This window comes from Burkholderia sp. PvR073 (assembly GCF_054055695.1).
In genome coordinates this window covers 1-92,108 of record NZ_JBSRXO010000017.1, presented here as the reverse complement: position 1 = coordinate 92,108, position 92,108 = coordinate 1, and the positions used below count along the sequence as shown (strand labels likewise).

72 protein-coding genes and 2 pseudogenes are annotated in these 92,108 nt (G+C 65.8%); 50 read left to right on the top strand and 24 right to left on the bottom strand.

The window, feature by feature from the left end; all coding sequences use genetic code 11:
• Window positions 1-264: 264 nt before the first annotated feature.
• The 3 genes and pseudogenes from ACVK00_RS31960 to ACVK00_RS31950 all read right to left on the bottom strand — a co-directional run bounded on the left by ACVK00_RS31960 (window position 265) and on the right by ACVK00_RS31950 (window position 2,138).
• Window positions 265-636, bottom strand: coding sequence for a nuclear transport factor 2 family protein (locus ACVK00_RS31960; protein WP_228910433.1), 372 nt, complete (start codon window positions 634-636; stop codon window positions 265-267).
• 87 nt (window positions 637-723) lie between these two features.
• Window positions 724-1,061: pseudogene (locus tag ACVK00_RS31955) on the bottom strand (hypothetical protein); the annotation flags it as partial.
• Between the two features lie 72 nt (window positions 1,062-1,133).
• Window positions 1,134-2,138 carry an AraC family transcriptional regulator gene (locus ACVK00_RS31950; protein WP_228910434.1) on the bottom strand — a complete coding sequence of 335 codons (1,005 nt, stop codon included), beginning with the start codon at window positions 2,136-2,138 and terminating at the stop codon, window positions 1,134-1,136.
• A gap of 136 nt (window positions 2,139-2,274) precedes the next feature.
• Between ACVK00_RS31950 and ACVK00_RS31945 the strand changes: the two genes are divergently transcribed.
• From ACVK00_RS31945 to ACVK00_RS31935, 3 genes are read left to right on the top strand one after another with little or no spacing between them, the layout of a single operon-like run.
• On the top strand, window positions 2,275-3,948 hold the full coding sequence (locus tag ACVK00_RS31945) for an acyl-CoA synthetase (protein WP_228910435.1): 1,674 nt from the start codon (window positions 2,275-2,277) through the stop codon (window positions 3,946-3,948).
• A gap of 20 nt (window positions 3,949-3,968) precedes the next feature.
• Window positions 3,969-4,736 (top strand): 3-hydroxyacyl-CoA dehydrogenase, encoded by a 768-nt coding sequence (locus ACVK00_RS31940; RefSeq protein ID WP_228910436.1) that lies wholly within the window; start codon window positions 3,969-3,971, stop codon window positions 4,734-4,736.
• A gap of 31 nt (window positions 4,737-4,767) precedes the next feature.
• The gene (locus ACVK00_RS31935) at window positions 4,768-5,958 is read left to right on the top strand and encodes an acetyl-CoA C-acetyltransferase (RefSeq protein WP_284900140.1); all 1,191 of its coding nucleotides are present in this window, start codon (window positions 4,768-4,770) and stop codon (window positions 5,956-5,958) included.
• Window positions 5,959-6,071: 113 nt separating this feature from the next.
• Here ACVK00_RS31935 and ACVK00_RS31930 read toward each other — a convergent pair whose 3' ends face one another.
• Window positions 6,072-6,764: a TetR/AcrR family transcriptional regulator gene (locus ACVK00_RS31930; protein ID WP_284900143.1), complete on the bottom strand. Its 693-nt coding sequence runs from the start codon at window positions 6,762-6,764 to the stop codon at window positions 6,072-6,074.
• Between the two features lie 363 nt (window positions 6,765-7,127).
• Between ACVK00_RS31930 and ACVK00_RS31925 the strand changes: the two genes are divergently transcribed.
• The 5 genes from ACVK00_RS31925 to hydA all read left to right on the top strand — a co-directional run bounded on the left by ACVK00_RS31925 (window position 7,128) and on the right by hydA (window position 14,366).
• Window positions 7,128-8,408 carry a Zn-dependent hydrolase gene (locus ACVK00_RS31925; RefSeq protein ID WP_228910437.1) on the top strand — a complete coding sequence of 427 codons (1,281 nt, stop codon included), beginning with the start codon at window positions 7,128-7,130 and terminating at the stop codon, window positions 8,406-8,408.
• Window positions 8,409-8,536: 128 nt separating this feature from the next.
• The gene (locus ACVK00_RS31920) at window positions 8,537-9,874 is read left to right on the top strand and encodes an NAD(P)-dependent oxidoreductase (RefSeq protein WP_284900137.1); all 1,338 of its coding nucleotides are present in this window, start codon (window positions 8,537-8,539) and stop codon (window positions 9,872-9,874) included.
• Window positions 9,875-9,946: 72 nt separating this feature from the next.
• Window positions 9,947-11,254: an NAD-dependent dihydropyrimidine dehydrogenase subunit PreA gene (preA, locus tag ACVK00_RS31915; RefSeq protein ID WP_105787772.1), complete on the top strand. Its 1,308-nt coding sequence runs from the start codon at window positions 9,947-9,949 to the stop codon at window positions 11,252-11,254.
• Window positions 11,255-11,353: 99 nt separating this feature from the next.
• Window positions 11,354-12,862, top strand: coding sequence for an NCS1 family nucleobase:cation symporter-1 (locus ACVK00_RS31910; RefSeq protein WP_105830975.1), 1,509 nt, complete (start codon window positions 11,354-11,356; stop codon window positions 12,860-12,862).
• Between the two features lie 46 nt (window positions 12,863-12,908).
• On the top strand, window positions 12,909-14,366 hold the full coding sequence (gene hydA, locus ACVK00_RS31905) for a dihydropyrimidinase (protein ID WP_284900132.1): 1,458 nt from the start codon (window positions 12,909-12,911) through the stop codon (window positions 14,364-14,366).
• A gap of 58 nt (window positions 14,367-14,424) precedes the next feature.
• On the opposite strand, the gene ACVK00_RS31900 is transcribed toward hydA, so the two are convergent.
• The 5 genes and pseudogenes from ACVK00_RS31900 to ACVK00_RS31880 all read right to left on the bottom strand — a co-directional run.
• Window positions 14,425-15,546, bottom strand: coding sequence for an aromatic ring-hydroxylating oxygenase subunit alpha (locus ACVK00_RS31900; RefSeq protein ID WP_228910440.1), 1,122 nt, complete (start codon window positions 15,544-15,546; stop codon window positions 14,425-14,427).
• 218 nt (window positions 15,547-15,764) lie between these two features.
• A complete protein-coding gene (gene msrA, locus ACVK00_RS31895; RefSeq protein ID WP_284900129.1) occupies window positions 15,765-16,508 on the bottom strand; it encodes a peptide-methionine (S)-S-oxide reductase MsrA in 744 nt (247 codons plus the stop codon).
• Window positions 16,509-16,560: 52 nt separating this feature from the next.
• Window positions 16,561-18,438: a cytochrome c biogenesis protein DipZ gene (locus ACVK00_RS31890; RefSeq protein WP_284900128.1), complete on the bottom strand. Its 1,878-nt coding sequence runs from the start codon at window positions 18,436-18,438 to the stop codon at window positions 16,561-16,563.
• Between the two features lie 36 nt (window positions 18,439-18,474).
• Complete coding sequence (gene msrB / locus ACVK00_RS31885) at window positions 18,475-18,990, bottom strand: peptide-methionine (R)-S-oxide reductase MsrB (RefSeq protein WP_228910443.1); 516 nt, start codon at window positions 18,988-18,990, stop codon at window positions 18,475-18,477.
• Window positions 18,991-19,340: 350 nt separating this feature from the next.
• A pseudogene (locus ACVK00_RS31880) lies at window positions 19,341-19,507 on the bottom strand (transposase); the annotation flags it as partial.
• A 575-nt stretch (window positions 19,508-20,082) separates the two neighbouring features.
• Here ACVK00_RS31880 and ACVK00_RS31875 point away from each other — a divergent pair.
• Together ACVK00_RS31875 and ACVK00_RS31870 are read left to right on the top strand one after the other, a co-directional pair.
• Window positions 20,083-20,220, top strand: coding sequence for a hypothetical protein (locus ACVK00_RS31875; protein WP_228910444.1), 138 nt, complete (start codon window positions 20,083-20,085; stop codon window positions 20,218-20,220).
• A 36-nt stretch (window positions 20,221-20,256) separates the two neighbouring features.
• Entirely contained in the window at window positions 20,257-20,547 is a 291-nt protein-coding gene (locus tag ACVK00_RS31870; RefSeq protein WP_284900126.1) for a DUF4148 domain-containing protein, read from the top strand.
• A gap of 75 nt (window positions 20,548-20,622) precedes the next feature.
• Here ACVK00_RS31870 and ACVK00_RS31865 read toward each other — a convergent pair whose 3' ends face one another.
• A complete protein-coding gene (locus tag ACVK00_RS31865; RefSeq protein WP_354123378.1) occupies window positions 20,623-21,795 on the bottom strand; it encodes a porin in 1,173 nt (390 codons plus the stop codon).
• A 71-nt stretch (window positions 21,796-21,866) separates the two neighbouring features.
• The gene (locus ACVK00_RS31860) at window positions 21,867-23,216 is read right to left on the bottom strand and encodes an MFS transporter (RefSeq protein WP_284900122.1); all 1,350 of its coding nucleotides are present in this window, start codon (window positions 23,214-23,216) and stop codon (window positions 21,867-21,869) included.
• Window positions 23,217-24,006: 790 nt separating this feature from the next.
• Between ACVK00_RS31860 and ACVK00_RS31855 the strand changes: the two genes are divergently transcribed.
• The 7 genes from ACVK00_RS31855 (at window position 24,007) to ACVK00_RS31825 (ending at window position 35,216) form a co-directional block, all read left to right on the top strand.
• On the top strand, window positions 24,007-24,891 hold the full coding sequence (locus tag ACVK00_RS31855; protein WP_228910448.1) for an AraC family transcriptional regulator: 885 nt from the start codon (window positions 24,007-24,009) through the stop codon (window positions 24,889-24,891).
• Between the two features lie 319 nt (window positions 24,892-25,210).
• Complete coding sequence (gene mdeB / locus ACVK00_RS31850) at window positions 25,211-27,925, top strand: alpha-ketoglutarate dehydrogenase (protein ID WP_284900118.1); 2,715 nt, start codon at window positions 25,211-25,213, stop codon at window positions 27,923-27,925.
• Window positions 27,926-28,086: 161 nt separating this feature from the next.
• Window positions 28,087-29,424: a dihydrolipoyllysine-residue acetyltransferase gene (gene aceF / locus ACVK00_RS31845; protein ID WP_354123412.1), complete on the top strand. Its 1,338-nt coding sequence runs from the start codon at window positions 28,087-28,089 to the stop codon at window positions 29,422-29,424.
• A 270-nt stretch (window positions 29,425-29,694) separates the two neighbouring features.
• Entirely contained in the window at window positions 29,695-31,446 is a 1,752-nt protein-coding gene (gene lpdA / locus ACVK00_RS31840) for a dihydrolipoyl dehydrogenase (RefSeq protein WP_354123379.1), read from the top strand.
• A 247-nt stretch (window positions 31,447-31,693) separates the two neighbouring features.
• On the top strand, window positions 31,694-32,203 hold the full coding sequence (locus tag ACVK00_RS31835; protein ID WP_059694533.1) for an Lrp/AsnC family transcriptional regulator: 510 nt from the start codon (window positions 31,694-31,696) through the stop codon (window positions 32,201-32,203).
• Between the two features lie 22 nt (window positions 32,204-32,225).
• On the top strand, window positions 32,226-33,374 hold the full coding sequence (gene ribB, locus ACVK00_RS31830) for a 3,4-dihydroxy-2-butanone-4-phosphate synthase (RefSeq protein ID WP_284900207.1): 1,149 nt from the start codon (window positions 32,226-32,228) through the stop codon (window positions 33,372-33,374).
• Window positions 33,375-33,578: 204 nt separating this feature from the next.
• Window positions 33,579-35,216, top strand: a complete 1,638-nt coding sequence (locus tag ACVK00_RS31825) for an acyl-CoA synthetase (RefSeq protein ID WP_354123380.1) — start codon at window positions 33,579-33,581, stop codon at window positions 35,214-35,216.
• A 37-nt stretch (window positions 35,217-35,253) separates the two neighbouring features.
• Here ACVK00_RS31825 and ACVK00_RS31820 read toward each other — a convergent pair whose 3' ends face one another.
• Window positions 35,254-36,075, bottom strand: coding sequence for an AraC family transcriptional regulator (locus tag ACVK00_RS31820; RefSeq protein WP_350227451.1), 822 nt, complete (start codon window positions 36,073-36,075; stop codon window positions 35,254-35,256).
• A gap of 218 nt (window positions 36,076-36,293) precedes the next feature.
• Between ACVK00_RS31820 and ACVK00_RS31815 the strand changes: the two genes are divergently transcribed.
• From ACVK00_RS31815 to ACVK00_RS31790, 6 genes are all read left to right on the top strand, one after another.
• Window positions 36,294-37,058: an enoyl-CoA hydratase/isomerase family protein gene (locus ACVK00_RS31815; protein WP_284900202.1), complete on the top strand. Its 765-nt coding sequence runs from the start codon at window positions 36,294-36,296 to the stop codon at window positions 37,056-37,058.
• A gap of 2 nt (window positions 37,059-37,060) precedes the next feature.
• The gene (locus tag ACVK00_RS31810) at window positions 37,061-37,840 is read left to right on the top strand and encodes a creatininase family protein (protein WP_284900199.1); all 780 of its coding nucleotides are present in this window, start codon (window positions 37,061-37,063) and stop codon (window positions 37,838-37,840) included.
• A gap of 291 nt (window positions 37,841-38,131) precedes the next feature.
• A complete protein-coding gene (locus ACVK00_RS31805; RefSeq protein ID WP_284900196.1) occupies window positions 38,132-39,286 on the top strand; it encodes an LLM class flavin-dependent oxidoreductase in 1,155 nt (384 codons plus the stop codon).
• Window positions 39,283-40,083 (top strand): enoyl-CoA hydratase/isomerase family protein, encoded by an 801-nt coding sequence (locus tag ACVK00_RS31800; RefSeq protein WP_350227450.1) that lies wholly within the window; start codon window positions 39,283-39,285, stop codon window positions 40,081-40,083. Before ACVK00_RS31805 ends, ACVK00_RS31800 begins: the two co-directional genes overlap by 4 nt.
• Window positions 40,080-41,987, top strand: a complete 1,908-nt coding sequence (locus ACVK00_RS31795; protein ID WP_284900192.1) for an AMP-dependent synthetase/ligase — start codon at window positions 40,080-40,082, stop codon at window positions 41,985-41,987. The genes ACVK00_RS31800 and ACVK00_RS31795 overlap by 4 nt, the downstream gene beginning before the upstream one ends.
• A 121-nt stretch (window positions 41,988-42,108) precedes the next feature.
• Window positions 42,109-42,657, top strand: a complete 549-nt coding sequence (locus tag ACVK00_RS31790; protein ID WP_284900190.1) for a flavin reductase — start codon at window positions 42,109-42,111, stop codon at window positions 42,655-42,657.
• A gap of 735 nt (window positions 42,658-43,392) precedes the next feature.
• Here ACVK00_RS31790 and ACVK00_RS31785 read toward each other — a convergent pair.
• Window positions 43,393-44,301 (bottom strand): LysR family transcriptional regulator, encoded by a 909-nt coding sequence (locus ACVK00_RS31785; RefSeq protein WP_006753468.1) that lies wholly within the window; start codon window positions 44,299-44,301, stop codon window positions 43,393-43,395.
• 128 nt (window positions 44,302-44,429) lie between these two features.
• Between ACVK00_RS31785 and ACVK00_RS31780 the strand changes: the two genes are divergently transcribed.
• The 17 genes from ACVK00_RS31780 to ACVK00_RS31700 all read left to right on the top strand — a co-directional run bounded on the left by ACVK00_RS31780 (window position 44,430) and on the right by ACVK00_RS31700 (window position 66,880).
• Complete coding sequence (locus ACVK00_RS31780; RefSeq protein WP_284900219.1) at window positions 44,430-45,317, top strand: NAD(P)-dependent oxidoreductase; 888 nt, start codon at window positions 44,430-44,432, stop codon at window positions 45,315-45,317.
• Between the two features lie 54 nt (window positions 45,318-45,371).
• The gene (locus tag ACVK00_RS31775) at window positions 45,372-46,886 is read left to right on the top strand and encodes an aldehyde dehydrogenase family protein (protein ID WP_284900186.1); all 1,515 of its coding nucleotides are present in this window, start codon (window positions 45,372-45,374) and stop codon (window positions 46,884-46,886) included.
• 48 nt (window positions 46,887-46,934) lie between these two features.
• The gene (locus ACVK00_RS31770; protein WP_284900185.1) at window positions 46,935-48,269 is read left to right on the top strand and encodes a DUF3100 domain-containing protein; all 1,335 of its coding nucleotides are present in this window, start codon (window positions 46,935-46,937) and stop codon (window positions 48,267-48,269) included.
• A gap of 79 nt (window positions 48,270-48,348) precedes the next feature.
• Window positions 48,349-49,539: a M20 aminoacylase family protein gene (locus tag ACVK00_RS31765; protein ID WP_284900184.1), complete on the top strand. Its 1,191-nt coding sequence runs from the start codon at window positions 48,349-48,351 to the stop codon at window positions 49,537-49,539.
• Between the two features lie 834 nt (window positions 49,540-50,373).
• On the top strand, window positions 50,374-52,545 hold the full coding sequence (gene katG, locus ACVK00_RS31760; protein ID WP_354123414.1) for a catalase/peroxidase HPI: 2,172 nt from the start codon (window positions 50,374-50,376) through the stop codon (window positions 52,543-52,545).
• A gap of 57 nt (window positions 52,546-52,602) precedes the next feature.
• A complete protein-coding gene (locus tag ACVK00_RS31755; RefSeq protein ID WP_284900183.1) occupies window positions 52,603-53,061 on the top strand; it encodes a pseudoazurin in 459 nt (152 codons plus the stop codon).
• Between the two features lie 328 nt (window positions 53,062-53,389).
• The gene (locus ACVK00_RS31750; RefSeq protein WP_416378703.1) at window positions 53,390-54,280 is read left to right on the top strand and encodes a transporter substrate-binding domain-containing protein; all 891 of its coding nucleotides are present in this window, start codon (window positions 53,390-53,392) and stop codon (window positions 54,278-54,280) included.
• Between the two features lie 92 nt (window positions 54,281-54,372).
• Window positions 54,373-55,095: an ABC transporter permease gene (locus tag ACVK00_RS31745; RefSeq protein WP_175662447.1), complete on the top strand. Its 723-nt coding sequence runs from the start codon at window positions 54,373-54,375 to the stop codon at window positions 55,093-55,095.
• A gap of 12 nt (window positions 55,096-55,107) precedes the next feature.
• On the top strand, window positions 55,108-55,854 hold the full coding sequence (locus ACVK00_RS31740; protein WP_228910466.1) for an ABC transporter permease: 747 nt from the start codon (window positions 55,108-55,110) through the stop codon (window positions 55,852-55,854).
• 28 nt (window positions 55,855-55,882) lie between these two features.
• Entirely contained in the window at window positions 55,883-56,674 is a 792-nt protein-coding gene (locus ACVK00_RS31735) for an ABC transporter ATP-binding protein (protein ID WP_011660730.1), read from the top strand.
• A gap of 7 nt (window positions 56,675-56,681) precedes the next feature.
• Window positions 56,682-58,175 (top strand): HAL/PAL/TAL family ammonia-lyase, encoded by a 1,494-nt coding sequence (locus tag ACVK00_RS31730; protein ID WP_284900178.1) that lies wholly within the window; start codon window positions 56,682-56,684, stop codon window positions 58,173-58,175.
• 55 nt (window positions 58,176-58,230) lie between these two features.
• Window positions 58,231-58,986, top strand: coding sequence for a histidine utilization repressor (gene hutC / locus ACVK00_RS31725; protein WP_228910468.1), 756 nt, complete (start codon window positions 58,231-58,233; stop codon window positions 58,984-58,986).
• Window positions 58,987-59,072: 86 nt separating this feature from the next.
• Entirely contained in the window at window positions 59,073-62,528 is a 3,456-nt protein-coding gene (locus tag ACVK00_RS31720; RefSeq protein WP_284900175.1) for an adenylate/guanylate cyclase domain-containing protein, read from the top strand.
• 76 nt (window positions 62,529-62,604) lie between these two features.
• Entirely contained in the window at window positions 62,605-63,654 is a 1,050-nt protein-coding gene (locus ACVK00_RS31715; RefSeq protein WP_354123382.1) for a patatin-like phospholipase family protein, read from the top strand.
• A gap of 138 nt (window positions 63,655-63,792) precedes the next feature.
• The gene (locus tag ACVK00_RS31710; protein ID WP_284900215.1) at window positions 63,793-64,332 is read left to right on the top strand and encodes an HD domain-containing protein; all 540 of its coding nucleotides are present in this window, start codon (window positions 63,793-63,795) and stop codon (window positions 64,330-64,332) included.
• Window positions 64,333-64,481: 149 nt separating this feature from the next.
• On the top strand, window positions 64,482-65,411 hold the full coding sequence (locus tag ACVK00_RS31705) for a glyoxalase (RefSeq protein WP_284900173.1): 930 nt from the start codon (window positions 64,482-64,484) through the stop codon (window positions 65,409-65,411).
• Window positions 65,411-66,880, top strand: a complete 1,470-nt coding sequence (locus tag ACVK00_RS31700; protein ID WP_354123383.1) for an alginate export family protein — start codon at window positions 65,411-65,413, stop codon at window positions 66,878-66,880. Before ACVK00_RS31705 ends, ACVK00_RS31700 begins: the two co-directional genes overlap by 1 nt.
• 18 nt (window positions 66,881-66,898) lie before the next feature.
• Here ACVK00_RS31700 and ACVK00_RS31695 read toward each other — a convergent pair whose 3' ends face one another.
• Window positions 66,899-67,804 (bottom strand): LysR family transcriptional regulator, encoded by a 906-nt coding sequence (locus ACVK00_RS31695; RefSeq protein WP_284900169.1) that lies wholly within the window; start codon window positions 67,802-67,804, stop codon window positions 66,899-66,901.
• 242 nt (window positions 67,805-68,046) lie between these two features.
• Between ACVK00_RS31695 and ACVK00_RS31690 the strand changes: the two genes are divergently transcribed.
• Window positions 68,047-68,988: an MBL fold metallo-hydrolase gene (locus ACVK00_RS31690; RefSeq protein ID WP_228910869.1), complete on the top strand. Its 942-nt coding sequence runs from the start codon at window positions 68,047-68,049 to the stop codon at window positions 68,986-68,988.
• Window positions 68,989-69,115: 127 nt separating this feature from the next.
• Here the strand turns inward: ACVK00_RS31690 and ACVK00_RS31685 are convergent, their stop codons facing one another.
• Window positions 69,116-70,024 (bottom strand): AraC family transcriptional regulator, encoded by a 909-nt coding sequence (locus ACVK00_RS31685; protein ID WP_284900212.1) that lies wholly within the window; start codon window positions 70,022-70,024, stop codon window positions 69,116-69,118.
• A gap of 390 nt (window positions 70,025-70,414) precedes the next feature.
• On the opposite strand from ACVK00_RS31685, the gene ACVK00_RS31680 reads away from it, so the two are divergent.
• From ACVK00_RS31680 to ACVK00_RS31670, 3 genes are all read left to right on the top strand, one after another.
• A complete protein-coding gene (locus ACVK00_RS31680; RefSeq protein WP_284900167.1) occupies window positions 70,415-73,261 on the top strand; it encodes an ATP-binding protein in 2,847 nt (948 codons plus the stop codon).
• A gap of 157 nt (window positions 73,262-73,418) precedes the next feature.
• Complete coding sequence (locus tag ACVK00_RS31675; protein WP_284900165.1) at window positions 73,419-75,299, top strand: amidohydrolase; 1,881 nt, start codon at window positions 73,419-73,421, stop codon at window positions 75,297-75,299.
• 74 nt (window positions 75,300-75,373) lie between these two features.
• Window positions 75,374-76,045, top strand: a complete 672-nt coding sequence (locus ACVK00_RS31670; protein ID WP_284900163.1) for a phosphohydrolase — start codon at window positions 75,374-75,376, stop codon at window positions 76,043-76,045.
• A 79-nt stretch (window positions 76,046-76,124) separates the two neighbouring features.
• On the opposite strand, the gene ACVK00_RS31665 is transcribed toward ACVK00_RS31670, so the two are convergent.
• The 7 genes from ACVK00_RS31665 to ACVK00_RS31635 all read right to left on the bottom strand — a co-directional run bounded on the left by ACVK00_RS31665 (window position 76,125) and on the right by ACVK00_RS31635 (window position 85,094).
• A complete protein-coding gene (locus tag ACVK00_RS31665; protein WP_284900162.1) occupies window positions 76,125-77,237 on the bottom strand; it encodes an alkene reductase in 1,113 nt (370 codons plus the stop codon).
• Between the two features lie 185 nt (window positions 77,238-77,422).
• The gene (locus tag ACVK00_RS31660; RefSeq protein WP_354123384.1) at window positions 77,423-78,640 is read right to left on the bottom strand and encodes an MFS transporter; all 1,218 of its coding nucleotides are present in this window, start codon (window positions 78,638-78,640) and stop codon (window positions 77,423-77,425) included.
• A 271-nt stretch (window positions 78,641-78,911) separates the two neighbouring features.
• Window positions 78,912-79,829 (bottom strand): LysR family transcriptional regulator, encoded by a 918-nt coding sequence (locus tag ACVK00_RS31655; protein WP_228910479.1) that lies wholly within the window; start codon window positions 79,827-79,829, stop codon window positions 78,912-78,914.
• Window positions 79,830-79,899: 70 nt separating this feature from the next.
• Complete coding sequence (locus tag ACVK00_RS31650; protein WP_284900158.1) at window positions 79,900-82,161, bottom strand: xanthine dehydrogenase family protein molybdopterin-binding subunit; 2,262 nt, start codon at window positions 82,159-82,161, stop codon at window positions 79,900-79,902.
• A complete protein-coding gene (locus tag ACVK00_RS31645) occupies window positions 82,161-82,661 on the bottom strand; it encodes a (2Fe-2S)-binding protein (RefSeq protein WP_006760329.1) in 501 nt (166 codons plus the stop codon). The genes ACVK00_RS31650 and ACVK00_RS31645 overlap by 1 nt, the downstream gene beginning before the upstream one ends.
• Complete coding sequence (locus tag ACVK00_RS31640) at window positions 82,658-83,938, bottom strand: cytochrome c (protein ID WP_284900153.1); 1,281 nt, start codon at window positions 83,936-83,938, stop codon at window positions 82,658-82,660. Before ACVK00_RS31640 ends, ACVK00_RS31645 begins: the two co-directional genes overlap by 4 nt.
• Before the next feature lie 334 nt (window positions 83,939-84,272).
• Window positions 84,273-85,094: an alpha/beta fold hydrolase gene (locus ACVK00_RS31635; RefSeq protein WP_043173402.1), complete on the bottom strand. Its 822-nt coding sequence runs from the start codon at window positions 85,092-85,094 to the stop codon at window positions 84,273-84,275.
• Between the two features lie 555 nt (window positions 85,095-85,649).
• Between ACVK00_RS31635 and ACVK00_RS31630 the strand changes: the two genes are divergently transcribed.
• From ACVK00_RS31630 to ACVK00_RS31620, 3 genes are all read left to right on the top strand, one after another.
• Window positions 85,650-86,075 (top strand): DUF3331 domain-containing protein, encoded by a 426-nt coding sequence (locus tag ACVK00_RS31630; protein WP_228910482.1) that lies wholly within the window; start codon window positions 85,650-85,652, stop codon window positions 86,073-86,075.
• 69 nt (window positions 86,076-86,144) lie between these two features.
• A complete protein-coding gene (locus ACVK00_RS31625) occupies window positions 86,145-86,966 on the top strand; it encodes an alpha/beta fold hydrolase (protein WP_284900150.1) in 822 nt (273 codons plus the stop codon).
• A 364-nt stretch (window positions 86,967-87,330) separates the two neighbouring features.
• Window positions 87,331-89,103 carry a winged helix-turn-helix domain-containing protein gene (locus tag ACVK00_RS31620; RefSeq protein WP_354123385.1) on the top strand — a complete coding sequence of 591 codons (1,773 nt, stop codon included), beginning with the start codon at window positions 87,331-87,333 and terminating at the stop codon, window positions 89,101-89,103.
• 124 nt (window positions 89,104-89,227) lie between these two features.
• Here ACVK00_RS31620 and ACVK00_RS31615 read toward each other — a convergent pair whose 3' ends face one another.
• The gene (locus ACVK00_RS31615; RefSeq protein WP_228910485.1) at window positions 89,228-90,136 is read right to left on the bottom strand and encodes a LysR family transcriptional regulator; all 909 of its coding nucleotides are present in this window, start codon (window positions 90,134-90,136) and stop codon (window positions 89,228-89,230) included.
• Between the two features lie 75 nt (window positions 90,137-90,211).
• Window positions 90,212-90,493 (bottom strand): XapX domain-containing protein, encoded by a 282-nt coding sequence (locus ACVK00_RS31610; protein ID WP_228910486.1) that lies wholly within the window; start codon window positions 90,491-90,493, stop codon window positions 90,212-90,214.
• A 307-nt stretch (window positions 90,494-90,800) separates the two neighbouring features.
• Between ACVK00_RS31610 and ACVK00_RS31605 the strand changes: the two genes are divergently transcribed.
• From ACVK00_RS31605 to ACVK00_RS31595, 3 genes are all read left to right on the top strand, one after another.
• Window positions 90,801-91,487 carry a hydrolase gene (locus tag ACVK00_RS31605; RefSeq protein WP_228910487.1) on the top strand — a complete coding sequence of 229 codons (687 nt, stop codon included), beginning with the start codon at window positions 90,801-90,803 and terminating at the stop codon, window positions 91,485-91,487.
• Between the two features lie 165 nt (window positions 91,488-91,652).
• Window positions 91,653-91,820, top strand: coding sequence for a DUF1427 family protein (locus ACVK00_RS31600; protein WP_105789109.1), 168 nt, complete (start codon window positions 91,653-91,655; stop codon window positions 91,818-91,820).
• Window positions 91,821-91,839: 19 nt separating this feature from the next.
• A partial coding sequence (locus tag ACVK00_RS31595) for an amidohydrolase family protein (RefSeq protein WP_456826977.1) occupies window positions 91,840-92,108 on the top strand: 269 nt, incomplete at its 3' end.

Genomic DNA, 92,108 nt, shown 5'->3' with positions numbered 1-92,108 from the left:
CGCCGATGATAGTGCGGATTCCCGTGTGAAAGTAGGTAATCGTCAGGCTCCCTAAGCCAAGAACCCCCGCCCGACAAGGCGGGGGTTTTTGCATTGGCGGCGTCGGAAAGCGCGATGGCAGCGAGGGGCGCCGTCGTCGTTGGCGCATCTCTTCTTCCCGTCACGGGCGCAGGTCCCTGCGCGCCGAGCATGTCGGTGCGTGACAGTCGCTGCATCGACTCACTTTTGGATCCCGCAGTTCGCCGATTGCCGGCATGTCGCAGCTCAACCGATCTGCGATGCGTGTCCTGCAACCACACGCCAGTCGCTCCCCGACCGGCGCCACAGGCGCGTATAGGCGAACATGCCGTTGAATGCTGCGCCGTCGAAACGACCGGCAAGCATCGCCTTCGTCGTGGTGAGAATCATCTCGCCGATCATCTTCGTCCCCATCTCCTGGATATCGAGTGCGTCGAGGCGCAGCAGCTTCGCGCGATGCGCGGACAGATCGTCGTGCTTCGCAATGACCTGCCCGGTCGGAACGGTGAAGATCAGGTTGTCGTCCAGCAACGTGTCGAGTGCGTCGACGTCGTTGGTGAGCATCGCCGCTCGAAGTGCGGCTTCATACGGTTCGATGACTGCACGAACTGCATCCATATCGGGCCTCGCATCAGTTCGAAGGATCGGGATTCCACGCGTGCTCGCCGGGCGGGCCGCGGTGGCCTTCGCATGCCGGCATCACGGCTACTCGACAGAGACTACTCCGCTTTCGACAGCGCCCCGACGCCACACCATCATCAGCAAGCAGATACCGATCGACGCGAGGATGTCGACCGACGGATAGAACGCAACCGCGACATGCCACGTATTCAGCGCGTACTTGATCACGCACAGCGTACGGTCGGACCGAGACCGGCAAGCTCGATCAGCGTGACCCGACAGATCGACATCGTCGGGTCGTCGGTCAGCATCCAGAGCGGTATCGCCGATAGCGCCGCGCACACGAAAAGCCAGTCGACGCGGAGCCAGCCGTGTTCACCTCGAAACAGGGTCGCGACGAAAGTCAGCAAGCCGGCGGCCGCGCGCGTCGACGGCATGTCGCGCTGATCCCGCAGCGTGCCCGGGCCCCGCAGCGTGCCCGGCCCCGTCGCGCATCAATGCTCCGGTTGCGCCGCATTGACGTCGCGCCGAAACGCGCCGGGGCTCGTCCCCGTCCATTTCCGGAACGCGCGATGAAACGCGCTGGGTTCGGTGAAGCCGAGTTCGGCCGCGATTTCCGCGACGCTGAGCCTGTGCGCGCGCAGCAGCGACTGGGCCAGTGCGCCACGCAGTTCGTCCTTGATCGACGCGAAGCTCTGTCCCTCGCTGCGCAAGCGTCGTCGCAGCGTCGCGGGCGTCGTGCCGAGGCGCACGGCCAGCGTGTCGAAGTCCGGCCACTCGGCGGCCGGCAGTGCCTTCAGGTGCGCGCGCGTTTTTGCCACCCAGCCGGTGTCGTGCCGGTAGCGGACCAGCAGGTTGCCGGGCGCGCCGCGCAGGAAGGTCTTCAATGCCTGTGCGGAGCGGATCGTCGGCAGCGCGAGATACGCGGCGTTGAAGGCGAGCCGGCTGTCGGGCCGGTCGAAATGGACCGGTACCCCGAAGAACTGGTGGTAATCGCTGCGGTGGTCGGGGCTCGGGCACGCGAAATCGATGCGCTGCAGTGGAATGCGCCGGCCGGTCAGCCAGCAGGCGACGCCGAGCAGGATCAGCCAGAACGTCCGGTAAGCGAACGCGGAATAGGGCGCGCCCGCCTGTTTGAGCACGATCTGCGCCTGCCCGTCGGCGACCACGAGCTCGCCGTGCGGCTCGTCGAGCACCACGCGCAGGAACTGCAGCGCACGCCGCAGCGCCTTCTCGAGCGTGCCCGCGTCCAGCACGGCATGGCACAGCAGCATGAAGCTGCCACGCCGCATCGGGCGGGCCGCGAGCCCGAAGAATTCGTCGTCGATCGCGGTGGCGATCGCCAGCCACAGCCGGCCATACTGCTGCGGCGTGACGGGCCCGCGCACGGCGGCCGGCAGGCCGGCCGCGTGCAGCACGGGCCCGACCGGAATCCGTTGCCGGCTCAGGCTCTCGAGCGCATCCTCGACGAAATCGGGCGAGATCATTTGCGGCCCCATTTTTTCATGCCCTCCAGACATGGCAAAAGCGATCACGATTCTAGATTCTGTTTGTCATTGATTGCAATGTGACTGCTGTCTACCATCATCGATATACCCTCGGTTCGCCGGCGGTCATAACGAACAGGAGACACGCATGCGTGATGGAGCAACTGCCCGGGAGGTGCCGGCCTACGCCGACGCCGTGGCCGGCTTCCGTATCGAGACCGCCGCCGCATATCTGCACGGCGACCTGGAGCAGGGTCTGAACGCCTGCGTCGAATGCTGCGACCGGCATGCGGCGGCGGACGCGAACGCGATCGCACTCGACTGGATCGACGTCGGCGGCCGGCATCGCAGCTTCACGTTCGCGCAGATGCAGGCGCTGTCGGCGCGCGTCGCGAACCTGCTGGTCGAGCAGGGCGTGAAGCCGGGTGACGTGGTGGCCGGCCTGTTGCCGCGCACGCCCGAACTCGTCGCGACGATCCTCGGCACGTGGCGCGCGGGGGCCGTCTACCAGCCGCTTTTCACCGCGTTCGGACCGAAGGCGATCGAACACCGGCTGCGCATGAGCGATGCGCGGCTGATCGTCACCAACATCGCGAATCGCGCGAAGCTCGACGAGATCGTGGATTGCCCGCCGGTCGCCACGGTGCGCGAGCCGGGCGACACGCTGCCGGCCCGCGACATCGATTTCCGTGCGGCGCTCGACGCGCAGTCGGGCACGTTCGAACCGGTGCCGCGCAAGGGCACCGACCTGTTCATGATGATGTCGACGTCGGGCACGACGGGTTTGCCGAAGGGCGTGCCGGTGCCGCTGCGCGCACTGCTCGCGTTCGGCGCCTACATGCGCGACGCGGTGGACCTGCGCGCCAGCGACCGCTTCTGGAACATCGCCGATCCGGGTTGGGCATACGGTCTCTACTACGCGATCACGGGCCCGCTGCTGCTCGGCCATGCCACGACGCTGTACGAAGGCAGCTTCACGGTCGACAGCACCTGCGACGTGATCGAACGGCTCGGCATCACGAGCCTCGCCGGTTCGCCGACCGCGTACCGGATGCTGATGGCGGCCGGCACCGAAGTGGCGGCGCGGCTGAAAGGGCAACTGCGGGTCGTCAGCAGCGCGGGCGAACCGCTGAATCCGGAAGTCGTGCGCTGGTTCCACGCGGCGCTCGGCGCGCCGATCCACGATCACTACGGTCAGACCGAACTCGGGATGGTCGTGAACAACCATCACGGGCTCACGCACGTCGTCCATACCGGTTCGGCCGGTCTCGCGATGCCCGGCTATCGCGTCGCGGTACTCGACGAAGCCGGTCGCGAGCTCGGCCCGGGCGAGCCCGGCAACCTCGCGATCGACATCGCACGCTCGCCGCTGCTGTGGTTCTACGGCTACTGGCAGCAGGATACGCCGGCGATCGCGGGCGGCTACTACCGGACCGGCGACAACGTCGAGCTCGAGCCGGACGGCACTGTGAGCTTCATCGGCCGCGCGGATGACGTGATCACGTCGTCCGGCTACCGGATCGGCCCATTCGACGTAGAAAGCGCGCTGATCGAACACCCGGCCGTCAGCGAGGCCGCGGTGATCGGCGTGCCGGACCCGGAGCGCACGGAGATCGTCAAGGCGTTCGTCGTGCTGTCGAAAGGTTTTGAGGGCACGCCGGCGCTGGCCGACGAACTGAGCCAGCACGTGAAGCGGCGGCTGTCGGCCCACGCGTATCCCCGCGCGATCGACTTCGTCGACGCGCTGCCGAAAACCCCGAGCGGCAAGATCCAGCGTTTCGTTCTGCGCAAGATGGAAGCCGAGAAGGCCGCTCAATCCTGAAGAATGAATACGGAGTGCGAATGAATATCGAGGATCGCGTTTTTCTGATTACGGGCGCCGGTTCGGGCCTCGGCGCCGCGGTGGCGCGCATGGTGGTGGCCGAAGGCGGCAAGGCGGTGTTGCTGGACGTCAATGAGGATGCCGGTGCGAGCCTCGCGCACGAACTCGGTGCGGCCGCATGCTTCGTGAAGACCGACGTGACGAGCGAAGCCGACGGGCAAGCGGCCGTTGCCGCCGCGCGCGACGCGTTCGGCCGCATCGATGCGCTCGTGAACTGCGCGGGCGTCGCGCCGGGCGAGAAAGTCGTCGGCCGCGAAGGCCCGCATTCGCTCGAGCGCTTCGCGCGCGCGGTGTCGATCAACCTGGTCGGCACGTTCAACATGATCCGGCTGGCGGCCGACGTGATGTCGAAGCAGGACGCCGACGCGCAGGGCGAGCGCGGCGTGATCGTCAACACCGCGTCGGTCGCGGCGTTCGACGGACAGATCGGGCAGGCCGCGTATGCGGCATCGAAGAGCGGCGTGGTGGGCATGACGCTGCCGATCGCGCGCGAACTCGCGCGGTTCGGCATTCGCGTGGTGACGATCGCACCGGGCATTTTCGCAACGCCGATGATGACCGGCATGCCGCAGGACGTGCAGGACGCGCTCGGCAAGAGCGTGCCGTTCCCGCCGCGGCTCGGCCGCCCCGACGAATTCGCGGCGCTGGTGCGCCACATCGCCGAGAACACGATGCTGAACGGCGAAGTCATTCGTCTCGATGGCGCGTTGCGCATGGCGCCGCGCTGAAAACTGAAACTGGAACTGGAGAAATTCGATCATGACGACACAGGATCCGATCGTAATCGTCGGTGCGGCACGCACGCCGATGGGTGGTTTTCAAGGCGACCTCGCCGGGGCCAGCGCGAGCGAGCTCGGCGCGGCGGCAATCCGCGCGGCGCTCGAGCGCGCGCGTGTGCCGGCCGAGCGCATCGATGAAATCGTGTTCGGCTGCGTGCTGCCTGCCGGCCAGGGTCAGGCGCCGGCGCGGCAGGCCGCGCTGAAGGCCGGATTGCCGCTGGCCGCGGGCGCGACCACGGTCAACAAGATGTGCGGCTCCGGGATGAAGGCCGCGATGTTCGCGCACGACCTGCTGCTGGCCGGGTCGGCCGACGTGGCGGTCGCGGGCGGGATGGAGAGCATGACGAACGCGCCGTACCTGCTGCCGAAGGCGCGCGCGGGGATGCGCATGGGTCACGGCCAGGTGCTCGACCACATGTTCCTCGACGGGCTCGAGGACGCGTACGACAAGGGCCGGCTGATGGGCACGTTCGCGGAGGATTGTGCGCAGGCCTACCAGTTCACGCGCGAGGCGCAGGATGCGTTCGCGATCGCGTCGCTGACACGTGCGCAACGTGCAATCGCGGAAGGGCGCTTCACGTCGGAGGTCGCGCCGGTGACCGTGAAGGCCGGCAAGACCGAAGCGGTGGTCTCGATCGACGAGCAACCGGGCAAAGCGAAGCTCGACAAGATTCCGACGCTCAAGCCGGCGTTCCGCGAAGGCGGCACGGTGACGGCGGCCAATTCGTCGTCGATTTCCGACGGCGCGGCCGCGCTCGTGATGATGCGTCGCTCGGAAGCGGAGCGGCTCGGCCTCACGCCGAAGGCCGTGATCGTCGGGCATTCGACCTACGCGAACAAGCCGGGCCTGTTCGCGACGGCACCGATCGGCGCGATTCGTAAGCTATCCGAAAAAAACGGCTGGAACCTGCGCGACGTCGACCTGTTCGAGATCAACGAAGCCTTCGCGGTGGTCGTGATGGCCGCGATGCGCGATCTCGACCTCTCGCACGACAAGGTCAACGTGCACGGCGGCGCGTGTGCGCTCGGCCATCCGATCGGCGCATCGGGTGCACGCGTGATGGTGACGCTGCTGGCCGCGCTCGAATCGTATGGCCTGAAGCGCGGCATCGCATCGCTGTGCATCGGCGGCGGCGAGGCGACGGCGATCGCGATCGAGCGCGTCGCGTAACGCGCACGCGGTCACGCTTCACGCGTGGGACGGCTCGTACGCCGTCTCGCGACGCGGGCGGCGGGCATCGTGCCCGTCGCCCGTTTTGTTTTCCCCGGGAATGCGCGATCGCGCTACGCGCTCGCGCCCGGCGACACCGCACCGCACGCGCGGATCACGAGTTGCACGACGTGCTCGGTCTTCTCGGCGAAGGCCTTCTGCGTGAACGCACGCTTGCCGCTCAGCGCGCGGATCTGCGCATCGAAATCCGCATAGTGCTGCGTGGTCGCCCAGATCAGGTACATCAATGCGTGCGCATCGATCGGTGCGAGCAGCCCGCGCGCGATCCAGCCTTCGATCACGTTCACGCGCGTGTCGAACCACGGCTTCACACGTTCCGACAGGATGTCCTGCATGTGCTCGGCGCCGTGGATGATCTCGTTGGCCCACACCTTCGAGCCGAGCGGGCGCCGTCGCGACAGATCCATCTTCGCGCGCACGTAGCTGCCGATCGCCTCGACCGGATCGTCACCGGCCTCGAACGAGCCGGCCGCGCGGTGCCAGTCTTCGAACAGGTCGTCGAGCACACGGCGGTACAACGCCAGCTTCGTCGGGAAGTAGTAATGCAGGTTCGCCTTCGGCAGGCCCGCCCGTTCGGCGATCATCGCGGTGCTCGCGCCGTCGAGCCCGCGCTCCGCGAACACGGCTTCCGCGCAGGCCAGCAGATGCGCTTCGTTGGACTCGCGGATGTGCGCCTTGCGTCGCCGCAAAGGCGGGCCCGTTTCGTCGTGGCCGCCGGCTGCGGTGGCCGCTTCGTCATGTCTCATCATTGCCCTCGCGCGGCAGGCGTGCCGCGTTGGGCTTCATTCTAGTCGCAGGTCTGCATCGAACGCACGTGCGCGCATGGATCCGCGCGTGCGCGATGCTGCGATGCGATGGCACGTTTCTCGCTCGAACAGGTCACGCAAGAAAGACGTTGCGCTGGACATTTTGATGGTCTAAAACCTGTCCAATCGGACAGGATTCGACGAGCGGCGGAACGCAGTGCCAGCATCCCGCCGATCGATCGGACGAATCGCACGAACGATGCGCACCTGCACCTCGCAGGTGCGGGTTTGCCCCGACAGCAGCAATGCGTGCACCGGCACCGACCGGCTCACGACATGACCGACCCCACAGGAGCGATACGAATGGACACGGTATCGGAAACAGTGAAGCGGGCAGCATTCGACACGTCGATCAAGATCGACGGCAGACGGCTGTGGGACAGCCTGATGGAGGTGGCGAAGATCGGCGCGACGCCGAAGGGCGGCGTCTGCCGCCTCGCGCTCACCGATCTCGACAAGGCCGGGCGCGACCTGATCGTCAGTTGGGCCAAGGCGGCCGGCTGCACGGTGACGGTCGATACGATGGGCAACGTATTCATGCGTCGCGCGGGGCGCGTGGCCGACGCGGCACCGGTCGTCACCGGCTCGCACGCGGATTCGCAGCCGACCGGCGGCCGCTTCGACGGCATCTACGGCGTGCTGGGCGGCCTCGAGGTGATTCGCAGTCTGAACGATCACGGCATCGAGACCGAGCATCCGGTCGAGGTCGTGATCTGGACCAACGAGGAAGGCTCGCGCTTCGCACCGGCGATGGTCGCGTCGGGCGTGTTCGCGGGCGTGTTTTCGCTCGAATACGGGCTGTCGCGCAAGGACGTCGACGGCAAGACGATCGGCGAGGAGCTGGCGCGCATCGGCTATGCCGGCGACGTGCCGTGCGGCGGCCGCAAGCTGCATGCGGCGTTCGAGTTGCATATCGAGCAGGGGCCGATTCTCGAAGCGGAGTGCAAGACGATCGGCGTGGTGACCGACGCGCAGGGGCAGCGCTGGTACGAGATCACGTTCACCGGCCAGGAAGCGCATGCGGGGCCGACGCCGATGCCGCGCCGCCGCGACGCGCTGCTCGGCGCGTCGCGCGTCGTCGATCTCGTGAACCGGATCGGCCTCGATCACGCGCCGTTCGGTTGCGCGACGGTCGGGATGATGCAGATTCATCCGAACTCGCGCAACGTGATTCCGGGCCGCGTGTTCTTCACCGTCGATTTCCGTCATCCGGACGACGCCGTGCTCGCGAAGATGGATGCCGCGCTGCGCGACGGCGTCGCGCGCATCGCGGGCGAGATCGGGTTGGAGACTGCGCTCGAGCAGATTTTCTACTACAAGCCCGTCGCGTTCGATCCGGCCTGCGTGGCGGCCGTGCGCGACGCGGCCGACCGCTTCGGCTACTCGCATCGCGACATCGTGTCGGGTGCGGGACACGACGCGTGCTATCTGGCGCAGGTCGCGCCGACGTCGATGGTGTTCGTGCCCTGCGTCGACGGCATCAGCCACAACGAGATCGAGGACGCGACGCCTGCGTGGATCGAGGCAGGCGCGAACGTACTGCTGCACGCGATGCTCTCGCGTGCGTGCGAGCCGGCTTCATGACGGATCGGATGTAGCGCGGCCGGCAGGCTGCTCATCGCCTGACCGTAGCACTCCAAAACATAGCCGCCCGACTGTGCATTCGCAGCCGGCGGGGACGGCTTTGTCTCCACTCAGTCGAAGGAACGCGTATGACCACCAAGCCAACCGGCGATATCGCCGCGCATCGCCTGACGTCCACGCAACTCTCGTGCGAATTCGCCGATATCGCGCCGCTGCTCGATCCGACTGCCGCCGCGGCCGCCGCCAGCCGCTGCCACTACTGCTACGACGCGCCGTGCGTGCAGGCTTGCCCGACGCAGATCGATATCCCGAGCTTCATCCGCAAGATCGGCAACGGCAACCTGAAGGGCGCGGCGACCGACATCCTGTCCGCGAATCCGCTCGGCGGGATGTGTGCACGCGTGTGTCCGACCGAGATCCTGTGCGAAGGCGCGTGCGTGCGCAATCACCAGGACGCGCAGCCGGTCGCGATCGGCGCGCTGCAGCGGCACGCGACCGACTGGGCGATGGCGACCGGTGCGGTGCGCTTCACGCGTGCGCCCGATACGGGGCGGCATGTCGCGGTGGTCGGCGCGGGGCCGGCCGGGCTTGCCTGCGCGCACCGGCTCGCGCTTGCCGGGCATCGCGTCACGCTGTTCGACGCGCGGCCGAAGGCGGGCGGCTTGAACGAATACGGCATCGCCGCGTACAAGACCGTCGACGATTTTGCACAGCGCGAAGTCGAGTGGCTGCTGTCGGTCGGCGGTATCGCGCTGGAGACGGGCGTCGCGCTCGGCCGCGACGTGACGCTCGACGCGTTGCGCGAGCAGCATGACGCGGTGTTTCTCGCGATGGGGCTGGGCGGCGTGCGCACGCTCGCGATCGACGGCGAGCAGTTGACCGGCGTGATGAACGCGGTCGACTTCATCGAGCAGGTACGACAGGCCGACGGGCTGGAGAACGTGCCGGTCGGGCGGCGCGTGGTCGTGATCGGCGGCGGCAACACGGCGATCGACGCGTCCGTGCAGAGCCGCAAGCTCGGCGCCGAGCGCGTGACGATGGTGTACCGGCGCGGCGTGGACGCGATGAGCGCGACGTGGGCCGAACGCGAGTTCGCGCAAAAGAGCGGCGTCACGCTCGTCACGCACGCGAAGCCGGTGCGCATCGCGGGCGCGGACGGGCACGTGACGGGTGTCGAATTCGAGGCCGCGTCGGGCGAACGCTTCACCGTCGACGCGGACATGGTGCTGAAGGCAATTGGCCAGACGCTGGTGCCGGACGGTATCGCGGCCGCATTGCTGACGGCGGACGGCACGCGCATCGCGGTCGATGCGGACGGACGCACCGCGTTGCCCGACGTGTGGGCCGGCGGCGATTGCGCGGCGACGGGCGGTATCGACCTCACGGTGCAGGCCGTGCAGGACGGCAAGCGCGCCGCGGCCGCGATCGACGCGGCGCTCGCGCAGCGCGACGCCAAGGCCGCGTGAGCGCGGCCTACGCAACGGCATCGCGCATGCCGCGCGGATCACGATAAACGCCCCATTTTCACGGAGCCGAACATGGCCGACCTTCGCTGCACCATCGCAGGCATCACTTCGCCGAACCCCTTCTGGCTCGCCTCCGCGCCGCCGACCGACAAGGCGTACAACGTCAACCGCGCGTTCGAGGCGGGCTGGGGCGGCGTCGTCTGGAAGACGCTCGGGCTCGATCCGCACGTCGTCAACGTCAGCTCGCGCTACGGCGCGGTGCAGTGGAACGGCCAGCGGATCGCCGGGCTGAACAACATCGAGCTGATCACCGACCGTCCGCTCGACGTGAACCTGAGAGAGATCGCGCAGGTGAAGCGCGACTGGCCCGACCGCGCGCTGATCGTGTCGCTGATGGTGCCGTGCAACGAGCGCGACTGGAAATGGATCCTGCCGCTCGTCGAGGATACGGGCGCCGACGCGGTCGAGCTGAACTTCGGCTGTCCGCACGGGATGAGCGAGCGCGGGATGGGCGCGGCCGTCGGGCAGGTGCCGGAATACGTCGAGATGGTCACGCGCTGGGTCAAGGAAGGCACGAAGCTGCCGTGCCTCGTGAAGCTCACGCCGAACATCAGCGACATCCGGATGGGCTCGCGCGCTGCCTACAAGGGCGGCGCGGACGGCGTGTCGCTGATCAACACGATCAACTCGATCGTCGCGGTGGACCTCGACCAGATGGCGCCGATGCCGACCGTCGACGGCAAGGGCACGCACGGCGGCTATTGCGGCCCCGCGGTCAAGCCGATCGCGCTGAACATGGTCGCGGAGATCGCGCGCGACCCGGAAACGCCGAACCTGCCGATTTCCGGCATCGGCGGGATTTCGTCGTGGCGCGACGCGGCCGAGTTCATGGTGCTCGGCGCCGGCAGCGTGCAGGTGTGCACCGCCGCGATGCACTACGGCTTCCGGATCGTGACGGATCTCGCCGACGGGCTGTCGAACTGGATGGACGAGAAGGGCTACGCGACGCTCGACGACATCCGCGGCCGCGCGGTGCCGAACGTCACCGACTGGAAATACCTGAACCTGAAATACGACATCAAGGCGCGCATCGACCAGGACCGCTGCATCCAGTGCGGGCTGTGCCATATCGCGTGCGAGGACACGTCGCACCAGGCGATCACCGCCGAGAAGGACGGCGTGCGGCATTTCGAAGTGGTGGACGCGGAGTGCGTCGGGTGCAATCTTTGCATGCATGTGTGTCCGGTCGAGCAATGCATCACGATGGAGCGGGTCGACGCGGGCGACTATGCGAACTGGACCACGCATCCGAACAATCCGGCGCGCGCCGACGCGGGTGCCGGCCCGGTGGAACCCGCGAAGCACGCGAAGGCGGCCTGACCGGCGGCCGGCGGCGCGGTAGGGGCCGCGCCGCCGCTTGTGTCCTGTTTCGCCGGCATCGCGCGATGCCGGCGCTGACGTTTACGTGGAGCGCTTTCGATGAAACCAGCAGCGATTCCCGCCGATGCCGACAGCGCCGCGGCGCCGGCCGGCAGCCTGTACAACGACGACCTCGCGCCGACGACGGCGGCGCAGCGCACATGGCGGTGGTACCACTTCGCGGCGCTGTGGGTCGGGATGGTGATGAACATCGCGTCGTACATGCTCGCGGCCGGGCTGATCCAGGAAGGCATGTCGCCGTGGCAGGCGGTGCTGACCGTGTTGCTCGGCAACCTGATCGTGCTCGTGCCGATGCTGCTGGTCGGCCATGCGGGCGCGAAGCACGGGATTCCGTACGCGGTGCTCGTGCGCGCGTCGTTCGGCACGCAGGGCGCGAAGCTGCCGGCGCTGCTGCGCGCGATCGTCGCATGCGGCTGGTACGGCATCCAGACCTGGCTCGGCGGCAGCGCAATCTACACGCTGCTCAACATCCTGACCGGCAACGCGCTGCACGGCGCGGCGCTGCCGGTCGTCGGCATCTCGTTCGGGCAGCTCGCGTGCTTCCTGGTGTTCTGGGCGCTGCAGCTTTACTTCATCCTGCACGGCACCGATTCGATCCGCTGGCTCGAGAGCTGGTCCGCGCCGATCAAGGTCGTGATGTGCGTCGCGCTCGTGTGGTGGGCGACGTCGCAGGCGGGCGGCTTCGGCTCGATGCTGTCGGCGCCGTCGCAGTTCGTCGCGGGCGGCAAGAAGGCCGGACTCTTCTGGGCGACGTTCTGGCCGGGCCTGACCGCGATGGTCGGCTTCTGGGCGACGCTCGCGCTGAACATTCCCGACTTCACGCGCTTCGCGCATTCGCAGCGCGACCAGATGATCGGTCAGTCGATCGGGCTGCCGCTGCCGATGGCGCTGCTGTCGGTGGTGTCGGTCGTCGTGACGTCGGCGACCGTCGTGATCTACGGCAACGCGATCTGGGATCCGATCGACCTGACGAGCCGGATGACCGGCATCGGCGTCGGCATCGCGCTCGTGATCCTCACGCTTGACACGATGTGCTGCAATCTCGCGGCGAACCTCGTCGGCCCCGCTTACGATTTCTCGAGCCTGTGGCCGAAGGCGATCTCATATCGCACCGGCGGGATGATCACCGCGACGATCGCGATCGTGATGATGCCGTGGAAGATCCTCGCGACGACGGACGGCTATATCTTCACCTGGCTCGTCGGCTATTCGGCGCTGCTGGGCCCGGTCGCGGGCATCCTGATGGTCGACTACTTCCTGATTCGCGGCACGCGGCTCGATACGCACGCGCTGTTCGACGAGCGCGGCGACTTCAGCTATGCGCGCGGCTGGAACCCGGCCGCCCTGGCCGCGCTCGCGATTGGCGTGCTGCCGAACCTGCCCGGCTTCCTGCATACCGCATTCCCGGCGTCGTTCCCGAACGTGCCGGCCTTCTTCAACACGCTTTACACGTACGCGTGGTTCGTCGGCCTCGTGCTGGCGTCCGGCGTGTACGGCACCTGGATGAAGTGGCGCGCCGCCCAGCGCGCGCAGATCGCGAGCGCGTGATGCGCGCAGGCATGCGGCACCCGACAGTCAACGAGGAGGCAACGACATGGCAATCCTGATTCGTGGCGGCACCGTGGTCGATGCGGACCGCACCTATCGCGCGGACGTACTGTGTGCCGACCCGCAGGACGGCGGCACGATCCTGCAGATCGCCGAGACCATCGACGCGCCGGCCGGCGCGACGGTGGTCGACGCGCACGACCAGTACGTGATGCCCGGCGGCATCGATCCGCATACGCACATGGAACTGCCGTTCATGGGCACGACGGCGAGCGACGATTTCTATTCGGGGACGGCCGCCGGGCTGTCGGGCGGCACGACGAGCATCATCGACTTCGTGATCCCGAGCCCGAAGCAGCCGCTGATGGACGCGTTCCGCGAATGGCGCGGCTGGGCCGAGAAGGCGGCGGCCGACTACGGTTTTCACGTGGCCGTCACGTGGTGGGACGAATCGGTGCACCGCGACATGGGCACGCTCGTGCGCGAGCACGGCGTGTCGAGCTTCAAGCACTTCATGGCGTACAAGAACGCGATCATGGCCGACGACGAGGTGCTCGTGAACAGCTTCTCGCGTTCGCTCGAACTCGGCGCGCTGCCGACCGTGCACGCGGAGAACGGCGAACTCGTGTTCCGGCTGCAGCAGGCGCTGCTCGCGCGCGGGATGACCGGGCCGGAGGCGCATCCGCTGTCGCGTCCGCCCGAGGTCGAGGGCGAAGCCGCGAACCGCGCGATCCGCATCGCGCAGGTGCTCGGCGTGCCCGTGTATATCGTGCATGTGTCGTCGAAGGACGCGGTCGATGCGATCACGCGTGCGCGCAGCGAAGGGCTGCGCGTGTTCGGCGAAGTGCTGCCGGGCCACCTGGTGATCGACGAGGCCGTTTATCGCGACCCGGACTGGACGCGCGCGGCCGCGCACGTGATGAGCCCGCCGTTCCGCTCGGCCGAGCATCGCGAAGCGCTGTGGCGCGGGCTGCAGGCCGGTCAGCTGCATACGACGGCCACCGACCACTGCGTGTTCTGCGCGTCGCAGAAGGCGATGGGCCGCGACGACTTCACGAAGATTCCGAACGGCTGCGGCGGCGTCGAGGACCGCATGTCGGTGCTGTGGCATCACGGCGTGAATTACGGCCGCATCACGCCGAACGAGTTCGTACGGATCACGTCGACGAACGCCGCGCAGATCTTCAACCTGTACCCGCGCAAGGGGGCGGTGCAGGTCGGCGCCGATGCCGATCTCGTCGTGTGGGATCCGGCCGCGACGAAGACGATCTCGGTGAAGACCCATCACCAGCAGGTCGACTTCAACGTGTTCGAAGGGATGACGGTGCAGGGCGTCGCGACGCACACGCTCACGCGCGGCGCGCTCGCATGGGCCGACGGCGAGCTGCGTGCGGTGCGCGGCGCGGGCCGCTACCTGGAGCGGCCGCCTGCCGCCGGCTACTACGAGGCCGCCCGCATCGCGAACCGGCTGCGCGAGCCGCATCCGGTCGAGCGCGCCGGCTGAGCGAGGGCAAAGCGGGCAAAGCGTGCAAAGCGCGCGAAAGGCGCGCTCGCCACGGCGGTCAGCGCGCGTCGCCCGCGTTCGCTTCGCGGATCGGGATCACGGTGCGCGCGCCGCACTGGCGCAGCAGGTCGCGCAGTTCGTTGATGACCGGGAACACCTCGTGGTTCCAGTCGGCGCCCTGCCGGTCGTGCGCTTCCTGCTCGCGCTCGACGATCCAGCGATCCTCGCGGAAGATCCGCTCGGTGAACCAGACGAGCAGCGGCCACGCGAGATCGAGCGCGAACGGGATGCCCGGCTTGTGGATCGACAGCACGCCGAACGTGCGGTTGGTGCGCTGCTCCGCGTCGAGCGGCACGTAGACGATCCACAGGTCCATCACGAGCGTGCCCTCGCTCGAGCGGATCTGCAGCGTCTGGTACGGGTAGAGGGTGCGCACCGTCATCACGCTCTTGTCGGACTGGTCGGCCGGCTTCTTGCTGGCGCCGAACACGAGCGCCTCGCCGACCGGCTGCTTGCCTTCCATCCGTGCGAACGTGTAGTCGACCTCGACCCAGTCGTCGCCGCGCCGGCGGCCGACGCTGCGCGCGCGCATCTGTCCCATCTGCTTGCGATGCAGGAACTGATGGTTCATGTCCATCAGGTTCTCGTGCATGAACGAGTAGTGGCACTTGACCTCGCGGCCGAAGCGGCGCGTCTTGAATGCACGGTCGTCCGCCGATTCGAGCGCGGGGAACGGGCGTTCGTCGGCGAGCGTCGCGTCGCCGGGGAACACGAAGATCAGACCGTGCGCCTCGCGGCACGGATACGCGCGCACGCCGTTGGGCAAACGGTCGCGGCCGAGGTAAGGCACGTCGACGCAACGGCCGCTGTCGCACGCGTAGGTCCAGCCGTGGTAGCAGCAGCGCAGCGTTTCGCCGGACACGACGCCCGCATGCAGCGGCACCTGGCGGTGCGCGCAACGATCTTCGAGTGCATACACGGCGCCGGATTCGGTGCGCACGAGCACGATCGGATCGCCGGCGAAGCGCACGCCGAGCGTCTTGCCGCGCTTGAGCTCGCGCGACCACGCGAGCGGATACCAGTGGTCGGGATGAATGGGCACGCGGCGCAGGTCGCGCACGACTGCGCCGGTGGACGGTTCTTCAAGGGTGCTGCTGTCAGACAAAGGCACTGCGCGCATGCGTGACGCCTCCTGGCAAGCTGGTGAGTTCCGGGCGCCGCGTGATGCGGCGGGGACTGATCTGGAGAAGTCTACGCGAAGTTGGCCCGTGCAGCTGACCTGATCGGGGTTTGCCCCGTCGGCGCGGCATGCGGTTCGTTGATGCAGCTCAAACGCGGCCGGCGGCGCGGGCCGGGCGCGTCATGCTGCGGGCCGGCCGCCGCGCCGCCGGCGACCTGTCACAGATGGGCGTCGCGCCACAGTACCGCGTCGGGACGATACAGCGTCGGGAAGCGCTGCTTCAGTCCGGCAACCTTCGGCATGTCGTTGTATGCGATGTACGGCGCGTCGGGATGCAGCTCGAGGTAGTTCTGGTGATACGCCTCGGCCGGATAGAAGCCCTTGTACGGCTCGACGCGCGTGACGACGGGCGACGGGAACGTGTGCGCGGTGCCGAGCTGCGCGATGTACGCGGTCGCGACGGCCCGCTGCTGCGCGGTGGTCGGGAAGATCGCGGACCGGTACTGCGAACCTTCGTCGGGGCCCTGACGGTTCAGTTCGGTCGGATCGTGCGCGACCGAGAAGAACACCTGCAGCAGCCGGCCGTACGTGACCTGCGTCGGGTCGAAGACGATGCGCACCGATTCCGCATGGCCGGTCAGCCCGCTGCCGACCAGCGCGTAATGCGCGGTTTCGGAGGCGCCGCCCGCATAGCCGGCCGTGACCTGCTTCACGCCCTTCACGTGCTCGAACACGCCCTGCACGCCCCAGAAGCAGCCGCCGGCGATCACGGCGGTTTCCTCGTGGGCTGTGCCCGGGGTTTCGTCGAGCGTCGGCGCGGGCACCGTGCGCATCGGTTCCGCGGAACTGACGACGCGCTGGTAGCCGAACACGGCGGCGGCCGCGAGGGCGATCGCGCCGATGCGGCGCAGCATGGCCGCCCGCCGCCGCGGTGCGGAATCGCGAGTGGATGTCGGGATCATGAGTTGCTCCTTCGAAAACGAGGGACGAAATAAGGTGGTCCGGCCGCAGCACTCAACCAAACGTGAACGCATACGCATCGACGCCCGGATCGAGAAATTCGATCGAGAACGTGCGGTCGGCGATCGTGCCCGGCTGCCGCACCAGCTGGTACAGGCGTTGGCCGGTGACGGTGCCGTAGCCCTGCGCGTCGACGTCCGCGCCGTGTGCCGCGCCGGGCGCCGCGCCATCGAGCGTCACGCGAAAGCGCACCGGCTTGCCGTTCGCCCCCGGGCCGAGCACGAGGTGGAGGTCGCGCGCATGGAAGCGGTAGACGATCCTGCCGGCCGGCGCGGCGAGCGTCGCGCGCTCGGCGCCGACCTGCCACGTGCCGGCGAGGCCCCAGTCGTTCAGGTCGGGGTGAGCGGGTGCGTCGTAGCGGTGTGACGCGTCGCGCACGACGCCGCCCGGCGACGTGAAGTCTTCCGCACGCGCATAGCCGACATAGGTTTCGGGCGAGCGGACGTCCGCGCTGTCGGCCGCCGCGAGCGCGCCTTTCGCGGGCGCGCCGGTGAGCCCGAGCGGCACGTTCAGCGCTTCCGGGTGGCCGGCTTCGGCGAGCAGCGACTGGATCGCGCGTTCCGACTGCGCGTATTCGCCTTCGCCGAAGTGGTGATGGCGGATCCGCCCCTGTGCGTCGATGAAGTAGTGCGCGGGCCAGTATTCGTTGCCGAACGCGCGCCAGATCGCATAGCCGTTGTCGATCGCGACCGGGTAGTCGATGCCGAGGTCATGCACGGCCTTCTTCACGTTGCCGATGTCGCGCTCGAACGCGAATTCCGGTGCGTGCACACCGATCACGACGAGTCCGTACGGCGCGTACTTGTGCGCCCACGCGGTCGTGTACGGCAGCGTGCGCAGGCAGTTGATGCACGAATACGTCCAGAAATCGACGAGCACGACCTTGCCGCGCAGACCGGCCGCGGTCAGCGGCGGCGAATTCAGCCACTGCACGGCGCCGTCGAGCGACGGCAGCGTGCCTTCGACGGGCAGCGCGGCCGGCGCCGGCATCGCGGGCGTCGTGCCGGCCGTGCGCATCATCGCGCTGCCGGCCGCCGGTGCGCCATCGGTCGCCGCGGCCATCATCGCGCCGCTCGCCGTGCCGCTGCTGCTGTTGCTGCTGCCGGTGTTGCTCGTGGAGGACATGGCGGCCGGCGCACCATTCGAGCGCCCGCCGAGCCGGTCGACGAGCTTCGTCTCGAGGCTGCCCGTCGTGACCGTCGACAGTTGCGCGAGCGCACCCGTATCGAGGCCGAGCGCGATCGCGGCGACGCCGGCCAGCAGCGCAGCGCCGATCCCGCGCCGGATCCATTCGCCGGCGCCGAGCGAGCGCTTCATCGCGGCGAACACCTTGCCGCCGATCACGAGCGCGACGCCGAGCGACGTCGCCGCCCCGGCCGCATACGCGACCAGCAGCACCGTCGTGCCGACGCTCGCCCCGCGCAGCGCGGCGCCGGTCAGCACGAGCCCGAGGATCGGGCCCGCGCACGGCGCCCACAGCAGGCCGGTCGCGACGCCGAGCAGCAGCGACGACAGGGGACCGGCCGGGCGGCCGTCGCGCTGCGCGAAGCCGGTGAGCCGGTTGCCGGCCGCGACGAGCGGGCGCGTCAGGTGTTCGGCGAAACGCGGCAGCAGCAGCGTCAGGCCGAACACCGCGAGCAGCACGATGGCGAGCCAGCGGCCGGCCTGGTTGGCCTGCGCGACCCAGCCGCCGCCGACGGCGGCGAGCGTCGCGACGACGGCGAACGTGAGCGCCATGCCGATCAGCAACGGCAGGCCGGTACGCACGAACGGCTGGTCGGCGCGCGCGAACACGAACGGCAGCACGGGCAGGATGCACGGGCTCAGGATCGTGAGGACGCCGCCGAGATAGGCAAGGACGATGAGCAGCATGGGGCAGTCTCCGGTCGTTCAGAAGGCGGCGGCCCGTCAGGCGGCGGCCGGGTGGAAGGCGAGCGCGAGCCCGTTCATGCAGTAGCGCAGGCCGGTGGGCGGCGGGCCGTCGTCGAACACGTGGCCGAGATGGCCGCCGCAGCGGCGGCAGTGCACTTCGGTGCGCGCCATCCCGTACGACGGATCCGTCTCGGTCGCGACCGCGTGGTCGAGCGGCTTCCAGAAGCTCGGCCAACCGGTGTGGCTGTCGAATTTGGTGTCGGACGAGAACAGCGCGAGGTCGCAGCCGGCGCACGCGAACGTGCCGTGGCGGTGCTCGGCGTTCAGCGGGCTGCTGTACGGCGGCTCGGTGCCGGCATTGCGCAGCACCGTGTATTGGGCGGGCGTGAGGCGGCGGCGCCATTCGGCGTCGCTGCGGGTGATCTCGAACGGGGCGGCGGGCGGCGCGGCGAAAGCGCGGCCGACGAGCGCACGGCGGCCAGCCGACGACAGCGCCGCGAGCGTGGCGAGGCCGGTGGCGCCGGCGAACAGCAGATGTCTGCGGGTGGGCATGACGGGCTCCTTGAAGCAGGTCCTGAAAACATGCGCACAGAGTAGGCAGCGGCCGGTGTCTAAGTCCTCACGGAAAGTTAAAGGATTTGTGATGGTTGGGGTGTTTCGCGGGGGGGCGGTGGAATCCGTCGAAGCGCCAACTGGCAAGGGCCCTCGAACGGGTGAGCCGCCGATATTTACCGAGCGCCAGTTCGCGCCGCGATTTTTAGTGTTTTTTAGGGTTCGCCGAGTGGCGTGGCGAATCCGGACTTGGCTTGCCGATCACATTGAGCGAAAGCGCCGGGGCTCGCGGCGCGCTCCATCTGGCATTCCGCGCTACCGACTAGTGCGATGGACTATGGGGTTCGATCGCGAATGATCTGAGCGCGCTGCAACTCCGTGAACACTCGGTCCATACGCCGTTGCGAGACCAACGGTTCATGCGCGTGTAGATCGTGTGCCAGCGGCCGAAACGCGGGGGCAAGCCGCGCCATTTACACCCGTGCTCGGCAACGTAGAGGATCGCGTTGAGCACTTGCCAATAGAGTGTGAACACGCCCTAGCGCTAATTGTGAACGCCTACAGGAACTGCGCGCTGCGCGGGTGTCTTGCGGTGGATGCGCGACGGTTTGCTTGCATGTGAAGTTGTCCACCTCGATCCAATGGCTGCGCAGGATCCGGGCGTACGAAGCGATCGACTTCGGCGTCGGGTCTTCGACACGCATGCGTATCCTCCGCAGTCGGACAACCCGCAATGGCGGCGTGCCACGCGTCTGTCTCTGCTCGATGAGCGGCGGCGCACAACGACGCTGATTGGACTGCCGACAGGACACCGTGCATCAGAAAAACTCTGGCAGTTTTTGCAGATGCGTTGTCATCTTCCACAAATTCAGACTGGCTGAATGTGGATAAAGTACGCCTCACGGAGACGCTTCAAAGCACCGGAGTGCCAGATTCCCGTGCTTCGAGCCGGTAGTAAACAAGCGTTGTGCGATGTAGATGGCCGCGATGCGTCACGAACCAATGATGCAGCCGTCGAGCGCGGTTCAGCACCATTGACGGATCGCCGAGAGATCGACCGTAAGGTCACATCAGATTGAGGAGTCAATCATCATGAAGCTTGTCCTTTCGAAAGTCGCAAAGGCAATCGTGTCCGCGTGCGCCATTCAGAAGACCGACGTCATGGTCCGCAATTCGGCGGGACAGGAGATCCCGTACGTCATGTTGTTCACCATGTATGGCTTCGTCTGAGCGCGGAGCCACGGCTTTACAAGGAAGGAGATTCTCATGCGCACGACAATTGCAGCGATACTCTGCTTCGTCACGTGCTTCCCGTTGGCCGCAAGCGCCGGTGTAGTCGATGCGGGCTGCGCCGCGGCAGTGGTCACAAGTGGAAAGACGCGAGCTGAGGTGCGGGCCGAACTCGTTCAGGCAGAACGCGACGGCTGGATTCCGACTCACTCGCGCAGGCAGCGGACCTATCCGCCCGATATGGCGCAGGCTCGCCGGAATTGGGATGTCCGTGATGCAGGCGCCGGGACGACGCCATCCTTGCAGGCGTCGAACCAGCAACCTTGAGCAATGACCGTGGCGTCTGCATGCCGGCGCTGAAATATCGCCGCATCGTCATGCGGACTCGAGGGCGAGCAAGGCTCAGAATTTATGTCGTATAGCGACCCGATAAACCATCTGGTGGTTATTCGATGAATCTCCGGATCCGCCAATGTTGGCGACCGCTAGCGCGCCCGTCGACGATGTGCCGGAAGCGCGTTGCCAGCCGCCCGAGAAGTACACGTCGGTACGCTTCGACAGCAGATAGTCCAGCGTGAACGCCACCTGATTGTAGTGCTGATTGCCGACGGAATTGCCTTGTGCCGTCGCGACGCTCCGCGCCTTCATGTAGTCATACGCGACGCCGACGAAAAAGGCCGGCGTGACACAGTAGTTCAAACCGATGTCATAGTTGTTGAAGATGGCCGTACCGTTCAGGAACGACGCACCGAGATTGGCGTATTGAACATTTGAATACGACGCGCTGATCGTTGCGTTTCCGATCGTGTAGGCCGCCGCGATGACGGCGTCCTGATAGGCTTGCGCGACCTGATAAGCCGAATTCAGGGAAGAGGCCAGCAGATTGAAGCCGCTTGCATAGTTGGTGAACCATCCGTTACCTGGTGTCGACGTCGGGTGTTTGAAGTAATCGAACGCCGCGCCGATCTGAAGCGGACCGTGTGTGTAACCGACTCCAAGCGAATAGCCCGACGTCGAAGTGAAGTCGCCGGGCACGCCGCCAAGGCTATATTCGGCGCCAAAGGAGAAGCCGTGGAAGTCCGGGCTCATGTAGCGCACCGAGTTGTTGAATCGCACGCTGTTACTGGTGTTGTCGAAATCTCCCGGATGCGCACTTGCCAGGTCGCCAACCGCTGCAGCACCGGCAAGAAACTCGGGGAAATACCACACCATGTCGTATTGACGGCCGACGGTGAGAGAACCGTAAGTGTCGCTGCTCAGTCCGACGAAAGCTTGTCGGCCAAACGCCGTGCCGCCCTGGGCAAGTTGTCCGTTATTCACGTTGATGCCGGACTCGAGCGTAAAAATCGCCTTGAGACCGCCTCCCAGATCTTCCTTGCCGGTCAGCCCCCAGCGACTGCCGTCGATACCGTCCAGCGAGTCCATGTAGACAGCTTTGCCGCCGCCTACGTTGGTCTGGTAATGAATACCGTTGTCGATCTCGCCATAGAGCGTGACGCTGCTTTGGCTATGCGCGACGGAACTGGCCAGTCCCATGAGCGAGCCGACAATGATTTCGATTTTTTTCGTTTTCATGAGATCTCCGCATTTCAAAGGCATAAAAGAACCGTTCACCTGACGTTCATCGATTCAGCGCGTGGTGCAGGTCAGGCCGAGAAGGATTTCTTGAGGCCGTTCTTCGTCAGGCCATAGCAAGCGCCCATCAGGGCCACGCAAGCCGCTGCAACGAGTATTGGCGCTGCTGCAACGCGAAACATCGCGTCGACGGCCCAGTTGTTCGCGTACAGGACGCCCGCGAGGTAAGTGCCGCCCGCGGCGCCGAGCCGACCGAATCCATAGGCCCATGCGACGCCCGGGGCGCGCAATTCCGGGCTATAGAAGAGCGTGCACAACGCGATCGTGCAGGTTTGTCCGCCGCTGATGCAAAAGCCGCAAAAGAAGATCGTCGTGAGTAAAGCGAGATGCGATGAGCCGATTGCCACGGAGATCGCGTACATTGACACGGCGCCGCCGACGTAGACCGCGGACAGAATTCTGTAAGGGCTCGTGCGATCCATGATGGGTCCCATCAGCAGACTGGCCACGATGCCGCCGATGATCACGGTGATGGTCGCCCAGACCACGAGCGCGGGTGGGAACGAGATGGACGCGAGAACGGTCGGCAGCCAGCTTTGCAGAAAATAGAAAGCGGCCAGGTTGATGGCGAATACGGCCCACAGCAGGAATGTCCCCACGCGGAATTGTGCGGAGAACAATCCGAGCACGCTTGCGTCCGCTGGCTTCTCATCGTGAGTGACCAGTTCGCTGCCCGATTGCAGCGTGAAATCGGGAAAGAGGCGCTTGGTTAAACGAAGCAATTCGGCCGGCTCCGCATTTGCCGACAGGTAGGCCACGGATTCCGGCAGCAGCGGGATAAGCAACACCGTCAAGCCCAGTGCCGCGAGCCCGCCCAGCCACAGTGGACCTTCCCAGCCAAACCGCGGGATCAAGGCGCTACTGCAGATGCCCGCGAAGATAAACCCCAGCGCATATCCCAGGTAGACAAGAATGACGAAAGTCGCACGGGTTCTCTTCGGGCTGAATTCCGAAACGAGGCCCACCGCGCAAGGCGTGGCCGCTCCGAGGCCGATGCCTGTGAGGAACCTCAAGGCGATCAGTTGCGGCACGCTGGTGGCAAAGACGGTCAGGACGGTGAACAGGCCGAAAGCAGCGGTTGCCACGAAAGCAATCTTCTTCGTGCCGAAGCGCCGGGTCGCGAACGGAATGCCGAAGTTGCCGATTAGTAGCCCGAAGAAAACTGCTGAAAAAATCGCGCCGAATACCGCCTTGGGCAGTTGCCATTCTTTCGCGAGAACGGGCACGATGAAGCTGATGACCTGGGTGTCGAAGCCATCGAACAGCATGAGCAGCGCACAGAAGGCGACGATGAAATACTGCCTCCTGCCGATTCTGCGACTGTCGACGACATCGTAGACGTTGATTTGCCGTATTTCCATATTGTTCTCCTTGCGTTAAAAGGAAGGGTTTACTCCGGGTATTACATTTTGTTTGCTGGTTTAAAGGTGGTGGCGCAGATGGTCGAGCATTAAGTTCCAGTAAAACGGGTTTCAAGAATCGATGATTAATATGACGAATATTTGATTAATTACCGAGGCTGGTTGGTTATGCGAATGAAGCGGCGCTGCGGATTCAACGGACGACGACCGTGCCGTACGGGACAAGCCCCATACGCAGTGGTGCGGCGCTGTCGTCCGTCCGGCATTAGTATGAAAAAACTGTCTCGCTTGATTTATTATTTCGTCGCTCCGGATTTCATTGCGCTTGACGGAATCCGGGTCGCCTGGATCGTGAAGTCATTTTGATTGCACGGAGAAATATTGCCGCAGTTCAGGCAGCATTTCTTATTCTTGTGTTGCCGCAGTGGCGCTCCGTTCGGCAGATTGTGCGGTGAGAGCCGTCAATCGAAGCGCAATTCGCGGTCGGTGGCTCGCTGAACTTCGCGGTGCCGTCCACGTCGATCCGCGCGACGCCATCGTGGCTTTCGTCCGACTTGTGAGCCGCGTACGTGATGTGCCACAGATTGTGCACGAAGCACAATCGGGTCCGAACCGGACAGCACAGGCATCGACACTGTCGAAACGCTCACCCGCGAGCCCGGATTCCAGCTGTTCGGGAAGGCGAGGTCTGGCGCAATGAAAGTCGTGGCGGCATTCCAGCTTGGTATGGCGCGACTATGCCGGCTCATGCTTCGCATCGATTTCGCTACAATTTCAACATGTCGCTAAAATGCCGGATATGAACCGTTACGTTAGTCTTCCTGATTTTGCGGATCCCGACGCGATCGATCGGCCGGCGGTAGCGATGCGCATGCACGTCGACGAGCATGCTGCCGAAATCCCTGTTCACAAACATCTGAAGGGGCAACTGGTGCTGGCGTTGCACGGCGCCGTAACCTGTCGGGTCGCGGGCGCGTTCTGGATCGTCCCGCCGCAATGCGGCGTCTGGATTCCTGGCGAGATGCCGCACAGCAACCACGCCACGCCCAATGCCCGGCTTTGCTATCTGTTCGCAGAGCCCGGTATCGTCGACTTGCCGACGGATTGCTGCACGCTGTCCATTTCGCCGATGCTGCGGGAAATGATCCTGCATCTGGCCGACGCGCCGCCGGACCATGAGCAGGGCGGCCATACCGACCGGCTTGCGCGCGTGCTGTTGCATGAGCTGACGTTGATGCCGGTCGAGCGTCTTTATCTGCCGGTTACGGATCATCCGAGAATTCGGCAGATGGCGGACGCGTTGAACGCCAATCCCGGCGATCGCAGCACCGTCGCGCAATGGGCCAAGCGTCTCGCCATGAGCGAGCGTTCGCTGGCAAGACTCGTCGTCAGCGAAACGGGACTGACCTTTGGCCGCTGGCGGCAGCAGTTGCAACTGCTCGTTGCGGTGCGCGAGCTTGCCGGCGGCGCTTCCGTGCAACGCGTGTCGGACGAACTTGGCTACGAGTCGGTAACCGCCTTCATCACCATGTTCAAGAAAGCGCTCGGGCATTCGCCAGGCCGCTACTTCGCCGCGCTGGCGCGCACGCAGTCGGGGGCGGTCCTCGCGTCGACGACTTCGACCGAGATGGACGACCGAGCGGATGGCCCAGCGGATGGGGTGGCCGATGTGTGAAGTCGCGCGCCTCTGCGTATCGATGAACGTGTGGCGCGAGCGGCCGCAATCATGCGGCCCGTTCCTTCCCGATGCCCGTCGTGATGGAACGCGCTTCGCGTTTCGACGCGCCTTTCGTCCATTTTCCCGCCAGTGACTCCGGGTCCTGCGCGCTAGGCCGCCCGCATCAAATAGAAATGCTGTAGATCACGCATTTCGCAGAAGAGACCGCAGCTGACAGCGCTTCGGCGGCCCTGAATACGACCACACATTCTGCGGCATCCCCCGTAATCTTTGCGCACTCGCCACTGAATTCGCATTGCTTTTACGGAGTAGCAAGATGACCGACTTATCGACGGGGACACCCTCGATCCTTTCCCTGGGCCAGACGAAAGTTGACGACGACCCACTCGAAACAGCCGAATGGCTCGACGCGCTCGATGGCGTGGTCCGGCATGCAGGTGCCGAACGGGCGCAGTACCTGTTCGATCGGCTCGCGGCCCACGCTTCGTCCAACGGTATCGCAACGGCGCGCCTCAATATCACGCCATACGCGAATACACTTACCGTCGATCAGCAGCCCCCGTATCCCGGCGACTTCGATATCGAAGAAAAGCTTGCTGCCGCGCTGCGCTGGAATGCGCTGGCCATGGTGGTGCGGGCCAATCGTGCCTACGGTGAACTCGGCGGGCATATTGCCAGCTATGCGTCGGCGGCTGACCTGTTCGAAGTCGGCTTCAATCATTTCTTTCGTGGGCCGAATGATGCTCACGGTGGCGATCTCGTCTATTTTCAACCTCATTCCGCGCCGGGTGTTTACGCGCGGGCTTATCTCGAGGGCTTTCTCGACGAGACGCATCTCGAGCATTACCGACAGGAAATCACCGGTGCGGGCCTGTGTTCCTATCCGCATCCGTGGCTGATGCCGGACTTCTGGCAGTTCCCGACCGGCTCGATGGGTATCGGGCCGATCAACTCGATCTACCAGGCGCGTTTCATGCGTTATCTGCAGAACCGCGGATTGCAACGCACGGAAGGCCGAAAGGTGTGGGGCTATTTCGGCGATGGCGAAATGGACGAACCCGAGGCGATCGGCGCGCTTTCGCTGGCCGCGCGCGAGGGACTCGACAATCTCGTGTTCGTGATCAACTGCAATTTGCAGCGGCTCGACGGACCTGTGCGCAGCAATGGCCGCATCATCGACGAACTCGAAGCGCAGTTCACGGGGGCGGGCTGGAACGTCATCAAGGTGTTGTGGGGTTCGGACTGGGACGCCCTGTTCGCACGTGATCGCACGGGGGCGCTGTTGCGCGCGTTCGCGCACACCGTGGACGGCCAATTCCAGACTTTTTCCGCCAACGACGGCGCTTACAATCGCGAACGCTTTTTCGGTCAGAACGCCGAGCTGGCCGCGCTCGCCGCGCATCTGAGCAACGACGATATCGACAGCCTGCGGCGCGGCGGCCACGATGTGCGCAAATTGCACGCTGCGTACGAAAAGGCGTCGAAACACAGCGGGCAACCCACGGTCATTCTCGCGAAGACGATGAAGGGCTTCGGCATGGGCTCGATCGGCCAGGGGCGCATGACAACGCATCAGCAAAAGAAGCTCGACATCGACCAGTTGAAGGCGTTTCGCGACCGCTTTCGCCTGCCACTTTCCGACGACGATGTCGAACAACTCAAGTTCTACAAACCGGACGAAAGCAGTGCCGTCATGCAGTATCTGCACGCGCGCCGTGCGGCGCTGGGCGGCTACCTTCCCCGAAGGCGCACAGCGGCATCGCACGCGCCGGCCGTGCCAGCGATGTCGTCGTGGGGACGATTCGCGCTCGACACCAACGACAAGGAAATGTCCACCACGATGGCGTTCGTGCGCATGCTCGGCAACCTGTTGAAGGACGCCGAGCTGGGGCCGCGTGTGGTGCCCGTCGTCGCCGACGAGGCGCGCACCTTCGGCATGGCGAATCTGTTCCGGCAAGTCGGCATCTATTCTCCGCTCGGTCAACTGTACGAGCCGGAAGACATGGGTTCGATGCTCTATTACCGTGAGGATACGGGCGGCCAGATTCTGGAAGAAGGCATCTCCGAGGCGGGCGCGGTGTCGTCGTGGATTGCCGCGGCGACGTCTTACAGCGTGCACGATCTGACGATGCTGCCGTTTTATATCTACTACTCGATGTTCGGTTTCCAGCGTATCGGCGACCTGATCTGGGCGGCTGCCGACCAGCGCGCGCGCGGTTTCCTGATCGGCGCGACGGCCGGCAAGACGACGCTCGGTGGTGAAGGTCTGCAGCATCAAGACGGCACGAGCCACCTTGCGGCTTCGACGATACCGAACTGCCGTGCGTACGATCCTGCCTTCGCGTACGAAGTGGCGATGATCGTCGACGAAGGCATGCAGGAGATGATCGCGCGTCAGCGCGACGTGTTTTACTACATGACGGTCACCAACGAAAACTACGCACAACGTCCGTTGACTGAAGCGGATGTCGATCGCGTCCGGCGCGGCGTGCTCAAGGGGATGTACGTGCTGGAGCCTGCGCAGGTCGAGATCGCGCAGGTGCAGTTGCTTGGCTCGGGCGCGATTCTCGGTGAAGTCCAGGCCGCGGCACGGATGTTGAAAGACGACTGGAATATCGACGCGGCCGTCTGGAGCGTGACGAGCTTTACCGAATTGCATCGCGACGGCGTGTCCGCGGAGCGCAAGCAGCGGCTGCTGGAGCGCGGCGAGCCTCCGGTGCCGTACGTGACGGCGGCCCTGGGCGCCGCGCGTGGACCGGTGATTGCCGCGACCGACTATGTGCGCGCCGTGCCCGAACTGATCCGCGCGTACGTGCCGTCCCGCTATGTCGTGCTCGGTACCGACGGCTTCGGGCGCAGCGATACACGTGCGGCGTTGCGGGCGTTCTTCGAAGTGGACCGTGCGTCGATCGTGATCGCCGCGCTGAAAGCACTCGCCGACGACGGCCAGCAGGACCCGGACATCGTGCGTCGGGCGATCGACCGATACGGGCGAATCGGAAGCGGGCTGATCGAACCCTGGCTTGTCTAGAACCCGTTGACCGGTGCGCGCCATGAGAGCGGCGCGCGAATCGGCTGCTCGAAGGCTTCGCGCGTTCATCGGTCCATCGTGGGCAATCCGATCGAATCAAGTGCGTCCGGCCAGATGAAGAGGAGTGCCGACTGTTGAAACGCTTGCTGTTGGAGACGAATGTGCGGGTGACACGAATAGAAGTACCGGATATCGGCGATTACAAGAACATCCCGGTGATCGAAGTTCTGGTGGGAGTTGGACAACGCGTCGAACAGGAGCAGTCGCTCGTCGTGCTCGAGTCGGACAAGGCGACGATGGATGTGCCCAGTCCCACCGCTGGCGTGATCAAGGAGCTGAAGGTCGCGGTTGGCGAAACGGTGTCGCAAGGCACGCTGATCGCGCTGCTCGAGAACGACGGTGAGCGGCAGGACGACGCGGTGCCTGTGCCTGCTGCCGCCTCCGCGGCGCGCGATCTCACGTGTTCGTCGGCGAATGTCACGACAGTGCCAGTGCCAGTGCCCGCGCCGGCGCCCGAACTGAAAGCCGCGCCCGCGCCATTGCATCGCGCCCCGGCGCACGAAGGCGAACCGCATCGCGACAGCCATGCGTCGCCGTCGGTGCGCAAGCTCGCGCGAGAACTGGGCGTCGAGATATCGCATGTGCAGGGCACCGGTCCGAAGCAGCGCGTTACATCGGAAGACGTTGCCGCGTTCGTCAGGAATGCGATGACGGCATCGTCCAGCACGTCTCCAGTCTCGACGCCTGTCCCGGCGAACGCAGCGGAGCTGGGTTTATTGCCATGGCCGAAGGTGGATTTCGCGAAATTTGGTCCCGTCGATTCGCAGCCGCTGTCGCGGATCAAGAAGATCTCGGGCGCGAACCTGCATCGCAACTGGGTGATGATCCCGCACGTCACGAACAACGACGAAGCGGACATCACCGAACTGGAGGCACTGCGTGCGCAGCTGAACAAGGAACACGAGAAGGCGGGCGTGAAGTTCACGATGCTCGCGTTCGTGATCAAGGCGGTCGTCGCCGCGCTGAAGAAGTTCCCGACCTTCAACGCGAGCCTCGACGGCGACAACCTGGTGTTCAAGCAGTACTACCACGTCGGTTTCGCCGCCGATACGCCGAACGGCCTCGTCGTGCCGGTGATCCGCGATGCGGACAAGAAGGGTCTCGTCGACATCGCGAAGGAAATGGCCGAGCTGTCGAAGGCCGCGCGCGACGGCAAGCTGAAGCCGGACCAGATGCAAGGCGGCTGCTTCTCGATCTCGTCGCTCGGCGGGATCGGCGGCACCAACTTCACGCCGATCATCAACGCGCCGGAAGTCGCAATCCTCGGGTTGTCGCGCAGCGCGATGAAGCCGGTGTGGGATGGCAAGCAGTTCGTGCCGCGGCTCATTCTGCCACTGTCGTTGTCGTGGGATCACCGAGTCATCGACGGGGCGGAAGCGGGACGCTTCAATGCTTATCTGAAAACCATCCTGGGCGATCTCCGTCGCGTCATTCTTTGATGAGCAGAGGGGCTCGCAGGGGCGTGGGGTTTCTGTCGGTCATCCACGCCTCGTCGTTGAACCTGTTTTGCTAACGGTCTGCCAGCGTCGCCCCTGCGCGGGGCGGCGGTCACTTTTCTTTGTCTTCCAAAGAAAAGTAACCAAAAGAAAGGCGCGTCCTTGGGCGGACCGCAAAGGTGGTCCTGCCCAGCATCGCGTTCTCTTGTCAGGCCGTCGTTCAGCGGTTGAGCCCTCTCCCTCTGTCAGCAGCTAATCAAGAAGGGGACAGTAATGAGTCTCATCGAAGTCAAGGTTCCGGATATCGGCGATTTCAGCGGCGTCGATGTCATCGAAGTCAACGTGAAGCCAGGCGACGTGATCGAAAAAGAGCAAACGCTCATCACGCTCGAATCCGATAAAGCCTCCATGGAAGTGCCCAGCGACGTCGCCGGCACGGTCAAGGAAATCAAGGTCAAAGCCGGCGAGAAAGTCTCGCAAGGCACCGTCATCGCCATCGTCGAAGCAGCAGCAGGCGCCGCCGCACCCGCGAAAGCACCCGAGGCAGCGAAACCCGCACCGGCTGCACCCGCTCCGGCCGCCGCGCCGCAAGCCGGCAGCTATGCCGGCGCGGTGGACATCGAGTGCGACATGCTCGTGCTCGGCGCCGGCCCCGGCGGCTACTCGGCCGCGTTCCGCTCAGCCGACCTCGGCATGAAGACGGTGCTGGTCGAACGCTACTCGACGCTCGGCGGCGTGTGCCTGAACGTTGGCTGCATCCCGTCGAAGGCGCTGCTGCACACGGCGCTCGTCATCGACGAAGCCGCGGCGCTCGCATCGCACGGCATCACGTTCGGCAAGCCGGAGGTCGATCTCGACAAGCTGCGCGACTTCAAGGGCGGCGTCGTCAAGAAGCTGACGACGGGCCTGGCCGGCATGGCGAAGGCGCGCAAGGTCGAAGTCGTCACGGGCGTCGGCGCATTCGTCGATCCGTATCACATGGAAGTGCAGGGCGAAAACGGCAAGAAGGTCGTCAAGTTCAAGCAGGCGATCATCGCCGCGGGCTCGCAAGCCGTGAAGCTGCCGTTCATGCCGGAAGACCCGCGCGTCGTCGATTCGACGGGCGCACTCGAACTGCGCCAACTGCCGAAGCGGATGCTGGTGATCGGCGGCGGCATCATCGGCCTCGAAATGGCAACGGTGTACGCGACGCTCGGCGCCGAGATCGACGTGGTCGAAATGATGGACGGCCTGATGATGGGCGCGGACCGCGATCTGGTGAAGGTCTGGGAAAAGTACAACGCGAAGCGCTTCGGCAACGTGATGCTGAAGACCAAGACGGTCGGCGCGGAAGCGAAGGAAGACGGCATCTACGTGAAGTTCGAGGGCGAGAAGGCGCCGGCGGAAGCGCAGCGCTACGACCTCGTGCTCGTCGCGGTGGGCCGCAGCCCGAACGGCAAGACGATCGGCGCCGACAAGGCCGGCGTGGCCGTCACCGACCGCGGCTTCATCGACGTCGACAAGCAGATGCGCACGAACGTCCCGCACATCTTCGCGATCGGCGACGTCGTCGGCCAGCCGATGCTCGCGCACAAGGCCGTGCATGAAGGCCACGTGGCAGCGGAAGCCGCGCACGGCGAGAAGGCGTACTTCGACGCGCTGCAGATTCCGTCGGTGGCCTACACCGATCCGGAAGTGGCGTGGGCCGGCAAGACGGAAGACCAGTGCAAGGCCGAAGGCATCAAGTACGGCAAGGCGGTGTTCCCGTGGGTCGCATCGGGCCGCGCGATCGCGAACGGCCGCGACGAAGGCTTCACGAAGCTGATCTTCGACGAGGAAACCCATCGCGTGATCGGTGGCGGCATCGTCGGCCTGAACGCGGGCGACCTGATCAGCGAAGTGTGTCTCGCCGTCGAGATGGGCGCGGACGCGGAAGACATCGGCAAGACGATCCATCCGCACCCGACGCTCGGTGAATCGGTCGGCATGGCCGCCGAGTTGTACGAAGGCGTGTGTACGGACCTGCCGCCGCCTGGAAAGGCCTGATCGACATCAGGGCCTGCATGTCGCAAGTATGACGAATAGCGGGTTTTCCCGAGCGTGCGCCGAGAATGTCTGTTTTTGGTGATAACTCGACTTTTTATCGGAATTTTCCGCGGAGCCGGCTGGCATAAACTCGTTCATCAGGTGATGTTGTTCGAATGCGTGCCGGAGCGGAAATCGATGGTCTGCCCGAAAGCGAGCGTTCGAACCTCAGGGCACCGGAGCCTTGTGCAAAGAGGAGACCCAGGCCATGAACGTTGCGCTGGACAGGATAGACCTTAGCATCCTGAGTGAACTTCAGGAGGACTCAAGTTTGACGAATCTCGAACTGGCGGCTCGAGTCAACCTGTCGCCCTCTCCCTGTCTCGTCAGAGTCAGAAATCTGGAGCGTCTCGGTGTAATCAGCCGGCGCGTCGCCGTGCTCAATGCGTCCCTGCTCGGCCTGGGCGTCATGGCCATCGTCGAGATCAGTCTGGAGCGGCAGGGCATGCAGGCGCGGGAGAGTTTCGCCGACACGGTCAGAGGCATCACCGAAGTCATGGACTGCTTCATGATGACCGGGCAAACCGACTATTTGCTGCGGGTGGTGGCGAGGGATCTCGTCGAACTCGAACACATCATCACACACAAGCTGACGTCGCTTCCCGGTGTGGCCAGCGTTCGCTCGAACGTCGTCCTGAAACGGCTTGCCAACAAGACGACGCTTCCTATCGACAAGACACGGCCTATCCAGATTCATGGCCTGGCGCAGGCGTCGTGATCACATCGCGTGAGGTGTTCTCATGAGTAACGCAATGTCCGCCGGCCGGCCGGTGGATTCGCGCGCCGACATCGCAACGGCGTCGGAGATTATCGAAGAAGCGCGCGCCGGGCGCATGTTCATTCTGGTCGACGACGAGGATCGCGAGAACGAAGGCGACCTCATCATTCCCGCGCAATTCGCCACGCCCGACGCCGTCAACTTCATGGCGACGCATGCACGTGGCTTGATCTGCCTCGCGATGACACGCTCGCGCTGCGAATCGCTGGGCTTGCATTTGATGAGCCAAATCAACGGCTCGCGGCACGAGACGGCCTTCACGGTGTCGATCGAGGCGCGTGACGGTGTGAGTACCGGCATCTCGGCGGCCGACCGTTCCCGCACGATTTCGATTGCGATCAATCCGGAAACGGGGCGCGACGAGCTCGTTTCTCCCGGGCATGTCTTTCCGCTCATGGCGCGCGACGGCGGCACGCTCGTGCGCGCGGGTCACACCGAGGCGGCGGTAGATATCGCCCGTCTGGCCGGGCTCGCGCCGGCTGGTGCGATCTGCGAAATCATGAACGACGACGGCACTATGGCGAGGCTGCCGGACCTGGTCGCCTTTTCACGGCGGCATCAGCTGAAGCTGGGCACGATCGCCGATCTCATCGCGTATCGCCGACGAACGGAAAGGCTCGTGGAGGCCGTTGAACACGGGAGCTTTACCGAGCCGAACGGAAGGCATTGGCGGATCGTCGTCTACCGGAACCGGATCGATCAGGTCGAGCATATCGCCATCGTCATGGGCGATCTGCGGGGCGCGGACCCTGTTCTCGTGCGCATGCATGCGATGGATACCATGAACGACGTCATCGGCGGTCACCATCTGGCGTCTCTACGCGGCGCCGCGCGTTTGCTGGCGGACGAGAACCGCGGCGTCATCGTGGTGATCCGCGAGTCGCGCGTCACGGCCGTGTCGGAACGTGTGCGTTCCATGATGCACCCCAAGCCTGCCGAGCCGGAACTGCGTGATTACGGAATAGGCGCGCAAATTCTCACCGAACTCGGCGTGAAGAACATGATCCTGCTCTCCAATCATGAAAGAACGATCGTGGGCCTGGAGGGCTATGGTTTGAACGTGGTGGAGCAGAGAAAAATAGAGCGTATCCACGACGATCAGGAAGTTTGACGCCGTCCGGTCGTGCCGCCGTGCCGATGCAGAAATCGGGCTCTCCCGTTCTAGTTGCGGTGGCGTTTTTCCGGATGAAGTCGTGTCGCTCATTGCAGAGCGTTTCGTGACCAGAAGAGCAACTGGAGGAGGAGAGATGAGACACGCAGAAAACTTCGGCATCGTCGGCGAGCGCGCGAGTGCCATAGCTGCGGGGCGACCCGCATGAAAACAACGGCAGACAATCCCTATACGATCGGACTCGAGCGCGACCGGGCGAACTTCGTTGCCTTGTCGCCGCTGACGTTTCTCGAACGCGCCGCGTCTGTCTGGCCGGAGCGCACGGCCATCGTGCACGGCACGATTCGCCGCGACTGGGCCGAAACCTATCGACGTTGCCGGCTGCTCGCCGGTGCGCTGCGCGGGCGCGGCATTGGCAAGGGCGATACGGTGGCGATGATCGCGGCCAATACGCCGGAACTGTTCGAGGCGCATTTCGGTGTACCGCTTTGCGGTGCCGTACTGAATACCATCAACACACGGCTCGATGCCGACACGATCGCTTTCATTCTCGACCACGGCGACGTGAAGCTGCTGATCACCGACCGTGAATTCTCCCCGACGGTCAAGAAAGCCCTGGCACGTCTTGGCCGCGTCATTCAGGTCATCGACATCGACGATCCTCAGTGTAGAGAAGGCGATCTGCTCGGCGAAAAAGACTACGAAGCGTTGCTGCAGGAGGCCACGCACACGGAATTCTCTGTCGCGATGCCGGAAGACGAATGGCAGGCCATTTCGCTTAACTACACATCCGGCACGACGGGCAATCCAAAAGGCGTGGTGTATCACCATCGCGGCGCATATCTGAACGCCGTGTCGAATGCACTATCGTGGCATCTGGACGAGGACACGACCTATTTGTGGACCTTGCCGATGTTTCATTGCAATGGTTGGTGCTTTCCCTGGACCATGGCGTTGGTGGCCGGCACCAGTGTCTTTCTGCGTCATACGCGGGCCGAGCGGATTCTCGCCGCCATCCGCACCGAGGCGGTCACGCATTTTTGTGCCGCGTCCGTGGTGTTGAACATGATCAATAACGCCGCGCCGGAGCTGAAAGCGGGCATTCGTCACGGAGTCAAGGTCATGACCGGCGGTGCGCCGCCGCCGGCTTCGGTGATCGCCGGCATGGAGCGCATGGGCTGGGAGGTGACGCATGCCTATGGGTTGACCGAGTCTTATGGGCCGGTCGTGCAATGCGTGTGGCGCGAGTCGTGGAATGCGCTCGATCTCGATGCGAAAGCGCGACTCAAGGCCCGCCAGGGTGTGCGCGGCCCTGTTCTCGAGGCAATGATGGTGGCCCACCCGGATACGCTGGAGCCCGTTCCAAAAGACGGGCAAACGCTCGGCGAGGTATTTCTGCGTGGCAACAACGTCATGATGGGCTACCTGAAGAATCCGGACGCAACCGCGGAGGCATTTTCCGGCGGGTGGTTTCATACAGGCGATCTCGGGGTGTGGCATCCCGATGGCTACCTGGAAATCAAGGATCGCTCGAAGGACATCATCATCTCGGGGGGCGAAAACATTTCGTCGATCGAGGTCGAGGACATACTGTATTCCCATCCCGCTGTTCTGGAGGCGGCAATCGTCGCGCGTCCCGACGACAAGTGGGGCGAGACACCTTGTGCTTTCATCACGCTCAAAGACGATTCGGTCGTGACCGAAGCAGACATCATCGCGTTTTGCCGCGAGCGGCTGGCACATTTCAAGGTGCCGAAGACCATCGTGTTCTCGCTACTGCCGAAGACTGCGACCGGCAAGATCCAGAAGTTCAACTTGCGGGAGCGAGCGCGCCAGCTGTGAAAGAGGCGGCGGCGTAGCGCCAGCCGCCGCGTTTCGATCAACGCGACGAAGCCTCCTTGTTGTCCACTCGAAATTTGCCGGGACTTTGTCCCATGGTCTTCTTGAACATGGTGATGAACGAATTCGGACCTTCATAGCCGAGCTCGAGCGCCACCGCGTGAACCGACGCGCCTGCCGACAATCGCTGAAGCGCAATGATGATATGCAGGCGCTCGCGCCAGCGCCCGAAGGTCATGCCGGTTTCGCTGCGTACCAGTCGCGCGAGCGTACGTTCGCTCATTGCATATCGGCGCCCCCATTCCGCGATCGTGCTGCGGTCGGCGGGGTTGTCGAGCAACGCCGAAGCGATCTGTTGAAGCCGGGGATTGTCGGAGATCGGGAGAAAGACGTCGTCGGGCGCCAGCAGCGCGAGCTGATCCAGCAACACTCTGGCGAGCCGACCCACCGGGCCGTCCTTCGGATAGTCGGGTGGGAATCTGGCCAGTGAACGGATCAGCTCGCGGATGAGCGGCGTGATCGTAAAGCTGCGGCAGTCGGTGGGCAGACCGGCTTCGTCCGGTGGAATGAAGATGACGTACAGCTTGGCGAAATCGGAAGCATGATTGCTGTGAGGAATGCCGCCCGGAATCCACACCGCGCCGTTGGGCGGGACGATCCACCATCCGCTCGGTGATCGACACATGACCGACCCGCTCAATGCGACGACCATTTGCCCCTTGCGATGAACGTGCATTGGCAGCTCATCCTCTTTTGCACTCGTCTCCAGAAGAACGGAAATGACCGGCAAATCGACGGAGTCCGGATCGAACGGTTGATAGTTGATCTTCACCTGGTCTGTCATGGCTCGCGAAGCGGACATACGGATTTCGGGAGTTTCGGGTTCCACGTTTCACTCGCTTTCTGCGCCTGCCCGGCCTCGGTGAATTCATGTGTCGTCGCCCTCGGCGCAACATATTGTGGGCCATCCGACTGACGCGATTTTAATCCGCCGAATCAACGATGGCGCCCGTAAATCAAAATTAAATTTGGCCCGGCTGGACCTACACTGACCCGATGAAAAATGACGGGACATCAGGTATGAAAACCGACGAATTGATTTGCACACACGTCGACGCGGACATCGTGCGGCTGACGATCAACCGGCCACCGGCAAACGCGCTGAGCGAACCGCTCATCACCGCATTGATTTCCATCTTCCGCGACCTCGCTCAACAAGACGTGCCACCCGGCATCGTGCTCACCGGCGCGGGAGAGAAGTTCTTTTGTGCCGGTGGTGATATCAATGAAGTGGCGGACCATGATCTCGCCCTGTCGCGCATGGAAGCGTTCCACGCGTTCCTGGCGCAACTCGAGCAGTATCCGAGCCCGCTCGTGTGCGCGGTCAACGGTTATGCAGTGGGCGCCGGATTCGAAATGGTGCTGCATGCGGATTACGTCGTCGCGTCCGCCGAATCCCGGCTGGGATTTCCCGAGATCAATCACGGCTTGCTGCCCGCGGCAAAAGGCATGCGCCACGCAGCGGCCCTGCTGGGTCAACGTGCCGCGCGTTCGCTGCTTTATTCAGGCGAACTGATCACCGCCGGAGAAGCGCTGGAGATAGGCGCGGTCGACACGATATCCGCGCGTGATGAAACGCTGCGAGACGCGCTGGCCAAATGCCGCGAGCTTTGCACCAAAGATCGCCAACTCTTCGCCGCCATCAAGAGAACGCTGCGCGAGAGTCCGCGGATGAACGACGCATCTCTGCTGCAGATGACGCTCGATGACCTGCGTGGATATCTCGGTAACGCGAAGACCGCGGACGCGAGATCCAGATTTCTGAACCGCAACAAGAAGGCCTGATCGTGAGCAATCTCCCACTACCGGAAACGCTGCATCTCGCGCGCATGACGTATGAGGACGTGGCGGCCGCATTGGCCATGCAGTTCGATCGCGTCATCATTCCTTGCGGCGCAATCGAGCAGCACGGCCCCCATCTGCCGCTGAGCATGGATGCCGATCATGCTGACGCGCTGGCGGTGGAAATCGCCACGTTGCTGGGGCGAACCCTAATCGCACCGACGATACAAGCGGGATGCTCGAAGCACCACATGGCCTTCCCGGGCACGATCTCGTTGCAGGAGCACACGTATGCCGCGCTCTGCCACGATTACTGCGTGAGCCTCGCGACACACGGATTCAAGCGCATCTACCTGTTCTCGGCACACGTCGGCAACTTCAATGCCCTTCACGCGATGTTGCCGGGATTGCGACAGGCTGTCGGGCCGGACGTCGAGGTGCTTGCCTATACGAATCATCAGGCGTGGCTGCGTGAATGGCGACTGGCGGTCGAGGAAGCCGGCGGCGATCCGGAATCCGTGGGCGGACACGCCGACATCGCCGAAACCTCCCTCATGATCCACCTTCATCCCGACAGTGTCCGACTCGCTCAACTCACGGCAGGCCATGTGGGCGTCATGACGACCGAGCAATTGAACCGGATGTGGAAGGAAGGCGTGGCGTCCCTCTCCCGAAACGGCGTGCTCGGCGATGCGCGAGGATCATCACGCGAGATTGGCGAGGCCTGTCTGCGTGCGACGGCCAGACTTCTCGCGTCGGCATTTGCAGCCGAATCATCGACGTAGAAAAGGGCGGAACGCCGGCAGCATGATCTGCCGGTATCGGCAAGGTCGCGGCATGAAAAGAATAAAAAATGCTGCGGGATATGCGGCAATATTCATTCACGGAAACAAATAAGAGATCAAGTCAGAAACGGCAAACAGATCGATAGGGATTCCTATCCATTCTGGCCGAGACGTTTCTAAATCAAGTGCAAGGGCGATGTTCATGGTTCAACGGCACGACAGTGACCGGAACCTCGGCAACAGTTCGCGCGCGCCGTGAATTTTCAAATTACGACTGTCAAGGAAGAGAAAATGCCATTGAAATTTGGTTTTTGGTCCGAGCAGGAGACGCAGGTCGGGCATAGCTACTCGAACAGGCTTCGCGAGCTGGTTCGCGAAGCGCTTTTCGCGGAGCAAATGGGTTTCGACTTCGTTGCGTTGTCGGAGCAGCACTTTGCGCTTGGCGGAGTGTCGAGTTCGGCGCCTGAAGTGGTCTTTGGCTATCTCGCAGCCGTCACTTCGCGAATCAGGCTTCGTCCTGCCGTGGCGTTGATGCCGAAGGCCATCAATCACGCACTGCGTACCGCGGAACGGCTGGCGGCCACCGACATCCTCTCCGACGGCCGGATGGAGATGTATTGCGGGCGCGCGAACACGACGATCGCAATGCGCGCGTTCAACGTATCGCCCGAGGAAACCCTGCCGCAAATGGAAGAGGGCATGGCGCTGTTGCGCAAAGCGATGCGTGAGGACGTTTTCACCTTCGAGGGAAAGTATTACCAGGTGCCGCCCCGGTCGCTCGTGCCGAAGCCGTTGCAAAAACCGTATCCCGTGCTCGGCGTTGCCGCCACCAGCGCGAACAGCCACGCTTGGGCCGGCTCGGAAGGCCTCGCGGTGATGAGCCATGCGATTTATCAGGGATGGGAAAAACAGAAGGGTCTGCTGGACACCTACTGGAAGAGCTGGAAGCGCGATGAGACCGGACCGTTGCACAAGCCGCGTGCCGGCATGCCGCTCTTCATCGGTATCGGCAAGACCGACCAGGAAGCGAAGGACATTTACGCCCGCGCGATCATGAACTACGCGCGCATCTCGACCGACGCCTATCCGCGGCTCGCCAAACTCGCGGACAACTACGCGTACATGGCCGAAAGCGTGTCCGCGATGCAACGCGCCGCCGAAGATTGGGACTACCTCCTGAACGAATCCGCCACCACGGTGTGCGGAAGCCCCGATACCGTCATCCGTCAGTTGGAGCAATACGAGAAGCTCGGAATCGACGAGGTGCTGCTGCATATCGACTCGGTACCGCACGAGCAGATCATGTCGGCGATCGAGATGGTGGGTCGCTACGTGATTCCTCATTTCAACGATCGCAACAATATCGTCCGCCCGACCGACGAGTTGCTCGAGAAGATTCGCGCGATGCGCCCGCAGGCTGCCAACCCGCAGCACACTCAAGGATGAACCTACGTATGAATACGTCTTCGCGCTATCAGTATCTGAATGTCGAACAACGGTCCTCCGGTGTCGCGATTGTCACGATGAATCGTCCGGAAATCCTGAACGCCATCAATTGGGACATGCACGGCGAACTGGAACGGGTGTTCGTCGATCTGGATCACGACAAATCGGTCAAGGCGATCGTTTTGACCGGCGCCGGCCGCGGTTTCTGCTCCGGCGGCGATCAGAAGTCGATCGACAATGGCGATATCCCGTCGGCGACGCGCGGCGGTCGTCATCTCGTGAGAAACATGCTCGAGGTCGAGGTGCCGATCGTGGCGGCGGTCAATGGCGTGGCCGTGGGTCTGGGCGCGACGCTGGCGCTGTTCTGCGACATGATTTATGCGAGCCCGACCGCACGGTTCGCCGATACGCACGTCAATGCCGGTGTCGTCGCCGGCGACGGTGGTGCTGTGATCTGGCCGCTTCTGCTCGGGCCGGTCCGCGCTCGGCACTATCTGATGACGGGCGACTTCATCAGCGCCGAGGAAGCGCTGACGATGGGGATGATCAACAAGATCGTCGAAAGCGACAAGCTGCTGGAGGCGGCGATCGATTACGCGGAACTGCTCGCGAGCGGTCCGCGCGACGCGATCGTCTGGACGAAATACTGTGTCAACAAGCTCGTCAAGCAGAATGCCCATCTGCTACTCGATACGTCGATCGCTCTGGAGACGATCACGTTCACTTCCCCCGAGCGCCGCGCAGCGGTGGCTTCGTTCACCGAAAAGCGCAAGCGCTTTGGAGAAAACTGGAAATGAGCGCGGCACCGTGGACTTCCGGCAGTCAATTCGCGACCACCACTATTCCGGCCTTGCTGATCGAGCGCGTGAAGAACGACGCCGACGCTAACGCGTTCTTTCAGAAGCGTGCCGGGGAGTGGGTGCCCACCACCTGGAAAGGCTATGCGAACGCAGTCTGTTCCGTATCCGCCGCCCTCAGGGCGGCCGGTGTAGCACGAGGCGATCGGATTGCCATCATGGGCGACGTATCCCGGGAGTGGCTCATTGCCGACATGGCGACGATCTGCTCGGGAGCGGTGACGGTAGGCGTCTATTTCACCGCGTCGGTCGAGGAGGTCCGCTACCACCTGGAGGATTCAGGGGCGAGACTCGCCTTTGCCGGAAGTGCCGAACAGCTTCGGATCATGGAAGCGGCCGATACGTCCCGCAGGCTCCTCAAGATCGTGGTGCTCGATCCGGACTGGAAGCGCTCGCCTGGCGAAACCGGCATGAATGTCGTTTCACTCGCCGAGTTCGCGTCGCATTTTGCCGGCGACGAAGTCGCTTACCTGCGTGAGCAGTCCGAGCTTGCGAGGCCGACGGACCTGGTGAGCCTGGGTTACACCTCCGGAACCACGGGGGCGCCCAAAGGTGCAATGCTGACGCATGTGTCGATGCTGGCGGGCGCGTTCACGTGGCCGACCTTCTGTCCGGCGATATTGTCCGAACCGCAGCGCATGGTGGTCCATCTGCCGCTTTCGCACACGGTCGCGCGCATTCAGGCGACGACGCTGCCGTTGATCGCGAAGACGGTACCTTACTTCGTCGACGTGTCGGCCGATTTCGCGAAGTGCATTCAGGAAGTCAGACCGACGTCCTACATGGCGCCGCCGCGCTTCTATCAGAAGTTCGCGACCCAGATCATCAACCACGTAAACGGCAGCAGCGAAGCCGAGCAGAGAAACTACAAGCTCGCACTTGGCGTCGCGCGGGAAGTGCTGGCCGATCGACTGGACGCAGGCACGGGCGACCCATTCAAGGAACAGCTCTACGCCACCTGCCGTGAGCACGTTTTCAAGCCGTTGCTGGCCAGAATCGGCTTCGACGATCTGCGCTATCCGTATACAGCCTCCGCTCCAGTGCCACCCGAGGTCGTCACACTGTTCCAGTTGTGGGGCGTCAACCTGAAAGAGAATTACGGGCAAACGGAGATGGTCGGCGGAAACCTCGCGCAGGTGACCGACTGGTCGAGGCCTGGCAATTCCGGCGTGCCGCTTGACGACCCCGCCTGGGAAACCCGTGTGTTGCCGGACGGTGAAATGATCGTTCGGGGGCCGGGGCTGTTCATCGGCTACTGGAACAAGGAAGCCGAAACGAAGGCCGCGTTGCGGGACGGCTGGCTGTATACCGGCGACATCGTCGACGTCGGCGCGGACGGTTCGTACAAGCTGATCGATCGAAAGAAAGAGCTTATCAATACGGCCGCCGGCAAATCGATCAGCCCGGTGCAGATCGAAAACGAACTTCGCCAGAGCCCGTACATTACCGAGGCACTGGTGATTGGGGAAGGGCGCAAGTATCTGACGGCGTTGATCGAAGTCGACGGCACGCTCACCATGGACTGGGCCCGGACGCGCGACCCTTCGGTCACGCAGTACGCCGATCTGGCCACCTCGCAGATCGTTATCGACCTGCTCCGTGAAGAAGTGGAAAAGGCGAATGCGAGGTTGGCGCGGGCAGAGCAGATCAAGGCGTTCAGGATATTCCCCGAGGAACTCACACCGGAAAATGGTGTGATGACCGCCACGCGCAAGAAACGCCGCAAGGCATTGATGGCACGCTACGAGCACATTATTGCCGGCCTTTACGACGATGCCGAAGAACAGTTGATCAAAGAGCAGCTTGCCGGTTCAGGGCCAGCAGCTTCCGTTCACCAGCAATAGGAATCGCCGGCAGCGCAACTGGCCACGAGAACCTGTCGACGGTGCGGCGCGGGCGATGAACGGTGTAACGCCACGGGTACTTCACCACGCTGCTTCATGTCAGTACCTGTGGCGCTCCGCCATGAAGCTGCACCCCGTTCCGTCCACCGAGAGAGGTACCGCCGTGATAGCACTTTCCCCTGACCGCACGACCTTCCGCGAAGCCATGTCCCGTATCGGCGCCGCGGTGAATATCATCACCACCACGACACCTTCCGGCGATGTCGGCATGACGGTGTCCGCGGTGTGCTCCGTCACCGACGACCCTGCTACGGTGCTCGTTTGCATAGGCCGGTCCAGCCGTCAATTTGGCCACTTCAGCAAGGCGGGCATCATCTGTGTCAACGTCCTTTCCCATGAGCACGAGATGCTTGCACCGATCTTCGCGGGCAAGGGCGATGTCCAGATGACCGAGCGCTTCACGTACGGCGAGTGGATCCGTCTCGTCACGGGTGCGCCGGTGCTGGCCACAGCGGCCGCGAGTCTCGACTGCACGGTGGACCGAAGCATCGACATCGGCACTCATACGGTCTTTTTCTGCGCCGTGCAGGCGGTACATCTCGGTTCCGCGTGTTCGGGCCTCGTCTATCACGGGCGCGCTTATCATCGGCTGCCGCAGCAGCATGCGTAACACGGCGCGGCTGTTCCCGACCGACCACAAGGCCACGCCGATGGTTGCCGTTCGAAGTTTCTGCTGCGCTCATGTAACAAAGGGGGGGATGTATGTGCGAAGATTTTGCTAATGCGCCTTCAAGACCTTGCAATGTCGCTTGACCTTCGCCGCACCGCATTAGCGGAATAGCCGGACACGATTAGCGCACGAACGGACACCATTAGCCGTATCTACGAACTGCAACAGCCGCTCCCGTGCGGCATGGCGATCCTGGCAGACGGCGCGGCGCCGCGCGGCGCGGACGCGGCCCCGGCTGATGACTGCTGCGTTTTAGGACAGCGGCTGCCGCAAAACCGCCATTCACTGTCGCGTGCAAGTTCCTGACATCGGGATCGACGCGCCAGTGAGATAGGGGACCTTATCACGACGGCACGAGTGCCGGCTCACACTTTGATTTCGCACGACGTGTGGTCGAAGCTGCCAGCCCTGTAACGATGTCGCGAGAGAGTTGACACCGAGATTCGCGACGCCGCGCTCGGTGACAACTTCAATGCGCAGCAAGCAACTCAATGGTTCTTCGCGAATTGCCCTCTGGCGGTTAGCGTCGCTGGGCGACGGGACATTTTTCCTTCGCAAACCGTGACACGGTTATTTGTGTCTACGGCTGCCGACACCTGAAAAAACCTCATTTTGTTAAGACCTCCTACCCCGGCCTCGCGTCGCTGGCAGGAGCAGGAGCCAGGGCAGGAGCCGTTAGCGGAACGCCCGCATCTGCCCCGTCATCATCTGCAGCATCTTGTTGGCGGCCACCGAGAGCTTGCGGCCCACGCGCGTGACCATGTGCGCCTCGGCGTTCTCGAGAATCGGATGCGCGATCTCGATCGCGAACAGTTCCTTGGCCTGCAGTTCGGCCGCCACCGCGAAAGCCGGCATCACCGAGATGCCGAGCCCCGACTTCACGAATTCCTTCAGGATCGCGAAGGAATTGGTGGTGATGATCGGCGCGAGCCGTACGCGCTCGGCGTATTCCACGGCCTCCATCATCTGCCGCGTGCCGTAGGACGGGTGGGTGGCCGCCAGCGGGTAGGTGGCGAGCTGCTGCACCGTCAGCACCTTGTGGCTGCGGCGCGGGAAGTCGGGGCCGACGATCGCCATCATCGGCTGCCGCTTCGAGGCGCGCGACACCAGCTTGGGTTCGGCGGGCGGGTTGTAGACCAGGCCGATCTCGCCCTCGTCGTTCGAGATTTTGCGGATCACGTCGTTGGTGCTGCCCACGTCGAGGTTGACACGGATCCCGGGGAACTGCCGGCAGAACTGCTGCATCGGCCCGGCCAGTAGATCCGAGACGAAGCCCTCGCCGAGCACCAGGCTGACCTGGCCGGTCTTGAGCCCGCGCAGCTCCTGCAGGCGCGAGATCAGGTCGTCGCGATGCGCGAGCTGCTCGCGGAAATACTCGATCACGCAGCGTCCAGCGTCGGTGGGCGTCACGCCGCGCGCGTGGCGCTCCACCAGGGTGGCGTCGAGCTCCTTCTCCAGCAACCCGATCTGGCGGCTCACGGCCGAGGGCGCCACGTCGAGCCAGTCGGCCGCGGCGCGGATCGTGCCGCAGCGCACGGCCTCGTAGAAATAGACGATCCGGCTGTCGGTAAGGGTGTCGCTCATGATCCAGGTGTTCTAAAAAAGAGAACAATCTCAATATTGGCGTTGATTGATTATACGGATCGCCGGACCGAACATCGTAGCCATGCAAGGCGGGCGCAAGCTGGCGCGCCGGCCTCGAACCAACAGCTATCAGGAGTCGTCGGATGAAAACGGTGGGCGTGATCGGTCTGGGCAACATGGGGCGCGGCATGGCAGGTTCGCTGCGGCGCGGCGACTACACGGTGCTTGGCTACGACGCGGCGCCGGGCGTGGCGCTCGCGCTGTCCGAGCAGGAGGTGCTGTCGGCGCGCGATTCGGTGGCCGAGATCGCGCGCGACGCCGACGTGCTGCTGCTGTCGCTGCCGACGTCGGCGGTGGTCGAGGCGGTGGTGCTGGGCGCGGGCGGCGTGCTCGAGAACGCGAGGCCGGGCAGCATCGTGATCGACACCACCACGGCCGATCCGGACAGCACGCGGCGCGTGGCGGCGGCCCTGGCCGAGCGCGGCATCGGCTTCGTCGACGGCCCGGTGAGCGGCGGCCCGAAGGGCGCGGCCACCGCCACCATGACCATGGTGCTGGGTGGCTCGGACAGCGATATCGCGGCCATCGAGCCGATCCTCACGGCGATCAGCGCCAAGCGCGTGCATGTGGGCCCGGTGGGTGCCGGCCACGTCACCAAGCTGCTCAACAATCTGCTGACCGGCGTGCACCTGCTGGCCGCCAGCGAGGCGGTGCGCACCGCGCGCGCGGCCGGCGTCGATCCGGAAAAGCTGGTCGAGGCGCTCAACGGCGGCTCCGGCCGCAACAGCGCGACGCTGACCAACTACCCGACCTGGATCTTCAACCGCAAGTTCGATTCCGGTTTCACCATGAAGCTGATGCGCAAGGACGTGCGGCTCGCGCTGGGGTTGCTGGACCAATTCGACAGCGTCGCGCCGGTAGCGCGCGAGGCGGCGCGCGTGTGGGCCGCCAGCGAGGTGTCCGTCGCCGACGGCGAGGACTTCAACCGCATCGTCGACTTCCTCGACCCTGCCTGAGGCCGGGCAGCCCGCGCCACGATCCCGCTCGACCCACAGATACGGAAACCTGACATGACCCAGCACGCAGACCAGTTGCTCACCGCCTTCGCGCATTTCTTCCCCGGCGCCGCCACGATCGGCTCGTATATCGACGGCGAGCTCGTCGCCGGCCAGGGCGACACGATCCAGCTTTACGATGCGGCGACGGGCGAGGCCACGCTCGCCTATCGCGACGCCGGCGCAGCAGTGATCGACCATGCCGCCGAAAGCGCGCGCCGCGCGCAGCGCGAATGGTGGGCGCTCACGCATGCCGCGCGCGGCCGCGTGATGCAGGAGGTGGCGCGCGCGATCCGCGCCGAGGCCGAGGCGATTGCGCGGCTGGAGGCACTGGGCTCGGGCAAGCCGATCCGCGACTGCCGGGGCGAGGTGGGCAAGGTCGCCGAGATGTTCGAGTACTACGGGGGCTGGACCGACAAGTTCTACGGCAGCGTGATCCCGGTGCCGACCTCGCACCTCAACTACACGCGCCGCGAGCCGGCCGGCGTGGTGCTGCAGATCACACCCTGGAACGCGCCGGTGTTCACCTGCGGCTGGCAGGTGGCGCCCGCGGTGGCGATGGGCAACGGCGTGCTGCTCAAGCCCTCGGAGCTGACGCCGTTCACCTCGCTGGCGGTCGCCCGACTCGGCGAGCGGGCCGGGCTGCCGCGCGGCCTGGTCAACGTGCTGGCCGGCTTCGGTCACACCGCCGGGCAGGCCGCGATCGCGCATCGCGTGGTGAGCAAGGTGGTATTCGTCGGCTCGCCGGCCACCGGCGCGCGCATCGCCGAGGCCGCCGCGCGCCGCGTGCTGCCGTGCGTGCTGGAGCTGGGCGGCAAGTCGGCCAATATCGTGTTCGCCGACGCCGACCTCAAGCGCGCCGCGCTGACCGCCCAGGCGGCGATCTTCGCTGGCGCGGGCCAGAGCTGCGTGGCCGGCTCGCGTCTGCTGGTGCAGCGCGCCGTCTACGACGAATTCGTCGCGATGGTGGCTGCCGGGGCGAAGAAGATCCGCGTCGGTGCACCGCTCGACGATGCGACCGAGGTGGGCCCGATCAACAATCGCAAGCAGTACGACCACGTGATGTCGATGATCGCGCGCGGCGTGGCGGCTGGCGCCACGCTCGCCTGCGGCTCGGCCGAGCGCGTCGGGGAGGGCGGCGGCTACTTCGTGGCGCCCACCGTGCTGACCGGCGTGTCGAACGCGATGGAGGTCGCGCGCACCGAGATCTTCGGGCCGGTGGTGGCGGCCATTCCGTTCGACACCGAGGACGAGGCGATCGCGATCGCCAACGACACCGACTTCGGCCTGGCCGGCGCAGCCTGGACCACCGACGTGGCGCGCGCGCATCGCGTGGCCGCGCAGGTGAACGCCGGCACCTTCTGGGTCAACGGCTACAAGACCATCAACGTGGCCTCGCCGTTCGGCGGCTACGGCATGAGCGGCTACGGCCGCTCGAGCGGGGTCGAGGCGCTGTACGAATACACGCAGACCAAGAGCGTGTGGGTCGAGACGGCCGAAGCGCCGCCCACCGCGTTCGGTTATCTGTAACCACCGGCCCGCATTCGACGGCAGCCGGGCTTCAAGGGGAGATTCGTCATGGAACACGCACTGGGTATCGAGCGCCGCGAGCTTGGCGGCGCGGCCACCGCCAAGGTCCTGCTTTACGCGGCCGGCATCCTGCTGGTCGCCGAATGGATCGGCTCGTTCACGTTCAAGCTCGGACCGGGCAAGGTCGTGCTGCTGCCGATGATCTGGGCACTGCTGCTCGGCGCCGCGGTGGGGCTGGCCAGCGCGCGCTGGAACAGCAGCGCGCGCCTGAGCGTGCCCGACCAGTTCTTCGCGGCAGCGATCCTGCAGCCGGCGCTGCTGCTGTTCGTCTCCAAGCTCGGGCTGATGGTGGGCAGCGCGCTGCCCAAGCTGGCGTCGGCGGGCTGGGCGCTGGCCTTCCAGGAATTCGGCCACTTCGTCGGCACCATCCTGCTCGGCCTGCCGCTCGCGTTGCTGCTCGGCATCAAGCGCGAGGCGATCGGCGCGACCTTCTCGGTGGGCCGCGAGCCGAGCCTCGCGATCATCGGCGAGAAGTACGGCATGGATTCGGCCGAGGGCCGCGGCGTGCTGGCCGAGTACCTGACCGGCACCGTGTTCGGTGCGGTGTTCATCGCCGTGTTCGCGGGTTTCGTGAGCAGCCTCGGCATCTTCGATCCGCTCGCGCTGGCGATGGGCTCGGGCGTCGGCTCGGGCAGCATGATGGCGGCCGCCTCGGGCGCGATCGCCGCGCAGCAGGACCCGGAGACGGCGAAATCGGTGCTCGCCTTCGCCGCGGCCAGCAACCTGATCACCACCACCATCGGTACCTACTTCACGCTGTTCATCTCGCTGCCGCTCGCGGTCTGGGGCTATCGCGTGCTGGAGCCGCTGATCGGCCGCACCACCAAGGCATCGGCGCAGCCCGAAGTGGCCAGCCCGTCGCTGGGCGAGGTGCGGACCGAGGCGCCCGCGCTTGGCTACGGCGGCAAGCTGCTGGCCTGGATCGTGACAGCCGCGATGGCGCTGGTGTGCGACTGGATCGCCCACGGCACCACACCGCTGGCGGGACTGCCGGGAATCGCGATCATGGTGTGCGCGACGATCGTCGGCGATGCGCTGGCGCGCGTGACGGGGCGGCGGATTCCGGCGGTCTGCTGGGTATCGGTGGTGGCGATGTTCCTGACCTCGCCGTGGTGCCCGTGGGCTTCGCAGATCGCCGCGCTCAGCTCGCACAACGATTTCCTCGGGGTGACCACGCCGATGCTGGTGTTCGCGGGGCTGTCGATCGCCAAGGACATTCCGGCCTTCCGGCGGCTTGGCTGGCGCATCGTGCTGGTGTCGTTCGTGGCCAATGCCGGTACCTTCATCGGCGCGACCCTGGTGGCGCAGCTGTTCCGTATCTGATGCCTCGCGGCACGGCGGCGGGCGGCATGGGCTGGCCCGCCGCCGTGCCGCGATGACCAACAAGAGCGCTCCCATCCCCATGAAACTGATCGATTCCATCGTCGCGCACGCCGACGAACTGACGGCGATACGCCGCGATATCCATGCCCATCCCGAGGTGGGCTACGACGTGTTCCGCACCGCCGAACTCGTCGCCGAACGGCTCGAGCAATGGGGTTATACCGTCACGCGCGGCGTCGGCCGCACCGGCGTGGTCGGCACCTTGAAGCGCGGTGGCAGCGCGCGCGCGATCGGCCTGCGCGCCGACATGGATGCGCTGCCCGTGCAGGAGGCCAACACCTTCGCGCATCGTTCGACGGTGCCCGGCGCGATGCATGCGTGCGGCCACGACGGGCACACCGCCATGCTACTGGGGGCCGCGCGCCATCTGGCGCGGCATGGCGAGTTCGACGGCACCGTGCAGCTATTCTTTCAGCCGGCCGAGGAGGCGGGCGGCGGCGCGCGCGCGATGATCGAGGACGGCCTGTTCGAGCGTTTCCCGGTGGATGCCGTGTTCGGGCTGCACAACTGGCCCGGCATCGCGGCCGGCGATTTCGCGGTGCGGCCAGGGCCGCTGATGGCCTCGACCAGCCTGTTCCGGATCAACTTGCGCGGTGCCGGTTGCCACGCGGCCATGCCGCACCTGGGCCGCGATCCGGTGTTCGCGGCGGGGCAGGTGCTGAGCGCTCTGCAGGGGATCGTCACGCGCAACCGAAATCCGATCGACGGCGCGGTGCTGTCGGTCACGCAGGTGCATGCGGGCGAGGCGATGAATGTGGTGCCGACCGATGCGTGGCTCGGCGGCACGGTGCGGACCTTCTCCGATGCGACGCTCGACCTGATCGAGACGCGCATGCGCGCCGTGGTGGCCGGGACGGCCGCGGCCTTCGATTGCGAGAGCGAGGTGGATTTCCAGCGCCAGTATCCGGCTACCGTGAACGACGCCGAGCAGACCGCGGTGGCGGTGGCGGTGATGCGCGAGCTGGTGGGCGACGCGCATGTGAACGCCGCCGTCGATCCGACCATGGCGGCGGAGGATTTCTCGTTCATGCTGCGCGAGAAGCCGGGGTGTTATGCGTTTCTCGGGAATGGGGTGGGCGATCATCGCGTGCATGGGCATGGCGGCGGCCCTTGCCTGCTGCATAACGCCAGTTACGACTTCAACGATGCGTTGCTGCCGGTGGGGGCGAGCTATTTCGTGAAGTTGGTGGAGCGGGTTTTGGGGCGGTAGGGAGGCGGTGCTGAATTTTCGGGACTAGCGAGCGCCGTCGGGGTGATCTCGGTATCGGTGGCGCTCGTGGGTCAAGTTCTTTCAGTCGCTTGCCGGGGAGCGTTATGGGCACGGCAAGACTCGCGGGGAGCGGGGACTGGAGACGGACGAATGCGTCGTCGCACTAATCGGATGGCACGACGATTGGCTGCGCGCCGCGCAGGCGGTCGTTGCCAAGGCGCTCGAGCGCCTTGAGCGAATGCGTGGGCGACCTGCGAAACACATTCCTCCAGCCTCACCATACCGAACTACGATTCGTTCTCTCATGCGCGGCCGACAACGCCATGATTCTTCGTGAGTTTCCCTTCGGGCGGTTAATGGCACCCGGCGAAGTGACATCTTTACTTCGCAAACGGTGACAACTTTATTTCTGTCTACGCGAGGCTCGCGCGGTCTGACACGGTAGCTCTGGCTACATGCTCACCGCGGACGGTTCGCCTTCTGTGTGGGCGCCTTCGTTCGCGCCCGGTGCCATCTGCATAGCCAGCGCGAGTACGCGAAGCGGGCGCTCGTCTCGCCGAGATCCTTGTTCGCGAGGCTTGCGTACGGAGTGGCAATGGCACGCGGCAATGACGCTGCCGCCTCACGAGCCCGATTGCCGCATTTGAATCCGTGGCATCCGGATCGCGGCCATAGTCCGCATTAATCGGACGAATAAAAACTACCGATTGGCCGACCAATTCCATCAAAGACCACAATCCTCCCGCATTCCAACATTACGCCCAATTACGGAGAGGTCATATGCAGAAAAAACGTATCGGAAAATCGGTCGTGGCCGCGCTCGCCATCATCGCGATGAGTGTCGGCACCATTGCCGCGTGGGCCGATGGTGCGCCGCGCACGAATGACTTCTGGTGGCCGGAGCGGCTCGATCTTTCGCCGCTGCGTCAGCACGACGTCGAGTCGAATCCGTACGGGAAGGATTTCGACTATGCGCAGGCATTCAACAAGCTCGATATCGAGGCCGTGAAGAAGGATATCCGCGCGACCCTGACGACGTCGCAGGACTGGTGGCCGGCAGACTACGGCAACTATGGACCGTTCTTCATCCGGATGGCGTGGCACGGAGCGGGCACCTATCGCACGTACGATGGCCGTGGCGGCGCCGGCGGCGCACAGCAGCGATTCGAGCCGCTGAACAGCTGGCCCGATAACGCCAATCTCGACAAGGCGCGCCGTTTGTTGTGGCCGATCAAGAAGAAATATGGCGAGAATATTTCGTGGGGCGATTTGATGGTCCTCACCGGCAATGTCGCGCTTGAATCCATGGGTTTTCAAACCTTCGGCTTTGGCGGCGGCCGGGAAGACGACTGGCAATCGGATCTGGTTTATTGGGGCGCCGGCACGAAATTCATGTCGGATAACCGCGACAAGAACGGCAAGCTCGAGAAGCCGCTGGCGGCCACCCAGATGGGGCTGATCTACGTGAACCCGGAAGGTCCGAACGGCAACCCCGATCCCGTCGCCGCGGCAAAGGACATTCGCGAGGCGTTCGGCCGCATGGCGATGAATGACGAGGAGACCCTCGCGCTGATCGCGGGCGGTCATACCTTCGGCAAGGCCCACGGCGCGGCGTCGCCCGACAAATGCGTGGGCGCGGCACCGGCGGGCGCGGGCGTCGAAGCGCAAGGCCTGGGCTGGGCGAACAAGTGCGGTACCGGGAAGGGCGCCGACACGATCACGAGCGGCCTTGAAGGCGCATGGTCGGTCGACCCCGTTCACTTCACGATGCAGTATCTCGACAATCTGCTCGAACACGATTGGGTGCTGACGAAGAGCCCGGCAGGCGCTCATCAGTGGATGCCGAAGGACGCGCAGGACATCGTGCCGGACGCACACGATCCGTCGAAGCGACATCCGCTGATGATGTTTACGACCGATATCGCATTGAAGGTCGATCCCGCGTACAGCGCGATCGCCAAGCGCTTTCAGGCGCATCCCGAGGAATTCAAGCTGGCGTTCGCCAAGGCGTGGTTCAAGCTGACGCACCGGGACCTGGGACCGAAGGCGCGTTATCTGGGCAAGGATGTGCCCAAGGTCGATCTGATCTGGCAGGATCCGCTGCCCGTTGCCGGCTACCAGATGATCGGCGACGCCGATATTGCGGAGCTGAAGCGCAGGATCCTCGCATCGGGGGTGCCGAAGTCGGAACTGATCAAGACCGCGTGGGCGTCCGCGGCCTCGTTCCGTGCCACCGACTACCGAGGCGGCGCGAATGGCGCGCGCATTCGGCTCGCGCCGGAAAACGCCTGGGCGGTGAATGACCCGGCGAGCCTGTCGAAAGTGCTGAAGTCGCTGGAAGGCATTCAGTCCGGCTTCAACAGGAACAGAACGGATGGCAAGCAGGTGTCGCTGGCCGACGTGATCGTGCTGGGCGGCAGCGCGGCCGTCGAGGATGCGGCCCGCAAGGCCGGCTACGACGTCAAGGTTCCATTCTCGCCGGGACGCGTCGATGCGACGCAGGCGCAGGCCGATGTCGCTTCGTTCGCCGTTCTCGAGCCGACCTCCGACGGGTTCCGCAACTACTATCAGAAAAGCAATGAGCGGTCGCCGGCCGAGTTGATGGTCGACCGCGCGAGCAAGCTGGATCTCACCGTTCCGGAGATGACCGTTCTCGTGGGCGGGCTGCGTGCGCTGGACGCCAATGCGGGCCATTCAAGGCTGGGTGTCCTGACCGATCGTCCCGGCACGCTGAGCAACGACTTCTTCGTGAATCTGCTCGACATGTCGACCCAATGGACGAAGTCCTCACGTGCAGACGGGACTTACGAAGGGCGTGACCGCAAGACGGGCGCGCTCAAGTGGACGGCAAGCCCGGTCGATCTGGTGTTCGGTTCCAGTTCGGAGCTGCGGGCCGTCGCCGAAGTCTATGCGTCGGACGATGCGCACGAGAAGTTCGTGCGCGACTTTGTCCACGCGTGGACGAAAGTGATGAACCTCGATCGCTTCGATCTGAAGCGCAGCTGATACCGTGATCGGGTTGGCCGGGGGAGCGATCCCGCGGCCAATCCGTCGGAGGACGAAATGAAGAAATCTGGATTGCCGCGGTTGATCGTCGGGGTGGGATTGCTGTGGTCGCTCGGTGCTTACGCGGCCGACATCGAAGTCAGGATGCTGAATCAGGCGTCGGACGGCCAGCGCGGGTTCGAGCCGGCCCTCGTCCATATCAACCCGGGCGACAGCGTCCATTTTGTGGCCGCCGACAGCGGTCATAGCGTCGAAAGCATTCCCGGGATGGCGCCGGACGGGGCCAGGTCGTTTGGGGGAAAGATCAGTGAAGACCTGACCGTGAAGTTCGACACGCCGGGCGTCTATGGCTATCGCTGTCTCCCTCATCACATGTTGGGCATGGTCGGCTTGATCGTGGTGGGACAGCCGACGAACGAAGCCGCGGCCCGAAGCGTTGCGCAACCGCGCGATGCAAAAGCGCGTTTCGATCAGCTCTTTGCGGTGTTGGACCGCGAGCAAACCAAGCAGGAGTAGTGCATGCGCGGGCCGGATCGTCGCCCGCCGCCCAGGGGCGGGATTGGCAAGGACGTGATTCATCGCGAGATGAATTGTTGTGGTCGTCCCTGCCGAGTCTCGGCCCCTCCCGATCGAATTCAAAATTTGTCTAGTCATCCTTGCGATTGAATCGGCCTAACTGCACCAAATCCGTGCCCGGATTCCCCTCGATGAGGCACGCCAGAGCCCTGAAATTAGGGGATTTCCCGCGTTTACGCGGTTTTTTTTGATCGCTGCTTGTCTCGCTGTTTTTCTTCTTGCATGCTTGTATAGACAAATTCCTGAGGCGGCTTGCTGCACCGAAGGGATGGCGAACTTCAACGCAAGGAGAACTCTCGTGAACGGCAAGCGCATCAAGTGGGCAATCAGGACGATCGGCGCCATCGCGGCCGCGGCGGCAACGCTCGCCGCACCGGTGCAGGCAAAGGAATGGAAGACGGTGACGGTCGCGCTCGAAGGCGGCTACGCACCGTGGAACCTCACGCTGCCGGGCGGCAAGCTGGGCGGTTTCGAACCGGAACTGCTCGCCAACGTGTGCGAGCGGATCAAGGTGCAGTGCAACATGGTCGCGCAGGACTGGGACGGGATGATTCCGGGTCTGCAGGCCGGCAAGTTCGACATCCTGATGGATGCGATCTCGATCACGCCGGAGCGCGAGAAGATCCTGCTGTTCTCGCGTCCATATGCGGCCACGCCGGCGACCTTCGCCGTCACCGATACGAAGATCCTGCCGAAGGCCGCGCCCGGCGCGCCGATGGTCAAGCTGACCGGCGACGCGAATGCCGACAAGCCGACCGTCGACACGCTGCGCAAGCAGCTCAAGGGCAAGACGATCGGCATCCAGTCGGGCACCGTCTATACGAAGTTCATCAACGACAGCTTCAAGGACATCGCGTCGATCCGCGTGTACAAGACCTCGCCTGAGCGCGATCTCGACCTCGTCGCGGGCCGCATCGACGCGTCGTTCGACGACGTCACGTACTACGCGGCGAACAACACGAAGAAGGACAACGCGTCGATCGTGCTCGCGGGGCCGAAGCTCGGCGGACCGATCTGGGGCCCGGGTGAAGGGCTCGCGTTCCGCAAGCAGGACGCCGACCTGAAGACGAAGTTCGATACGGCGATCGGCGCGGCGCTCGCGGACGGCACCGTGAAGAAACTCGCCGACAAGTGGTTCAAGACCGACGTCACGCCGTAAGCGCGTGTCCGGCCGCCGCCGCGTGAGCGGCTCGAACGACGCGCGGCGGCACGCATCCTGCGGATTCATCCAACACTTGCCGGGAGGCACGCATGGCGATTCTTGAAATGCTCGGCTTCGGTACCGAGGGCTGGGGCGGCGTGCTGTTGCTCGCCGCGCTGATGACGGTCGCGCTGACGCTCGCCGCGCTCGCGGTCGGCGCCGTGATCGGCGCGGCGATCGCGGCGGCCAAGCTGTCGCGCCACCGCAGCGCCCGCCTGCTCGGCGACCTGTACACGACGGTGTTTCGCGGCGTGCCCGAACTGCTCGTCATCTATCTGTTCTACTTCGGCGGCTCGACGCTCGTCACGACCATCGGCCAGTGGTTCGGCGCGGAAGGCTTCATCGGTGTGCCGCCGTTCGTGATCGGCGCACTCGCCGTCGGGATGATCTCGGGCGCCTATCAGGCCGAGGTGTATCGCGCGGCGGTGCTCGCGGTGTCGAAGGGCGAGCTCGAAGCGGCGCGCTCGATCGGCATGCCGCGCGCCATGGTGCTGCGCCGCATCCTGGTGCCGCAGGTACTGCGTTTCGCGCTGCCCGGCATCGGCAACGTATGGCAGCTGAGCCTGAAGGATTCGGCACTGATCTCGGTCACCGGCCTCGCCGAACTGCTGCGCACGAGCCAGATCGCGGCGAGCTCGACGCATCAATACTTCGTGTTCTTCGTCGCGGGCGGCGCGCTGTACCTGGTCATGACGGGCCTGTCGAACCGCGTGTTCAACCGGGCCGAAGCGATCGTCGGCCGCTCGTTCCGCCGCAATTTCGCGCGCAACTGACGGAGAGCACGCATGTCACTCGATTTCGATTTCCTCTTCGGCACGCTGCGCCAGCTGCTCGCGGCCGTGCCGACCACGCTGGGCCTGTTCTTCGCGTCGCTCGTGCTCGGCGGCCTGCTGTCGCTCGTGATCGTCACGATGCGCGTGTCGCCGCACTGGCTGCCGAACCGCTTCGCGCGTGCCTACATCCTCGTGTTTCGCGGCTCGCCGCTGCTGATCCAGATGTTCCTCGTGTATTACGGGCTCGGCCAGTTCGGCGTGATCCGCGAAAGCTTCATCTGGCCGCTGCTGCGCGAGCCGTATGTATGCGCGGTGCTGTCGCTCGCGCTGTGCACGGCAGGCTACACGGCCGAGATCTTGCGTGGCGGGCTGATGGCCGTGCCGGTCGGGCAGATCGAGGCCGGTTATTCGATCGGCCTGTCGGGCTTCGCGCTGCTGCGCCGCGTGATCGGCCCGATCGCATTGCGCCAGTGCCTGCCCGCGTATTCGACCGAAGCCGTGCTGCTGGTCAAGTCGACCGCGCTCGCCAGCCTCGTGACCGTGTGGGAGGTGACGGGCGTCGCGCAGCAGATCATCCAGCAGACCTACCGGACGACCGAGGTGTTCGTGTGCGCGGCGCTGATCTATCTGGGCCTGAACTTCATCGTCGTGCGCCTGCTCGGCGCGCTCGAATGGCGACTCTCCGGCCACCTGCGTGCGCCGAAGCCATCCGGTGCGTCCGCCGCGGCGTCACGCAATCCCCGGCGCGTTGCGTCCTGAGCGCCCCCGTCCTTTCCCGGAGAATCCGATGAACACCGCTGCTCCCGTTGCGCTGTCGGTCAAGAACATCCACAAGTCGTTTGGCGATCATCACGTGCTGAAGGGTATCTCGCTCGACGCGCACGAGGGCGATGTCATCTCGATCCTCGGCGCGAGCGGCTCGGGCAAGAGCACCTTCCTGCGCTGCCTGAACCTGCTCGAAACGCCCGACGACGGCTCCGTCGCGCTGGCCGGCGAGGAACTGAAGATGAAGCGCGCACGCGACGGCAAGCTGCAGCCGGGCGACCGGCGGCAGGTCGATCGCATTCGCTCGCAGCTCGGGATGGTGTTCCAGAACTTCAACCTGTGGTCGCACATGACCGTGCTCGACAATCTCGTCGAAGGGCCGCTGCGCGTGCTGAAGCGCAGCCGCGCGGAAGCGGTCGAGGAAGCCGAGGCGCTGCTCGCGCGCGTCGGCCTCGCGGACAAGCGCGGCTACTATCCCGCGCACCTGTCGGGCGGCCAGCAGCAGCGCGTCGCGATCGCCCGGGCGCTCGCGATGCATCCGAAGGTGATGCTGTTCGACGAACCGACGTCGGCGCTCGATCCGGAGCTGGTCGGCGAAGTGCTGCGCGTGATGCGCTCGCTCGCGGAGGAAGGGCGCACCATGCTGGTCGTCACGCACGAAATGGGCTTCGCGCGGCACGTGTCGAATCGCGTGATGTTCCTGCATCAGGGCGAGGTCGATTCGGACGGGCCACCCGACGCGCTGTTCGGCGGCCAGTGTTCGGAACGCTTCCGCCAGTTCGTGTCGAGCCATCACGACCGCGCCGCGAACTGAGGACGTCATGACCGTATTCCGTTCTGCACGGCCGCTCGACTGGCGGCAGATTGCGGCCGTCGCGGCCGGCGAACCGCTGGCGTTGACCGACGATGCGCGCGGGCGGATCGCCGCGGCGCGCGAGCTCGTCGACGAGATCGTCGCGCGCGGGATTCGCGCGTACGGCGTCAATACCGGCGTCGGTGCGCTGTGCGATGTGATCGTGTCGCCGGCCCAGCAGAGCACGCTGTCGCGCAACATCCTGATGAGCCACGCGGTCGGCGTCGGCATGCCGCTCGGCGCGGCCGAAACGCGCGCGATCATCGCGGCGGCGATCAACAACTTCGCGCATGGGCATTCGGGCGTGCATGCCGATGTCGTCGACCAGCTCGTCGCGCTGCTCGAACACGATTGCCTGCCCGAGGTGCCGGCGCACGGTTCGGTCGGCTACCTGACCCACATGGCGCATGTCGCGCTCGTCTGCATCGGGCAGGGTCATGCGCGCCATCGCGGCGAGCGCATGCGCGGCGACGAGGCACTGCGCCGCATCGGTCGCGAACCGCTCGCGCTCGGGGCGAAAGAAGGCCTGAGCCTGGTCAACGGCACGCCGTGCGTGACGGGGCTCGCCGCGTTCGCGCTGGCTCGCGCGGAGCGGCTGCTCGACTGGGCCGACTGGATCGCGGCGGCGAGCTTCGAGAATCTCGGCGGGCAGCTCGCCGCGTTCGACCCGGCGTCGCTCGCGCTGCGGATCTCGCCCGGCATCGGGCACGTCGGCGCGCGCCTGCGGGCGATGCTCGCCGACAGCCCGATGCTTGGCGCGGCGAACGGGCGGCATACGCAGGATCCGCTCAGCCTGCGCACGATCCCGCACGTGCACGGCGCGGCGCGCGACGTGTTCGCGGTGACGGCGGAAGTCGTCGACCGCGAACTCGCGTCCGTGACCGACAATCCGATCGTCGCCGGTACGCGCGACGCACCGGTCGTTCATTCGCAGGCGCATGCGGTCGGCGCGGGCATCGCGCTTGCCATGGACAGCCTCGCGGCCGCGATGGCGCAGGTGGCGGCCATCGCCGAGCGGCGTCTGGACCGTCTCGTCAATCCGCTTGTGAGCGGGTTGCCGGCGTTTCTCGCGGCGCCCGGCGGCACGTGTTCGGGCTTCATGATCGCGCAGTACACGGCGGTTGCGCTCGTCGCGCAGAATCAGCGACTCGCGGCACCGGCGAGCCTCGACGGCGGCATTACGTCGGGGCTGCAGGAAGATCATCTGTGCCACGCGACGCCTGCCGCGCTGAAGGCGCTCGACATCATCGAGAATACGACGCGCGTGCTCGCGATCGAGCTGCTGGCCGCCGCGCAGGCCTACGATTTGCAGGCGAGCGGAGCGGCGCGTGCCGCGTCGACCGATGCGCTGTGGCGACAGGTGCGCGAACGTGTGCCCGCGTATCACGACGACCGGCCGCTTGCCGACGACATCGCGATCGCGGCCGGGATCGTCGCGGGCGTGCCGCCGTCCGTGCTGTAGCGGTGCGAGGGATGACGGGCGGCGGGGCATCCAACCTTCAATCGGTCGAGGGCGCATGAACGAAACGGAACGATACACACCGGCGCGTCGGGCGAGCACGTCGGGCGACGACGTGCCGGCACGCGCGCTGCCGGCGTACCAGCAGATCAAGCGCTACGTCGTCGAGCGGATCGCGAAAGGCGACTGGAAGCCCGGCGGCGCGATTCCGACCGAGGCCGAGCTGGTCAAGGAGTTCGGCGTCGCACGGATGACGGTGTCGCGTGCGCTGCGCGAGCTGACCACCGAGCGCGTGCTGACGCGCATCCAGGGCGCTGGCACGTTCGTCGAGCGCCGGCATTACGAATCGACGGTGCTGGAAATCCGCAACATCGCGGACGAGATTGCGGAGCGCGGTCATCGGCACAGCGCGCGCGTGTTGCTGATCGAGCGCAGCGTCGAGCCGGAAGCGATCGATGCGCTGGGGCTTCGTGCGGGGCCTGTGTTTCATTCGCGCATCGTGCATTACGAGGAGGACGAGCCGATCCAGTTCGAGGATCGATACGTCAATCCGGCGTTGTTTCCGGACTACCTGGAGCAGGATTTCACGCTCGAGACGCCGAATCACTACATGGTGCGGCTCGCGCCGATCCAGCGCGCGGAGTTCCGGATCTATGCTGAGAAGCCGAATGCGCAGGTGCGTCGGCATCTCGTCATGGAGATCGGCGAACCGTGTCTGCTATTGCGGCGCCGCACGTGGGTCGGCGAGCAGGTCGCCACGTCGGTGAGGCTGTGGCATCCGGCGTCGCGGTTTCATCTTGCGGGGAAGATGTAGGGTTAATTGGCGCCGGTTTGGCCTGAATACCCGCGGCGAGTGGCGCATAATGTTTTGAGGTCGACCCTTGGCAGGAAGAGGGTTTTATGCGCTGCACACTATGCGGGTCCGAGAATCCTCCCGGTGCGAGGTTCTGCCAGGAATGTCAGGCCGCGCTGTCCCGCACGTGTCCGCATTGCGGACATGACGCCGAGCCCGCTGCCCGCTTCTGCAGCCATTGCGGAGCGTCGTTGGCGACACCCGCGGCTGCGCCGCCGCCTTCCCGGCAATCGGCCCGGGAGCCCCCGCCAACCCCCGTCCATTACACGCCGGATCATCTTGCCGAGCGAATCCGTGCCGAGCACGCGGCGATGGAAGCGCGCGGCGAGCCGGCCGGCGAGCGCAAGACCGTTACCGCGCTGTTTGCCGACATGGCTGGATCGACCGCGTTGATCCACGACCTCGATCCCGAAGTGGCGCATCGCCTGATCGTGCCCGTGGTCGAGCTGATGATGGAAGCGGTCCATTACTACGAAGGGTACGTCGCGAAATCGCTCGGCGACGGCATCCTCGCGCTGTTCGGCGCACCGATCGCCCACGAAGACCATGCGCAGCGCGCGCTCTTCGCCGCATTGCGCATGCAGCAGGCGATGCGCCAGCATGGCGATCGCATTCGTCTGCAGGAAGGTATTCCTCTGCAGATCCGCGTCGGCGTTCACACGGGCGAGGTCGTCGTCCGGTCGATCCGCACCGACGACTTGCACACCGAGTACGATCCGCTCGGACATACGATCCACATCGCGTCGCGGATCGAGGGCATCGCAGCGCCCACGTCGATTCTCGTCAGCGAGTCGACCCACAAGCTGGCCGAGGGCTATTTCGAATTCAAGGCGCTGGGCGCGACGCAACTCAAGGGAATTCCCACGCCGCTGTGCGTCTACGAGGTGCTGGGCCTGGGCGCGTTGCGCACGCGCCTGCAACTGGCGGCGCACCGCGGCCTCGCGCGGTTTGTCGGCCGTGAAACGGAAATGGACCACCTGAACCGCGCGCTGGACACCATGAGGGCCGGGCACGGGCGCGTGGTCGGCGTGGTGGGCGAAGCCGGCGTCGGCAAGTCGCGCCTGTTCCACGAGTTCAAGGAGCGTTCACGGCGCGGCGCGCTGGTGCTGGAGACGTTCTCGGTGTCGCACGGCAAGGCGTTTCCCAATCTGCCGCTCATCGAACTCCTGAAGAATTATTTCCAGATCACGACTCAGGACGACGAGCGGCGCTGCCGGGAAAAGGTCATCGGCAAGGCGCTCACGCTCGAGCGCAGTTTCGAGGATCTCGTGCCGTACGTCCTCTATCTGCTGGGCATCGGTGAAGGCGGCCCGGTGCTCGCCGAGATGGATCCGCAGATCCGGCGCGAGCGCACCTTCGACGCGATCAGGCAGCTGCTCGTGCGAGAGAGCCGGAATCAGCCGGTCCATCTGCTGTTCGAGGATCTGCAATGGCTGGACCGTGAAACGGAAGCCTTCCTCACGTACCTGATCGACCACGTGCCGGACGCACGCATCCTGCTCCTGGTGAACTACCGGCCCGAGTACCGGCCCGCGTGGGCTGGCGCGGCGCACTGGAGCACGCTCCGGCTCGAACCGCTGGGCCCGTCGGATGCGCAGGGGCTGCTCACGGCGCTGCTCGGTGAGGATCGCTCGCTCGTGCCGCTGAAGCAGCTCATTCTGGAGAAGACGGAGGGCAACCCGTTCTTCATGGAGGAAGTGGTCCAGACGCTCGTCGAAGAGAAGTCGCTGCTCGGCGACGCAGGGCGTTACCGGATCGAGGAGACACCGGCGACGCTGCACATTCCCACCACCGTGCAGGGCGTGCTGGCTGCCCGGATCGACCGGCTGCCGCTCGACGAAAAGGAACTGCTGCAGGCGCTCGCCGTGATCGGCCACGAGTTTCCGTTCAGCCTGATCCGGCGAATTTGCGGCGAGGCGCCGGCACGGGACGACGAACTGCGGCGTCTCCTCGCGCATCTGGAAGCGGCGGAGTTCATCTACGAGCGTCCCGCCTTTCCCGAAGTCAATTATTCGTTCAAGCACGCGCTGACCCAGGAAGTGGCCGGGCGCTCGTTGCTCACGGAGCGGCGTACCACGCTGCATGAGCGCACCGCGCAGGCGATCGAGGTGCTGTTCCCGACGCGCATCGCCGATTACTGCAGCGAGCTTGCGCACCACTACAGCCAGAGCGGAAACATTCCCAAGGCGGTCGAATACCTGCATCGTGCGGCCCAGCAGGCGTTGCGCCATGCCGCCCATCACGATGCCATGAATCACCTCGGCGCGGCGCTGGCGTTACTGAAGGGCTTGCCCGACACACCCGTGCGTGCGCATTGGGAGCTGACACTGCTGCTTTCCCTCGGGCCGGTCTTGATGGACGTGCGAGGGTATGGCGCGACCGAGGTCGGTGCGATCTATACGCGCGCGCTCGAGCTGTGCGAGCGGACCGGAGAGGCGTCGCAGCGCTTCGCGACGCAACTGGGATTGCGGATGCACCACGTGGTGCGCGGCGAGTATGCGCTCGCGACCGATCTCGGCAAGCAGATGCTCGATACGGCCCGGGAGGCGAATGATCCGGACTTCCTCATCGAGGCACATAGCGCGCTGGGTTCGTGCTTTTTTCTGCAGGGCGATTTCGGCACGGCTCGCACGCACCTCGAACAGGCCCGTGCGATCTACGATCCGGAGCAGCATCAGGCGCACGTGTTCGCACACGGGGTGGATCCCGGCATCCGGGCGCTCAGTTTCCTCGTGCTGACCCTGTGGATTCAGGGGTATCCCGACCAGGCGCTCAAATGCAGCGCCGAAGCACTGGCGCTCGCACGGAGCCTTTCGTATGGGCCTTCCCTGGCGTTCAGCCTGACCTACACCGCGCACTTGCACCAACTGCGGCGCGAGCCGCTGCTTACCGCCGAGCGCGCGGACGCGGTCATTGCCGTATCGACCGAGCACGGGTTGCCGTACTGGCTCGCGTGGGGAACGGTGCTGCGAGGCTGGGCGATGAGCGCGCAGGGAAACATCGAGGACGGTATCGCGCAGATGCGGCGGGGCCTCGACGCGCAGCGGGCAGTCGGCGGCGAAGACCAGCGTCCTTATTCGCTCGCGTTGCTCGCCGACAGTTACTGGCGCGCGGGCGACAAGCGCTCGGCACTGGGCATGCTGGACGAGGCCAGGGCGATCGTCGAGCAATCCGGCGAGCATTGCTACGAGGCCGAGGTGTACCGGCTCACCGGAATCTATCTGGCTGACGGCGCGGGCAAGGAAGGCACGGCATCCGAACGCGAAGACGAAGCGGTCGACTGCCTGAACAAAGCGATCGCACGAGCGCGCCAGCAGGGTGCCAGATCGCTGGAACTGCGGGCGGCGTCGGACCTCGCCAGGCTGTTGCAACGACAGGGAAAGACCGTGGAGGCGACGCAAGCGCTGTCCGAGGTGTACACCGGCTTCACGGAAGGCTTCGACACGAGCGACCTGAAAGAGGCCAAAACGCTGCTGGATGCATTGGGCGCGCGCGCGGAATGAACGGGCCCGCGGCGCACGACGACGCATCGTGTGACCGCGTGCCGCCCGCGCCCTGTCGCTGCTTGAGGAGACGGGCATGACAATCACGCACACAAGACGTCACCGCGATGTCCCGCGCAAACCGGTCGCACTGGCGTTGCAGGGCGGCGGGATGCACGGCGCCTTCACCTGGGGCGTGCTCGACCGGCTGATCGAAGACGGCAGGCTCGAAATCGAGGGCGTCAGTGCCACCAGCGCCGGCGCGATGAACGCCACGGTACTCGCCTACGGGCTGCTGCAGGGCGGCGAGGACGGTGCGCGTCAGGCACTGCACGACTTCTGGGAGGCGGTGGCGCAATCGGCGGAGCACTACAACCCGCTGCGCTGGGCGCCCTGGCTGAAGGGCACGCACAGCTTCGGGCTCGATCATTCGCCGATTTATGCGTTCGCCGACATGATGCTGCGCATTTTCTCGCCCTATCAGTTCAATCCGAACAACCTGAATCCGCTGAGCGAGGTGCTCGAGCGCCGGGTCGACTTCGATGCGCTGCGCAAGCACTGTCCGATCCGGTTGTACCTGTGCGCCACCAACGTCGAGACCGGGAAGATCCGCATCTTCACGGGCGAGGATGTCAGCGCCGACGCGGTGCTTGCGTCGGCATGCGTGCCGACCCTGTTCCAGGCGGTCTCGATCGATGGCGAGTTCTACTGGGACGGCGGCTACATGGGTAATCCGGCCATCTATCCGCTGATCTACAACTGCGCGACGCGCGACGTCGTGATCGTGCACATCAATCCGCTCGTGCGCCGCGGTGTACCCATCACGGCCGCGGAAATTCTCAACCGTATCAGCGAGATCAGTTTCAACTCGTCGCTGATGCGCGAAATGCGCGCCATCGCGTTCGTCACCGACCTGATCCGGGACGGCACGGTCAAGCGCGGCGACATGAAGGAAATGCTGATCCATTCCATTCGCGCGGACGACGCGCTGAGCGCATTGAGCGTATCGAGCAAGTACAACGCGGATTGGGGATTCCTGAGCGAGCTGCGCGACCACGGGCGGCGCGAAGCGGACGCGTGGCTCGCGCATCATTACGGAAACATCGGACAGCGGTCCAGCATCGACATTCGCAGGGAATTTTTCTGAGCGCATCGCGCTCATGTCGGCATGGGGCGATCGTGCGTGGGCGCCCCGCACCAAGGAGCGAACGTGAACCGGACGCAAGCGCGGTTCGTTGCGTTGTGGTCATGCTGCGGCGGGACACGTGCCGAGGATGTCTATCGCATGCTGGCGTGCCGCTATGCGGAGCCGGCGCGCCATTACCATACGCTCGTGCATGTACGGCGCTGCTTGCGTCATCTCGACCTGGCGCGCGGCGCGATTCCCGAGCCGGAGGCCGTCGAGCTCGCGCTCTGGTTCCATGACGTGATCTTCGTGCCTGGCGCGCAGGATAACGAGCAGCGTAGCGCCGACTGGTTCCGGCGCCAGGCGGATGGACGCATCCGCGCGTGCGACCCGGTCTGCGCGATGATTCTCGCGACCACCCACGCGGGCCCTGCCGCGGAACCGGATACCCGTTTCGTGTGCGACATCGACCTGGCCGTGCTCGGTGCGTCTCGCAGCCGGTTTCGCGAAGACGGGCGGCGCCTGCGGGCCGAGCGCCCGGATCTCGACGACCGCGCTTACGATCGTCTTGAACGTGCCATTCTGCGCGGGCTGCTCGAACGCCCGCGCATTTATCTGACCGATTTCTTCTATACGCGCTGCGAGGCGCGCGCGCGCGGGAATCTGAACTGGCGGCTGGGTTTGCCGATCCCGGGGTGACGGCGAGCATTTTCGATGAAGTTGTGCGGCCCGGGCTGCATATTCAGAACAATTCAGGATGCCGCCATGACATTCAGGCCCGCCTTCACTAGTCTGTTTCGAACCGCCGCACGGGCAGCACGCCTGTCGGCAAGCTCAAGGAGAACTCGATGATTGCACTGAAGTTGCGACAGGTATTGCTGACGACGGCCGTATTCGGCGCATTGCTGGTGAACGCGCCGGCCCATGCCGATACGACGCGTCTGGTCGAGTCCGCATCCGGGCGTGTACCGGCCGTCACGGTCGGGCCGCAATACGATACGACGCACGTATGCGTCGCGCCGGAAGATTTCGACCGCTTTACCGACAGCTTCGTCGCGACGTTCGGCGGCAAGAAGTCGAAGCAGGGCGTGTTCCAGGTCACGCCGACGCCGAGCCAGACGATGTCGCAGCTCGTGCTCACCCCGGTCGGCACGGTGTCGGTGTTCGGCTTCAAGACGCCGATCCCGTATCCGTTCTGTGAGGAACGCACCGGCTATCTCGTCACCGACATGGACGTCGCGATGAAGTCGGCGCGCGCGCACGGCGCGGACGTGATCGTCGACACGTTCCCGGATCCGATCGGCCGCGATGCGATCATCCGCTGGCCGGGCGGCGTGAACATGCAACTGTACTGGCATACCGAAGCGCCGCACTACGATGCGCTGCAGACGGTGCCGGAAAACCGCGTGTACGTGTCGCCGGAAAGCGCGAACAAGCTGGTGCGCGATTTCGTCGCGTTCTCGCGCGGCAAGGTCGTGTCGGACGTGCGCCACGCGCCGGGCGTCGAGATCGGCCGGCCGAACGATACGTACCGCCGCATCCGCATCGAATCGGGCTTCGGCAAGATGACCGTGCTCGCGACGGATGGCCGTCTGCCTTACCCGTTCGGCCGCGAGATGACGGGCTATGAAGTGTCCGATCTCGCCACCACGCTGAAGCAGGCGCAAGCGGCCGGCGTGACCGTGCTCGTGCCGACGTTTACGTCGGACGGCCGCGACGCGGCGCTCGTTCAGTTCCCCGGCGGCTATGTCGCCGAGATCCACGCGCGGTCGAAGTAATGGGACATCGGTCGAGGCAACGTGCGTGGCGGGGCGTCCTGCCGACCGCCATGCTGGCGGCAGGCGTCGCGACGTACGCCGGTACGGCGGCCGGTGCCGACGCATCATCGGCCACGGCCCCCGCCACGGCCCCGGCCGCCGGCACGTCGTGCACCGCGAAGCGGCCCACGGTGCTGTTCAACCGCTGGCAGGAAGACTGGTCGGTACTCGCGAATCCGTGCGTGCCGCGCAAGCCGCTCGACGCGTTGAAGTACATCCCGCTCGGCGGCGATCCGTCGACCTACCTGTCGCTCGGTGCGAACCTGCGCGAGCGCTTCGAGCTGAACAACGCGCCGCTGTTCGGGCTGGGCGCCGCGCATGACGACAATTACGTGATCCAGCGTGCGAACGTGCACGCGGATCTGCGCTACGCCGGGCATTTCCAGGCGTTCTTCCAGCTCGTCGATTCCCGGCCGTTCGGCAAGGATACGGTCGGGGTGGTCGATCGCGATCAGCTCGACATCGAGCAGGCGTTCGTCGCGTATGTCGATCAACTGGGCGGCGGCACCTTCAAGGCCCGCATCGGCCGGCAGGAGATGGCATTCGACTTGCAGCGGTTCGTGTCGGTGCGCGACGGGCCCAACGTGCGTCAGGCGTTCGACGCGCTGTGGGCCAATTACGAAATCGGCAAATGGCGGCTGATCGGCTATGTGACGCGCCCGGTGCAATACCGTAACGACGCGGTGTTCGACGACGTCTCGAACCGGCACCTGAGATTCGACGGCGTGCGCGTCGAGCGGAGCGGCACCGGTCCTGGCGACCTGTCCGCGTACTGGTCGCGCTATACCCGCGACAATGCGCGCTATCTCGCCGGGGCCGGCACCGAACGACGCGACGTGTTCGACATGCGCTACGCGGGCAAATCGGGGCAATTCGACTGGGACGCCGAGGCGATGCTCCAGACCGGGCACATCGGACCGGACACGATCGGGGCGTGGGCATTCGGCACGCTGGCCGGCTACACGTTCACCAAAACGGCCGGCATGCCGCGCATCGGCATTCAGGTCGACGGCGCATCGGGCGACAGGCATCCCGGCGACGGGCGCATGGGTACCTTCAACCCGCTGTTCCCGAACGGCTATTACTTCACGCTCGCCGGCTACACCGGCTACAGCAACCTGATTCACGTGAAGCCGTCGCTGACGTTCAAGCCGGCCAGCAACGTGACGGTTATGACCGCGGTCGGCTTCCAGTGGCGCGCGACGACGGCCGACGCGATCTACGGGCAAGGGATGTCGGCGGTGCCCGGCACGGCCGGCAAGGGCAGTGCGTGGACCGGCATGTATGCGCAGGCCCGCGTGGACTGGCTCGTCAATGCAAACGTGGCGCTTGCCGTCGAAGCCGTGCACTTCCAGATCGCCGATTCGATTCGTGCGCTCGGCGCGCGCAATGCCGACTATGTCGGCATGGAGGCGAAGTTCGGCTGGTAACACCGCATGCCGTGCGATTCAGCACGGCGTGCGAGCCAGCGCCTCGACAAAATCGATGAACGCCGTGACGCGCTTCGAGCCGCGCTGATTCGGCAGGTAGAGCGCGGTGACGATCGAGCGTGCCGCGTCGGGCACGACGTCGTACTGTTCGAACAGCCTGCGCAGGCGGCCCGCCCGGACGTCGGCATCGACCAGCCAGTCGGGCAGCAGCGCGATGCCGCCGCCATCGAGCGCGGCGGCGCGCAACACTTCGCTGTGGTTCGATTTCAGTCGCCCGGTGACGAGCACCTTCGTCGCGCCGTGCGCGTCGACAAACGACCATGCCTGCTGGTCGCCACCGAAGTGAAAGCGCAGGCATCCATGATCGACCAGCTCACCCGGCATCGATGGCGTGCCGTGCGCATCGAGATAGTCGGGGCTCGCCACGACATACCGCCGGAACGTGCCGAGCTGGCGCGCGACGACCTCCGCGGACGGCGCGGCTTCGCCGAGCCGGATCGCGACGTCGATCCGGCTGGTGACGAGATCGACGCGTGCGTCGGTGAGTTGCAGATCGAGGTCAAGCTTGGGATAGCGCGCGAGGAATGCGCCGACGTGCGGTGCGATGCGGTGCATGCCGTATGCGACCGGCACGGACACCCGCAGCGGTCCGGACGGTTCGTCGCCGCGATCGGCGACGAGTGCATCGGCCTCCGCGAGCGCCTCGAGCAGCTGCTTCGCCCGTGCATAGTAGACGGCGCCCGCATCGGACAACGTGACCTGTCGCGTGGTGCGGTTCAGCAGCACGGTGCCGAGCGATGCCTCGAGCGCGTCCACCGCACGCACCATCGACGAAGCAGCGAGATCGAGGCGGCGCCCTGCGCTGGAGAAGCCACCGGCTTCCGCTACTTCAACGAACGCGCGCAGCGCGGAGAATTTGTCCATGTCGTCGTCGGTGTGCGTGTCGCTGTCGCGACGATGCGTTGCATGCCGTTCGCATTCTATCGCCGGCCAGCGGCCGTGGATCGCACCGTGTCCCGCGTTCAGAACGATTCATGCGTCGCGCAGGATTATTCCCGGTCCTGACGGTTAAGCTCGGTGTCACGGCATTACGTCGATACGCAAACCCGGGATCGGACATGAAGAAGAACTTGAACTGGTGTACACGCGTGGCGCGCGCGGGCCGCATGCTGCTCGTCGTGGGGTGTCTCGGCAGCCTTGCGTCGGCCGCGTTCGCGGACGAGCCGGGCGGCGGCCGCCAGCCGCCCGGATTCTATCGGCAGAAGCTCGGCAGCCTGCAGATTGTCGCGTTGTCGGATGGGACGCATCCGTTTCCGATCGACACGGTGTTTCGCGATGTGTCGAAGGAGGCCATCCGGCGCGATCTCGATCGCGAATTTCTCGAGCCGCCGGTTCAAGGGTCGATCAACGCGTTCCTGATCGACACCGGGTCGAAGCGGATCCTCGTCGACACCGGCGCCGGCGTGCTCTATGGCGACTGCTGCGGCAAGCTGCTCGCCAATCTGCGCGCGGCCGGCTACGAGCCCGGGCAGATCGACGAAGTGCTGCTCACGCATCTGCACAAGGATCATGTCGGTGGCCTGGTTTCGAACGGCAGGATGACCTTTCCGAATGCGACCGTCCGCGTGAACGAGATCGAGGCGAAATACTGGCTCGATCCGGACGGCAAGGCGCAGGCGCCGGCGTTCCTGGCGTCGTTTTTCGATGCGGCGGCCGCATCGGTCGCGCCTTACGTCGCGGCCGGGCGCTTCAGCACGTTTCGCGGCGAAGCGACGCTCGCGCCCGGCATTCGCGCGGTGCCGATGCCGGGTCATACGCCGGGCCATACGGCCTATCTGATCGAGAGCGGCAATGCCGGGCTGCTCGCGTGGGGCGACATCGTCCACGTCGCGGCGATCCAGTTGCAGGACACCGCCGCCACCGTCCAGTACGACACCGATGCCGATGCGGCTCGCCGCACGCGGCGCGACACGCTCGCGCGCGTGGCGGGCAAGCGTTATCTGGTCGGTGCCGCGCACATCGCGTTTCCCGGGCTCGGGCATTTGCGAAAAGACGGCGAGGGCTACGACTGGGTGCCGGTCAACTACGACGCGACGCCGCTGCAATAGCGCCTGTTCACGCCAGTCACGCAGGTTTCGCCGTTGAAAAAAATCGTTCGTCGCGCCGGGCGTGGCCGGTGGCCGGTGGTCGGCGCGAGCCCGTGACCGGCATGAACGGGCTCTCGGCAGCGGCGGCTCAGCGCGACATGCCGCGCCGCCATGCGCCGGGCGGATGGCCGACGATGCGGGCGAACAGGCGGTTCAGATGGCTCTGGTCCGCGAAGCCGCAGGCGGCAGCGATTTCCGCGAGCGTCATGTCGGTCGTCTCGATCAGTTGGCGGGCGCGGACCACGCGCTGTTCGAGCAGCCATTGATGCGGTGTGCGTCCGGTTGCCCGCGAGAACGCGCGGATGAAATAGCCGCGCGACAGATCGCATTCGTTGGCGACTTCCTCGATCGACACGCCGAGGTCCGCCTTCTCCATCAGAAGCTCCTTGGCGAGCGCGACCTTGACCGGCGACAGGGTGCCCTTGCGCTCCAGGTCGCGCGCGCGCGCATTGCCGTAACGGCAGGCCAGATGCGTGCCGATCGCGAGCCCCATCTGCTCGACGAACAACGCGTTCAGCGCGCCGGCTCCGTCGAGGCTGTCGGCGACGGCTTGCGCGAGGTGGCCCAGCACCGCGTCCTGCACGTCGGGCGCGCAACTCAGGCCGCCGATTTCCAGACCGTCGTGCTCGCGGCCGAGGTCGCCCAGATAGCGATGCGACAGCTCGACGAGGACGAAGTCGAACTTGCCGTAGAGGTCGGCGCGGAAATTCCGCGAAAAGTCGCGAATGTAGATGGAGTTGTGCTGAAAGCGCCGCTCGGATTTGCCGGACCCGCGGTAGATCGTCCGCCGGTGGCCGGCGTTCAGCGATACGCCGATCAGGAAGCCGCGATCGCTGGCCGCCATCTCGATGCGCTCGAACTGTTCGTCGCGCATGCATTTGCGATGGAGCGTCAGGCCGCCCGCGGACCTTTCAATATCCTTGGATAGCAGGTTCGCGATGCATCCGAGCGTGTCTTTCGGTGGTGCCGCGGGTGGCGCGGCGAGGGGATCTGGCATGGCGGAGAATCCTTCGGAGTCGGACGGCGGGCGAGCATCGTTGCGTCCGGTACATACAGCGAGCCCGATAGGCCGAGGATAACTTGAACAAATGTCCGCTGGTTGACGAAATGCTTGCCGCGGACCCTTTCGCGCGGTACCGGGGCCTGACCAGCACGCGAACACGCTGGGGCGAATGATATCGCCGGATCTGCATTCCCGCCGGGCGGCCGGCGCCGGCGCGGCGCGTCAGCGCATTTTCCTTCAAGATTTTTACAAAAGCCGCGTATACACTCGGCCCACATTTTCGAGACTTTGAACCCGCCCTGAAGGGCAGGCCGGGTGCGGACTCCCGCCCCCGTGACCTGCTCCGTTCACATGGCGGTCATCGTGGGGAACCTGGAGGCGGCCATGATCCAGATCGGGGCTTTATCGGTGGATTTCGAGCAGCGGGACATTCGCCGTCACGGCGCGGCGCTGCGTGTTGGCGCGCGCGCGCTCGACATACTTGAAGTACTGCATCGCGCCAACGGTTCCGTCGTGTCGAAGGACGACATCATGGATGCCGTCTGGCCCGGCCTGATCGTCGAGGAGAACCGGCTGCAGGTTCATGTCGCGGCGTTGCGCAAGGCGCTCGGCGCGAGCCGCGACCTGATCAAGACCGTCCCGGGCCGCGGCTACCTGCTGGTCGCGAATCCGCCGCTCCTGCACGCGGTGGCGCCGCACCCGGCTGCCGCGGCACCGGACGCCGAAGCGGCCCATCAGGCCCCGCTCGTCGGACGCCGGGCCGAGCTCGAGCAGATCGTCGACATGATCGACCGTGCGCCGGTCGTCACGCTCGTCGGCGCGGGCGGCATCGGCAAGACGAGTCTGGCCGACCGGGTCGCGCACACGTGGCGCGGCCGGGCCGGCGAGCGCGTGCTGTTCGTCGAACTGGCGCGGGCCACGACGCGCGACGACGTGCTGCTCGCGATTGCCGCGGAACTGGGGCTCGACACGAATGGCGTGCCGGCCGTCGACCGGATCGGCGACGCATTCGCCGTCTCGCGCAGCCTGCTCGTGCTCGACAACGCGGAGCACGTCGTCGACCTGGTTGCCGACCTCGTCGAGTCGCTGACGGCGCGCGTCGTGCCGCTGCGGGTGCTCGTGACGAGTCGCGAACCGCTTCATATCTCGGTCGAAACCGTGTTTCGCGTGAGTCCGCTGGCGGTGCCCGACGGCGCTGCAACGGCCGACGAGATCGTGCGTCATTCGGCGGTCGAGCTGTTTCTGGCGCGGGTTCGCGCGGCCACGCCCGATTGCGTGATCGACGCGGCCGGTGTCCGGCTGATCGGCGATATCTGCCGGCGGCTCGACGGGCTTCCCCTCGCCATCGAACTGGCTGCCGCGCGCGTCGCGACGCTCGGGCTGGAGGTCGTCGCGTCGCGTCTCGACGACCGGTTGAACCTGCTGACGGGCGGCCTGCGCTCCGCGTTGCCGCGCCATCAGACGCTGCGCGCGACGTTCGACTGGAGCTACGTGCTGCTGGATGCGGCCGCGCGTGCGCTGTTTCGCCGGATGGCGTGCTTCGTCGGCCCGTTCACGTTCGATGCGGCCCGCGAAGTCGCGATGGATCCTGGCATGTCGCCCGCCGAAATGATCGCGGTGCTCGGCGAGCTGATCGCGAAGTCGCTGGTGACCGTCGAATTCAACGGCGCGCAGGCGCGCTACCGATTGACCGAATCGACGCGCGCGTATGCGCTCGATAAGCTGCACAACGAAGGCGAGTTCGAGCGCATCGCCGAGCGTCATGCGCGCCATGAACATGCGCAGGCGCAGGCCCGGATGCCGGTTCACGTGCAAGCCGCGCGCGAACCCGCGGCGGCCGAGCCGCCCGTCGCGGAAGCCGACGCGCTGGCGCTCGCATTGCGGGAGCCGGCGCGCATGCGTGACTGTTCGATCCCGGCGAGGCGCGCGCTCGATGCCATCGAGGCCGGCGCGCTCGCGGTCGTCGACGCGTCGAGCGAGATGCGGCTGCGCGCGGCCTATGCGTCGGCGCTGCTGTATACGGACGGCGATACGCACACGGCCGCCGCGATGTGGGAGCGCACGCTCGGCCTCGCCGGGCGGGTCGGCGACGAGGCATTCGACGCCAGCGCGATGGTCGGGCTCTGGAACGCGATGCTGTCGCGTGGCGACATTCACGAATCGCTGCGCTATGCGATGCGCTTCGAGCGGGCCGCCGAGCGGCGCGGCGACCGGCCGCAACGGCTGCTGGCGAACGCGATGGTCGCGACGTCGCTGCATTACTTCGGCGAGCATGCGCAGGCGCGCGAGCGGCTGGAGGCGGCCACGGCCGAGCTGGCCGTGGCGGGCGAACCGCCTTGCGCGGCAGCGGCGCTCGGCATCGATGTCGCGACGCTTGGCCGCACGGTGCTGGCGCGGCTCGTCTGGATGCAGGGCGATCTGGACTATGCGATGCGGCTCGCCGCGCAGGCGGTCGAATCCGCGCGCCGCGGTGGGTCGGCGCTGGCGTTGTGCGTCGTGCTCGGCGCGGCGGCCGTGCCGATCGCGTTGCGCCATGGCGATCACGACATCATCTCCGACTATCTCGCGACGCTGCGCTCGGCCGCCGAGGCGAACGGGTTCGATATCTGGCTCGACCATGCGGAATGTCTCGCGGGACAGTTCGACATGCAGGCCGGCCATCCCGGCGCCGGGCTGGCGCGGCTCGAACCCGCGCTGCGACGCATCGAGGCGAGCGGCTTCCGGCGCCTGCTCGCGCCGCTGGTGGTCGCGTATGCGGAAGGGCTCACGCGCACGGGCCGCGCGGCCGAGGCCCGCGTGAAGCTCGACGCGACGCTCGCGTGCTGCCGCGCGCAAGGCGAGCATCTGTTCGTGCCCGAGCTGCTGCGTGCCCGAGGTCTGGCGATGCTCGAACAGGCCCGCACCGCCGACGCGGAGCGCGCGATCGCCTGCGAAGCGGACGGGCACCGGCATCTGCTGATGGCGATCCACGCGGCGAACGGGCAAGGCGCGGCCATGTGGGCGCTGCGCGGCACGCTCGATCTCGCCGATCATCTGATCGAGCGCGGGCGTATCGGGCAGGCGTCGTCGCTGGTGGCGAACCTGTCGGGGCATTTCGACCCGCAATCGCGCGCGGTCGACGTGCGTCGCCTCGCGCGGGTGCAGAGCTTCATCCGCTCGGAGACGGCGCGGCCGACCGGTCATGCGCACATCCGCCACGAGACGCTGGATGCGATGCAATCGGCCGCGTGATGGCGCGTGTGGCCCGCTCAGGACGCACCCGCGCAACGCGGCCGGCCGTCCGATCGATCAACATTCAACGGAGGGTGGATGGTTCTTGTAACGTCAAACCGCCGGCATGCCGCGTGCGGCCGGTTGCCGGCCTGCGGCGCAAGCGGGGAGGCTGACGGTGCTTAAGGCGACGCAATCCGCGGAAACGGCGGACCTCATCGTATTCAACGGCAAGATCGCGACGCAGGACGAGAGGCAGTCGTTCGTGACCGCGCTCGCGGTGAAGGACGGCCGGATTCTCGCGGCCGGCAGCGCGGATGAGGTCATGCGCCATGCGCATGGCGACACGCTTCACATCGACCTGAACGGCCGCACCGTGATCCCGGGGCTGAACGACTCGCACCTGCACGTGATCCGCGGCGGCCTGAATTTCAACCTGGAACTGCGCTGGGACGGCGTGTCGACGCTGGCCGAGGCGCTGCGCATGCTGCGTCGCCAGGTGCTGCGCACGCCCGCGCCGCAGTGGGTGCGCGTGGTCGGCGGCTGGACCGAATTCCAGTTCGCCGAAAAACGCGGGCCGACGGTGGCCGAGCTCAACGCGATCGCGCCCGACACGCCGGTTTTCGTGATGCACCTGGGCGACAGCGCGCTCCTGAACGCGGCCGCGCTGCGCGCGATCGGCTATGGCCGCGACACGTGCGATCCGCCCGGCGGCGAGATCCAGCGCGATCGCGCCGGCAGGCCGACCGGCATGCTGCTCGCGCGCCCGGACGTGGCCGTCCTGCATGCGGCGCTGGAGAAGGGCCCCCGGCTCGGCTTCGACGACCAGATGAATTCGATGCGGCATTTCATGCGCGAATTGAACCGCCTCGGCGTGACCAGCGCGATCGACGCCGGCGGCGATTTCCAGGCCTATCCGGATGATTACGCCGCGCTCATGGCGCTCGCGAAGCGCGGCGAAATGACGGTGCGCATCGCCTACAGCCTGTTCGTGCAGCATGCGGGGCGCGAAATCGACGACTGCGCGCGCTGGATGACGCTGGCGAAGCCGGGCGACGGCGACGCGTTCCTGCGGCTGAACGGCGTCGGCGAACTGCTGGTGTATTCCGCGGCCGATTTCGGCAATTTCCTCGAACCGCGCCCGGATCTGCCCGACGAACTCGAGGCGGAGCTGACCGCGGTCGTCCGGCTGCTGGTCGGCCAGCGCTGGCCGTTCCGGCTGCACGCGACGTATGACGAATCGATCGGCCGCTTCCTGAACGTGCTCGAAGCCGTCAATCGCGACGTCCCGTTCGACGGCCTGCGCTGGTTCTTCGATCATTGCGAGACGATTTCGGATGCGAACATCGCGCGCATCGCGGCGCTCGGCGGTGGCGTGACGGTGCAGCACCGGATGGCGTTTCAGGGCGAGTACTTCATCGCGCGCTACGGCGCGCAAGCCGCCACGCGCACGCCGCCGATCCGCGCGATGCTGGCGGCCGGGCTGCCGGTCGGCGCGGGCTCCGATGCGACGCGCATCGCGAGCTACAACCCGTTCGTGTCGCTGTACTGGATGGTGTCCGGGCGCACGGTCGGCGGCACCGTGCTCTATCCGGAGCGCAACCGGCTCAGCCGGATGGAGGCGCTGCGCCGCTATACGGTCGGCAGCGCGTGGTTCTCGAACGAAGACGATCGCAAGGGCGCGCTGGTGCCCGGCCGGTACGCGGATTTCGCGGTGCTCACGGACGACTACTTCACGATCGACGAATCACGCATCAAGCACCTGTCGTCGGTCCTGACGATCGTCGACGGCAAGGTCGTGCACGCGGATGACGAATTCGCGCCGCTGGCGCCGCCGCCGCTGCCGGTGAGCCCCGCGTGGTCGCCCGTGGCCGAGTTCGGCGGCATGGGCCGGTGGCGCCCGGTCGCGTCGGCGCAGCCGCGCGCCGCGGCCGACGGCGGCCGCGATGCCGGTTTCGCGCGCGAATACGGGCGTCGTTTCGCGCAGCGCGTGGATGCGGCCGCGACGGAACTCGCCGAGCCGTGCAGCGCGTTCGGTTGCCTCGGCGCTGCTTTTTAGGCGACGGGTATCGGCGCGCGTGGCGCGAAGAACAAGCAATTTTTCGACCCCGGCACGGGGCAGAAGGAGACGACATGAATTCTGCGCACACGTGCGCATCGGCGAATGACGAAGTCGCCGGCGTTCGCATTCCGCGCACGCCGATCGCGATCGAGGCCGCCGAAGCCGCACGCGCGTCGCTGCCGCGCGTGATCACCGACCACGCTTGCCGGGTATTCGTCCTCGCGTCGCTCGCCGCGCGCCGCGCCGGCGACACGTGCGATGCCGATGCGCTGTACGTGGCCGCCCTGTACGCGAACATGGGCCTGAGTGCCGCGTATTGCCGCTCGAGCGCGCGCTACGAGCTCGACAGCGCCGATGCCGCGCACGCGTTCCTGTCGCGGCACGGCACGCCGCAGCCCATCTGCGACGACGTATGGCGCGCCATCGCGCTGCATACGACGCCCGGCGTGGCCGCCCGCGTGTCGCCGCTGGCACGCGCGTTGTCGAGCGCGGTATCGACGGACCTGATGGCCACCGACGCCGACGCGTATTCGGCCGACGAGCGCCGCGCGCTGCTCGCCGCTTATCCGCGCGGCGACGGGTTCGGCGAGGCGTTCCTCGACGCGGTCGCCCGCGGGGTCGCGCACCGCCCGGCATCGACGTTCGGCACCTGGAGCGCCGACGTGCTCGAGCGGGCCGATCCGGATTTTCACCGGCCGAATTTCTGCGGGCGCGTGCTGGGTGCGCACTGGAAGGACGCCTGAAGAAACCGTTGCGAAGCAACAGCCGGCAGCGGGCGTGCCCCGCCGGTCATGGCGGCGGGGCGTCGCCGTGCGACGGGGCTCAGGCGGTCGGTGCCACCGCGTCGTGCCGCGCATAGTCGACGTATCCCGCGCGCTCGCCGCCGTACCAGCCGATCGACTTCGGCACGGCGAGCGGCGCATGCGTGGCGATGCGTTCGACGAGATCCGGGTTCGCGATGTAGGCCCGCGCGAACGCGACGAGATCGGCGTCGCCCGCATCGATCAGCGCATTCGCGGCGTCCGGCGTGATGCCGCCGTTGACGATCAGCGTGCCGCCGAACGTCTTGCGCGTGTGCTCGATGATGCGCGGCAGGTCGGGCTCGCCGCTCCAGCCGTTGGTATCGGCCGCGTGCAGGTAGGCGACGCCCGCTTCGTCGAGCAGGCGGCCGACGTACGCGTACGTCGCATCCGGATCCGCGTCCCGCACGTTGTTGTATTGCGCGTACGGCGAGATGCGCACGCCCACGCGGCTGAGCGGCATCACGTCGCCGACCGCGTCGACGATCTCCTCGAGAAAGCGCGCGCGGTTCGCGACCGAGCCGCCGTAGCGGTCGTCGCGGCGGTTCAGCGTCGACGACAGGAACTGGTGCGGCAGGTAGCCGTTGGCCGCATGGATCTCGACGCCGTCGAAGCCGGCCGCCATCGCGCGGGCGGCCGCGCGGCCGAATTCATCGACCGTTGCGGCGACTTCGTCCGTCGTCATCGCGCGCGACGGCGTCGCGTGAATCTTCGTGTAGTAGCCGTTCTGCAACCGGGCCCACACCTGCAACTGTTCGAGATCGTCGTTGACGCCGGACGGCGACAGCGGCGCGTCGCCGCCGAGCAGCGTCAGCGAGCTGACGCGGCCGCCGTGCCACAGCTGCGCGAAGATGCGGCCGCCGTTCGCATGGACCGCGTCCGTGACCTGCTTCCAGCCGGCCGCCTGCTCGTCGGTGACGAGCCCCGGCGTCAGTTCGAACGCCGCGGACGTGTGGCTGACGTTGGTCGCCTCGGTGACGATCAGGCCGGCGGACGCGCGCTGCGCGTAATACTCGGCCATGAGCGCGGTCGGCAGGCCGCGCAATGGTGCGCGCGAGCGCGTCATCGGCCCCATCACGACGCGGTTGGGTAGAGGCAGGCCGCGCAGATCATAGGTGCTGAGCAGGGAAGACATGGTGGATTCCTTGTGCGTTGAGCAGGGGCGTCGCGCATCGCGCCGCGGCAAACTGCGAAGCGGCGAAACGGCGAAACGGCGAGACAGCGGCCCCGGTGAAAAGTCGGAGTGACATGCCGGCGGCGTTCCGGTCGAGCGCACGAGCCGGTCGGCATGCGTGCGCTCGACCGGCGGCCGGCGCCGGTTCAGGTGCGTGCGTGGCGTTGCGCGTACGGCCGGCCGATCGCGAGGTAGTGCGCGAGCGCGACGATCGGGAATGCGCCGGCGACCGCGGCGACGAGCGGCCAGCCGCCGTGTTCGTACAGCGGGCTCGCGAGCGCGGAGCCGATGGCGCCGCCGACGAAGATGCTGGTCATGTACAGCGCGTTCAGACGGTTGCGGCTCGTCGCATCCAGCGCGTAGATCTCGCGCTGGCCGAGTACCATGTTCATCTGCACCGCGAAATCGAGCACGATGCCCGTGACGACGAGGCCGTACAGGCCGACGCCGTGAAGCAGCGCGACCGCATACGACAGTGCGCCGGCGACCAGCGCGATCAGCGTCGCCCGCACGGTATGGCCGGCATCCGCGAGGCGGCCGGCGACCGGCGCCGACGTCGCACCGATCGCGCCGACGAGCGCGAACAGGCCGATGGCGGATTGCGACAGCCCGTAGTGACGCGTCAGCTCGACCGGCACGGCGGTCCAGAACAGGCTGAACGACGCGAACATCAGGCCCTGGTAGAACGCGCGATGGCGCAGCACCGGCATCGTGCGCACCAGATGCAGCAGCGAGCCGATCAGGTCGAAATAGGTTGCGCGATGATCGGGCTGGCGCGACGGAATCGTCAGCGCGAGCACGACCGTCACGAGCGTCATCACCCCCGCGGCGGCGGCGAACACGAAGCGCCAGCCGAATGCGTCCGCCACGATGCTCGACAACGGGCGCGCGAGCAGGATGCCGAGCAGCAGCCCGCTCATGATCGTGCCGACCACCCGGCCGCGCGAATGATCCGGCGCGAGGTGCGCGGCGAGCGGGACCAGGATCTGGACGGCGACCGAACTGAAGCCGATCAGCAGCGAAATCGCGAGGAACAGGCCGGGCGTCCGGGTCACCGCGGCCGCGGCGAGGCTCGCGATCGAGATCACGGCCGTGACGATCATCAGCTTGCGGTTCTCGAGCAGGTCGCCGAGCGGCACGATGAAGAACAGGCCGAGCGCGTAGCCGATCTGCGTCAGCGACACGATGAGGCTCGCCATCCCGCCGGACATGTGCAGCCCGGGCGCGATGAGCTCGGTGATCGGTTGCGCGTAGTACAGGTTCGCGACGATCGCGCCGCAACTGAACGCGAACAGCAGGATGAGGCCCTGCGTGAGCCTGGGCGCCTGCCCGTGGGCCGCGAGCGGGGTGGATTCCATTGACATGATCGACTCCTTGAACGAGATGTCGGACGCCCGTTTGCCGGGCGGCGCATTGCAATTTCTCAAGCGGCGAGCCACGCACGCCGCATTGCCGTCAAGACTATTGATCGAGCGATGACAACGGAATACGTCCGTCGCGCAATCGAGCATTGCGTGCCGCGCAAAGGCGCGCAACGCTCGCGGGGCCGATGGCGTGAAAACGGTTGGGACGTGGGCGTCCGGGCATCCGGCGTCCGGGCGTCCGGCGTCCGGGCAGGAGGGCCGGTGGCGGCGTTCAGCCGCGCTGGCCCTGCAGCGTCGGAATCTGCGCGAACAGGGTCGTGAGCCAGTCGACGAAGATCTTGAGCTTGACGGGCGTATGCCGATTGGGCGGATACAGGATCGAGATCGGCCGGGGCGGCGCGTTGAAATCGGTCAGCACCTCGCGCAACCGCCCCGATTTCAGATACGGTTCGACCAGGTACAGCGAGGTCTTGATCAGGCCGATGCCCGCGACGCCGCACTCGATGTAGGTATCGGCGTCGTTGACCGCGACCGTGCCGCACATCTGCACGATCCGCGCTTCGCCGTCGACGACGTAGTCCCACGGCCGCGGGCGGCCGGTATCGGCCGAGATATGGCTGATCGCGACGTGCTGCGCGAGATCGTCGACCGTTTCGGGCGCGCCGCAGCGGTCGAGATACGCGGGGGCCGCGCACGTGCAGGTGGTCAGGCTGCCGATCCGCTTGGCGATCATGCCCGAGTCGTCGAGCGCGCCGATGCGCACCACGCAATCGACGCCCTCGCCGACGAGGTCGATCTGGCGATCGGTCACGCCGAGTTCGATCGAGATGTTCGGATGGGCGGCGAGAAACTCGGGCAGCGCGGGCACCATGATCTGCTTGGCCATCGCGGGCGGCAGGTTCACTTTCAGGCGGCCGCGCGGCACGTTGCGCGCCTGCGAGACCGCTGCTTCCATGTCGTCGATTTCGCGCAGCACCCCGACGCAGCGTTCGTAGTACGCCTGCCCGTCCTCGGTCAGCGAGATGCGGCGCGTCGTGCGGTTCAGCAGCCGGCAACCGAGGTGCTGTTCGAGCGTGCTCAGCAGCGCGGACACGCGCGGCGTCGTCAGCCCGGTCGTGTCCGACGCGCGCGTGAAACTGCCCGTTTCGACGATGCGCGTAAATACGCGCATCGAAAGCAAGGTATCCATCGTTCAGAAATCTCCAGCCGGTCGATTGTCGGCGCCGGTTCGTGCCGGCGCGATCGGTTGTGTCGTGACGCTATGCGTCGATGCGTTTCCTCAGCCCGTCACCGGCAAACGGCATTTCGCGCGGGCGCTGGCCGGTCGCGTCGAAAATCGCGTTGGCCAGCGCGCCGGCGGTCGGTCCCATCGACGCCTCGGCCGCGCCGAGAAACGGTGCGCCGGGACGATTGATCAGGTGGACCTTCACGCTTTGCGGCGCCGCCGAGAAGCGCAGGATCGGATAGCTGCTCCAGTCGAAGCTGCGGATGCGCTGCGTATCGTATTTCAATGCCTCGTACAGCGTCCAGCTGGCGGCTTGCACGATGCCGCCCTCGATCTGGTTGCGGATGCCGTCCGGCGACACGACCTGCCCGGCGTCGACGGCGACTTCCGCGTGGTCGAGCGTGACCTGGCCCGTTTCCGGGACCACCGAAATCTCGATCGCCATCGCGACGTAAGCCATCAGGTTCTTGTATTTGCCGAACGCGAAGCCGACGCCGCGATTGCGCGCGCGCGGCGGGCGAGGCCAGCCGAACTTGGTCGCGGCGAGCTTGATCACCTGCTGCGCGCGGTGATCCTGCATGTGACGCAGCCGGAATTCGACGGGATCGACGCCGGCGGCGTGCGCCAGCTCGTCCATGAAGCTTTCGATCGACCAGATGTTCGTGTGCGCGCCGAGCGAGCGCATCGCGGACGTCTGCAGCGGCATCGTCGGCGAGAAATTGTTCACGATGTGCAGGTTCGGCAGCGCGTACAGCGGGATCGCGTTGCGATCCCCGCCGCCCTCGGGCTGCAGCATCGGCGTCGACGGCGCGGGGACGAACGGCGGCTCGAGCATCCGCGCGGGCAGCAGCCGGCCGGCATTGACGATGCGTTCGTTGTGCGAGCTGCTCCACAGCGCGTACTTCCAGTCGACGATGCGCCCGCTGGCGTCGAGCGACGCGCTGAGCTCGGTGACCATCGCCGGCGTGAAGTGGTCCCACGTATGTTCCTGTTCGCGCATCCACTGGACGCGAATCGGCTTGCCGGGCATCGCGGCGGCGATCAGCGCCGCATGCGCCGCCGCGTCGTCCGCGCCGTTGTGCCCGTAGCAGCCCGAGCCCTCGGTATGGATGCAGCGGACGTTCGCCTTCGGCATCGACAGCATCTCGGCCAGCGCGTCGCGCAGCGGATACACGCCTTGCGAGTGGGTCCACACGGTCAGCATGCCGTTCTCGAGACGCGCGACCGAGCAGGACGGCCCGATCGAGCCGTGCAGCAGGTAATTCTTCAGGAACGTGGCGCTCAGCGTCTTCACCGCGGGCGCGGCGGGCGCATGCGTATTGGCGATCTCGATGTGCTGCGTCGAGATCCGCTTCAGGTCTTCATGAACCGTATTGCGCTCGGGCAGCGTCCGACCGGGCGACCAGCGGCACGCGGCGGCCAGCGCGCGCTGCGCGACGACGGCCTGCCATTCCCCCTGGGCGACGACGGCAAGCATGCTGCCGTTGCGCACGATCCGGACGACGCCCGGCATCTTCAGGATCGCAGCTTCGTCGAACGACAGCAGTTTCGCGTCGTACACCGGCGGCATCACGACGCGTGCATGCAGCATGCCGGGCAGTTCCATGTCCTGCACGTAGCTCGCGCCACCCGTGACCTTGTTTGGAATATCGACGCGCGGCAGTGACGTGCCGATTACGGCGAACGTCGCCGGCGGCTTCAGCGGCGAGGTCGGCGTCGCGTTGCGATGCAGGTCGACGGTGCGAACCGCGTCGCCATAGCGCATCGTGCGGCCGTCCGGCGCCTTGATGAGCGCATCGGCGACCGTGAGCGTGCGCGGATCGACGCCGAACTGCTTCGCCGCGCCGTCGACCAGCAGCCCGCGCACCTGCGCGGCCGCGTTCAGCAGCGCGGAGCCGCTGTCCGCCATCGTGTGGCTGCCGGCGGTCAGGCCCTCGTCCGGCGACGCGCCGGTGTCGGCCGTCAGGAACGTGATCAGCGAGGGCTTCATGTTCAGCTCCTCGGCCGCCACCTGCAGCAACGCGGTGCGCACGCCGGTGCCGAGCTCGACCTTGCCGGTAAACACGGTGACCTTGCCGTCGGGCGTGATCTTGATCCACGCATCCAGCAGCGGGTTGGTCTTCAGGCTGCCGGCCAGCGTTTCGGTGGCGCGCGATACATGCACGGCCGCGCCTTCGTCCGCGATCACCACCTCGGCGGCGGCGCGTGCGGCCGGTGCCAGGCTGAACGCGACGAAGAGCGCGCCGGAAACCATGAAGTGCCGGCGGCCTTCGTCGATGTCGTCGGGTGCGTTCATCAGAGCCCTTTGCTGATCATGACCGGCGCGCCGGCCGGTTCCGGGTCCGGCAGGCCCGCGACCTGGCGCACGGCCGCCAGGATCCGCAGGTGGGTGCCGCAACGGCACAGGTTCGGTTCCATGTGGGTGCGCAGTTCGCGTTCGGTCGGTTTCGGGTTGCGTTCGAGCAGCGCCTGCGCGCGCATGATCATCCCGGCAATGCAATAGCCGCACTGCGCCGCCTGGTGATCGATGAACGCTTGTTGAAGCTTGCCCGGCCGCTCGGCGGTGCCGAGGCTTTCGATGGTCCTGACGCTGCGTGCGCCGATCGCGGCGACCGGGATCAGGCACGAGAACATCGGCTTGTCGTCGACGATCACGGTGCACGCGCCGCATTGTCCGAGGCCGCAACCGAACTTCGCGCCGTGCAGGTGCAGGTCGTTGCGCAGCGCATAGAGCAGCGGCGTGGAGGGATCGATGTCGAGCGTATGCCGCGCGCCATTCACGGTGAGGGTGATCATCGCGTGCGGTCCTCCTTTCTGAGTTTCGCGGCCAGGGTTTCGACGTCGCTCCACGCGGGGCGATCGGAGTACGTTTCGCGGATGTACGCAGCGAGATCCGCGATTTGCCGGTCGTCGTACTGGTCGAGGTATGACGGCATGTAGTTCAGCGTGTCCTCGCCATGCCAGCCGATACCGTTGAACATCATCTGGATCGCGTTGCGCGGCGTGTCGGCGGCGACCGCCGTGCTGAACGCAAGCGTCGGCCGCTCGCCGATCGATTGCATGGGCGCCGCCGGCCCGTGGCACTGCGCGCACGACGCCTGGAACAGCACCGCACCGCGTTGTCCGGCGGGCGTCGTCGGGTTGTGTCCGGCGCCGGCCGTCGCCGGCCGCGCGCCGGCAGGCTTCTGGATCGACAGGATGTACGCGGCGATCGCCTCGACGTCTTCCGCGGGCACGGTCGCGAGATCGCGCGTGACGGGCAGCATCGGTCCGGCGGCCGCGCCATGCTCGCTCGCGCGGCCGGTGCGCAGATACGCGACCAGTTGTGCCTGCGTCCACGGACGTGTAGCGCTGCCGAGCGTATTGAGCGGCGGCGCTTCCCACCCGTCGACGATGCCGCCGTCGAATGCCTTGCCCGCTTTCTCGCCGCCGATCGCATTCAGCGGCGAATGGCAGGACGCGCAGTGGCCGAGGCCGTCGACCAGCGCCTTGCCGCGATTCCACTGCGCGGATTGCGCAGGGTCCGGCGCGATCGCGCCTTCGTGCAGGAACAGGACGTTCCAGAACGCGACGAGCGGGCGGAAGTTGAGCGGGAAGATCAGCTCGTTCTTCGGCGTGCTTGCTTGAACCGGCTCGCGTGTCATCAGGTACGCGTAGGCAGCCGCGATCTCGTCGTCGGACATCCGCGTGAAGTGGATGTACGGAAAAGCGGGGTAGAGCGGATGCCCGTCCCGGGCGATGCCGCTGCGCAGCGCGCGCGAGAACGCGTCCCGCGACCAGCGGCCGATGCCGGTATCGGCATCCGGCGTGATGTTGGTTGCGTAGATCGTGCCGAACGGCGTCGCGAGCGGCAGCCCGCCGGCGAACGGTTTGCCGTCCTTCGCCGTATGGCAGACGACGCAATCGCCGAGCGCGACCACGCGCGCGCCGGCTCGGACGAGTTGCGGATCGAACGACGCGCGTGCGGGCGGCTCGATCGGCGCGATCGACGGCCGGACCATGATGCCGACGGCGATCGCGAGACCCGCGAGCGCGACGCCGGTCGCACCGAACCAGAGTCGTTTGTGCTTCATGCGTGCTCCACGCGAATCGGCCGGTCGTACCCGATTCGATGCGCGGGACAATAGGCGCCGGAAATCATTCGTCACTCCAGGAAGGGCGCCGACGCGCGGGCAAGTGCCCGCACGACGGCTCGTGAAACCAGTCTACGTGTGCGCGCTCGCCAATTCCTGAAGCCGCGCTGAAACGTTCTGAAGGCGCGAGTTCACGCGACGCGGCCAGACCGTCCATCGCATCGAGCGTGGGGGTCACCGGATTCAGGTTCCCCTGCCGAACCTGCGTGCGATTCGCCATCACGCGGATGGCGTCGCAGCGCAGGTCGACGCGCGGCGCGCCGTATGGCGGCGGTTACGCCTTCAGGAACGCGAGCAGTTCCGCATTGATGCGCGCCGCGTCGACGACGCACATGCCGTGCGCGCCGCCCGGGATGATCTTGAGCTGCGCGTGCTTCACGATCTTCGCCGACAGGCGCGCGGAATCGTCGATCGGCACGATCTGGTCGTCGTCGCCGTGCAGGATCAGCGTCGGGACGTCGATTTTCTTCAGGTCCTCGGTGTAGTCGACCTCGGAGAATTCCTTGACGCACAGATACTGGCCATGGGCGCCGCCCATCATCCCTTGTGCCCAGAATGCGTCGATCGTGCCCTGCGACACCTTCGCATTGGGGCGATTGAAGCCGAAGAACGGCACGGCGAGATCCTTGTAGAACTGCGAACGGTTCTCGGCGACGTTCTTGCGGATGCCGTCGAATACGTCCATCGGCAGGCCGCCCGGATTGGTCGGCGATTTCACCATCTGGGGCGGCACGGCGCCGATCAGCACGGCCTTCGACACGCGCTTCGTGCCGTGACGGCCGATGTAGTGGGCGACTTCGCCGCCGCCGGTGGAGTGGCCGACGAGCGTCGCTTCGCGCAGGTCCAGCGCATTCATCAGCGCGGCGAGATCGTCCGCGTAGGTATCCATGTCATTGCCTTGCGACGGCTGGCTCGATCGGCCGTGACCGCGGCGGTCGTGCGCGATCACGCGGTAGCCGTGCTGCACCAGGAACAGCATCTGCGGGTCCCATGCGTCGGCGCACAGCGGCCAGCCGTGCGAGAACACGACCGGACGGCCGCTGCCCCAGTCCTTGAAATAAATCTGCGTACCGTCTTGCGTGGTGATCGTGTTCATCGGATGGGTTCCTTGATGGGCGGAAGCGGCGTGTTTGGGGGCGGCAGCGGCGGCGGCGGCCGGCAGCGCGGCGGCTGCAACGGCGGTCGCGCCGGCAAGCAGCATGTCGCGGCGGCGTGCCGAGGGGATGGCGTCGAGATCTGCGGGACGCATTGAGGCTCCTTGAACGTGCGGTGGAATGATGTCGTGTGGAATCGATGGTCCGGATCTGCCCGCATGCGGCACTGTCGCCGGCAGCCGGCGTGCGTTCGCGGTCGCGAGCCGGCAGGCGCACGACGGGAGCGAACGAACGTCGACGGGAGCCTAGCGCGGGGCCATACCGCGTGTACTGAAATTCGGCTGAATTTTCATGAACCGGCCGGTCGGTGTGGCGCGCGAGCCAAGCCGCCAGAACAATTAAGCATGGGAATCAAGACTCTTCAGCGGCCGCTCGCTATCGTCAGCATCAAGCCGTCCCGTCGCGGGTCGCTGCCGGTTCGCGCCAGCGCATGACGATCGTGATGCGCGCGGATGCGAAACGTCCGAATCTCTCGCCACTTGCCTGGATACGCCGTCATGGACACATTCGATCGCTGGGAGCACGTGATGACGCTGCTCGATCCGTCGTCCGGCGCAAGCCGCTGCGCGTCGCTGAATCTTCGCGACCGGGACGCCGCGCGCCGCCGTCATCGCGACGACGCGCGCGGGGCGTCCGGCGGTGGCGGGCGTCGCGGGTGCGCGATCGTCGCGGTCGAGCGGCAGACCGATTCCTCGCTGCTGGTGTCGTGGAGCGATCCGACCCACTGCCGGTATGACGAGCAGCGCTGGATCAGCGCAAAGTGCCGCTCGCCGGGGCGCTGCGCCCTGACCGGCCTGCCGATTCGCGCCGGCGATGCGATCTACAAGCCGCAGTGGCGCGGAGCGAAGCGTCCCGCGAATTGCTGGGAGGCGATCCTCGCGTCCGAGCTGGACCGGTTCATCGTCAGGCTGTCCCGCTCCTGACCGGGAGCGGTGCGCCCCATCCATCGGCGGCGGCTGGCGCCGCTGCCTCTTCTTTGCCGAGGAAGCTTCATGAGCACGTTCACGACACGCGACGGCGTCTCGATTCACTACAAGGACTGGGGCGCGGGGCGCCCGGTGGTGTTCATTCACGGCTGGCCGCTGAATGCGGACATGTGGGACGTCCAGATGCATCATCTGGCATCGAACGGTTTTCGCGGCATCGCGTACGACCGGCGCGGTTTCGGCCGGTCCGGCCAACCGTGGACGGGCTACGACTACGATACGCTGGCGGACGATCTCGCGACGCTGATCGAGACGCTCGAATTGCGCGACGTGACGCTCGTCGGCTTTTCGATGGGCGGCGGCGAGGTGGCCCGATACATCGGCCGGCACGGCACGCGCCACATCGCGAAGGCCGTCCTGATCGGCTCGGTGACGCCGCTCATCGCGCGGGGCGACGATCATCCGGACGGCGTCGACGTCGCGATGTTCGACGGCATTCGCTCGGCGATCGTGGCGGACCGCGCCGCGTTCTTCGAGTCCTTCTGGCCGTTGTTCACCGGTTCGAACCGGGCGGATTCGACGATCTCGCGCGCCGCGCTCGACTGGACTTCGTTCATGGCGCTGCAGGCCGGATTGAAGGGCACGCTCGATTGCGTCCGGGCATTTTCCGAAACCGATTTCAGGACGGATCTCAGCAAGTTCGACGTACCGACGCGCGTGATTCATGGCGACGACGACCAGACGGCGCCGCTCGCCCTGACGGGGGCGGCCACCGCCGCGCGCGTGCCGCACGCGACGCTGAGCATCTACGAAGGCGCCCCGCATGCGCTGTATCTGACGCATGCACAACGATTGAACGACGAACTGCTGGCGTTCGTCCGCGCGTGACATTGGCGTGACGTAGCCGGGCGGCCCCGGCCGTCCGGCGTCCTCGCCACGCTCATCCCGAACCGCGCGTTCAACTACGGGCCGAAAACGCGGTTCGCCCGAATTCCCGCGTCAATCGAATCGCGGAAAAATCGTACGAAATCCAATTCATCGCCGAATCCCTGCTTCTCCGGTCGGGAATGACGGGCGCCATGCCGTGCCGCGCGCAGAAGATGCGAGGCCCGCGCATTTCAACGATTCAAAAAATTTGCTCATTCCATTCTGATAATTTGAATCATCATACGTAGTAAATGCCGTAGCATTGGGTGTCAAATCGGTGTCGTTTTGACCGGCATCGATAAATGCCATTGATTAGACCCCTCCCATGATCCGCATTGGAACGCTTCACGTTTTTCTCGACAGACGTGAAATTCGCGCGAACGGCAAACTGTTGCGTATCGGCAGCCGTGCATTCGAAATTCTCGAACTCCTGGTTCAGGCAAATGGCGCGCTGGTCTCGAAGGACGAGATCATGCAGCGGGTATGGCCGCACACGATCGTGGAGGAAAACAACCTGCAGGTGCATATCGCATCGTTGCGCAAGGCGCTGGGCCGGGACCGGGATCTGATCGTCACGGTGCCGGGGCGCGGCTATCGGCTCGTCAGCGAACCCGCCGAAGGCGCAGCCTCCGTGCGTCCCGTGACATCCCGGCTCGCGCCCGCGCCGACCGCGCTCGTGGGGCGGGAGCAGATGGTCGCCGATGTCCTCGCGGCGCTCGACGCGTCGCGCGTCGTGACGCTGGTCGGGGCGGGCGGTATCGGCAAGACGCGCGTCGCGATCGAAGCCGCGATCCGGGCCGAGGCGCGCTTTCCGGATGGGGCGGCGTTCGTGTCGCTGGCGACGGTTGCCTCCCCGCAATTCGTTCCCGCCGCGCTGGCGGACGCGCTGGACCTCGTGCTGCCGGCCCGCTCGCTGACGCTTGAAGCGGTGCTGGCGAGCGTCGCGCATCGCAGGATGTTGCTCGTGCTCGACAATTGCGAGCATCTGCTGGACGCAGCCGCGCGGATCGCCGCCGTGTTGACCGAATCCGATACCGGGCTGCGTGTGCTGGCGACCAGCCGCGAGGCGCTTCGCATCCACGGCGAGCGACAGTGTCCGGTGCCGCCGCTCGAGGTCGGCGGCGAAGGTGCCGACGCAGCCGACACGCTGGGCGCAAGTGCGGTGCAATTGTTCGCGGCACGCGCGTGCGCCGCCGACCCGCGCTTTCCGCTCGACGAACACAGCGTGTCGCTGATGGCGTCGGTGTGCCGACATCTCGACGGCCTGCCGCTGGCGATCGAACTGGCCGCTGCCCGCGCGGCCGTGCTCGGCATCGACGTGCTGGCCGATCATCTCGACGACCATTTCCGGTTGCTGACCGGCGGCTTTCGCACGGCATTGCCACGCCACCGGACGCTGCAGGCCATGTACGACTGGAGCTACCGCTTGCTGGGGGACACGGAGCGCGTGCTGTTGCGCTGGCTCGGCGTGTTTCGTGACGGTTTTTCGATCGAGGCGGTGCGAAACATCGTCGGCACGACGGGGCTGGCCGATGCCGACCTGCTCGACACGATCGCCGGCCTGGTGTCGAAGTCGCTCGTGAACGTCGAGAATGCGCACGGCGTGCCGCGCTACCGGCTGTTGACGACGACGCGCGCCTATGCGCTGCAGCAGCTCGAGAACAACGGCGAATGCGCGGCCGCCGCGCTCGCGCATGCGAACTACTTTCTTACGTTGTTCACGCTGCCCGGCGGCGGCGATGGGTCGCCGGCCGAAGCGCGGCTCGATCTGGTGCGCCGCGAACTCGGCAATCTGCGCGCGGTGCTCGACTGGGCATTTTCATCGAACGGCCACGCGGAGACCGGCATCGCACTGGCGGCCGTGGCGGTGCCGTGCCTGCTGGACCTGTCGCTCGTGGACGAGTGTCGCGAACGCGCGCGCGTGGCGCTCGAGGCGATGCGGGATCTGGATGCGACGCCGGCCCGAGACGATGCGCGCAAGCGCTTGCTGGCCGCGTATGCCGCGGCGCTCGCGCATGGCTCCGGCTCGAGCCGGGGCGTCCACGACGCGTGGCCCGAAGCGGATGCGCTCGCTTGCGAGACAGGCGACGAACCGTAACGACACGCGCGGCCGGCGAAATCACGACAGTGGGTCCGATGCCGGGATCCGGACGCGTGATCCGAGAGGGAGATGAAGTGCGTTCGCGATCCGTTCGGCCGACACGTCAGGAACACCGGCGGGATCACGCAAGCGCGAGGAACCGGTCGACGAGATCGGGGCGATCGAGTTGCTCGACCCACCAGCGCAACGCGCGGCCGGCTTCGTCGCTGCGCCACGCCATGTAGCAATGCGTCGTGTCGCGCATGCCGGTCACCTGGCGGGCGACGAGCTTGCCCTGTGCGATCGCGCGCGCCGCGATGCAGTCCGGCAGCGTGCCCACGGCGAGTCCTTCGCACTGCGCGGCCAGTTTTGCCGCGAGGGTCGGTACCGCGAGCGTCGGCTGCCCGGCATCGACCGCGACCGAGCGCGGCTGCAGTTCGCGAGACGTATCGCTGATGACGGCGCCGCGATGCTCGACGATCGACGCCATCGACAGCGGTTCGGGCAAGGCCGCGAGCGGATGGGTGGGCGCGACCGCGAACACGTGCCTGAGCGTGCCGATCGGCCGCGTAACGATGCCCGGCAGCTCCGGCGGCTCGCCCGTCGCGCCGACGACGAGATCCGCACGGCGCGCAACCAGCGCGTCCCAGGTGCCACCGAGGACTTCGGTCGAGAGCCGCAGCCGCGTGTCCATTTCGAGCCCGTAGAACGCATGCACGCAAGGCCATAGCGCGTCGAACGGCAGGATCTCGTCGATACAGATGCGCAGCTCGGTTTCCCAGCCTTGCTGCGCGCGCTGTGCCTTGAGTTCGAGCTGTTCCGCCGCATGCAGAAGCCGCCGGCCTTCTTCGACGACGACGCGACCCGCATGCGTGAGCTTCGCACGGCGTCCGCTGCGGTCGAACAGGGCGACGCCGAGGTCGCCCTCGAGCTTTTGCACGAGGTAACTCAGGGCCGACGGTACGCGATGCAGCAGTTCCGCGGCTTCGGCGAACGTGCCGGTGCGGTCGATCGCGTCCAGCGCTTCGAGCGCTTCGAATGACAGCTTCATGATGGATTTCACAGGCGGGGCATCGGGCCGTCATGTTAACGCCCTGAGCCCCTTTGTCCAGTCAATAGCGATCCGTCACGTCGGCGTCGACTCGTGGTGCTTCCCCGCGGCGTTGGATGGCTGCGCGCCGGGCAGCGAGCCGAACATGTGCTGGGTGCACTTCGCCTCGCTCCATGCGGCCTTCAGGTGGATGCCCGCGAGCATCCGGCGAGCGACCGGCAGGATCTGTTCGCCGGCAAGGATGCCCAACAGGCCGGCCAGCGCAATGGTGGGCGGAGCGGGCGATTGCACGCCGATCAACGCGTAGACGGCGCCGGCGAGAATGCCGGCCAATAGCGACGAAATGTACGGTTTCATAATATAAATTGAAGTGAATGACAACCGCGTGGAAAGATATGAATAACGCCCCGCCGATGAACCGATGAAGTCGAAAAAGAGCCTATCAGGTCATCGCTGGAGCGGCGCGAAAATTCAACTGATTTAAGATCTTTTAAGAATTTGTTTTAGGGATTTTTTTAAACAGAACGATTAATTGGCATTGCTGCAAGTTTCCATGTTGAATGGTAGACGTTGGCAGGCAAACCTCCCAGCACAGCACATCGGGCCCCCCGGCTTGCCGGCGAGGCAGGCTTTATTTTTCTCCACGTCAAAGGACATGACCGCCATGAGCAATCCGAAGCTTGAAGTTCTCACCCCCCAGAACAGCCAGCTGATCTTCATCGACCAGCAGCCGCAGATGGCGTTCGGCGTGCAGTCGATCGATCGCCAGGTGCTGAAGAACAACGTCGTGGGCCTGGCGAAGGCCGCGAAGGTATTCAACATCCCGACCACGATCACGACGGTCGAAAGCGATAGCTTCTCGGGGCATACCTATCCCGAACTGCTCGACGTGTTCCCGAACCAGAAGACGCTCGAACGCACGTCGATGAACTCGTGGGACGACCAGAAGGTGCGTGACGCACTGGCCGCGAACGGCCGCAAGAAGGTGGTCGTGTCGGGCCTGTGGACCGAAGTCTGCAACACGACGTTCGCGCTGTGCGCGATGCTCGAAGGCGACTACGAGATCTACATGGTCGCCGACGCATCGGGCGGCACGTCGCAAGCCGCGCACGACGTCGCGATGCAGCGCATGGTGCAGGCCGGCGTGGTGCCGGTCACGTGGCAGCAGGTGCTGCTCGAATGGCAACGCGACTGGGCACGCCGCGACAGCTACGACGCGGTGATGGCGATCGCGAAGGAGCATTCGGGCGCGTACGGGATGGGCGTCGATTACGCGTACACGATGGTCCACAATGCGCCGCAACGCACCGCGACGCCGCACGAGTCGATTCCGCCGGTGCCGGCGAAGTAACGCGGACAGTCGGGACTGTCGATGCCGCCGCGGCATGCTCGATGAGCGCGCCGCGGCGGTGATACGTCAATGCGGGCGGCGTGACGCGGTTCGTCCGCGGATGCCGCCCGCGGAGCGTTTGCAGGGCATTCGCCTGCATTCCAATTTGTTCGAGAGATTGATCGTATGGAACCTTATCTGGTTTCTCTTGGTGCGGGCCTGCTGATAGGCGTGATCTACAGCGCAATCAAGGTTCGCTCTCCCGCACCGCCGCTGATTGCCCTGGTCGGGTTGCTCGGCATGTTGATTGGCGTGCAGGCGATTCCCGCCCTCAAGCGGCTCATCGGCCTTTGATCGAAGTGAGGTGACGCATATGACCGCAACCGATACCCAACCGGATCTGATCCTGCACAACGGGCGCATCACGACGCTCGACCGTGCGAACCCCGTCGCCGCCGCGGTGGCGATCAAGGACGGCCGCTTCGTCGCGGTCGGCAGCAACGCGGACGTCATGCCGCTCGCGGGCCGCGCGACCAAGGTCGTCGATCTCGACGGCCGCGCCGTGCTGCCGGGCCTGACCGACAACCATACGCACGTGATTCGCGGCGGCCTGAACTACAACATGGAGCTGCGCTGGGACGG

Coding starts and splice junctions, on each gene's coding strand:
- ACVK00_RS31960 (WP_228910433.1), bottom strand. CDS start 636: ATGGATGCAGTTCGTGCAGTCATCGAACCGTATGAAGCCGCACTTCGA.
- ACVK00_RS31950 (WP_228910434.1), bottom strand. CDS start 2,138: ATGGGGCCGCAAATGATCTCGCCCGATTTCGTCGAGGATGCGCTCGAG.
- ACVK00_RS31945 (WP_228910435.1), top strand. CDS start 2,275: ATGCGTGATGGAGCAACTGCCCGGGAGGTGCCGGCCTACGCCGACGCC.
- ACVK00_RS31940 (WP_228910436.1), top strand. CDS start 3,969: ATGAATATCGAGGATCGCGTTTTTCTGATTACGGGCGCCGGTTCGGGC.
- ACVK00_RS31935 (WP_284900140.1), top strand. CDS start 4,768: ATGACGACACAGGATCCGATCGTAATCGTCGGTGCGGCACGCACGCCG.
- ACVK00_RS31930 (WP_284900143.1), bottom strand. CDS start 6,764: ATGAGACATGACGAAGCGGCCACCGCAGCCGGCGGCCACGACGAAACG.
- ACVK00_RS31925 (WP_228910437.1), top strand. CDS start 7,128: ATGGACACGGTATCGGAAACAGTGAAGCGGGCAGCATTCGACACGTCG.
- ACVK00_RS31920 (WP_284900137.1), top strand. CDS start 8,537: ATGACCACCAAGCCAACCGGCGATATCGCCGCGCATCGCCTGACGTCC.
- preA (WP_105787772.1), top strand. CDS start 9,947: ATGGCCGACCTTCGCTGCACCATCGCAGGCATCACTTCGCCGAACCCC.
- ACVK00_RS31910 (WP_105830975.1), top strand. CDS start 11,354: ATGAAACCAGCAGCGATTCCCGCCGATGCCGACAGCGCCGCGGCGCCG.
- hydA (WP_284900132.1), top strand. CDS start 12,909: ATGGCAATCCTGATTCGTGGCGGCACCGTGGTCGATGCGGACCGCACC.
- ACVK00_RS31900 (WP_228910440.1), bottom strand. CDS start 15,546: ATGCGCGCAGTGCCTTTGTCTGACAGCAGCACCCTTGAAGAACCGTCC.
- msrA (WP_284900129.1), bottom strand. CDS start 16,508: ATGATCCCGACATCCACTCGCGATTCCGCACCGCGGCGGCGGGCGGCC.
- ACVK00_RS31890 (WP_284900128.1), bottom strand. CDS start 18,438: ATGCTGCTCATCGTCCTTGCCTATCTCGGCGGCGTCCTCACGATCCTG.
- msrB (WP_228910443.1), bottom strand. CDS start 18,990: ATGCCCACCCGCAGACATCTGCTGTTCGCCGGCGCCACCGGCCTCGCC.
- ACVK00_RS31875 (WP_228910444.1), top strand. CDS start 20,083: ATGAAGCTTGTCCTTTCGAAAGTCGCAAAGGCAATCGTGTCCGCGTGC.
- ACVK00_RS31870 (WP_284900126.1), top strand. CDS start 20,257: ATGCGCACGACAATTGCAGCGATACTCTGCTTCGTCACGTGCTTCCCG.
- ACVK00_RS31865 (WP_354123378.1), bottom strand. CDS start 21,795: ATGAAAACGAAAAAAATCGAAATCATTGTCGGCTCGCTCATGGGACTG.
- ACVK00_RS31860 (WP_284900122.1), bottom strand. CDS start 23,216: ATGGAAATACGGCAAATCAACGTCTACGATGTCGTCGACAGTCGCAGA.
- ACVK00_RS31855 (WP_228910448.1), top strand. CDS start 24,007: ATGCCGGATATGAACCGTTACGTTAGTCTTCCTGATTTTGCGGATCCC.
- mdeB (WP_284900118.1), top strand. CDS start 25,211: ATGACCGACTTATCGACGGGGACACCCTCGATCCTTTCCCTGGGCCAG.
- lpdA (WP_354123379.1), top strand. CDS start 29,695: ATGAGTCTCATCGAAGTCAAGGTTCCGGATATCGGCGATTTCAGCGGC.
- ACVK00_RS31835 (WP_059694533.1), top strand. CDS start 31,694: ATGAACGTTGCGCTGGACAGGATAGACCTTAGCATCCTGAGTGAACTT.
- ribB (WP_284900207.1), top strand. CDS start 32,226: ATGAGTAACGCAATGTCCGCCGGCCGGCCGGTGGATTCGCGCGCCGAC.
- ACVK00_RS31825 (WP_354123380.1), top strand. CDS start 33,579: ATGAAAACAACGGCAGACAATCCCTATACGATCGGACTCGAGCGCGAC.
- ACVK00_RS31820 (WP_350227451.1), bottom strand. CDS start 36,075: ATGTCCGCTTCGCGAGCCATGACAGACCAGGTGAAGATCAACTATCAA.
- ACVK00_RS31815 (WP_284900202.1), top strand. CDS start 36,294: ATGAAAACCGACGAATTGATTTGCACACACGTCGACGCGGACATCGTG.
- ACVK00_RS31805 (WP_284900196.1), top strand. CDS start 38,132: ATGCCATTGAAATTTGGTTTTTGGTCCGAGCAGGAGACGCAGGTCGGG.
- ACVK00_RS31800 (WP_350227450.1), top strand. CDS start 39,283: ATGAACCTACGTATGAATACGTCTTCGCGCTATCAGTATCTGAATGTC.
- ACVK00_RS31795 (WP_284900192.1), top strand. CDS start 40,080: ATGAGCGCGGCACCGTGGACTTCCGGCAGTCAATTCGCGACCACCACT.
- ACVK00_RS31790 (WP_284900190.1), top strand. CDS start 42,109: ATGAAGCTGCACCCCGTTCCGTCCACCGAGAGAGGTACCGCCGTGATA.
- ACVK00_RS31785 (WP_006753468.1), bottom strand. CDS start 44,301: ATGAGCGACACCCTTACCGACAGCCGGATCGTCTATTTCTACGAGGCC.
- ACVK00_RS31775 (WP_284900186.1), top strand. CDS start 45,372: ATGACCCAGCACGCAGACCAGTTGCTCACCGCCTTCGCGCATTTCTTC.
- ACVK00_RS31770 (WP_284900185.1), top strand. CDS start 46,935: ATGGAACACGCACTGGGTATCGAGCGCCGCGAGCTTGGCGGCGCGGCC.
- ACVK00_RS31765 (WP_284900184.1), top strand. CDS start 48,349: ATGAAACTGATCGATTCCATCGTCGCGCACGCCGACGAACTGACGGCG.
- katG (WP_354123414.1), top strand. CDS start 50,374: ATGAGTGTCGGCACCATTGCCGCGTGGGCCGATGGTGCGCCGCGCACG.
- ACVK00_RS31755 (WP_284900183.1), top strand. CDS start 52,603: ATGAAGAAATCTGGATTGCCGCGGTTGATCGTCGGGGTGGGATTGCTG.
- ACVK00_RS31750 (WP_416378703.1), top strand. CDS start 53,390: ATGGCGAACTTCAACGCAAGGAGAACTCTCGTGAACGGCAAGCGCATC.
- ACVK00_RS31745 (WP_175662447.1), top strand. CDS start 54,373: ATGGCGATTCTTGAAATGCTCGGCTTCGGTACCGAGGGCTGGGGCGGC.
- ACVK00_RS31740 (WP_228910466.1), top strand. CDS start 55,108: ATGTCACTCGATTTCGATTTCCTCTTCGGCACGCTGCGCCAGCTGCTC.
- ACVK00_RS31735 (WP_011660730.1), top strand. CDS start 55,883: ATGAACACCGCTGCTCCCGTTGCGCTGTCGGTCAAGAACATCCACAAG.
- ACVK00_RS31730 (WP_284900178.1), top strand. CDS start 56,682: ATGACCGTATTCCGTTCTGCACGGCCGCTCGACTGGCGGCAGATTGCG.
- hutC (WP_228910468.1), top strand. CDS start 58,231: ATGAACGAAACGGAACGATACACACCGGCGCGTCGGGCGAGCACGTCG.
- ACVK00_RS31720 (WP_284900175.1), top strand. CDS start 59,073: ATGCGCTGCACACTATGCGGGTCCGAGAATCCTCCCGGTGCGAGGTTC.
- ACVK00_RS31715 (WP_354123382.1), top strand. CDS start 62,605: ATGACAATCACGCACACAAGACGTCACCGCGATGTCCCGCGCAAACCG.
- ACVK00_RS31710 (WP_284900215.1), top strand. CDS start 63,793: ATGCTGGCGTGCCGCTATGCGGAGCCGGCGCGCCATTACCATACGCTC.
- ACVK00_RS31705 (WP_284900173.1), top strand. CDS start 64,482: ATGATTGCACTGAAGTTGCGACAGGTATTGCTGACGACGGCCGTATTC.
- ACVK00_RS31700 (WP_354123383.1), top strand. CDS start 65,411: ATGGGACATCGGTCGAGGCAACGTGCGTGGCGGGGCGTCCTGCCGACC.
- ACVK00_RS31695 (WP_284900169.1), bottom strand. CDS start 67,804: ATGGACAAATTCTCCGCGCTGCGCGCGTTCGTTGAAGTAGCGGAAGCC.
- ACVK00_RS31690 (WP_228910869.1), top strand. CDS start 68,047: ATGCTGCTCGTCGTGGGGTGTCTCGGCAGCCTTGCGTCGGCCGCGTTC.
- ACVK00_RS31685 (WP_284900212.1), bottom strand. CDS start 70,024: ATGCCAGATCCCCTCGCCGCGCCACCCGCGGCACCACCGAAAGACACG.
- ACVK00_RS31680 (WP_284900167.1), top strand. CDS start 70,415: ATGATCCAGATCGGGGCTTTATCGGTGGATTTCGAGCAGCGGGACATT.
- ACVK00_RS31670 (WP_284900163.1), top strand. CDS start 75,374: ATGAATTCTGCGCACACGTGCGCATCGGCGAATGACGAAGTCGCCGGC.
- ACVK00_RS31665 (WP_284900162.1), bottom strand. CDS start 77,237: ATGTCTTCCCTGCTCAGCACCTATGATCTGCGCGGCCTGCCTCTACCC.
- ACVK00_RS31660 (WP_354123384.1), bottom strand. CDS start 78,640: ATGTCAATGGAATCCACCCCGCTCGCGGCCCACGGGCAGGCGCCCAGG.
- ACVK00_RS31655 (WP_228910479.1), bottom strand. CDS start 79,829: ATGGATACCTTGCTTTCGATGCGCGTATTTACGCGCATCGTCGAAACG.
- ACVK00_RS31650 (WP_284900158.1), bottom strand. CDS start 82,161: ATGAACGCACCCGACGACATCGACGAAGGCCGCCGGCACTTCATGGTT.
- ACVK00_RS31645 (WP_006760329.1), bottom strand. CDS start 82,661: ATGATCACCCTCACCGTGAATGGCGCGCGGCATACGCTCGACATCGAT.
- ACVK00_RS31640 (WP_284900153.1), bottom strand. CDS start 83,938: ATGAAGCACAAACGACTCTGGTTCGGTGCGACCGGCGTCGCGCTCGCG.
- ACVK00_RS31635 (WP_043173402.1), bottom strand. CDS start 85,094: ATGAACACGATCACCACGCAAGACGGTACGCAGATTTATTTCAAGGAC.
- ACVK00_RS31630 (WP_228910482.1), top strand. CDS start 85,650: ATGGACACATTCGATCGCTGGGAGCACGTGATGACGCTGCTCGATCCG.
- ACVK00_RS31625 (WP_284900150.1), top strand. CDS start 86,145: ATGAGCACGTTCACGACACGCGACGGCGTCTCGATTCACTACAAGGAC.
- ACVK00_RS31620 (WP_354123385.1), top strand. CDS start 87,331: ATGATCCGCATTGGAACGCTTCACGTTTTTCTCGACAGACGTGAAATT.
- ACVK00_RS31615 (WP_228910485.1), bottom strand. CDS start 90,136: ATGAAGCTGTCATTCGAAGCGCTCGAAGCGCTGGACGCGATCGACCGC.
- ACVK00_RS31610 (WP_228910486.1), bottom strand. CDS start 90,493: ATGAAACCGTACATTTCGTCGCTATTGGCCGGCATTCTCGCCGGCGCC.
- ACVK00_RS31605 (WP_228910487.1), top strand. CDS start 90,801: ATGAGCAATCCGAAGCTTGAAGTTCTCACCCCCCAGAACAGCCAGCTG.
- ACVK00_RS31600 (WP_105789109.1), top strand. CDS start 91,653: ATGGAACCTTATCTGGTTTCTCTTGGTGCGGGCCTGCTGATAGGCGTG.